Source organism: Sphingomonas citri (genome assembly GCF_019429485.1).
GTDB lineage: Bacteria > Pseudomonadota > Alphaproteobacteria > Sphingomonadales > Sphingomonadaceae > Sphingomonas > Sphingomonas citri.
Genome location: NZ_JAHXZN010000004.1, coordinates 224,721 through 336,312 on the forward strand (window position 1 = coordinate 224,721; position 111,592 = coordinate 336,312).

The 111,592-nt window shown below is 70.1% G+C and carries 109 protein-coding genes, 1 tRNA gene and 1 pseudogene (2 of these 111 only partly in view); 59 read left to right on the plus strand and 52 right to left on the minus strand.

What is annotated here, in order from left to right; genetic code table 11:
- The 4 genes in view from KZ820_RS13305 to virB11 are tightly spaced (each overlapping or abutting the next) and all read left to right on the plus strand, a layout consistent with a single transcriptional unit that may run on beyond the window.
- Positions 1–83 carry the 3' portion of a hypothetical protein gene (locus KZ820_RS13305; protein WP_219749101.1) on the plus strand. 277 nt of this gene lie to the left of the window's left edge, so 83 of the gene's 360 nt are visible here — the last part of the coding sequence; its start codon lies off the left edge, out of view; its stop codon occupies positions 81–83.
- Complete coding sequence (locus KZ820_RS13310) at positions 80–847, plus strand: VirB8 family type IV secretion system protein (RefSeq protein ID WP_219749102.1); 768 nt, start codon at positions 80–82, stop codon at positions 845–847. Before KZ820_RS13305 ends, KZ820_RS13310 begins: the two co-directional genes overlap by 4 nt.
- Complete coding sequence (locus tag KZ820_RS22220; RefSeq protein ID WP_308462223.1) at positions 844–2,010, plus strand: TrbI/VirB10 family protein; 1,167 nt, start codon at positions 844–846, stop codon at positions 2,008–2,010. The genes KZ820_RS13310 and KZ820_RS22220 overlap by 4 nt, the downstream gene beginning before the upstream one ends.
- Entirely contained in the window at positions 2,007–2,981 is a 975-nt protein-coding gene (gene virB11 / locus KZ820_RS13320) for a P-type DNA transfer ATPase VirB11 (protein WP_219749103.1), read from the plus strand. The genes KZ820_RS22220 and virB11 overlap by 4 nt, the downstream gene beginning before the upstream one ends.
- 48 nt (positions 2,982–3,029) lie before the next feature.
- Here the strand turns inward: virB11 and KZ820_RS13325 are convergent, their stop codons facing one another.
- On the minus strand, positions 3,030–3,728 hold the full coding sequence (locus tag KZ820_RS13325; RefSeq protein WP_219749104.1) for a pirin family protein: 699 nt from the start codon (positions 3,726–3,728) through the stop codon (positions 3,030–3,032).
- Between the two features lie 113 nt (positions 3,729–3,841).
- Between KZ820_RS13325 and KZ820_RS13330 the strand changes: the two genes are divergently transcribed.
- The 3 genes from KZ820_RS13330 (at position 3,842) to KZ820_RS13340 (ending at position 6,961) form a co-directional block, all read left to right on the plus strand.
- Positions 3,842–4,771, plus strand: a complete 930-nt coding sequence (locus KZ820_RS13330) for a LysR family transcriptional regulator (RefSeq protein ID WP_219749105.1) — start codon at positions 3,842–3,844, stop codon at positions 4,769–4,771.
- Positions 4,772–5,088: 317 nt separating this feature from the next.
- Positions 5,089–5,475, plus strand: a complete 387-nt coding sequence (locus KZ820_RS13335) for a hypothetical protein (protein WP_219749106.1) — start codon at positions 5,089–5,091, stop codon at positions 5,473–5,475.
- A 178-nt stretch (positions 5,476–5,653) separates the two neighbouring features.
- The gene (locus KZ820_RS13340) at positions 5,654–6,961 is read left to right on the plus strand and encodes a PepSY-associated TM helix domain-containing protein (protein WP_219749107.1); all 1,308 of its coding nucleotides are present in this window, start codon (positions 5,654–5,656) and stop codon (positions 6,959–6,961) included.
- A 36-nt stretch (positions 6,962–6,997) separates the two neighbouring features.
- Here the strand turns inward: KZ820_RS13340 and KZ820_RS13345 are convergent, their stop codons facing one another.
- On the minus strand, positions 6,998–7,681 hold the full coding sequence (locus KZ820_RS13345) for a hypothetical protein (RefSeq protein ID WP_219749108.1): 684 nt from the start codon (positions 7,679–7,681) through the stop codon (positions 6,998–7,000).
- Positions 7,682–7,829: 148 nt separating this feature from the next.
- Here KZ820_RS13345 and KZ820_RS13350 point away from each other — a divergent pair, with 148 nt between their 5' ends.
- The 10 genes from KZ820_RS13350 to KZ820_RS13395 all read left to right on the plus strand — a co-directional run bounded on the left by KZ820_RS13350 (position 7,830) and on the right by KZ820_RS13395 (position 19,438).
- On the plus strand, positions 7,830–9,878 hold the full coding sequence (locus KZ820_RS13350; protein ID WP_219749109.1) for a M3 family metallopeptidase: 2,049 nt from the start codon (positions 7,830–7,832) through the stop codon (positions 9,876–9,878).
- Positions 9,875–10,369 (plus strand): asparaginase domain-containing protein, encoded by a 495-nt coding sequence (locus tag KZ820_RS13355; RefSeq protein ID WP_219749110.1) that lies wholly within the window; start codon positions 9,875–9,877, stop codon positions 10,367–10,369. The genes KZ820_RS13350 and KZ820_RS13355 overlap by 4 nt, the downstream gene beginning before the upstream one ends.
- 222 nt (positions 10,370–10,591) lie before the next feature.
- Positions 10,592–11,077, plus strand: a complete 486-nt coding sequence (locus tag KZ820_RS13360) for a YbgC/FadM family acyl-CoA thioesterase (protein WP_219749111.1) — start codon at positions 10,592–10,594, stop codon at positions 11,075–11,077.
- Entirely contained in the window at positions 11,074–11,766 is a 693-nt protein-coding gene (gene tolQ / locus KZ820_RS13365) for a protein TolQ (protein ID WP_132909557.1), read from the plus strand. Before KZ820_RS13360 ends, tolQ begins: the two co-directional genes overlap by 4 nt.
- Positions 11,767–11,778: 12 nt before the next feature.
- Positions 11,779–12,210, plus strand: a complete 432-nt coding sequence (tolR, locus tag KZ820_RS13370) for a protein TolR (protein ID WP_219749112.1) — start codon at positions 11,779–11,781, stop codon at positions 12,208–12,210.
- A gap of 7 nt (positions 12,211–12,217) precedes the next feature.
- The gene (tolA, locus tag KZ820_RS13375) at positions 12,218–13,192 is read left to right on the plus strand and encodes a cell envelope integrity protein TolA (protein ID WP_219749113.1); all 975 of its coding nucleotides are present in this window, start codon (positions 12,218–12,220) and stop codon (positions 13,190–13,192) included.
- Complete coding sequence (gene tolB, locus KZ820_RS13380; protein ID WP_258048150.1) at positions 13,192–14,814, plus strand: Tol-Pal system beta propeller repeat protein TolB; 1,623 nt, start codon at positions 13,192–13,194, stop codon at positions 14,812–14,814. Before tolA ends, tolB begins: the two co-directional genes overlap by 1 nt.
- 68 nt (positions 14,815–14,882) lie before the next feature.
- Positions 14,883–15,398: a peptidoglycan-associated lipoprotein Pal gene (gene pal, locus KZ820_RS13385; protein ID WP_219749114.1), complete on the plus strand. Its 516-nt coding sequence runs from the start codon at positions 14,883–14,885 to the stop codon at positions 15,396–15,398.
- A 212-nt stretch (positions 15,399–15,610) separates the two neighbouring features.
- Positions 15,611–17,164, plus strand: a complete 1,554-nt coding sequence (locus KZ820_RS13390; RefSeq protein ID WP_219749115.1) for a TonB-dependent receptor plug domain-containing protein — start codon at positions 15,611–15,613, stop codon at positions 17,162–17,164.
- 90 nt (positions 17,165–17,254) lie between these two features.
- Positions 17,255–19,438 carry a TonB-dependent receptor domain-containing protein gene (locus KZ820_RS13395; RefSeq protein ID WP_219749116.1) on the plus strand — a complete coding sequence of 728 codons (2,184 nt, stop codon included), beginning with the start codon at positions 17,255–17,257 and terminating at the stop codon, positions 19,436–19,438.
- A gap of 34 nt (positions 19,439–19,472) precedes the next feature.
- On the opposite strand, the gene KZ820_RS13400 is transcribed toward KZ820_RS13395, so the two are convergent.
- Positions 19,473–20,324: an oxygenase MpaB family protein gene (locus KZ820_RS13400; protein ID WP_308462224.1), complete on the minus strand. Its 852-nt coding sequence runs from the start codon at positions 20,322–20,324 to the stop codon at positions 19,473–19,475.
- Between the two features lie 28 nt (positions 20,325–20,352).
- Positions 20,353–20,862 (minus strand): Ros/MucR family transcriptional regulator, encoded by a 510-nt coding sequence (locus KZ820_RS13405; RefSeq protein WP_219749117.1) that lies wholly within the window; start codon positions 20,860–20,862, stop codon positions 20,353–20,355.
- A 225-nt stretch (positions 20,863–21,087) separates the two neighbouring features.
- Between KZ820_RS13405 and KZ820_RS13410 the strand changes: the two genes are divergently transcribed.
- The 3 genes from KZ820_RS13410 to KZ820_RS13420 all read left to right on the plus strand — a co-directional run bounded on the left by KZ820_RS13410 (position 21,088) and on the right by KZ820_RS13420 (position 25,208).
- Positions 21,088–22,509: an amidohydrolase gene (locus KZ820_RS13410; RefSeq protein WP_219749118.1), complete on the plus strand. Its 1,422-nt coding sequence runs from the start codon at positions 21,088–21,090 to the stop codon at positions 22,507–22,509.
- Entirely contained in the window at positions 22,506–23,804 is a 1,299-nt protein-coding gene (locus KZ820_RS13415; protein ID WP_219749119.1) for an amidohydrolase family protein, read from the plus strand. Before KZ820_RS13410 ends, KZ820_RS13415 begins: the two co-directional genes overlap by 4 nt.
- A gap of 102 nt (positions 23,805–23,906) precedes the next feature.
- Positions 23,907–25,208 carry an Nramp family divalent metal transporter gene (locus KZ820_RS13420; protein WP_219749120.1) on the plus strand — a complete coding sequence of 434 codons (1,302 nt, stop codon included), beginning with the start codon at positions 23,907–23,909 and terminating at the stop codon, positions 25,206–25,208.
- Positions 25,209–25,223: 15 nt separating this feature from the next.
- On the opposite strand, the gene KZ820_RS13425 is transcribed toward KZ820_RS13420, so the two are convergent.
- The 3 genes from KZ820_RS13425 to lepB form a co-directional block, all read right to left on the minus strand.
- Positions 25,224–25,550 carry an HNH endonuclease signature motif containing protein gene (locus KZ820_RS13425; RefSeq protein ID WP_308462225.1) on the minus strand — a complete coding sequence of 109 codons (327 nt, stop codon included), beginning with the start codon at positions 25,548–25,550 and terminating at the stop codon, positions 25,224–25,226.
- Between the two features lie 316 nt (positions 25,551–25,866).
- Positions 25,867–26,586, minus strand: a complete 720-nt coding sequence (gene rnc / locus KZ820_RS13430) for a ribonuclease III (RefSeq protein ID WP_258048151.1) — start codon at positions 26,584–26,586, stop codon at positions 25,867–25,869.
- Complete coding sequence (lepB, locus tag KZ820_RS13435; protein ID WP_219749122.1) at positions 26,583–27,398, minus strand: signal peptidase I; 816 nt, start codon at positions 27,396–27,398, stop codon at positions 26,583–26,585. Before lepB ends, rnc begins: the two co-directional genes overlap by 4 nt.
- A 101-nt stretch (positions 27,399–27,499) precedes the next feature.
- On the opposite strand from lepB, the gene pgi reads away from it, so the two are divergent.
- Positions 27,500–28,990 carry a glucose-6-phosphate isomerase gene (gene pgi, locus KZ820_RS13440; RefSeq protein ID WP_219749123.1) on the plus strand — a complete coding sequence of 497 codons (1,491 nt, stop codon included), beginning with the start codon at positions 27,500–27,502 and terminating at the stop codon, positions 28,988–28,990.
- 324 nt (positions 28,991–29,314) lie between these two features.
- Here pgi and KZ820_RS13445 read toward each other — a convergent pair whose 3' ends face one another.
- The 3 genes from KZ820_RS13445 to KZ820_RS13455 form a co-directional block, all read right to left on the minus strand.
- Entirely contained in the window at positions 29,315–30,211 is an 897-nt protein-coding gene (locus tag KZ820_RS13445) for an alpha/beta fold hydrolase (RefSeq protein ID WP_219749124.1), read from the minus strand.
- A 169-nt stretch (positions 30,212–30,380) separates the two neighbouring features.
- Complete coding sequence (locus KZ820_RS13450) at positions 30,381–31,433, minus strand: ribonucleotide-diphosphate reductase subunit beta (RefSeq protein WP_132909648.1); 1,053 nt, start codon at positions 31,431–31,433, stop codon at positions 30,381–30,383.
- 60 nt (positions 31,434–31,493) lie between these two features.
- Positions 31,494–31,706 (minus strand): hypothetical protein, encoded by a 213-nt coding sequence (locus tag KZ820_RS13455; RefSeq protein ID WP_219749125.1) that lies wholly within the window; start codon positions 31,704–31,706, stop codon positions 31,494–31,496.
- 56 nt (positions 31,707–31,762) lie between these two features.
- Here KZ820_RS13455 and KZ820_RS13460 point away from each other — a divergent pair, with 56 nt between their 5' ends.
- Both KZ820_RS13460 and pcaF read left to right on the plus strand, forming a co-directional pair.
- Positions 31,763–32,014, plus strand: a complete 252-nt coding sequence (locus KZ820_RS13460) for a DUF2171 domain-containing protein (RefSeq protein WP_219749126.1) — start codon at positions 31,763–31,765, stop codon at positions 32,012–32,014.
- 860 nt (positions 32,015–32,874) lie between these two features.
- On the plus strand, positions 32,875–34,077 hold the full coding sequence (pcaF, locus tag KZ820_RS13465; RefSeq protein ID WP_219749127.1) for a 3-oxoadipyl-CoA thiolase: 1,203 nt from the start codon (positions 32,875–32,877) through the stop codon (positions 34,075–34,077).
- Positions 34,078–34,140: 63 nt separating this feature from the next.
- On the opposite strand, the gene KZ820_RS13470 is transcribed toward pcaF, so the two are convergent.
- Positions 34,141–35,664 (minus strand): alpha-L-fucosidase, encoded by a 1,524-nt coding sequence (locus tag KZ820_RS13470; protein WP_219749128.1) that lies wholly within the window; start codon positions 35,662–35,664, stop codon positions 34,141–34,143.
- Positions 35,665–36,006: 342 nt separating this feature from the next.
- On the opposite strand from KZ820_RS13470, the gene KZ820_RS22225 reads away from it, so the two are divergent.
- Positions 36,007–36,780 carry an IclR family transcriptional regulator gene (locus KZ820_RS22225; protein ID WP_219749129.1) on the plus strand — a complete coding sequence of 258 codons (774 nt, stop codon included), beginning with the start codon at positions 36,007–36,009 and terminating at the stop codon, positions 36,778–36,780.
- Positions 36,781–36,857: 77 nt separating this feature from the next.
- On the opposite strand, the gene KZ820_RS13480 is transcribed toward KZ820_RS22225, so the two are convergent.
- Complete coding sequence (locus KZ820_RS13480; RefSeq protein ID WP_219749222.1) at positions 36,858–38,804, minus strand: ribonucleoside-diphosphate reductase subunit alpha; 1,947 nt, start codon at positions 38,802–38,804, stop codon at positions 36,858–36,860.
- Positions 38,805–39,343: 539 nt separating this feature from the next.
- Here KZ820_RS13480 and KZ820_RS13485 point away from each other — a divergent pair.
- The 7 genes from KZ820_RS13485 (at position 39,344) to KZ820_RS13515 (ending at position 44,968) form a co-directional block, all read left to right on the plus strand.
- Positions 39,344–40,894 carry a sensor histidine kinase gene (locus tag KZ820_RS13485; RefSeq protein WP_219749130.1) on the plus strand — a complete coding sequence of 517 codons (1,551 nt, stop codon included), beginning with the start codon at positions 39,344–39,346 and terminating at the stop codon, positions 40,892–40,894.
- The gene (locus tag KZ820_RS13490; RefSeq protein ID WP_219749131.1) at positions 40,891–41,280 is read left to right on the plus strand and encodes a response regulator; all 390 of its coding nucleotides are present in this window, start codon (positions 40,891–40,893) and stop codon (positions 41,278–41,280) included. The genes KZ820_RS13485 and KZ820_RS13490 overlap by 4 nt, the downstream gene beginning before the upstream one ends.
- A gap of 104 nt (positions 41,281–41,384) precedes the next feature.
- Positions 41,385–41,684, plus strand: a complete 300-nt coding sequence (locus KZ820_RS13495; RefSeq protein WP_258048152.1) for a hypothetical protein — start codon at positions 41,385–41,387, stop codon at positions 41,682–41,684.
- Positions 41,685–41,700: 16 nt separating this feature from the next.
- Positions 41,701–42,366, plus strand: coding sequence for a response regulator transcription factor (locus KZ820_RS13500; protein ID WP_183923825.1), 666 nt, complete (start codon positions 41,701–41,703; stop codon positions 42,364–42,366).
- A 76-nt stretch (positions 42,367–42,442) separates the two neighbouring features.
- Complete coding sequence (locus tag KZ820_RS13505; RefSeq protein WP_219749223.1) at positions 42,443–43,750, plus strand: sensor histidine kinase; 1,308 nt, start codon at positions 42,443–42,445, stop codon at positions 43,748–43,750.
- A 103-nt stretch (positions 43,751–43,853) separates the two neighbouring features.
- Entirely contained in the window at positions 43,854–44,144 is a 291-nt protein-coding gene (locus KZ820_RS13510; RefSeq protein ID WP_219749133.1) for a hypothetical protein, read from the plus strand.
- Between the two features lie 122 nt (positions 44,145–44,266).
- Entirely contained in the window at positions 44,267–44,968 is a 702-nt protein-coding gene (locus KZ820_RS13515; RefSeq protein ID WP_258048153.1) for a PEPxxWA-CTERM sorting domain-containing protein, read from the plus strand.
- 81 nt (positions 44,969–45,049) lie between these two features.
- On the opposite strand, the gene KZ820_RS13520 is transcribed toward KZ820_RS13515, so the two are convergent.
- The 3 genes from KZ820_RS13520 to KZ820_RS13530 form a co-directional block, all read right to left on the minus strand.
- The gene (locus KZ820_RS13520; protein WP_219749134.1) at positions 45,050–45,349 is read right to left on the minus strand and encodes a hypothetical protein; all 300 of its coding nucleotides are present in this window, start codon (positions 45,347–45,349) and stop codon (positions 45,050–45,052) included.
- Positions 45,350–45,492: 143 nt separating this feature from the next.
- A complete protein-coding gene (gene gpmA / locus KZ820_RS13525) occupies positions 45,493–46,179 on the minus strand; it encodes a 2,3-diphosphoglycerate-dependent phosphoglycerate mutase (protein ID WP_219749135.1) in 687 nt (228 codons plus the stop codon).
- Between the two features lie 13 nt (positions 46,180–46,192).
- Complete coding sequence (locus tag KZ820_RS13530) at positions 46,193–46,678, minus strand: GNAT family N-acetyltransferase (RefSeq protein ID WP_308462226.1); 486 nt, start codon at positions 46,676–46,678, stop codon at positions 46,193–46,195.
- 83 nt (positions 46,679–46,761) lie between these two features.
- Here KZ820_RS13530 and KZ820_RS13535 point away from each other — a divergent pair, with 83 nt between their 5' ends.
- The 5 genes from KZ820_RS13535 (at position 46,762) to KZ820_RS13555 (ending at position 52,636) form a co-directional block, all read left to right on the plus strand.
- Positions 46,762–47,484 (plus strand): dienelactone hydrolase family protein, encoded by a 723-nt coding sequence (locus tag KZ820_RS13535; RefSeq protein WP_219749137.1) that lies wholly within the window; start codon positions 46,762–46,764, stop codon positions 47,482–47,484.
- 56 nt (positions 47,485–47,540) lie between these two features.
- On the plus strand, positions 47,541–49,967 hold the full coding sequence (locus tag KZ820_RS13540; RefSeq protein WP_219749138.1) for a ribonuclease R family protein: 2,427 nt from the start codon (positions 47,541–47,543) through the stop codon (positions 49,965–49,967).
- Between the two features lie 153 nt (positions 49,968–50,120).
- Positions 50,121–50,423 carry a hypothetical protein gene (locus KZ820_RS13545; protein ID WP_219749139.1) on the plus strand — a complete coding sequence of 101 codons (303 nt, stop codon included), beginning with the start codon at positions 50,121–50,123 and terminating at the stop codon, positions 50,421–50,423.
- Positions 50,424–50,490: 67 nt separating this feature from the next.
- Positions 50,491–52,257 (plus strand): gamma-glutamyltransferase, encoded by a 1,767-nt coding sequence (gene ggt, locus KZ820_RS13550; protein WP_219749140.1) that lies wholly within the window; start codon positions 50,491–50,493, stop codon positions 52,255–52,257.
- Between the two features lie 61 nt (positions 52,258–52,318).
- The gene (locus KZ820_RS13555; protein WP_219749141.1) at positions 52,319–52,636 is read left to right on the plus strand and encodes a hypothetical protein; all 318 of its coding nucleotides are present in this window, start codon (positions 52,319–52,321) and stop codon (positions 52,634–52,636) included.
- 35 nt (positions 52,637–52,671) lie between these two features.
- Here the strand turns inward: KZ820_RS13555 and KZ820_RS13560 are convergent, their stop codons facing one another.
- Both KZ820_RS13560 and KZ820_RS13565 read right to left on the minus strand, forming a co-directional pair.
- Positions 52,672–52,971: a hypothetical protein gene (locus KZ820_RS13560; RefSeq protein WP_219749142.1), complete on the minus strand. Its 300-nt coding sequence runs from the start codon at positions 52,969–52,971 to the stop codon at positions 52,672–52,674.
- A complete protein-coding gene (locus KZ820_RS13565; protein WP_183923801.1) occupies positions 52,968–53,144 on the minus strand; it encodes a hypothetical protein in 177 nt (58 codons plus the stop codon). Before KZ820_RS13565 ends, KZ820_RS13560 begins: the two co-directional genes overlap by 4 nt.
- A gap of 86 nt (positions 53,145–53,230) precedes the next feature.
- Between KZ820_RS13565 and KZ820_RS13570 the strand changes: the two genes are divergently transcribed.
- The 4 genes from KZ820_RS13570 (at position 53,231) to KZ820_RS13585 (ending at position 57,582) form a co-directional block, all read left to right on the plus strand.
- The gene (locus KZ820_RS13570; protein WP_219749143.1) at positions 53,231–53,845 is read left to right on the plus strand and encodes a S24 family peptidase; all 615 of its coding nucleotides are present in this window, start codon (positions 53,231–53,233) and stop codon (positions 53,843–53,845) included.
- Positions 53,846–53,933: 88 nt separating this feature from the next.
- Positions 53,934–55,214: an MFS transporter gene (locus KZ820_RS13575; protein ID WP_219749144.1), complete on the plus strand. Its 1,281-nt coding sequence runs from the start codon at positions 53,934–53,936 to the stop codon at positions 55,212–55,214.
- The gene (locus KZ820_RS13580) at positions 55,211–56,335 is read left to right on the plus strand and encodes a metallophosphoesterase family protein (protein WP_219749145.1); all 1,125 of its coding nucleotides are present in this window, start codon (positions 55,211–55,213) and stop codon (positions 56,333–56,335) included. The genes KZ820_RS13575 and KZ820_RS13580 overlap by 4 nt, the downstream gene beginning before the upstream one ends.
- Positions 56,332–57,582, plus strand: a complete 1,251-nt coding sequence (locus tag KZ820_RS13585; RefSeq protein WP_219749146.1) for an arsenic transporter — start codon at positions 56,332–56,334, stop codon at positions 57,580–57,582. The genes KZ820_RS13580 and KZ820_RS13585 overlap by 4 nt, the downstream gene beginning before the upstream one ends.
- A 149-nt stretch (positions 57,583–57,731) precedes the next feature.
- On the opposite strand, the gene KZ820_RS13590 is transcribed toward KZ820_RS13585, so the two are convergent.
- From KZ820_RS13590 to ispH, 6 genes are all read right to left on the minus strand, one after another.
- Positions 57,732–58,775, minus strand: a complete 1,044-nt coding sequence (locus tag KZ820_RS13590; protein ID WP_308462227.1) for a rod shape-determining protein — start codon at positions 58,773–58,775, stop codon at positions 57,732–57,734.
- A gap of 161 nt (positions 58,776–58,936) precedes the next feature.
- Positions 58,937–59,647: a spermine/spermidine synthase domain-containing protein gene (locus tag KZ820_RS13595; protein ID WP_258048154.1), complete on the minus strand. Its 711-nt coding sequence runs from the start codon at positions 59,645–59,647 to the stop codon at positions 58,937–58,939.
- Between the two features lie 8 nt (positions 59,648–59,655).
- Entirely contained in the window at positions 59,656–59,862 is a 207-nt protein-coding gene (locus tag KZ820_RS13600; RefSeq protein ID WP_219749147.1) for a cold-shock protein, read from the minus strand.
- A 454-nt stretch (positions 59,863–60,316) separates the two neighbouring features.
- Entirely contained in the window at positions 60,317–60,775 is a 459-nt protein-coding gene (gene rnhA, locus KZ820_RS13605) for a ribonuclease HI (protein WP_219749148.1), read from the minus strand.
- The gene (thrB, locus tag KZ820_RS13610) at positions 60,772–61,725 is read right to left on the minus strand and encodes a homoserine kinase (RefSeq protein WP_219749149.1); all 954 of its coding nucleotides are present in this window, start codon (positions 61,723–61,725) and stop codon (positions 60,772–60,774) included. Before thrB ends, rnhA begins: the two co-directional genes overlap by 4 nt.
- A 259-nt stretch (positions 61,726–61,984) precedes the next feature.
- Positions 61,985–62,950 carry a 4-hydroxy-3-methylbut-2-enyl diphosphate reductase gene (ispH, locus tag KZ820_RS13615; protein WP_219749150.1) on the minus strand — a complete coding sequence of 322 codons (966 nt, stop codon included), beginning with the start codon at positions 62,948–62,950 and terminating at the stop codon, positions 61,985–61,987.
- A gap of 146 nt (positions 62,951–63,096) precedes the next feature.
- Here ispH and KZ820_RS13620 point away from each other — a divergent pair, with 146 nt between their 5' ends.
- The 5 genes from KZ820_RS13620 (at position 63,097) to grpE (ending at position 67,467) form a co-directional block, all read left to right on the plus strand.
- Positions 63,097–63,747 carry a hypothetical protein gene (locus tag KZ820_RS13620; protein ID WP_373369026.1) on the plus strand — a complete coding sequence of 217 codons (651 nt, stop codon included), beginning with the start codon at positions 63,097–63,099 and terminating at the stop codon, positions 63,745–63,747.
- A gap of 128 nt (positions 63,748–63,875) precedes the next feature.
- Positions 63,876–64,244: a hypothetical protein gene (locus tag KZ820_RS13625; protein WP_219749151.1), complete on the plus strand. Its 369-nt coding sequence runs from the start codon at positions 63,876–63,878 to the stop codon at positions 64,242–64,244.
- Between the two features lie 308 nt (positions 64,245–64,552).
- Positions 64,553–65,575 (plus strand): Holliday junction branch migration DNA helicase RuvB, encoded by a 1,023-nt coding sequence (gene ruvB, locus KZ820_RS13630; RefSeq protein ID WP_219749152.1) that lies wholly within the window; start codon positions 64,553–64,555, stop codon positions 65,573–65,575.
- A gap of 252 nt (positions 65,576–65,827) precedes the next feature.
- Positions 65,828–66,871 carry a heat-inducible transcriptional repressor HrcA gene (gene hrcA, locus KZ820_RS13635; protein WP_219749227.1) on the plus strand — a complete coding sequence of 348 codons (1,044 nt, stop codon included), beginning with the start codon at positions 65,828–65,830 and terminating at the stop codon, positions 66,869–66,871.
- A 44-nt stretch (positions 66,872–66,915) separates the two neighbouring features.
- On the plus strand, positions 66,916–67,467 hold the full coding sequence (gene grpE / locus KZ820_RS13640; protein WP_219749153.1) for a nucleotide exchange factor GrpE: 552 nt from the start codon (positions 66,916–66,918) through the stop codon (positions 67,465–67,467).
- 40 nt (positions 67,468–67,507) lie between these two features.
- Here grpE and KZ820_RS13645 read toward each other — a convergent pair whose 3' ends face one another.
- Both KZ820_RS13645 and KZ820_RS13650 read right to left on the minus strand, forming a co-directional pair.
- Positions 67,508–67,762, minus strand: coding sequence for a BrnA antitoxin family protein (locus KZ820_RS13645; RefSeq protein WP_219749154.1), 255 nt, complete (start codon positions 67,760–67,762; stop codon positions 67,508–67,510).
- Entirely contained in the window at positions 67,746–68,051 is a 306-nt protein-coding gene (locus KZ820_RS13650) for a BrnT family toxin (protein WP_308462228.1), read from the minus strand. Before KZ820_RS13650 ends, KZ820_RS13645 begins: the two co-directional genes overlap by 17 nt.
- 20 nt (positions 68,052–68,071) lie before the next feature.
- Between KZ820_RS13650 and KZ820_RS13655 the strand changes: the two genes are divergently transcribed.
- Positions 68,072–69,295: a threonine synthase gene (locus KZ820_RS13655; protein WP_219749155.1), complete on the plus strand. Its 1,224-nt coding sequence runs from the start codon at positions 68,072–68,074 to the stop codon at positions 69,293–69,295.
- Positions 69,296–69,306: 11 nt separating this feature from the next.
- Here KZ820_RS13655 and ygfZ read toward each other — a convergent pair whose 3' ends face one another.
- The gene (ygfZ, locus tag KZ820_RS13660) at positions 69,307–70,044 is read right to left on the minus strand and encodes a CAF17-like 4Fe-4S cluster assembly/insertion protein YgfZ (protein ID WP_219749156.1); all 738 of its coding nucleotides are present in this window, start codon (positions 70,042–70,044) and stop codon (positions 69,307–69,309) included.
- Positions 70,045–70,098: 54 nt separating this feature from the next.
- Here ygfZ and KZ820_RS13665 point away from each other — a divergent pair, with 54 nt between their 5' ends.
- Both KZ820_RS13665 and KZ820_RS13670 read left to right on the plus strand, forming a co-directional pair.
- Complete coding sequence (locus KZ820_RS13665; protein WP_219749157.1) at positions 70,099–71,433, plus strand: dihydroorotase; 1,335 nt, start codon at positions 70,099–70,101, stop codon at positions 71,431–71,433.
- Between the two features lie 50 nt (positions 71,434–71,483).
- Complete coding sequence (locus KZ820_RS13670) at positions 71,484–72,032, plus strand: class I SAM-dependent methyltransferase (RefSeq protein WP_308462229.1); 549 nt, start codon at positions 71,484–71,486, stop codon at positions 72,030–72,032.
- Between the two features lie 41 nt (positions 72,033–72,073).
- On the opposite strand, the gene KZ820_RS13675 is transcribed toward KZ820_RS13670, so the two are convergent.
- On the minus strand, positions 72,074–72,835 hold the full coding sequence (locus tag KZ820_RS13675; protein ID WP_219749158.1) for a DUF1134 domain-containing protein: 762 nt from the start codon (positions 72,833–72,835) through the stop codon (positions 72,074–72,076).
- 159 nt (positions 72,836–72,994) lie between these two features.
- Between KZ820_RS13675 and KZ820_RS13680 the strand changes: the two genes are divergently transcribed.
- Both KZ820_RS13680 and KZ820_RS13685 read left to right on the plus strand, forming a co-directional pair.
- Positions 72,995–73,084: transfer RNA gene (locus tag KZ820_RS13680), tRNA-Ser, on the plus strand.
- A 114-nt stretch (positions 73,085–73,198) separates the two neighbouring features.
- The gene (locus tag KZ820_RS13685) at positions 73,199–73,543 is read left to right on the plus strand and encodes a MucR family transcriptional regulator (protein ID WP_444547589.1); all 345 of its coding nucleotides are present in this window, start codon (positions 73,199–73,201) and stop codon (positions 73,541–73,543) included.
- On the opposite strand, the gene KZ820_RS13690 is transcribed toward KZ820_RS13685, so the two are convergent.
- From KZ820_RS13690 to KZ820_RS13705, 4 genes are all read right to left on the minus strand, one after another.
- Positions 73,540–75,222 (minus strand): recombinase family protein, encoded by a 1,683-nt coding sequence (locus tag KZ820_RS13690; RefSeq protein ID WP_219749159.1) that lies wholly within the window; start codon positions 75,220–75,222, stop codon positions 73,540–73,542. The genes KZ820_RS13685 and KZ820_RS13690 overlap by 4 nt on opposite strands.
- Positions 75,219–75,626: a DUF2924 domain-containing protein gene (locus KZ820_RS13695; protein ID WP_219749160.1), complete on the minus strand. Its 408-nt coding sequence runs from the start codon at positions 75,624–75,626 to the stop codon at positions 75,219–75,221. Before KZ820_RS13695 ends, KZ820_RS13690 begins: the two co-directional genes overlap by 4 nt.
- 2 nt (positions 75,627–75,628) lie before the next feature.
- Complete coding sequence (locus tag KZ820_RS13700) at positions 75,629–76,132, minus strand: DUF3489 domain-containing protein (RefSeq protein WP_219749161.1); 504 nt, start codon at positions 76,130–76,132, stop codon at positions 75,629–75,631.
- Between the two features lie 266 nt (positions 76,133–76,398).
- Positions 76,399–76,710, minus strand: a complete 312-nt coding sequence (locus KZ820_RS13705) for an ArsR/SmtB family transcription factor (RefSeq protein WP_219749162.1) — start codon at positions 76,708–76,710, stop codon at positions 76,399–76,401.
- 132 nt (positions 76,711–76,842) lie between these two features.
- Between KZ820_RS13705 and KZ820_RS13710 the strand changes: the two genes are divergently transcribed.
- From KZ820_RS13710 to KZ820_RS13715, 3 genes are all read left to right on the plus strand, one after another.
- Positions 76,843–77,577 carry an SDR family oxidoreductase gene (locus KZ820_RS13710; RefSeq protein WP_219749163.1) on the plus strand — a complete coding sequence of 245 codons (735 nt, stop codon included), beginning with the start codon at positions 76,843–76,845 and terminating at the stop codon, positions 77,575–77,577.
- 597 nt (positions 77,578–78,174) lie between these two features.
- Entirely contained in the window at positions 78,175–78,372 is a 198-nt protein-coding gene (locus KZ820_RS21965; RefSeq protein WP_258048155.1) for a hypothetical protein, read from the plus strand.
- Positions 78,373–78,468: 96 nt separating this feature from the next.
- Positions 78,469–80,031: a transglutaminase-like domain-containing protein gene (locus tag KZ820_RS13715; RefSeq protein ID WP_258048156.1), complete on the plus strand. Its 1,563-nt coding sequence runs from the start codon at positions 78,469–78,471 to the stop codon at positions 80,029–80,031.
- Positions 80,032–81,198: 1,167 nt separating this feature from the next.
- Here KZ820_RS13715 and KZ820_RS13720 read toward each other — a convergent pair.
- Positions 81,199–81,447 (minus strand): hypothetical protein, encoded by a 249-nt coding sequence (locus KZ820_RS13720; protein WP_219749164.1) that lies wholly within the window; start codon positions 81,445–81,447, stop codon positions 81,199–81,201.
- Positions 81,448–81,695: 248 nt separating this feature from the next.
- On the opposite strand from KZ820_RS13720, the gene KZ820_RS13725 reads away from it, so the two are divergent.
- From KZ820_RS13725 to KZ820_RS13740, 4 genes are all read left to right on the plus strand, one after another.
- Positions 81,696–81,986, plus strand: a complete 291-nt coding sequence (locus KZ820_RS13725) for a hypothetical protein (protein WP_219749165.1) — start codon at positions 81,696–81,698, stop codon at positions 81,984–81,986.
- Positions 81,987–82,177: 191 nt separating this feature from the next.
- Positions 82,178–83,383 carry an ABC transporter permease gene (locus KZ820_RS13730; protein ID WP_219749166.1) on the plus strand — a complete coding sequence of 402 codons (1,206 nt, stop codon included), beginning with the start codon at positions 82,178–82,180 and terminating at the stop codon, positions 83,381–83,383.
- A 44-nt stretch (positions 83,384–83,427) separates the two neighbouring features.
- Positions 83,428–84,435, plus strand: coding sequence for an alpha/beta hydrolase (locus KZ820_RS13735; protein WP_219749167.1), 1,008 nt, complete (start codon positions 83,428–83,430; stop codon positions 84,433–84,435).
- Between the two features lie 335 nt (positions 84,436–84,770).
- Positions 84,771–85,883: an FAD-dependent oxidoreductase gene (locus KZ820_RS13740; RefSeq protein ID WP_219749168.1), complete on the plus strand. Its 1,113-nt coding sequence runs from the start codon at positions 84,771–84,773 to the stop codon at positions 85,881–85,883.
- 168 nt (positions 85,884–86,051) lie between these two features.
- On the opposite strand, the gene KZ820_RS13745 is transcribed toward KZ820_RS13740, so the two are convergent.
- From KZ820_RS13745 to KZ820_RS13800, 13 genes and pseudogenes are all read right to left on the minus strand, one after another.
- The gene (locus KZ820_RS13745) at positions 86,052–88,160 is read right to left on the minus strand and encodes an alpha-L-fucosidase (RefSeq protein WP_219749169.1); all 2,109 of its coding nucleotides are present in this window, start codon (positions 88,158–88,160) and stop codon (positions 86,052–86,054) included.
- A gap of 69 nt (positions 88,161–88,229) precedes the next feature.
- On the minus strand, positions 88,230–90,464 hold the full coding sequence (locus KZ820_RS13750; protein WP_219749170.1) for a beta-N-acetylhexosaminidase: 2,235 nt from the start codon (positions 90,462–90,464) through the stop codon (positions 88,230–88,232).
- A 41-nt stretch (positions 90,465–90,505) separates the two neighbouring features.
- Entirely contained in the window at positions 90,506–93,745 is a 3,240-nt protein-coding gene (locus KZ820_RS13755; protein ID WP_219749171.1) for a TonB-dependent receptor, read from the minus strand.
- Between the two features lie 99 nt (positions 93,746–93,844).
- A complete protein-coding gene (locus KZ820_RS13760; protein WP_258048157.1) occupies positions 93,845–94,786 on the minus strand; it encodes a FecR family protein in 942 nt (313 codons plus the stop codon).
- Positions 94,787–94,933: pseudogene (locus KZ820_RS22325) on the minus strand (FecR/PupR family sigma factor regulator); the annotation flags it as partial. It abuts the gene before it with no gap.
- On the minus strand, positions 94,930–95,451 hold the full coding sequence (locus KZ820_RS13765; protein ID WP_219749173.1) for a sigma-70 family RNA polymerase sigma factor: 522 nt from the start codon (positions 95,449–95,451) through the stop codon (positions 94,930–94,932). The gene KZ820_RS13765 and the pseudogene KZ820_RS22325, both read right to left, overlap by 4 nt.
- A gap of 835 nt (positions 95,452–96,286) precedes the next feature.
- Positions 96,287–97,180, minus strand: coding sequence for an alpha/beta fold hydrolase (locus tag KZ820_RS13770; RefSeq protein ID WP_219749174.1), 894 nt, complete (start codon positions 97,178–97,180; stop codon positions 96,287–96,289).
- Between the two features lie 281 nt (positions 97,181–97,461).
- Positions 97,462–97,866, minus strand: a complete 405-nt coding sequence (locus KZ820_RS13775; RefSeq protein ID WP_219749175.1) for a YybH family protein — start codon at positions 97,864–97,866, stop codon at positions 97,462–97,464.
- Between the two features lie 52 nt (positions 97,867–97,918).
- Complete coding sequence (locus KZ820_RS13780) at positions 97,919–98,374, minus strand: carboxymuconolactone decarboxylase family protein (protein WP_219749176.1); 456 nt, start codon at positions 98,372–98,374, stop codon at positions 97,919–97,921.
- 126 nt (positions 98,375–98,500) lie between these two features.
- The gene (locus KZ820_RS13785) at positions 98,501–99,394 is read right to left on the minus strand and encodes a sigma-70 family RNA polymerase sigma factor (protein ID WP_219749177.1); all 894 of its coding nucleotides are present in this window, start codon (positions 99,392–99,394) and stop codon (positions 98,501–98,503) included.
- Positions 99,391–99,816 (minus strand): hypothetical protein, encoded by a 426-nt coding sequence (locus KZ820_RS13790; RefSeq protein WP_258048204.1) that lies wholly within the window; start codon positions 99,814–99,816, stop codon positions 99,391–99,393. The genes KZ820_RS13785 and KZ820_RS13790 overlap by 4 nt, the downstream gene beginning before the upstream one ends.
- Positions 99,816–100,577, minus strand: a complete 762-nt coding sequence (locus tag KZ820_RS13795) for an SDR family oxidoreductase (RefSeq protein ID WP_219749179.1) — start codon at positions 100,575–100,577, stop codon at positions 99,816–99,818. The genes KZ820_RS13790 and KZ820_RS13795 overlap by 1 nt, the downstream gene beginning before the upstream one ends.
- Positions 100,578–100,901: 324 nt before the next feature.
- Positions 100,902–101,657 (minus strand): sulfite exporter TauE/SafE family protein, encoded by a 756-nt coding sequence (locus KZ820_RS13800; protein WP_219749180.1) that lies wholly within the window; start codon positions 101,655–101,657, stop codon positions 100,902–100,904.
- Positions 101,658–101,754: 97 nt separating this feature from the next.
- On the opposite strand from KZ820_RS13800, the gene KZ820_RS13805 reads away from it, so the two are divergent.
- Complete coding sequence (locus KZ820_RS13805) at positions 101,755–102,642, plus strand: LysR family transcriptional regulator (protein WP_219749181.1); 888 nt, start codon at positions 101,755–101,757, stop codon at positions 102,640–102,642.
- Between the two features lie 238 nt (positions 102,643–102,880).
- Here KZ820_RS13805 and KZ820_RS13810 read toward each other — a convergent pair whose 3' ends face one another.
- Complete coding sequence (locus tag KZ820_RS13810) at positions 102,881–103,726, minus strand: oxidoreductase (RefSeq protein ID WP_219749182.1); 846 nt, start codon at positions 103,724–103,726, stop codon at positions 102,881–102,883.
- A 49-nt stretch (positions 103,727–103,775) separates the two neighbouring features.
- Here KZ820_RS13810 and KZ820_RS13815 point away from each other — a divergent pair, with 49 nt between their 5' ends.
- The gene (locus KZ820_RS13815) at positions 103,776–104,396 is read left to right on the plus strand and encodes a TetR/AcrR family transcriptional regulator (RefSeq protein WP_219749183.1); all 621 of its coding nucleotides are present in this window, start codon (positions 103,776–103,778) and stop codon (positions 104,394–104,396) included.
- A 28-nt stretch (positions 104,397–104,424) separates the two neighbouring features.
- Here KZ820_RS13815 and KZ820_RS13820 read toward each other — a convergent pair whose 3' ends face one another.
- The 6 genes from KZ820_RS13820 to KZ820_RS13850 form a co-directional block, all read right to left on the minus strand.
- Positions 104,425–105,414 (minus strand): alpha/beta hydrolase, encoded by a 990-nt coding sequence (locus KZ820_RS13820; RefSeq protein WP_219749184.1) that lies wholly within the window; start codon positions 105,412–105,414, stop codon positions 104,425–104,427.
- Between the two features lie 90 nt (positions 105,415–105,504).
- Positions 105,505–108,498: an aspartyl protease family protein gene (locus KZ820_RS22230; protein WP_308462230.1), complete on the minus strand. Its 2,994-nt coding sequence runs from the start codon at positions 108,496–108,498 to the stop codon at positions 105,505–105,507.
- A complete protein-coding gene (locus tag KZ820_RS13835; RefSeq protein ID WP_219749231.1) occupies positions 108,495–109,223 on the minus strand; it encodes an aspartate/glutamate racemase family protein in 729 nt (242 codons plus the stop codon). Before KZ820_RS13835 ends, KZ820_RS22230 begins: the two co-directional genes overlap by 4 nt.
- A complete protein-coding gene (locus tag KZ820_RS13840; RefSeq protein WP_219749186.1) occupies positions 109,223–110,605 on the minus strand; it encodes an FAD-containing oxidoreductase in 1,383 nt (460 codons plus the stop codon). The genes KZ820_RS13835 and KZ820_RS13840 overlap by 1 nt, the downstream gene beginning before the upstream one ends.
- A 120-nt stretch (positions 110,606–110,725) precedes the next feature.
- Entirely contained in the window at positions 110,726–111,307 is a 582-nt protein-coding gene (locus tag KZ820_RS13845) for a DUF308 domain-containing protein (protein ID WP_219749187.1), read from the minus strand.
- Between the two features lie 105 nt (positions 111,308–111,412).
- Positions 111,413–111,592: the final stretch of an NrsF family protein gene (locus KZ820_RS13850; protein ID WP_219749188.1), read on the minus strand. 462 nt of this gene lie beyond the right edge of the window; only the last 180 of its 642 coding nucleotides appear in the window; the start codon falls outside the window, past its right edge; it ends in the stop codon at positions 111,413–111,415.

Sequence of the window (111,592 nt, forward strand, 5' to 3'; positions counted from 1 at the left end):
GTCAGGTGATCGTCTTCGGCAGCGACACGTGTACGCGCTGGCCGGACGGCGAGGACATCACGATCGTCAAATACGCGCGATGACGCGGCCGAGCGTCCACAGACGGTCGCGCGCGACGCCGCCCGCCGTCGCACAGGCCGACCACTTCGTCCAGGGCGCCAGCTGGGCGCAGGACCGGCGCGACGCGCTGTTCCGCTCGCGCCGTACCGCCTGGCTCGTCGCCGCGGCAGCGACCGTCGTGGCCGTGTGTGAGGCGCTCGGGCTGGTCGCGCTGCTGCCGCTCAAGACGGTGGTGCCGTACACGCTGATGGTGGATCGCCAGACCGGCTACGTCCAGGCGCTCAAGCCCCTCGACGCCGAGCGGGTCGCCCCCGACCGCGCGCTGACGCAGTCGTTCCTGGTGCAATATGTCATCGCCCGCGAGGGCTTCGACGTTGACACCGTCCAGGCCGACTATCGCAAGGTCGGCCTGTGGTCGGCGGGGCAGGCGCGCGTCGATTACCTTACCGCGATGCAAGCCTCGAACCCGGCGAGCCCGCTCGCGCTGTATCCGCGCACTACGGTCGTCGCGGTCGAGGTCAAGAGCGTCACCCCGCTGGGCAGCGGCGTCGCGCTGGTGCGCTTCGACACAAGACGACGCGACGCCGGCGGCACGCCGCAGCCGGCGCGCGCCTGGGTGGCGGTGATCCGCTACGGCTTCTCCGGCGAGCCGCTCAGCACCGCGGACCGCTTCGTCAATCCGCTCGGCTTCCTTGTGCGCCGCTATCGCCGCAGCGAGGAGGCGCTGCCGGCTTCTGCCGCGCCGAATGCAGCGCCGACCGCGCCGCCGACGATGATGCGGCCGTGAACGCGGCGCGTGGGGCGGCGGGCGACGACCCGCGCGCGACGCTCGACCCGGCGACGCAGGGGCGCGACGTGCGGCCGATCGTCGCGCGGCCGCGCGCCGGCCTAACGGCGCCGGCGATCACGCTGATCGCGGTCGCCGCCGCGACGCTGCTGTTCGGACTGCTCGAAGGGCGACGGCGCGCGGCGGTGGTGCCGGCGGTGACCATGAGCCGGGCGGCGGAGGTGATCGCGGCGCCGCCGCCTCTGATGATACCCGCCGCTCCCCCGACCCTGGCGCCGCCGCACGCCGTCGCTCCGTCTGCACTCGAGCCGTACCCGACTTCGGCGCCGGCGGCGCCGGCGGCGCCGCCTCACGCGCCCACTTCCGCCACCGCGTCCGCCGGGGCGATCGGGCCGAGCGTCGGGACACCCGCGACCGCGACCGCGCCCGCGAACACGCCGTCCACGCCGGCGGCGGCGCCGCGCGTCGCGCCGGGTCAGGCACTCGTCGTCGACACCTCCTCCCCAGCCGAAGCCGACCATGGCGTCGACGCCGCCGCGGACGAGAAGAACGGCGGGGCGCGTCGGCCGGCGCTCTCGACCAGCCGCGCGCGCGCCGCGATGCTCGCGAACCGCGCGACCACGGTGCCGCAGGGCACGCTGATCCCGGCGGTGCTCGAGACCGGCTTCGACTCGACCAGCCCGGGCTTCGCGCGCGCGCTGGTGCAGCGCGACGTGCGCGGCTTCGACGGCACGCGCGTGCTGATCCCACGCGGCAGCCGGCTGATCGGCGACTATGGCACCGACACCCAGCGCGGGCAGAATCGCGCGGTGATCCTGTGGTCGCGGCTGATCCGGCCCGATGGCGTGACGATCGCGATCGGCTCGCCCGCGGCCGACCCGGTCGGTCGCGGCGGGGTGCGCGCCGACGTCAACACGCACTTCCTCGAGCGCTTCAGCGGCGCGATCCTGCAGTCGGTGCTCGACCTCGGCGTCACCATGGCAGGCCGCGGCAGCCGCTCGCCGGTGATCGTCGCGCTGCCCGGCGCGGGCGGCAGGGTCGCGGCGACGGTGCCCGCCAAGGGAAGCGACATCGTGCCGACGCTGCGCGTGCCGCCCGGGCGCAGCGTCGGCGTGTTCGTCGCCCGCGACCTCGATTTCACCGAGGTGGAAGCGACGCGGTGAGCGAGGACGGCTGGCGCTATCTCCACCGCGGCCTTGCCCCGCTGGCGCCGCTGCTGGCGCGCGGGGACGTCACCGACCTCTACGTCAACCGCCCCGGCGAAGTGTGGATCGAGACGCTGGACGGCGCGACCGAGCGGCTCGACGTGCCCGTGCTCGACGCGGCGGCGCTGCGCCGGCTGGTCGAGCAGGTCGCCGCTTTCGCGCATCAGGGGATCAGCCGGGCGCACCCGCTGCTCTCGGCGACGCTGCCGGGCGGCGAGCGGATGCAGGTGATCGCGCCGCCGGCGACACGCGGCGCGCTGGCGCTCGCGATTCGGCGCCCTGTCGTCGCCGATCTGTCGCTCGACGACCTCGCCACCGCCGGCGCTTTCGCCCCGCTGGCGGACGCGCGCGCGGCGGTTCCGGTCGAGGCGGCGCTGGACGAGCTGCGCGCGCGCGGCGACATCGCCCGGCTCTTGCGCGCGGCGGTGCGCGGGCGGCGCAACATCCTGGTCTCGGGCGGGACCTCGTCGGGCAAGACGGCCTTCCTCGACGCGCTGCTGCGCGAGATCCCGCCGCACGAGCGGCTGATCACGATCGAGGACGTCCCCGAGCTGCGCCCGCCGCACGCCAATCACGTCGGCCTGGTCGCGGTGCGCGGCGCACTGGGCGAGGCGGAGGTGAGCGCGGACGATCTCGTCACCGCCGCGCTGCGGATGCGCCCCGATCGGATCATCCTGGGCGAGCTGCGCGGCGGCGAGGCCTTCGCCTTCCTGCGCGCGATCAACACTGGCCATCCCGGCTCGATGGCGACGGTGCACGCGGACAGCGCGGCGGGAGCGGTGGAGCAGATCGCGCTGCTGGTGTTACAGGGCGGCACGCGCCTGTGCCGCGCCGATGTGCTCGATTATGTCCGCGGCGCGATCCATGTGTTCGTCCAGCTCGGCCGGGTCGACGGGCGCCGGGTCGTCACCGAGCTCGTCGTGCGCTGAGCCAGCCGCCACGCGGCGTGCCCCGCGCGGGACACGCCGCGGCCGACGTCAGGCGGCGTCGACCAGCACCAGCTCGCTGTCCTCCAGCGCGGTGACGCTCAGCAACTCGACCTCGCTGATCGCGGCGCCGTCGCGCGCGTTGACCCGCACGCCGTCGATCTCGACCGCGCCGGTGGCGGGCACCAGATAGGCCTTGCGGTCGCGGCCGAGCGGATAGTCGGCGCGCTCGCCCTTGCGCAGCGTCGCGCCGACGACGCGCGCGTCGGTGCGGATCGGCAGCGCGTCGCCGTCGCCGTCATAGCCGCTGGCGAGCGTGACGAACTGGCCCGAGCGCTCGCCCTTGGGGAAGGGCTTGGCGCCCCATTGCGGCTGGTCGCCGGTGCGCGTCGGCACGATCCAGATCTGGAAGATGCGCGTGGTCACATCCTCCATGTTATACTCGGCGTGGCGGATGCCGGTGCCCGCGCTCATCACCTGGACGTCGCCTGCTTCGGTGCGGCCGGCGTTGCCCAGATTGTCCTGGTGCGTGATCGCGCCCTCGCGGACATAGGTGATGATCTCCATGTCGCGGTGCGGGTGCGGCGGGAAGCCGGTCTTGGGCGCGATCGTGTCGTCGTTCCACACGCGCAGGTTGCCCCAATGGGTGCGCGCCGGGTCGTGATAGCCGCCGAAGGAGAAATGATGCTTGGCGTCGAGCCAGCCGTGGTTGGCGCCGCCGAGCGAGGCGAGAGGGCGGAGGTCGATCATGCTGTTCACTCCCGTTGGCCGGCGCGTCGCCGGGGCATGGCGATGATCTAGGGCTTGCGGCCCCTCGCGTTCAGCCGGATAAAATCGTCGGTCACGTTCGAGGAAGTGGAACAGTGAGCGAGCCCGGCACGCCGACCTTCGACCAGCTGCGCCTCTTCCTCGCGATCGTCGACGCGGGCAGTTTCGGCGCGGCGGCGCGCAAGCTCAACCGCGCGGTGTCGGTGGTCAGCTACGGGATCGCGAACCTCGAGGCGCAGCTCGGGCTGACGCTGTTCGAGCGCGAGGGCACGCGCCGCCCGGCGCTGACCGAGGCCGGGCGCGCGGTGCTCGTCGAGGCGCGCGCGGTCGCCGCGGGGATCGACGGGCTGCGCGCGAAGGCACGCGGGCTGCTCCAGGGGCTGGAGGCGGAGGTGGTGCTCGCGGTCGACGTGATGCTGCCGGCGGAGCGGCTCGGCCGCGTGCTGCGCGGCTTCGCGCGCGAATATCCGACGGTGGCGCTGCGACTCCACGTCGAGGCGCTGGGCGCGGTGGCGGCGATGGTGCTCGACGGCGCCGCCGCGATCGGCGTCTCCGGTCCGCTCGCCGCCGGGGTGGAGGGGCTGGAGTGCGAGGCGTCGGGGGCGCTGGCGATGGTGCCGGTGGCGGCGCCCGACCACCCGCTCGGCCGCATGACCGTGATCCAGCCTGGCGCGGCGCGCGGCTACACGCAGTTGGTGCTGAGCGATCGGTCGCGCTTCACCGAGGGGCGCGACTTCGCGGTGGTGAGCCACCAGACGTGGCGTCTCGCCGATCTCGGCGCCAAGCACGCGCTGCTGCGCGAGGGGATCGGGTGGGGCAACATGCCGCTGCCGATGGTGGCGGACGACCTGCTGGCGGGCACGCTGGTGCGGCTGGCGCTGCCCGATCATCCCGGCGGAATCTACCGCTTCGGCACGATCTGGCGCCGCGACTCGCCGCCCGGGCCGGCGGCGTCGTGGCTGCTGGCGCAGTTCGTCGCCGAGGGGCGCGGCGACGCCGAGGAGGCGGGGCTGGGGGATATCTGAGCGGCGAGCTGAGATCATCCGCGGTACGGGGGAGGGGACCGCCTATGGCTTGGAGGCGCACAGCGCGCTCACGTCCTACCGTCATCCCGGACTTGACCCGGGATCCATGCTTCCGCGAGAGCAACGGCTCGGGCGTACGCGGCACCGTGGATCACGGGTGGAGCCTGGGATCACGGAACAGGTTCGATGCGCCGGAGCTGCACGAACGGGTCATAGGCGGTCCTCCTCCGCGCGAGCGGCGAGGATCTGATCCTTCCAAGGGGCCGTGCTGATCGACGTCGTTGCGCCGCCCCCGCCATGCGCCTAGTCCCTCGGGCGTGACGTCGCTGCGCCGAACTCTCGCGAACAGCCCGCGCCTGGCCCTCTGGCTGGTGGTGGCGGCGCTCGCGGTACGGCTGCTCGTCCCGGCCGGCTATATGCTGAGCCCGACACGGCCGCTCGCGCTGGTCGCCTGCCCCGGCGTGACGCCGGTGGCGCACCACGGGCATGACGGCTCTCCCGCCCACCAGCAGGCGCCGGACCAGCCCTGCGCCTTCGCCGCGCTCGCCGCGCCGCTCGCGGTAGCCGCCGTGGCGGTGCTAGCGACGCTGACGCTGCTCGTCGCCGCGACGCCGACGCCCCGGCTCCGCGCCGCCGCCGCGCCGCGAGCGCCGCCGCGGTGGCGTCCACCGCTGCGCGCGCCGCCGCTCGCCCTCGTCGCCTGACCTGTCGCCGGCGCCCGCGCGCCGGTGTCCGTCCCAGCCGCGCGCGTGCCCAGCGCCGCGCGAAGGCGCACGAGGGATCGTCCGCGATGACCGCTGCTACCTGCCCTACGCGCCTCGGTGAGCGCATTGTTAACCATCTCTGCGCTATGCCGCGAACCGTCCAGGCGGAGCGGTGACGATGGCGGACCTGTATCGCGCGGTATGGCGCTGGCACTTCTTCGCCGGCCTGCTCACGCTCCCCTTCCTGTTGTGGCTCGCGGTGACGGGCTCGCTCTACCTCTACAAGCCCGAGCTGGAGCGCGTCGTCTACGGCGACTGGCTGCGCGCTACCGCCTCCGGCGCACCTTTGTCGGCCGGCACCTTGGCGGCGCGCGTCGAACGCCAGACCGGCGGGCGCGTCGTCCAGCTGCTCCGCCCCGCGCGCGCCGACGAGGCGTGGCGGCTCACGTACGCGCTGTCCGACGGCGCCAGCCGCATGGCCTTCGTCGACCCGGGCAACGCGCGGATCGCCGGCACCACGACGCCGGGTGGGGTGATGCAGACGGTGAAGAAGCTCCACAGCCTCGCGCTGACCGGCTGGGTCGGCAATTGGCTGATCGAGATCGCGGCGGGCTGGTCGATCGTGCTGGTGCTGAGCGGGCTGTACCTGTGGTGGCGGCGCGGCCGCGCCCCCGCGATCGGCGTCCGCGGTTCACCGGCCAAGCGGCTGTTCTGGCGCGACCTCCACGCCTCGACCGGGCTGGTGGCCGGCGCGGTGATCCTCTTCCTCTCGCTCAGCGGGCTGCCGTGGAGCGCGGTGTGGGGCCGGAACGTTCAGGCCGCGGTGGCGGGCGCGGGCTGGGGCCGGCCGGCCGCGCCGGTCGCGCCCGCGCTCGAGCACGCGCAGCACGACCTTCCCTGGTCGCTGCAGCAGCGGCCGATGCCGCACGGCTCGGCGCATGGGGGCACGACACACGGCAGCGCCGCGATCACCGCCGACCAGGCGCTCGCCGCGGCGGCGCGGCACGGCGTGATGCGTGACTATACGCTGAGCTGGCCCGCCGCGCCGGGCGCACCGTGGCTGGTCAGTGCCAATCTCGGGCCGGCGCAGGCGGCACATGTGATCTACGTCGACGCGCGCGACGGGCGCGTGCTGCAGGACGCGCGCTTCGACCAGTTCGGCGGCGCCGCGCGCGTGATCGAGTGGAGCGCCGCGGTCCACCAGGGCAAGCAGTACGGCGAGCCCAACCGGCTGGTGATGCTCGCCGCCTGCGCCGCGCTGGCGCTGCTGTGCGTGAGCGCGCCCGTGATGTGGTGGAAGCGCCGCCCGCGCGGCCGCCTCGCCGCGCCGCCGGGACAGAGCGGCGCCGGGCTGGTCGCGATCATGGGCGTGGCGGGGCTGCTCTTCCCGCTGACCGGGCTGACGATGGTGGCGGCGCTCGCCGGACAGGCAGCGTGGCGGTGGCGAGCCCGGAGCAGTGCGCGGCAGCTCGTCGCGGCGGAGTGAGGGCGCGCCGCCGCAAGGATCGTCAGTGCGGAGGCATCATGGCCGGAGACAGGAGCCGTCGGGCGGGTAGGCGACAGGACCGAGGTCATCCAGCACCTGTCGCGCGAACAGCGCCGCGGGCCGCCCTCCCGGATCGCGTTCCGTCGCCGCCATTCGGCGGAGCAGCGCCACCAGCGGGGCGGTGCACCCACCCGCGCGGGTGAGAAGGGCGACCGCGCGCCGCGCCGCCGCGGCCGAGGCGCTCAGCCGCTCCGTCGTCGGCGGCGTCCAATCGTAGCGTCGCCGGGCACGTCGATCGTCGGGCGTCTCGGCCCGCCCCGAGCGATCGAGCCGGTCACCCGCCGCGCCGACCGCCAGCGCCGCCGCGACGGTGCGCAGGTCGATGCCCGCGCTCGATGGCGTCCGCGCGGCGTCGTCGTCATCATAACCGAGCGCCAGCGCGGCGAAGGCGAGCGCCTCCGGCGAAGTGTGGATCAGCTCGGCCACGCGCGGATCGACGATGACCGCGTCCGCCTCGCGTCGCGCGAACGGCGCCGCGACGGCCACGTCGGAAAGGGTCACCCGCGGCGGGACGGCGGTGGGCGGCAGCAGTCGCGCGAACGCGGCGGTCAGCACCGCCGTCGCGTGTGCGCGTTCGTCGTGCGCGGCGGCCGCGCGAGGTGAGACAGCAGGCGCGCCGGTCGCGGGCGATCCGAGCAGCAGGACGAGGGCGGTGAGCATGATGCCGCTGACCTCCGAGGAAGACCTCTCATCATAGACCGTTCGCGCTCGACCGGTGCGACCTGATCGCGGAAAGCGTCGCCACCACGCGCAGCCCGGTCGCGCCGCCACTGGCAAGCCGCTCTTGCCGTCCCTATCATCGCGGGTGATGACCGACACCGACCTGCTCGATCCGATCGCGCTGCCCGACTATGCCGCGCTGACCCCCGACACCATCGCCAGCGCGCTCGACGCCGCGATCGCGCGCCACGCCGAGGCGGTCGCCACCGTCACGCGCGAGCGCCCGACCGACTTCGCCGCCGCCTCGCTGCCGCTCGAGCGCGCCGAGGCGGCGATCGACGCGCTGTGGTCGGCGGTGTCGCACCTGCGCGGCGTCGCCGACACGCCCGAGCTGCGCGCCGCACACGCCGCCGGGCAGGAGAAGCTGGTCGAGCACAGCATGAAGGTCGCGCAGAACCGCGACCTCTACGAGGTGCTCACCGCGCTGGAGGCGTCGCCCGCCTTTGCCGCGCTGCCACGGCAGGACCGCGTCGCGGTGGAGCATGCGGTGCGCGACTTCCGCCTCGCCGGCGTCGCGCTCGACGCCGACAAGCGCGACCGCTTCGCCGCGATCTCGGTCGAGCTCTCCGCGCTCTCGACCGAGTTCGGCAGCGCGCTGCTCGACGCCACCGACGCCTGGACGCTGGCGATCGAGGACGAGGCGCGGCTCGCCGGCCTGTCCGACGCGGACAAGGCGATGTTCGCCGCGGCCGCCAAGGCCAAGGGGCAGGACGGCTGGCTCGTCACGCTGCAACAGCCGAGCGTCACCGCGGTGCTGACCTTCGCCGAGGATCGCGAGCTGCGCGAGGCCGTGTACCGCGCCTATGGCACGCGCGCGTCCGACCAGGGGCCCAACGCCGGCCAGTTCGACAACGGCCCGCGGATCGCGCGCATTCTCGCCTTGCGCCGCGAGGCGGCGGGGCTGCTCGGCTTCGCCGATCCGGTGGAATGGTCGCTCGCCACCAAGATGGCGCCCAACGCGGGCGAGGTGCTGACCTTCCTGCGCGACCTCGCCCGCCGCGCCCGCCCCGCCGCGCAGCGCGACCGCGACGCGCTGGAGGCGTTCGCGCGCGACACGCTCGGGCTCGACCGGCTCGAGCCGTGGGACGCGGGCTTCGCCGCCAACCGGCTGCGCCAGGCGCGCTACGCGGTCGACGAGCAGGAGGTGCGCGGCTATTTTCCGGTCGAGCGCGTCACCGCGGGTTGGCAGGCGCTGCTCGGGCGGCTGTTCGGGCTCCGGCTGGTCGCGCGCGACGACGTCGCCACCTATCACGCCGACGCCACTTACTATGACGTGGTCGACGACGCCGGCGAGACCTTCGCCGGTTTGTACCTCGATCTCCACGCGCGACCGGGCAAGCGCGGCGGGGCATGGATGGCGCAGGCGCGGCCGCGGCTGCGCGACGGCAACACTGTCCGCGTGCCCGTCGCCTATCTCGTCTGCAACTTCGCGCCGAAGAGTCCCGACGCGCCGTCGCTGCTGAGCCACAACGACGTGGTGACGCTGCTGCACGAGACCGGCCACTGCCTCCACCACCTCTTCACGCGCGTCGACCGGCCCTCGATCGCGGGGACGAGCGGGTTCGAGTGGGACGCGGTCGAGCTGCCGAGCCAGCTGATGGAGGATTTCGCCTGGGACCGCGACGTGCTCACCGGCATGTCGGGGCATCACGCCACGGGCGCGCCGCTGCCGCCCGAGCTGTTCGAGAAGATGGTGGCGGCGCGGCGCTTCCAGTCGGGGCTGTTCATCGTGCGTCAGCTCGAGTTCGCTTTGTTCGACCTTCTGCTCCATCTCGGCACGCTCGGCAGCGACCCGATGGAGGTGATCGAGGCGGTGCGCGACGAGGTGGCGGTGATCCGCCCGCCCGAATGGCACCGCTTCCCGCACGGCTTCGCGCATATCTTCGCGGGCGGCTATGCCTCGGGCTATTACAGCTATCTCTGGGCCGAGGTGCTGGCCGCGGACGGCTTCGGCAAGTTCGCCGAGAACGGGCTGGTCGATCGCGCCACCGGCACCGCGTTGCGCGAGGAGGTGCTCGCGCGCGGCGCGACGCGGCCGGCGGCGGAGAGCTTCCGCGCCTTCCGCGGGCGCGACCCGGACCCGGCGGCGATGCTGGCGCGCCACGGGCTCCTAGAGGCGGCGGGGGAGGGGGCGTGAGCCTGCTCGTCGTCACCACCGGCGGGACGATCGACAAGCTCTATTTCGACGCGCTGAGCGAGTATCAGATCGGCGACAGCGTGGTGGAGCGCGTGCTGCGCCAGGCGCGCGTGGCGCTGCCCTTCCGCGTCGTGGAGCTGCTGCGCAAGGACAGCCTCGACCTCACCGACGCCGACCGCGCCGCGATCGTGGCGACCGTCGCGGCGGCCCCCGAGGCACGCGCGGTGATCACCCACGGCACCGACACGATGACCGACACCGCCGCGGCGCTGCTGGCGGCGGGGGCGGGCGTCGCGGGCAAGACGATCGTGCTGGTGGGGGCACTGGCGCCGGCGCGCTTCGCCGACAGCGACGCGCCGTTCAACCTCGGCATGGCGGTGGCCGCGGCGCAGACCGCCGCGCCGGGCGTGTGGATCGCGATGAACGGCACGGTGTTCGACGGCGCCAGGGTGCGCAAGGACCGTTCGGTCAACAGCTTCGTGGCGAAGTGAACGCTGACTCATCCTCTCCTGAAAGGGGAGGTGGCGCGCGCAGCGCGACGGAGGAGTGACCCGGCCGGCGAGCGTAAGTGGACTCACCAGCGTCGACACCCCTCCGTCAGGCCCGCGGCCTGCCACCTCCCCTTGCAGGGGAGGATCAAGCTCCCCCAGCTGACCCACGTCACGCCCATGCGGGGTTCCCACCCCTCGGCGCATCGGTTACCAGCCTCAGCCATGACGGCGGGCGTGCACGATCAGCCAGCAGAGGGGCGGTTCGCGGGGAGGGTGCATCTCTTCCCGCTGCGGGTCTATTTCGAGGACACCGATCTCTCCGGCGTGGTCTACCACGCCAACTACCTGCGCTACATGGAGCGCGCCCGCTCGGACATGCTCCACGTCGCCGGGATCGACCAGCGCGCGCACCATGAGGCGGGCGGCGGCGCCTATGCCATCGCCGACCTGCACATCCGCTACGCCGCGCCCGCCCGGCTCGGCGACGCGCTGCTGGTGGAGAGCGAGGTGGCGCAGGCGCGCGCCGCCAGCGTGGTCATTCATCAGACAGTCAGGCGCGGCGCGGAAATGCTGGCGCGGGCAGAGGTCACCGCGGCGCTGGTCGGCGCCGACGGTCGGCCGCGGCGCCAGCCCGCGGCCTGGCTCGAGCAGTTCCGCCGCCTCGCCGATACCGCCGCGGCGAATACCACAGGGGAAGAGACGCCGTGAATCCGATATTGCAGACCGACGCCGCGACCCTGTCGCCGATCGCGCTGTTCCTCCAGGCCGATTGGGTGGTGAAGGGCGTGATGCTCGGGCTGCTGCTCGCCAGCATCTGGACCTGGGCGATCATCATCGGCTTCTGGCTCAAGCTCGGCCGCACCAAGCGGAAGAGCGCGCAGTTCGAGCGCGATTTCTGGAAGGCGGACGACATCGACGCCTTCTACAAGAGCAACGGCCAGAGCGACCTGCCGTCCGCGCGCGTGCTCGCCGCGGGCGTCACCGAGTGGCGCCGCTCGACCCACGGCAACGTGATAGACCGCGACGGCACGCGCGAGCGGCTCGGCACGGTGATGGGCGCGGCGGTGGCCAAGGAGATCGACGACATCTCGGATCGGCTCAACGTGCTCGCCACGGTCGGCTCGGTGGCGCCGTTCGTCGGGCTGTTCGGCACCGTCTGGGGCATCATGCGCAGCTTCACCGCGATCGCGAGCCAGCAGAACACCAGCCTCTCGGTGGTGGCGCCGGGCATCGCCGAGGCGCTGTTCGCCACCGCGATCGGGCTGTTCGCGGCGATCCCCGCGGTGATCGCGTACAATCGCTTCGGCCATGCGATCAATCGCATCGAGGCGCGGCTCAACCGCTTCGCCGACGGCTTCCACGCCACCTTGTCGCGCCAGCTCGACGGCGAGCGCTGAGGGCTAGAGCACATGGCGATGAACCTCCCCTCCAGCCGCGGCAAGGGCCGCAAGGCGCCGATGGCGGAGATCAACGTGACGCCGCTGGTCGACGTCATGCTGGTGCTGCTGATCATCTTCATGGTCACCGCGCCGCTCTTGACCCAGGGCGTGCCGGTGAACCTGCCCGACAGCCGCGCCAAGCCGCTCGACCAGGACCAGCAGCCGACCGAGATCTCGCTCGACGAGCAGGGCCGTATCTTCGTCGCCAAGGAGGAGGTGCCCGCCGACGCGCTGCCGTCGCGGCTCGCCGCGATCGCCGCGACCGGGAAGGACGGCCAGCCGCCGCAGGTGTTCCTGCGCGCCGACCGCGGGCTCGACTATGGCCGCGTGATGCGGGTGATGGGCGAGCTCAACCGCGCCGGGCTCAACCGCGTCGCGCTCGTCACCGTCGGCGAGGACTGACGCGGACGTGGAACGCGCCGAGAAGATCGGGCTGGGAGTCGCGGCGGCCGGGCATATCCTGCTCTTCGGCCTGCTGTCGGTCGGCTTCCTCGACACGCCCAACCCGATCAAGCTGAAGCAGAACCCGGTCGAGGTCAGCCTCGTGCAGGAGGTCGGGCTCGAGGCCGCCGCGCCCGCCGCGACCGAGCCGCCGTCGCAGCGCGTGTCGCCCGAGGCGGGCGAGCCGGTCGACTCGCCGCCGCCCGCCGCGGCGCCGCCCGCGCCGGTGCCCGCCCCCGCGCCGCTCCCCGAGCCGCGCCCGGAGCCCCGGCCCGAGCCGAAGCCCGCGCCGCCGAAGCCGGTGCCGCCCAAGCCAGCGCCGCCCAAGCCGGCGCCGGCGCCCAAGCCCGAACCCAAGCCGCAGCCCAAGCCCAAGCCGGCCCCGGCGGCGGAGAAGGCACCGAGCAAGCCGGCGCCGACCAAGCAGCAGAGCGCCGCGAGCGCGCCGAGCAAGGCCAAGGCGCCCGCCGCCGCGGCCAAGGGCGCGGGCAAGACCGAGACCGCCAAGGCCGAGCGCCCGAAGGGCGGCCGGCTCGGCAGCGACTTCCTCAAGGGGCTCACCGCGGAGAAGAGCAGCGCCAAGGAGAGCGACGCGCCGCCCTCCGCGGCGCGGGTCGACGCGCGCGCGCTGGCGGGGATCCAGCAGGCGATCGCGCGCCAGATCCAGCCCTGCGCCGACCGCCAGGTCGATCCTGGCCCCGGCGCCAACCAGATCGTCACCACGCTCAACCTCCGGCTCAACCGCGACGGCACGCTGGCGGCGGTGCCGACGGTGGTGCGCCAGTCGGGGGTCGACGACGACAACCAGCGCTACGCGCGGCGCGTGGTCGATCTCGGCGTGGCCGCGTTCAAGGGCTGCTCGCCGCTCAAGCTGCCGGCAGAATATTACGCCACCGCCAACGGGGGGTGGAGCAACATCAACTACAACTGGAAACTGCGGTGATGCGACTCCGACTCTGCGGTACCTCGGCGCTGGGCTTCGGCTCGGTGACATCCTCTTCGACCGTCACCTCGCCAGGTGTCGTCCCGGAAGGCTCCACCCCGGCGGACGCCGGGGTCCAGTTGGGGGACGTCTCGCAACGGCCACGAGGGCCTTCCCACCTGGACCCCGGCGTCCGCCGGGGTGGCACTGAGCATGGACTGAGCGCGCGCGTCACCACCCGCTCCGCCGTCACCGCGCTGCTCGCCTCCGCCGCCGCGCTGCTCGCCACCCCCGCCGCCGCGCAGCTCGTCCCGCCCGCCGGTACCCCCGCCGCGCCCGCGCCCGTGCAGCAGCCCGGCGCGCCCGTCGGCCAGACCCCGCCGCCGCTCGAGGTCGACGTCACCGGCGGCATCTCGGCGCCGATGCCGATCGCGATCCCGCCGATGCCGACCCAGTCGGTGGTGCAGACCCCCGCCGGCCCGACCGACCGGCTCGGCCGCCAGCTCAGCGAGATCGTCGCCAACGACCTGCGCAACTCGGGGCTGTTCAACCCGCTGGCGGCCGCGGCGACGCGCGCGATCGCTTTCCCCGAGGTGACCGCGCCGGCTTACGATTACTGGGGCGGCTCGGGCGCGCAGGCGCTGGTGCAGGGCTATATCCGCGCCAACGGCGACGGCACGCTGACGGTCGGCTGCTACCTCTACGACGTCTCGGCGCGCACCGAGCTGACGCGACAGGGCTTCGTCGTGCCGCCGTCGGACTGGCGCCGCGCCGCGCACAAGTGCGCCGACATGGTCTACACCCGCCTCACCGGCGAGGGCGCCTATTTCGACAGCCGCGTCGTCTATGTCAGCGAGACCGGACCCAAGGCCAACCGCATTAAGCGGCTCGCGATCATGGACCAGGACGGCGCCAACAGCCGCTTCCTCACCGCGGGCTCGTCGATCGTGCTGACGCCGCGCTTCGCGCCCAACCAGCAGTCGATCGTCTATATGAGCTACGTGGGACGGACCCCCGCCATCTATGTCTACGAGCTCGGCTCGGGGCGGCAGCGGCTGGTGGTGCAGAACGTCGCCACCACCTTCGCGCCGCGCTTCTCGCCGGACGGTCGCTACATCCTCTTCTCGATGGCGCAGGCGGGCAACACCGACCTGTACCGCGTCCCGGCCGCGGGCGGCACGCCGCAGCGGCTGACCAACTCGCCCGGCATCGACACCGGCGGCAGCTACTCGCCCGACGGCTCGCGCATCGTGTTCGAGAGCGATCGATCGGGCGGGCAGCAGATCTACGTGATGAACGCGGACGGATCGAACCAGCAGCGCATCAGCTTCGGCGGCGGGCGCTATGCCACGCCGGTGTGGAGCCCGCGCGGCGACCTGATCGCCTTCACCAAGATCCAGGGCGCGTTCCGCATCGGTATCATGAGCCCGAACGGCTCCGGCGAGAAATTGCTGACCAACAGCTGGCAGGACGAGGGGCCGTCGTGGAGCCCCAACGGCCGCGTGCTGATGTTCTTCCGCCAGGGCCGCGGCAACGCCGGCAAGGCCGATCTGTGGTCGGTCGACCTCACCGGCGTCAACGAGCGCCGCGTGCCGACGCCGCTCGACGGTTCGGATCCGGCCTGGGGGCCATTGCGCCCGTGAGCGGAAGCGGCGACACTCGATCCTGACATACGATGACCAAGACATTGGCGAACATGGGAGAACACGCGATGGCACGTTTGACGACCACCCTGTTGATGGCGACGGCTCTGGTGGCCACCGCGGCCTGCTCGAAGAAGCGCCCCGATGTGCTGCCGCCCGCCCCCGGGGGCGCACCCGAGGCGCCGCCGGCGCCCGCGACCGACCCCAACGGCGGGATCACGCCGGGCTCGGCGGCCGACTTCAAGCGCTCGGCGCAGAGCGACACGGTGCTGTTCGGGCTCGACATGTACGACATCGACGGCACCGCGCGCGGCATCCTCGACAGCCAGGCGGCGTGGCTGACGCGCTACCCCAACGTGCGCATCACGGTGGAGGGCCATGCCGACGAGCGCGGTACGCGCGAGTATAACCTGGCACTGGGCGACCGCCGCGCCAACGCGGCGAAGAACTATCTCGTCGCGCGCGGCATCGCGCCGACGCGGATCACCACGATCAGCTACGGCAAGGAGCGCCCGGTCGCGCTCGGCTCGGACGAGGAGAGCTGGGCGCAGAACCGCCGCGCCGTCACCGTCGTGGTGGGCTGATCCGATCGCGCCCGACCCGGATCGGCGATCGGGCGCGACAATCACCGCCTAGCGTCACCCAAGATGGTGAGCGACGCCGCGGTGTTTTAAGCAAATGTCTGATAAGAAAAGAGTCGCGGCTTTGTTGCTTTTGGGCAACAGAGTTGCGACTCTTTTGTTGCAGGGATCACCCTCTCGTCTCGGCCATCGGCGGCCGAGGCAAGGGGTGGGACATGAACAGGGTGACGTTACTCGCCGCGACCGCGTTGGTCAGCGGCATGGTCGCGCCGGGCGCGGCACGCGCGCAGGCGGCGGCGAGCGAGCAGGTGCCGTCGGCGGCTCCAGCGGTCGCGACCGATCGCGAGGAGGCCCCAGCCGAGGTGGTGGTCACCGGCTCGCGCATCGTCCAGCCCGCCTATGACGGCGTGATTCCCGGCGCGCAGGTCAGCGGCGAGCAGATCCAGCGCCGCACCTTCACCAACGCGCTCGACGCGCTGACCGACGTGCCGTTCGTGACCGCCGGCGCGAACCCCTATGGCGGCAACGGCGAGGGCGAGAGCCTAGGTCAGGCCTATGCCGACCTGTTCGGGCTCGGCTCGAACCGGACGCTGACGCTGGTCAACGGTCGGCGCTACGTCTCGGGAAATTCGGCGTCGCTGTTCGTCGCGGGGAACACGACCGGGTCGCAGGTCGATCTCAGCACCATCCCGGCCGCGCTGATCGACCATAGCGACGTGGTCACCGTCGGCGGCGGGGTGGCCTATGGCTCGGACGCGGTCGCGGGTGTGATCAACATCGTCCTCAACGACCATCTCGAGGGCTTTTCCCTCAACGCGCTGTCGGGACTGACCGCGCGCGGTGACGGCGCGCGCTACCGGCTGAGCGCCGCGGCGGGGCACGACCTCGCCGGCGGTCGCGGCAACGTCAGCGTGGCTCTCGAATATGATCGCGACGACGCGCTCTATCAGAGTGACCGCGCCGGGTATCGTGCCCACTACCTGGCACCGACCTCGTTCCGCAACGGCGGCGTACGTAACGCCGCTTACGTCCCCACGCTCGACGGCAGCGGAGGCAGCGCCTTCGTCGCGCGCGCCGCGGACAAGGTACCCAACAATATCGCGGGCGCGGGTTATCGCGGTGGCTCGCTTCTCACCACGTACAATGGTGCGGTGTTCAGCTACGACGCGCCAGGCTATCTGGGCGGCTATCTTCCCGCGGACTTCCAGGGGTTGACCACCACCGATCCGAACGATCCTGTTGCCTCGCCCGATTACCGGCCCGAGGCGCTCTGGACGATGGCGGGCAACACCAACCTGGTGCCGGGCCGGCCGGTGGCGAGCGGCAGCCGCTGCAGCGTGGCCAACCTGTCGAGCTTCTGCGCCTTCGCCCCCGACGCGCTGCCCGGCACGCGCGCGAGCGCGGAGGCGGGTGCGGCGCGTGACGCCTTCGACGCCGCGGTGATCGCGCGCTACGCGCCGGCGCTGGCGGGCGCGGGCGGCAGCACGTCGCAGCGCGACGCGCTCGCGCTCAACCTGCTCCAGGCGAATTTGCCGACCCCGCGCGAATACCTCAAGGCGCACCCCGGCGCGGACATCAACGCCTTCATCGGGTCCTTCGTGCGCGGCTTTCTCACACGCGCCAACACCGATCCGGCGACGGCGGGAGCGTTGCCACGGCTCGCGGTGCCGCTTCAGTTCGACGCGGCGGGCGGCCTGCGCGCGATCACGGTGGCGGTGATCGCGGATCCGAGCGTGACGCCCAGCACCACGGCCGGGGCGATCAGCTAGGATGCCGCACGCGGCAGCGACGGCACGCGCTTCGCTCCGCTCCGAGTCCAGCAGGATCGCGTCATCGCCACGCTGCTCGCGCATCTCGACGTGAGCGACGCCGCCACGATCTACACCGAGGAAAGCTATGCGCACGTCCGCAACCTGCTGCCGCGCACCGGGGCAGTGAGCAACAGCATCGGCGACGCCACCGCCGAGGGCAACGAACTGACCATGCAGCTCTCCAACCCCTATCTCGGCGATCAGGCGCGCGCCGCGCTGGGCGCCGCGGGAGTGACCGACAAGTTCCTGCTGTCACGCAGCAACCAGGACCTGTTCGGCGACAATCCGGTGACGGTGAGCAGCGATACCTATCGGTCCGTGCTGGGCGTGCGCGGCACGTTCGCGGCGTTCGGCAAGACCACCCACTACGATGCCTCGGCCAGCTACGGTCGCAGCGACCTCTCGGGCACCGGGCGCCAGGTCCGCGACATCGAATATGCGCTGGCGGTGGACGCGGTACGCGACGCGGAGGGGCGGATCGTCTGCCGCGCGCAGACCGCGGCGGGTGCCGGCATCCTCGGCCAGACTCCGTACGGCGTCGTGGGAGAGGAGATCGTGCGCGAGCGTGACGCCTCGGGCGTGATGGTCGAGAAGCGACTGCGCCGCGTCGTTACCGCGGCGCAGATCGCCGCGTGCCGGCCGATGAACGTCTTCGGCTATGGGCAGATGTCGGCGGCCGCGCGCGACTATGTCACCGCGCCGACCAGCCTGACCAATCATAGCGAGATGATCTTCGCGCAGTCGTCGCTGTCCGGGCCGATCCTCGACCTGCCGGCCGGCGCGCTGCGCTACGCCTTCTTCGGCGAGTATCGCCGCGAGCAGCTCGCCTATCACACCGACGATCTCACCCGCACCGGCGGCACGCGGCTGGTCGCGATCGCCGCGACCGAGGGGCATGTCCAGACCGCCGAGTTCGGCGGCGAGGCGAGTGTCCCGCTGTTCGGCGGTGCGTTCACCGCGCCGCTGCTGCGCCAGCTGAGCTTCGACCCCGGCATCCGTTTCGTCCGCCAGAGCGGCGCCGCGCCCGACGTGCGTTCGCTCGACGGCAGCACGCTGGTGCAGCGCGAGGCGGGGCGGTGGAACCGCGTCTACTCGCTCGCGGGTACCTGGCGCCCGGTCGTGCCGCTGCTGGTGCGTGGCAATTGGACCCACTCGATCCGCCAGCCGAACGTGACCGAGCTGTTCCTCGGCGGCCAGCCGGCCTTCACCTCGCCGACCGACCCTTGTTCCTCCGGTGAGATCGGGCAGGGGGTGCATCCAGCGACGCGCCTCGCCAACTGCCGTCGCGCGGTGATCGACGCGGGGCTGGCGACCGACACGGCGGGCGCGGACCAGTTCCTCAACGGCTATGTCCCGTCCGGCGCCGCGATCACCGGCGTCTTCAACGGTTCGCCCGGCCTGCGCCCGGAGCGCGGGCGAAGCTGGACCGTGGGTGCGGTGTTCACGCCCGCGTTCGCGCCGCACTTCAAGTTGGGCGGCGACTATGTGCACGTGCTGCTCGAGGACCAGATCGTGCCGACCGACATCGATACCGCGATGCAATTGTGCCTCGACAGCCCGCACTATCCCGACAACCGCGCCGACATCGGCGTGAACACCTGCGGCTTCTTCAAGCGCCTGCCGGCGGACAACCAGCGCGCCTTCGAGATCGCCAACGGCTTCAACATGGGCTTCATCAACCAGGGCAAGTTGCAAGTCGAGGCGGCCAATGCGACGTTGGACGACGTGGTGCCGCTTGACGGATTGTTCGGCGCCGACGCGGGCAAGCTGGTGTTGCACGGCAACGTCTATCGCTTGTTCCATTATCTGTCCGCGGCCGACAATGACCTCGCGCACGCAGAGGAGTCCGCGGGCAGCATCGGTGTCAGCAAGTGGCGCACGCAATGGCGTGGCGGCTACGAGCACGGCGGCTTCTTCGCTCAATGGGTCTGGAACTGGGCGAGCGCCACTCACGCCTTCTCCGCCGGCGCGCCGATCGAGGGGACGAATGAACGGAACGAAGTGCGGGATTTTATCCGCGTGCCCGCGTACAGCCTGCACGACGCCTCGATCGGCTATGCCTTCGGCGCGCAACGGCGCTTCGGGCTCACCTTCAATGTCAGCAATGTCTTCGACAAGCTGACCGCCGGGCCGATGGTGCAATCCTATGCGTTCAGAGCGCCTGCCTACCCCAACACCATCATCGACGACTTCGGTCGCCGCTTCACCCTCAGTGTCGACGTGAAATGGTGAGCCCCCGCGCTCCTGCTCCGGCGGGAGCGCGTCCTTACCGCGCCTTCAGCGCCCAGCGCATCACGCGGCTCACCCCGTCCGCGCCGGCGCGGATCGCGGGGCGTGCGGCGGCGGGCTGGAGGCGGCCGTGCAACGCCGCCGCCCAGCCCGGCAGCAGGTCCACCGCCGCCGCGCTCGCCACCGCCAGCGCCGCCGCGGCGGCGGGGTCGTCGCCGGGCGCGAGCAGCGCCGCCGCCACCTCGCGCGTACGATGGTCGGCGCGCAGCTCGGGCAGGATCCGCGCGTAATAGTCCGCCACCGCGGCGCGCGAGCGCGGCACGTCGGCGGCGCCGAGCTTCTCCGCCACCACCGCGGTGTCGGCGAGATAGCGGTCCTGCTCGGCCGCGCTCAGCGACGCGTCGCGGTAACGCAGGTAGGCGCGCAGGAAGCTGTCCACCTCGGCGACGTGGATCCAGGTGAGCAGCGCCGGATCGTCGGCGCGATAGGGGGTGCCGTCGGGCAGCGTGCCGGTGACATGGTCGTGGACGCGGCGCACCTGCGCGATCGCGCGCTCGGCGGTGTCGGTCGCGCCGAAGGTGGTGACGGCGATGAAGCTGGCGGTGCGGCGCAGTCGGCCGAGCCGGTCGTCGCGGAAGCCGCTATGGTCCCACACCCCGGCGAGCGCGCGCGGGTGGAGCATCTGGAGCAGCAGCGCGGAGATGCCGCCGATCATCATCGCGGAGAAATCGGCGTGGACCGCCCAGGCGGGGGAGTCGCGCGCGATCAGTCCGGGATCGTCGGGCGCGCGCGCCAGGTCGAGCTGCTCGCTCGCCACCAGCGCGCGCAACCGGTCGCCGAGCGCGCCGCGCGCGCGCTCGACCAGCCCGGCCGAGGGGGCGTCGGTCACGCCCCGATCCCCGCGGCCGGCGTCAGGCTCAGGCCTCGGCCGGGGCCGACTTGCGGCGGCCGCGCGGCGCGGGGGCCGGCGTCGGCGCGGCCTCCTCGCCACCGCCGCGACGCGCGCCCGGCTTGCGGCCGAGACCGATCTTCTTCGCCATGTCGCGGCGCGCCTGCGAGTAATTCTCGGCGACCATCGGGTAATCGGGCTTCAGGCCGAAGCGCTGGCGATAGTCGTCGGGGGTCAGACCGTGGCCGGCGAGGTGGCGACGCAGCGTCTTGTACGGCTTGCCGTCGATCAGCGAGATCAGATGATCCTTGGAAGCCAACGACTTACGCACCGAAACCGCGGGGGTATAGTCGCTCGCGGGCTCCTCCGAGCTGGTCACCGAAGTGCTCGACGACAGGTTCGACACCGCGTCGTGCATCGTGCGCAGAAACGCGGGAACGTCCTCGCCCGAGGCGCGCGTGTTGGGATTGGACAGCCAGGCGATCGTCAGTTCGGTCGCGAGCTCGACCACATTGGTGCTGGCGGTCTCGTCGTTCATCGTAACACTCCTCGAAATGATGATGTGGCGTCTATACAGCGGCTGAGATGCCGTCAACGCATGAGAGCTAATAGTTCTAACATGTGTTCGATAGAAGAGACTGTTGAACTCTTGTTACGGCAGATGTCGCGGCCGGCCGTCCCATATTCGCACGAAGCTTGACCGCCGCGCTCCCCCCGTTCCATGATCCCGGAGAGGGTAGAGCATAAGAAAAGGGGTTAATGCATGAAGCTCGGTCGAGGGCGCCGCGCGCTCTGGGGCGCGGTCGCGATCGCGCTGCCACTCGCCGCCTGCGCGAGTGACGGCAAGGATCGCCCCAAGAGCGCCGCCGCCAAGGCGCCGCCGGTGAAATACGCGCGCGATCCTTACCCCTCGACCTACCACGCTTACCCCGGAGTGCCGACGCTGGTGCGCAACGTCACCGTGTTCGACGGCGAGGGCGGGCGGATCGACGGCGGCGCGGTGCTGCTCGCGGACGGCAAGATCGCCGCGGTGGGTCAGTCGCTCGACGCGCCCGCGGGCGCGACCGTGATCGACGGCGCGGGCAAGTACATCACTCCCGGCATCGTCGACATTCACAGCCATCTCGGCGACTATCCGAGCCCGCAGGTGCAGGCGCTGTCCGACGGCAACGAGGCGACCGCGCCGATCACCGCCGACGTCTGGGCCGAGCACAGCGTGTGGCCGCAGGACCCCGGCTTCGGCCGCGCGCTCGCCAACGGCGGGGTGACGACGCTGCAGATCCTGCCCGGCTCGGCCAATCTGATGGGCGGGCGCAGCGTGGTGCTCAAGAACGTCTACGCGCGCACGATGCAGGCGATGAAGTTCCCCGGCGCGCCCTACGGCCTCAAGATGGCGTGCGGCGAGAACCCCAAGCGCGTCTACGGCAGCAAGAACCGCGAGCCGTCGACCCGCATGGGCAATGTCGCGGTGGATCGCCAGACCTGGGCGAAGGCTGTGGCGTACAAGCGCAAGTGGGACAAATACGAGAAGGAGGGCGGCGATCCGCCCGACCGCGACATCGGCATGGACACGCTGCGCGGCGTGCTCTCGGGCGAGATCATGGTGCAGAACCACTGCTACCGCGCCGACGAAATGGCCATCGTGCTCGATATGGCCAAGGAGTTCGGCTACCACGTCACCGCCTTCCACCACGCGGTCGAGGCCTACAAGATCGCGGACCTGCTCAGGGCCAGCGGCACCTGCGCCGCGGTCTGGGCCGACTGGTACGGCTTCAAGATGGAGAGCTACGACGGGATCGGCGAGAATCTCGCGATCCTCGATCACGCGGGCGCGTGCGCGATGATCCACTCCGACGACGAGAACGGCATCCAGCGGCTCAACCAGGAAGTCGCCAAGGTGCTCTCCTCGGCGCGTCACGCCGGCATCCAGGTGAGCGACGAAGCGGCGTGGAAGTGGCTCTCGCTCGGGCCGGCCAAGGCGCTCGGCATCGACTCGCAGACCGGCAGCCTGCGCCCCGGCAAGATGGCCGACGCGGTGCTGTGGAACGGCAATCCGTTCAGCGTCTACACAAGGCCCGAGAAGGTCTGGGTCGACGGCGCGTTGCTCTATGATTCGAGCGATCCGAAGCGCCGCCCGGTGAGCGACTTCGAGCTCGGCCAGCCCGGTTCGGGAGACGTCAAGTGACGCGCGCTCTGCTCCTCCTCGCCGCCAGCGTGCTGGCCGTGCCCGCCGCGGCGCAGACGATCGCGATCACCGGCGGTACCGTCGCGATCGGCGACGGCTCGGCGCCGATCGAGCGCGGCACGGTGGTGATCGCGAACGGCCGCGTCGTCGCCGCCGGCGCGGGCGTGGCGGTGCCCGCGGGCGCCGAGGTGGTCGACGCCACCGGCCGATGGGTGACGCCGGGCGTGGTCTCGGCGATGACCGACCTGTCGCTGGTCGACGCCGACGGCGTGTCCGAGAGCAACGACGCGGGCGCGAGGAACTCGCCGTACAAGGCCTCGATCGACGTGTCGGTCGCGGTCAACCCTTCGGGGGTCAAGGTCGCCAATGAGCGGCTCGGCGGCGTGACGCGCGCGATCGTCGCGCCCGAGGCGGGCGGGTCGATCTTCGCCGGGCAGGGCGCGGTGATCGACCTCGGCAGCGACCCCGACGCGCTGACCCGCGCGCGCGCGTTCGAATATGTCGAACTGGGCGAGGACGGCGGCAAGCTCGCCGGTGGCAGCCGCCCCGCGGCCTGGGCGCTGCTGCGCGACGCCTTCCAGCAGGCGCAGGACTATCGCCGCGATCCCAAGGCGTTCGACGGCCGCTCGCGCGACTCGCTGGTGACCCGCGCGGACGCCGAGACGCTCGGGCGCGTGCTCGACGGCCAGCTGCCGCTGCTCGTCCATGTCGAGCGCGCCGCGGATATCCGCCAGGTGCTCGGGCTGACGCGCGACTATGCGAAGGTCAAGCTGGTGCTGGTCGGCGTCGCCGAGGGCTGGCTGGTGGCGCGCGAGATCGCCGCGGCGCGCGTGCCGGTGATCGCGCACGCGCTCGCCGATCTGCCCGCCAGCTTCGAGAGCCTCGCCGCGACCGAGTCGAACGTCGGGCGGATGCGCGCCGCCGGGGTGCCGGTGGCGCTGGCCTCGACCGGCGCGTCGGGCGGCGACCATGTGCTGCGCCAGTTCGCGGGCAACCTCGTTGCGATCACGCGCGTGCCGGGCGCGACCGGGCTCGACTGGGGCCAGGCCTGGGCGTCGATCACCAGCGGTCCCGCCGAGGCGATCGGGCTGGGCGGCGAGATAGGCTCGCTGCGTCCCGGCCGGCGTGCGGACGTCGTGCTATGGGACGGTGACCCGCTCGAGCTGTCGTCGGTGCCGGTGGCGACCTGGGTCGACGGCCGCGCGCAGCCGATGCGCTCGCGCCAGACCGACCTGCGCGACCGCTATCTCACGCCGACCGAGGGCGCGCTGCCCAAGGCCTACGAGCGGCGATAGCAAAGATCCTCCCCGCATGGCGGGGAGGATCTGAGGTGCTTCTAGCGCCATCCCACCCGCCCCATTGAAACCGCGGCGCGTCTCCCGCATTCAACGCGGCACATGACCTCCACCGTGCGCTCGCTCGGCGACAGCTTCGCCACCGTCCCCGTGCCTGAGGGGGCGGGTTTCTGGCGCAAGCTGCTCGCCTTCGTCGGGCCGGGCTGGCTCGTCGCGGTCGGCTACATGGACCCGGGCAATTGGGCGACCGACATCGCCGGCGGCTCGGCGTTCGGCTACACGCTCCTCTCGGTCGTGCTGCTGTCGAACCTGATGGCGATCGTGCTCCAGGCGCTGTCGGCGCGGCTCGGCATCGGCGCGGGGCTCGATCTCGCCCAGGCGTGCCGTCAGCACTCGTCGCGCCCGGTCGCCTGGCTGCTGTGGGGTCTGGCCGAGATCGCGATCATCGCCTGCGACCTGGCCGAGGTGCTGGGCACCGCGATCGCGCTCAAGCTGCTGTTCGGCCTGCCGCTGGTGTACGGCGTCATCGTCACCGCGCTCGACGTCTTCCTGATCCTCGCGCTGCAGCGCTACGGCTTTCGTCGGCTCGAGGCGTTCATCGCCAGCCTGCTGATCATCATCGCCGGCTGTTTCGCGTTCGAGCTGTTCTGGGCCAATCCCGACTGGGGCGGTGCCGCGCGCGGGCTGGTGCCCTCGCGCGAGGTGGTGACCAACCCGGCGATGCTCTACATCGCGATCGGCATCCTGGGCGCGACGGTGATGCCGCACAACCTCTACCTCCACTCCTCGATCGTGCAGACGCGCGCCTACGGCAGCGGCGCGCGAGATCGGCACGAGGCGCTCAAGCTGGCGACGATCGACTCGACCGTGGCGTTGGGCCTCGCCTTCTTCATCAACGCCGCGATCCTGATCCTAGCGGCGGCCGCCTTTCACACCGCGGGCCGCACCGAGGTTGCCGAGATCGAGCAGGCGCACGAGCTGCTGTCGCCGATGCTCGGCGTGGGCGCGGCGAGCGCGGTGTTCGCGGTGGCGCTGCTGGCGAGCGGGCAGAACTCGACCGTGACGGGCACGCTGGCCGGGCAGATCGTGATGGAGGGCTTCCTCGACGTGCGCCTGCCGGTGTGGCTGCGCCGGCTGGTGACGCGCGCGATCGCGATCGTGCCGGCGGTGCTGGTGGTGGCGGCGATGGGCGACCGCGGCGCGACCGAGTTGCTGGTGCTGAGCCAGGTGGTGCTGAGCCTGCAACTGCCCTTCGCGGTGATCCCGCTGGTGGCCTATACCGCGAACCGGCGGCTGATGGGCGAGTTCGCCGCGCCGCGTTGGCTGGCCGGGCTGGCGTGGGCGATCGCGGCGGTGATCGTCGGGCTCAACGGCTACCTGATGTGGGGAATGATGGCGGGCTGAGCCGCTCTCCCGCGGTCACGCGACGCGGCGGCGGGTCGGCGCGTGGAAGTCGGGGGGCTTGTCCGCGATCCAGCCGAGGAAGCGAGCGATCGCGGGCCAGTCGCGGATCGCCTCGAGCGTCCCGGCGCGGGCGAGCGCGCCATTGTCCGCGGCGGCGTGGATCGCACGGTGGCAGATCGGGTGGAGCGGCACGGTGTCGCGTCCGCCTTCGCTGCGCGGCACGACATGGTGCCACTCGACGCGGCGGCCGAGCGGACGATCGCACAGCGCGCAACGATCCGGGAGCGCGGTCTCGGTGACGGCGCGCCGCTCGGCCTCGGCCAGTCCCTGCTTGCGCCGCACGCGTCCCGCCATGCGGGTGGAATGTGTGGGGCGGGCGGGGTGTTCCGGCGGGCGGTAGGGGGAGCGTAGGTTGGGCCACGGACGTACCCGCTGGCGTCATCCTGAGCTTGTTTCAGGATCCACGGCGCCGCGTACCCAACGGCCGCGCCGCCTGCGGCTCGCTGGATCCTGAAACGAGTTCAGGATGACGGCGAGAAAAGCGGAGAGCGTGGCGCTCCTCCACATGCAGCGGTGCTCCTGCGCGCGCAGGAGCCGAAGGTGACGCAGCGTAGCGCCTGCGGCTCTGGGCTCCCGCGTGCGCGCGAGCACCGCCACGTCACCGCCGCCGCCGTCCCCGCGTGGGCGCCGCCTGCGCCGACAGCGCGGCGAGCAGCGCCTTGGCCGCCTCGGTCTCGGCCTCCTGCTTGCTCGTTCCCTCGGCGAGCATCTCGTCCTTGCCCACGGTGGCGCGCACGGTGAAGCGCGGCGCGTGGCCCGGTCCGGCGCGCTCGACGATCGCGTAGGAGGGCACCGCGCGGCGGTTGGCCGCGGCCCATTCCTGCAGAGCCGACTTGGGGTGCTGCGGCGCGCGCGCCTCGACATGGACCTTGTCCTGCCACAGCCGCCGCACCGCGGCGCGCGCGGGCGCCAGCCCGGCGGTGAGATAGACCGCGCCCAGCAGCGCCTCGACCACGTCCCCCAGCACATTGTCGCTGTGCTGCGCACCGTCGTCGCGCGCCTGCTTGCCGAGCCGCACGCGCGCGTCGGCGCCGATCTCGCGCGCCACCTCGGCGCATACCGCGCCGGTGACGAGCGCGTTGAACCGCTTCGACAATTGCCCCTCGGGCTCGGCCGGGAACAGCTCCACCAGCCACTCCGCCATGGAGAGCCCGAGCACGCGGTCGCCGAGGAACTCGAGCCGTTCGTAGCTCGCACCGGCAAGGCCCTCGGCGTGGCTGCTATGGGTCAGCGCGCGCTTGAACGGCGCGGTGTCGTCGGCGCGGACGCCGAACTGCGCCTCGACCCAGCCGGCGAGGTCGTCGCCGGCGTCGCTCAAAAGCCCTCCCCGATGCGGCGGAACCGCGCCGCCGAGACCCAGGTCCACGGCTTGAGCCACTCGGCCGAGCCGTCGGTCGACCAGAAGGTGACCACCGCCTTGCCCTCGATCCGCTCCATCGGGATATAGCCCATCCCGACCGGCGGGGCGAAGCGGCTGTCCGCCGAATCGTCGCGATTGTCGCCCATCAGGAAGACGTTGCCCGCGGGCACCTTGTACACGTCGGTGTCGTCGGCGACGGGGATGTTCTCCTGGTCGAGCACATTGTAGCTGCGCCCGCCGGGCAGCGTCTCGCGGAAGCGCGGGTAGCGGCAGATCGGCTGCCCCTGCGCGTCGCTGTCCTGGAAGCGCGCGCCGCACTTCTCGGCGGGGAAGTTGGGCGAGAGCGGCACGACGAAGTCGGCGACTCGCTGCTTGGGGATCGCCCGGCCGTTGAGGAACAGCTGGCCGTTCCGCATCTGCACCGTGTCGCCGGGCAGACCGATCACGCGCTTGATCACGTCATGGTCGTCCGGCCCCATCGAGCGGAACACCACCGTGTCGCCGCGAGTCGGATCGTGCGCGAAGATGCGGCCGGGGATCAGCGGCACGCCCCATGGCAGCGACCAGCGCGAGTAGCCGTAGTTCCACTTGGAGACGAACAGATAGTCGCCGATCAGCAGCCGCGGCAGCATCGACTCGCTCGGGATCGAGAAGGGCGAGAAGATGAAGCTGCGCAGCACGAAGACGAACAGCGCCAGCTTCAGCAGGAAGCGGACCGTCTCGGCGGTTTCCGAACGCGCGGGCTTGCCGGCGGCTTTGGGGGTGGCCATGAAGCACCGCGTCGCGCAACCGTCGCCTCGCGTCAAGCGGAGCCTTGGCGCCGGCGGCCCGTTGTGCGCCGCGACACGAGACAGCCGGAAGGACAGATGACATGGCGGACTGGTCGACGATCGAGGCGCTGCCGCAGGAGCGGCTCGAGACGCTCTTCGCCAATGACCCGGATCGGTTGAAGCGGCTGTCGCTCGACGTCGCGGGCATCCACTTCGACTGGTCCAAGACGCATCTCACCGCGGACGCGCTCACCGCCTTCGAGGCGCTGGCCAAGTCGGTCGATCTCGCGGGCAAGCGCGAGGCCATGTTCGCGGGCGCCAACGTCAACGTCACCGAGGACCGCCCGGTCGAGCACACCGCCGAGCGCGGCGAGGGCAAGGCCGAGAGCGTCGCGCGCGCGGCCTCCTATCACGCGCGGATGCGCGGGCTGATCGACGCGATCGAGGCGGAGGCGTTCGGCCCGGTGCGCTCGATCCTGCACGTCGGCATCGGCGGCTCGGCGCTGGGGCCGCACCTGCTGGTCGACGCGCTCGGCCGCGGCAGCGACCGCTACGACGTCGCGATCGTCTCCAACGTCGACGGCATGGCGCTGGACGACGTGTTCGACGACTTCGACCCCGAGACGACGCTGCTGGTGGTCGCCTCCAAGACCTTCACCACCACCGAGACGATGATGAACGCGGAGAGCGTCATCCAGTGGATGACCGGCGCCGGCGTCGAGGACCCGTACGGCCGCGTGATCGCGCTGACCGCCTCGCCCGAGAAGGCAATCGAGTGGGGCGTCGACGAGACCCGCATCCTGCCCTTCTCCGAGGGCGTGGGCGGGCGCTACTCGCTGTGGTCGTCGATCGGCTTCCCCGCGGCGATCGCGCTCGGCTGGGACCAGTTCGAGGAGCTGCTCGAGGGCGCGGCCGAGATGGACCGCCACTTCCGCCTCGCCGCGCTGCACGAGAACGCGCCTGCGATCGCCGCTTTCGCCGACCTCTATTACACCCAGGTGCGCCACGCCGAGACGCGCGCGCCCTTCGCCTATGACGAGCGGCTGCGGCTGCTGCCGAGCTACCTCCAGCAGCTCGAGATGGAGTCGAACGGCAAGGGCGTGACGGTCGACGGCCAGCCGGTCGGCCGCCCGACCGCGCCGATCACCTGGGGCGGGGTGGGCACCGACGCGCAGCACGCGGTGTTCCAGCTGCTCCACCAGGGCACGCATCTGGTGCCGGTCGAGTTCCTCGCAGTGATCGAGGCGGGCGACACGCTGCCGGCGGAGCACCACCGCCAGCTGCTGCTCAACGCCTTCGCGCAGGGTGCGGCGCTGATGACGGGCAAGCAGGTCGACGATCCGGCGCGCAGCTATCCCGGCGACCGCCCCTCGTCGACCTTGCTGCTCGACCGGCTCGACGCGCGTACGCTCGGCGCGCTGATCGCCTTCTACGAGCATCGCGTGTTCGTGAACGGCGTGCTGCTCGGGATCAACTCGTTCGACCAGTTCGGCGTCGAGCTGGGCAAGGAGATGGCCAAGGCGGCGGCCAAGGGCGGCGGCGATTTCGACGCCTCCACCGCGGACCTGATCAGGCGCGCCTTCGGGGAGTGAGGGGGGGCGACCGCCCTATCCTCTACGCTGGCATCATCCTGAACTCGTTTCAGGATCCACTTGGCCGCTCACCTGAGCGCCATGTGGAGGACGGGGCGTTCGCCGCCCACGTCTTCTCTCCCTGAAGCGGCTGCGTCCGCTGCGCCGTGGATCCTGAAACGAGTTCAGGATGACGGACGAGGGGAGGGAAGCGGGCGACGCTCCCCCCTCCCGTGTTCCTGCGCACGCAGGAACCCGAGGCCACGCACGTCGGCCCCAAGACCCTGGGCTCCGGCGTGCGCCGGAGCGCGGCGGTGGCGGGCAGCCCTCATTCCCATTCGGCGCTCACCCCGCCCGCGGTAGCCACTCGCGCAGGATCGCGTTGACCGCCTCTGGCGCCTCCTGCTGCACCCAGTGCGACACGCCCGGCAGCCGCCGCACGGTGAGATCGGCGACGTAGCGCCCGGTGCCGTCGAGTGTCTCCAGCCCGAGCGCCTTGTCCTCCTCGCCCCAGACGATCAGCGTCGGCACCTCGACCCGCCCGCCGTTGCCGAAGCGCATGCGGTCGCGGTGGCGCGCGGCGGCGCGATACCAGTCGATCATCGCCTTGAGCGCGCCCGGCCGCCGCGCCGCCGCGGCGTAGACGTCGAGCACCGCGTCGGGGAAGCGCGTCTTGTCCACGGCCATGCCGCGGAAGGCGCGGCGCACCAGCGCGGCGTCGCCCAGCGCCATCACCCGCTCCGGCAGCCACGGGAGCTGGAACGCGCCCATGTACCAGCTGCGCCGCCGCTGCGGCCGGTGGCGCAGCGCCGCGGCGAAGCAGGCGGGGTGGGGCAGGTTCATCACCACCAGCCGCTCGAGCGGGCGCACCCGGTTGATCGCGAAGTTCCACGCGATCGCGCCGCCCCAGTCGTGCGCGATCAGCGTCAGCGTGCGCGCGCCGCTGGCGTCGAACAAGGCGGCGGCGTCGGCGACGATCTGGTCCATCGTGTAATCGGCGACCGCGGCGGGGCGGGAGGTGCCGCCATAGCCGCGCTGGTTGGGCGCCCAGACGCGATAGCCGAGCGCGGCGAGCAGCGGCATCTGGTGGCGCCAGCTATAGTGCAGCTCGGGGAAGCCGTGGAGGCACAGCGCGAGATGCTCGCCGCTCCCCGCCTCGGCGACCTCGAAGGTGAGGCCGTCGGCGGCGACCTCTCGGATCGCGATGCCGCTGTCGGGGGCGGGGTGCCAGCTGGGGGTCATGGTGTCCGCTCAAACGATCCTTTCGGGCGGCGGCTGTCCAGACGGCGCTGCCGCGGAGTCATGACCTCGCTCCCCCCTTCAGGGAGGGCCGGGGTGGGGCGCTTCCGCGAGCGACTGGCCCGCGGTGAAGCCCTACCCCCGCCCTTCCCCTGAAGGAGGGGGAGCTATCTCACTCCGCCGCCACGCCCGCGAACATATCGCCGCTGGCCTCGCCCGCGTCCTCGTTGGCCGGCTTGCCACCCTTGGCCTTCTGGCGCTTGTCGAACGAGTCCCACACGTCGTTCCACTGCCCCTTGGTCGCCGCCTTCGAATATTCGGTGGCGCGGGTCTCGAAGAAATTGGCGTGCTCCACGCCGTTGAGCAGCGGCGTCAGCCACGGCAGCGGGTGCTCGTCGATCATGTAGATCGGCTTCAACCCGAGCTGGTTGAGCCGCCAGTCCGCGATATAGCGGATGTACTTCTTGATCTCCTTGGGCTTCATCCCCTCGACCGGGCCCATCTCGAAGGCCAGGTCGATGAAATTGTCCTCCAGCCGGATCGTCGTCTGGCACACGTCGGCGATGTCGTCCTTCACCGCCTTGGTCAGGCACTGGCGCTCCTGGCAGAAGGCGTGGAACATGCGGATGATGCCCTCGCAGTGCAGGCTCTCGTCGCGCACCGACCAGCTGACGATCTGGCCCATACCCTTCATCTTGTTGAAGCGCGGGAAGTTCATCAGCATCGCGAAGCTGGCGAAAAGCTGCACGCCCTCGGTGAAGCCGCCGAACATGGCGAGCGTGCGCGCGATGTCCTCGTCGCTGTCGACCCCGAAGTTCTGCATGTAATCATGCTTGTCCTTCATCTCGCCATACTCGAGGAAGGCGCCATATTCGCTCTCGGGCATGCCGATCGTGTCGAGCAGGTGCGAGTAGGCGGCGATGTGCACCGTCTCCATGTTGCTGAACGCGGTCAGCATCATCTTGACCTCGGTCGGCTTGAACACGCGACCGTATTTCTCGTGGTAGCAATCCTGCACCTCGACGTCGGCCTGGGTGAAGAAGCGGAAGATCTGGGTGAGCAGGTTGCGCTCGTGATCGGTCAGCTTCTGCGCCCAGTCGCGGCAGTCCTCGCCGAGCGGCACTTCCTCGGGCAGCCAGTGGAGCTGCTGCTGGCGCTTCCAGAACTCGAACGCCCAGGGGTATTCGAACGGCTTGTACTGCTTGCGGGCTTCGAGAAGGGACATGGCTACACTCCGGGTGAGACGAATATCAGAAAAGCGAGGCGCGCCCGGCGGGCGGGTCGGTCATGGCTCGAGGCTCCACTGCCACATCGCCGCGGCGGACAGCGCCAGCACGACGCCGCCCGACAGCGCCATCACGCCGACCATGCGATAGGCGTAGACGCGCGCCTCGGTCAGCGGGCGGCGCAGCTCGGCGAGCAGCCACGCGCCGACCAGCGCGAACACCGCGGCGACCGCGAACATGATCGCGGACTGGAGCGGCAGCGTGCTCAGCATGCGACCATCTCCCGCTCCGTGCGTTGCGCCCCCGAACCGAACAGAGGAGACTGACCATGGTCGATGCCAGCCAGATCAAGGAACATGCCGAGGTGATCGGCGCGGACGGCGTTCACGTCGGCACGGTCGACCATGTCGACGGCGACCGGATCAAGCTGACCAAGAACGATTCGCCCTCCACGCAGGACGGCCAGGGCGCCAAGCACCATTACCTGCCGCTGGGGCTGGTCGCGGAGGTCGAGGGCGACAAGGTCCGCCTCTCGGCGACCGCGCAGAACGCGCAGGACATGTTCGAAGAGGCCGAGTGAGGCGGTAGCGCCCTCTCCCAGCGGGAGAGGCGCCCAGGCCCCTCGGATCCTGACAGGTGGGGCGGCGCTCGTCATCGAGCGCCGCCCTTTCGCGTGGGCAATCCATCGCCGGCAATCTCGGTGGCGACGGCGGTGAGCGCCGATCGCCGCGCGCGGGCGGGAGGGGCCGGTGATCGATCGTCCGCGGGACGCATCGCTTCTCTCCTGTCCTACCGTCACTCTCACCCCCTCGGGCGGCCTGCGGGAAGACGCCTTCCCTTTCCCGCCGACGGGCGGGGCGAATCGTGTCAGCGCGCGCGGGGCGAGCCGCTCGCGCCGCGCGCCACGGTCGGCGCCGACGACACGATAGGAGTGCGTCTCTCGCACTGTGCCTGCGATCGCCGCTGGCTCGGGGCAGATGCCATGTTCAACCACCTTGGGCACGAGATTGTGTCAGCCTTCTCAGCGCCCTCGCGGTCGCACGCGCCGAGACTCCGATGTCCCTTCCTGATACCCGATCGGCCCCGGCGTCGCCATCGTTTTCTCGCGCGGATAGCGATGTCTCGCACCCAGCAAACACAACATATGGGGCCGTTCTGATGCGAATGGCGCCATCACTTGAGTTGCGGACGACTCACCCTGTCGCGGCGAGTCGGGTTCAGACGCCGCGTCCGGAAGCGTCCCGCTCGAGCGCGCGGTCGTCGGCCGGGAATATTGGCAGCTCACCTCACATGGCGGGGGCGACCATCGCACCGCCGACACCGGCCGCTGTCGCGCACGTGACCGGCGAAGGGAACCGGACGAGGTCACTTCCCCACTACGCCGGCCTGCGCGCCGCCGCTACGGAGGAGATCCATCGCCACGCTGGAGCAGGACGCCCGATGCCGCACGCCTTTGTCTGTGACGCGATCCGCACCCCGATCGGCCGGCTGGGCGGCGCGCTCGCCACGATCCGCGGCGACGACCTCGCCGCGCTCCCGCTGCGCGCGCTGATCGAGCGCAACCCGCGCGTCGACTGGGCCGCGGTCGATGACGTGCTGCTCGGCTGCGCCAACCAGGCGGGCGAGGACAATCGCAACGTCGCGCGCATGGCGACGCTGCTCGCCGGGCTGCCCGACGCGGTGCCGGGGGCGACGATCAACCGGCTGTGCGGATCGGGGCTCAACGCGGTGGGCAGCGCGGCGCAGGCGATCCGCGGCGGTGACGCCGCGCTGCTGATCGCCGGCGGGGTCGAGAGCATGACTCGCGCCCCCTTCGTCCTGGGCAAGGCGCAGGCGCCGTTCGATCGCGCGCAGCAGCTCGAGGACACGACCTTGGGCTGGCGCTTCGTCAACCCGAAGATGCGCGAGGCGTACGGCGTCGACTCGATGCCGGAGACGGCGGAGAATGTCGCCGACGCGTGGCGCGTCACTCGCGCGGAACAGGACGCCTTCGCGCTCGCCAGCCAGCAGAAGGCCGCCGCGGCGATCGCCAGCGGGCGGATGGCGGCGGAGATCGTCGCGGTCAGCGTGCCGCAGCGCAACGGCGATCCGATCCTGGTCGAACGCGACGAGCATCCCCGCGCGACCAGCCTGGAGGTGCTGGCCAAGCTGAGGCCGGTGGTCCGGGCCGACGGAACCGTCACCGCGGGCAACGCCTCCGGCCTCAACGATGGCGCGGCGGCGATGCTGGTGGCGAGCGAGGAAGCGGCGGCGCGGCACGGGCTGACGCCCCGCGCGCGCGTCCTCGGCATGGCGGCAGCGGGGATTGCGCCACGGGTCATGGGAGTCGGTCCGATCGAGGCGGCGCGCAAGCTGTGCCGTGTCACCGGCATCGGTCTCGACCAGCTCGACGTGATCGAGCTGAACGAGGCCTTCGCCGCGCAGGCGATCGCGACCTTGCGCGACCTCGGCATCGCGAGCGACGATCCGCGCGTCAACCGCAACGGCGGCGCGATCGCGCTGGGCCATCCGCTCGGCATGTCGGGCGCGCGGATCGCGATGAGCGCGGTGGAGGAGCTGCACCGCACGCGCGGCCGCTATGCCATGGCGTTCATGTGCATCGGGGTGGGGCAGGGCATCGCCCTGATGCTGGAGCGCGTCTAGTCGCGCGCTCCTGCGCCCGCCGGAGCACGCTTCAGGTGGCCGGATCGTGTCGCCCGAAGAAGATCAGGCGAAGCTGATCTCGAAGGCGCTGGCGTGGCGGCTCGGCAGGCGCGCGGGGCAGTCGATCACCAGAGCGCGATCGGTCTGGCGGAAGGCGACCGTGCCCTCGTGGCCGAGCAGCCGCACGCGCCGCACCCGCCGCGGCTCGTGCGGATTGTCCGCGGCGAGCGACGTGACCGCGACATGACCCTCCGGCGGTGCGAGCGTGATCGCGTAGAGCCGCTGCCCGCGCGTGGTGAAGCGGATGTCCTGCGCGACATAGTCGCCGCTCTCCTTGAAGTCGCCCGCCGCCGCCTCGGTCGGCCCCTCGCCGTGGATCTTCCACGGCCGCGTCCCGTAGATCGCCGCGCCGTTGACCGGCATCCAGGCGGCGAGCGCGTCGAGCAGCTCGACCGACTGGGGCGGCAGGCTGCCGTCGGCGCGGAGCACAACGTTGAGCAGCAGGTTGCCGTTCTTGCTGACGATGTCGGCCAGCATGGAGATGACCTGCGCCGGCGTCTTGTAGCGATCGTTCTCGTTCTCGAACCAGTCGCCGTTGGACGTGTCGGTCTGCCACGGCAGCGGGTCGATACCCTTCAGCACGCCGCGCTCGACGTCCTGCACGCCCCACTCGCGGTGGAACTCGCCCGAGCCGAGGCTCTTCGAGGCATAGACCGCCTCGAGCCGGCCGCTGCGCGCGATGCTGCTGTTGTACAGGTGCGCCACCAGCGAGCGCCCGACCTCGCCGAACGGCAGCCCACCGTCGGAGTAGAGCAGGTCGGGCTGATAGCTGTCGACCAGGTCACGGATGCGCTTGTACCAGTGCGCGTGATAGGCCGGGTTCTTCGTATACCAGGTGTCGGGCGGGCCGAGGAACGGTTCGTCGCGGTTGTCGTGGTAGAGATCGGCGTAGCGCGGATCGGCGCCGTCGTAGCGGACCCCGAGCTTGGGCCAGAACTGGTCGTACAGGTGGCTGGGATACCACCAATTGTAGCTCGCACCGAGATGCTCGGAGACGCCGAAGCGCAGGCCCCGGCGCCGCGCCGCGTCGCGCCAGGCGCCGACGATGTCGCGCTTCGGTCCCATCGCCGCGGCGTTCCAGCGATGATGCTTGGACCGCCACAGGTCGAAATTGTCGTGGTGCACCCCCATCGAGACGAAGTAGCGCGCGCCGGCCGCGGCATAGCGCGTCATCAGCGCCTCGGGATCGAACTTGTCGGCGGTCCAGAGCGGGATGATGTCCTTGTAGCCGGCCTCGGACGGGTGCCCGTAGGTCTTGAGGTGGTGCGCGTAGTGCGGGTGGCCGGGGCAGTACATGAAGCGCGCGTACCAGTCGCCCTGGCGCGGCACCGCCTGCGGCCCCCAATGCGCCCAGATGCCGAACTTGGCGTCGCGGAACCAGTCGGGCGCCCGATAGCCGAGCAGCGACTCCACCGCCGGCGTGAAGCGACCCGGCGCGATCGCGAGCGGCACCGCCGGTGCCTCTCTGCCGGCGGCGGCGGCCCCCAGCGAGCCCGCCATGAACTCGCGCTTGCTCCACCCCGGCATCGCTCTTCTCTCTCCTCAATTTATTGTCATACTTGCAAGTGAGTTTTCATTTTGCAAGCGGCATGGGCCGTGTCCGCCCACCTCGTCGACCCGGGCCGTGAGCGCGACCTTCGGACAACCCCCCGTCATTCCGGACCCGGTCCGGGATCTCACCATGTCGCGAGCCCGCGACGGGTGGCTCTCGCGGGGGGCGTGGATCCCGGAGCAAGTCGGGGGCGACGGAAGCGGAAACATGGGTCCCGACGCGAGCCCGGCATGTCGGTGAGGGAAGATGGATCACCGACATTTGACAGCGCCGACACGTCTCCTATGGCCGCAGGACGCTTATAGGTGAGGTGGCGCGTGACGGCGGGAGGGAAGGCGACCTACGCGGCGCCTGCGGTCCAGAAGACCTTCGAGGTTCTCGAGCTGCTCGAGCAGCATCCCGGCGGCCTGCTGGTGAGCGAGATGGCCACGCTGCTCGGCCGGTCGGTCGGCGAGCTCTTCCGCATCGTCGTCGTCGTCGAGCAACTCGGCTATCTGCGCAAGTCGCGCAAGGACGATCGTTACTCGGTCGCCTACAAGCTGCTCGATCTGGCCTATCGCTCGACCCCGGCGCGCAACCTGGTCGATGTCGCGCGCCCGGTGATGCGGCGCCTGGCGGTGGAGACCGGGCAATCGTGCCACCTCGTCGTCCGCAACGAGGCGAGCGGGCTCGTCATCGCGCGCGAGCACAATCCCGGCACGCGCGGCTTCGCGCTCCGCCTCGGCGCCAGCGTCGATCTTCTCGCGAGCTGTTCGGGCAAGGTGCTGTTGTCGTTCGCGACGCCGCAGGATCGCGAGATCGCGATCACGCAGGCGGCCGAGCTCGCGGCGCCGCTGGATCGTGACGCGCTGGAGCGGCAGCTGGCGCTGATCCGCAAGGCCGGTTTCGCCCAGCGCAAGAGCCCGATCACGCTCGGCGTCACCGACATCAGCTATCCGGTGTTCGGCTTCGACGGGCTCGTCGCGGCGGCGCTGACGATCCCCTTCCTTCGCCTGATCGACGGCTCGCAGACGATCGACCTCGACGCCGCGCGCGAGCGGCTCGCCGCCGCCGCGGCCGAGATCACCAACGACCTTTCCTCGGCGGCCTGACGTCGCCGCCCCTGGCGGTGAGGCGGATCAGATCCTGGCGGTCACGCACGACCGTGTCATGCGTGACCGCTCGTCCCTCACTGGCAGGCGAGGCACTCGTCATAGTCGGTGCTCTCGGCCAGCGAGAATTGCGGCTTGTCGAGCGTGTTGTCCGCCTCGACCCCGCCCTGGCCCTCGGCCCCCGCGAAACCGGCGCGCTGCACCGACTTGGAGCGGAGATAGTAGAGCGACTTGATCCCCAGCTCCCAGGCGCGGAAGTGGAGCATCAGCAGGTCCCACTTCTCCACGTCCGCCGGGATGAACAGGTTGAGCGACTGCGCCTGGTCGATATAGGGCGTGCGGTCGCCGGCGAGCTCGAGCAGCCAGCGCTGGTCGATCTCGAACGACGTCTTGTAGCAGTCCTTCTCCTCCTGGCTGAGGAAATCGAGGTGCTGCACCGAGCCGCCGTGCTCGAGGATCGAGTTCCACACCGCGTCCGAGTTCTTGCTCTTCTCGGTGAGCAGCTTCTCGAGATACGGGTTCTTCACCGCGAAGCTGCCCGACAGCGTCTTGTGCGTGTAGATATTGGCCGGGATCGGCTCGATGCACGCGCTGGTGCCACCGCAAATGATCGAGATCGACGCGGTCGGCGCGATCGCCATCTTGCACGAGAAGCGCTCCATCACCCCCATGTCGGCGGCGTCGGGGCACGGCCCGCGCTCGTGCGCGAGCACCATCGAGGCCTCGTTCACCTGCGCGTTGATCTGGCGGAACATCTTGAGGTTCCAGCTCTTCGCCATGGCGCCTTCGAACGGCAGCCCGCGCTGCTGGAGGAAGGAGTGGAAGCCCATCACGCCCAGCCCGACCGAGCGCTCGCGCCCCGCCGAATAGGCGGCGCGTTCCATTCCCGGCTCGTGCCGGTCGATGTAATCCTGCAGCACGTTGTCGAGGAAGCGCATCACGTCCTCGACGAAACCCTTCTCGTCCTTCCACTCGTCCCACGTCTCGAGGTTGAGCGAGGAGAGGCAGCACACCGCGGTGCGGTCGTTGCCGAGATGGTCGCGGCCGGTCGGCAGCGTGATCTCGCTGCACAGGTTCGAGGTCGAGACCTTGAGCCCGAGGTCGCGGTGATGCTTGGGCATGGTCGAGTTCACATGGTCGGCGAAGACGATGTAGGGCTCGCCCGTGGCCAGCCGGGTCTCCACCAGCTTCTGGAACAGCGCGCGCGCGTCCACGGTGCCGCGCACCGAGCCGTCCTTGGGGCTCTTGAGCTGCCACTCGGCGCCGTCGCGCACCGCCGCCATGAAGGCGTCGGGGATCAGCACGCCGTGGTGCAGGTTGAGCGCCTTGCGGTTGAAGTCGCCCGAGGGTTTGCGGATCTCGAGGAACTCCTCGATCTCGGGGTGCGAGATGTCGAGGTAGCAGGCCGCCGAGCCGCGCCGCAGCGAACCCTGGCTGATCGCCAGCGTCAGCGAGTCCATCACGCGCACGAACGGGATGATGCCGCTGGTCTTGCCGTTGAGCCCGACCGGCTCGCCGATGCCGCGGACGTTGCCCCAATAGGTGCCGATCCCGCCGCCGCGCGAGGCGAGCCAGACGTTCTCGTTCCAGGTCTGCACGATGCCGTCGAGGCTGTCAGGCACCGAGTTGAGGTAGCAGCTGATCGGCAGACCGCGCCCGGTGCCGCCGTTGGACAGGACCGGGGTGGCGGGCATGAACCACAGCTTGGAGATGTAATCGTACAGCCGCTGCGCGTGCGCGGCGTCGTCGGCGTAGGCCGAGGCGACCCGGACGAACAGGTCCTGGAAGCTCTCGCCGGGCAGCAGGTAGCGGTCCTTGAGCGTCTCCTTGCCGAAGTCGGTCAGCAGCGCGTCGCGCCCGTGATCGACCTCGACCGGGTAGGGCCGCGCGCGCGCGCCGTGCTTGGCGATCGTGTCGCTGCCGGGCGTGTCGCCGCTGGGCTGCGCCTCGGTCACCGCGCTCGCGGTCGCCGTGTCGATCGTCTCGGTGATCATCGCCGCACCGTCCGTTTCCCTGAAATCCATCGCCATGCCGCTCCCGCTCCTGGCTTCCATCGCCGAATCGAGGCAGTGCCCGATTCTAGACGACGCCTACCCCGTTGAGAACAAAAAGAGACCGTCGCCTTGTCCGCGACCGTCCGGGCGCGTCCCGCGAATATGGGGAGCCACGTCCTGTTCTACTACCGTTGGGGTCGACACGCCGACCCGACCTCTACAGATTGTGGCAGATCGCGGTGGTGGGCAAGCCGGTAAAAGCGACCGAGAGCGGACCTAAGCGCCGCGCGCGCAGCGCCGCGGTGCGGCGACGCGCGGAATTGCGCCGCCTCCCGCGATTGCAAGAGAACGATCGGCGAACGAAAATTTTTTGACGCGACCGTCTCGCAGGCGCCCTTTTCTCCTACCGCGCGTTATGTCCCGAAACGGGATGAATAGCCGGCCGGGCTGCCCGGCTGAGCCCTGCCCATGGCAAGTTTATCCAATAAGTTCTGCTGCCTATGCGGCACGTTCTAGGTAGTTCACGCCGCGACCCAGGGCCGCGGGAGCGGCGTGCGGAGACGAATGCGATGCCTGCTGACGGATCGCCGCTGGACGCGTTCCCCGCGTCCTCCCGCGCGCCCGACGCCGCGCTCCACCAGCACGAGATGCTCGCCGCCTTCGCCGAGCTCGCCATCCTGTCCGAGGACATCGACCTGCTGCTGCAGGAGGCGTGCGACTATGTCCGCCGCGCGGTCGGCGCCGACATCGTGCTGCTCTACCGTCAGAACGCCGACCGCCGCTCGGTCGAGCTGCGCGCCGGCGCGGGCATCGCGCCGTCGCTGATCGGCAGCCATATCGCGCAGGGCAACGACCAGTCACTGGAAAGCCGGCTGCTGCGCGACGGCGAGCCCGTGATCGTGCCCGACGTGCGCGACGAGCCGCGGCTGGAGACGCGCGGGCTGTTGCGCAGCTTCGACCAGCGCGGGCTGGCGCTGATCCCGCTGCGCGACGGGCCGGGCACGCCGATGCTGGGGCTGCTTCACATCAGCACGTGCGCGCCGCGCGACTTCTCCGCCGAGTTCGCCTTCCTGCGCATCTACGCCAGCCTGGTCGCCGCGAGCATGCTGCGGATCGACGCATTGCGCCGCCGCCGCGACGAGCAGGCCGCGCGCGAGCGCAGCGAGTGGCAGCTGCGGCTGGTGCTCGAGGGCATCCCGCAGCTGGTATGGTGCGCCGAGCCGGGCGCGCAGTGGCGCTGGATGGGGCCGCAATGGACCGAGGTGACCGGGCGCGACCCCGATTCGAGCCTCGGCCGCGGCTGGCTCGACGCGGTCCACCCCGAGGACGCGGTCGCGGTGGAGGAGGCCTGGGGGGCGGCCGAGGCGCGCGGGATCTTCGAGGTGGAGTGCCGGATCTGGCACCAGCACGACGGGACCTATCGCTGGTACCAGGGCCGCGCGCTGCCCACCGCGTTCGAGCTGGGCGAGCCGACCTGGGTCGGCACCTTCACCGACGTCGAGGACCTGCGCGCGCTCGAAGCGCGCCAGGCGGTGCTGGTCGCCGAGCTGCAGCACCGCACGCGCAACCTGCTCGCGGTGGTGGAGGGCATCGCGCTCCAGACGATGGCGGCGGCGGACTCGCAGGAGGCGTTCGAGACGAGCTTCCACGACCGCTTGCAGGCGCTGGCGCGCGCGCAGCGGCTGCTGTCGGGGAGCGAGAAGCTGACGCTGCGCCACCTGCTCGAGACCGAGCGCGACGCGCTGGGCATCGTCGACCGCGAGTCGCTGATCACGCTCGACGGGCCGGACGTGCTGCTGCCGAGCACGATGGTGCAGACGCTGGCGCTGATGATCCACGAGCTCGCCACCAACTCGCGCAAGCATGGCGTGATCGCGCGCGGCGCGGGGCGGATCGCGATCCGCTGGCAGGTGAACGTTACCGGCGGCGAGCCGATGCTCGATCTCGCCTGGGAGGAGACCGGCGACTGGCCCGCGCCGGCGGCCGACTCGCGGCGCGGTTTCGGGCGCGAGCTGATCGAGCGCGCGCTGCCGTTCCAGCTCGGCGCGTCGAGCGACTATCGCATCGCGGCGGGCGCGGTGACGTGCCGGCTCCACGTCCCGCTCGGCGGCGCGGCATGAGCGGCGGCGCGGGGGAGGTGGAGGACGGCACGCTCGCGGGACGGCGCCTGCTGGTGTGCGAGGACGAGTTCTACGTCGCGGTGCGGCTGGAGCGCGCGCTGCTCGACGCGGGCGCGAACGTCACCCTGTTCGCCAGCCTCGCGCCGGCGCTGGCGCATGCCGAGCGCGAGGATTCGCCCGACGCCGCGCTGCTCGACATCAACCTGCGCGGCGAGCTCAGCTTCCCGCTCGCCGACACGCTGCTGGCGCGCGGCGTGCCGGTGATCTTCCTCAGCGGCTATGACACCGCCACGATTCCCCCGGCCTATCGCGACGTGGCGCGGCTCCAGAAACCGGTGACGCTGGCGCAGCTGACGGGCCGTCTCGGCGAACTGCTCCGCCGCTGATCCGCGCCGCGCGGAACATCCAGCGGCGGCAACGGGTTGCTGCGCCGCGTCGCCTCCATTCACAGGCTGTTCAAGCCCCTCTCCCTATGCGAGCACGAGTGAGAATGCACCGCCGCCTGCTCCCGCTCCTGCTTCTGGCCGTGCCCGCCGCGCCCGCCGCCGCGGTGCCCGACCAGGTGCGCGAGGGAGCGGTGGCGCTGCAGGCGCGGCGCGCGGGCAAGATCCTGCCGCTGCCCGAGATCGAGCGGCGCGTGCTGCCGACGATGAAGGGCGCGCAATATATCGGCGTCGACCTGGAGATGCCGAGCGGCATCTACACGCTGAAGTTCCTGCGCGACGGCAACGTCATCTGGGTCGACGTCGACGGCCGTTCCGGGCAGATCATCGGCCGTACCGGTAACTGAGGGGGAAAGAACGATCATGCGCGTGCTCATCGTCGAGGACGAGCCGAACCTCGGCCAGCAGCTCAAGTCCACGCTGGAGGGCGCGGGCTATGCCATCGATCTCGCCACCGACGGCGAGGAAGGGCATTTCCTCGGCTCGACCGAGAATTACGACGCGATCGTGCTCGACCTCGGCCTGCCCGAGATCGACGGGCTGACCGTGCTCGATCGCTGGCGCAAGGAAGGGCGGGTCACGCCCGTGCTGGTGCTCACCGCGCGCGACAGCTGGTCCGACAAGGTGGCGGGGCTCGACGCCGGCGCCGACGATTACGTCGCCAAGCCGTTCCAGACCGAGGAGTTGATTGCCCGCCTGCGCGCGCTGATCCGCCGCGCCTCGGGCAACGCCTCGTCCGAGCTGACCGCGGGCGACGTGCGGCTCGACACGCGCTCGGGCAAGGTGACGCGCAACGGCGAGCCGGTGAAGCTCACCGCGCAGGAGTATAAGCTGCTGAGCTACCTGCTCCACCACAAGGGCAAGGTGGTGAGCCGCACCGAGCTGATCGAGCATATCTACGACCAGGACTTCGACCGCGACTCGAACACGATCGAGGTGTTCGTCACGCGCATCCGCAAGAAGCTGGGGCAGGACGTGATCACCACGATCCGCGGCCTCGGCTACAGCCTGGACGATCCGGACGCGTGATCGCGTGACCGCGGCCGACCCCGCCGTCGACGCCCCGGTCGAGGAACCGCGCGCGCGCGGCTCGATCACGCGGCGCATGATCCTGATCGCGGCGCTGTGGATCTCGGCGCTGCTGGTCGGCGGCGGCTTCGCGCTCGACCGCGTGCTCGTCGGCGCGGTGACGGGCAACGCCGACGACCAGCTCGAGTACGTGCTGCGCTCGCTGCTGGTCTCGGCCGAGATGGACTCGACCGGCGAGGTGACGTTCAACCGCGAGCCCGCCGACCAGCGCTTCGTCGAGCCCTATTCGGGGCTGTACTGGCAGGTCTCGGCGCCGGGGCACGAGGCGTTCGTGTCGCGCTCGCTGTGGGACCGCCAGCTCGCTTATGGCAAGCCGCACGACGATCGCGCCGTCCACAGCTACGACAGCCATCAATTCCCGGACGAGGAATTGCGCATCGTCGAGCGCGACGTCACGCTGCCCGGCTCCAAGGTGCGCTGGCGCTTTCAGGTGGCGTCGAGCCGCGAGGCGCTGAACGCGCAGATCGCGGTGCTGCGGCGCACGCTGGTGCGCAGCTTCGTGCTCCTCGGTGTCGGGCTGGTGATCCTGGCGGCGCTGCAGACCTTCTACGGTCTGCTGCCGCTGCGCCGGCTGCGCATCGAGATCGCCAAGATGCGCGCCGGCCGCTCCAGCCGGATCAGCGGCAAGATGCCGCTCGAGCTGCTGCCGATGGTGGAGGAACTCAACGCGCTGGTGGCGCACAACGAGACCCAGGCGGAGGAGGCGCGGCGCCACGCCGGCAACCTGGCGCACGCGCTCAAGACGCCGCTGACCGTGATCATGAACGCCGCCACCGCCCAGTCGGACGACCTCGCCGCCACGGTGATCCGCGAGGCGCGGACGATGCGGCGCCAGGTCGACCACCACCTCGCGCGCGCGCGCGCGGTCGGGCGCCGCGGCTCGGCGCACAGCCGCGCGGCGGTATGGCCCAGCGTCGAGTCGGTCGAGCGCGCGGTGCAGCGGCTCTACCCGCACGTCCGCATCGACATGACCGGGCCGCGCGACCTGGTGGCGCATATCGAGCGCCAGGACCTCGACGAGATCATGGGCAACCTCGTCGAGAACGCGGCCAAATACGGCGGCGGCAGTGTGTTCGTCACGGTCGGCGCGCAGGCGGGCTTCGTCGAGGTGGTGGTGGAGGACGACGGGCTCGGCATCCCCGAGGCCGATCGCGTCCGCATCTTCGACCGCGGCGTGCGGCTCGACACCGGCAAGCCGGGCACCGGCCTCGGCCTCGCGATCGTGCGCGACGTCGCCGAGATCTACGACGGCACGGTGGCGCTGGAGGAGAGCGAGGACCTCGGCGGGCTCTTGGTGCGGCTGCGGCTGCCGATGGCGAGCTGAGCGGGGCGGACCGGCCGGTCGTCGCCGCGGCACGGCTCGCGGCGACGTGCTTGCGGCGCGCGCGCGGGCTTCTAGCCTGCGCGGGCCACATCCGGAGGACCGTATGCGCCGCACCGCCGCCATCGCGCTGACCTTGCTCAGCCCCGCCGCCGCCGCGCAGGACGTCGCGCCGGTGATCAGTCCGTCGCAGGCCGCCGAGGGCGCGTTCCACCGCTCCCGCATGGGGGCGCAGGCCGAGGCGATGCGCCGCCGCGGCGCCCGCGCGCCGCGCCCGGGCTCGCCCGAGTTCCAGCGCAAGGCCTGCGCCAACCGGCCGGCGTTCCGCCGCCGCTATGGCGCCGACGACCCTCGGCTCCGCCAGCTCGAGTCGCTCTGCGCCGGGGCGGGTTACTGAGGACGTACTCCGTCTGATGTGGCGCGTCCGCGCGAACGTACAATCCGTTAACCATCTTCTCGCCTAGCGTCCGCGCCGGCGCCGCGGCGACTCGACGGCGCGCGTCTCGGAGGGGAAGAGTGATGAGGCCTTGGGCAGTGATCGCCGCCGCGGCGGCCGTGACGATGAGCGCACCCGCGAGCGCGGCCAGCTATGTGTTCGACTTCAGTGGGGGCGGGCTCAGCGGCACCGTCTCGCTCACCTATGAGGCCAACCCGAACACCGGCCCGATCGGTACCTCGCCCAACCGCTACGACCCGGTCGGCTCCTATATCGTCACCGGCGCGAGCGGTACGCTCAGCAACAGCAACATCGACCTGACCACGACGATCACCGGCGTCGTACCCAGCAACCCGGGCAAGCCGACCCCGGACAACCTGCTCGCCCCCGCGAGCTTCGGCCATTACGTCGTGAAGAACGGCGTGCCCGGTCCGGGCGGGGTCGCGCCGGGCTTCTCCTACGACAACCTCTTCTACCCGGCCGGCTCGCCGCCGACCGCGACCGATTACCCGTTCGGCGGCGGCTTCCTCGACATCTACGGGCTGGTCTTCACCACCAGCAGCGGCAAGGCGGTCAACTTCTGGAGCAACGGCGATACCGGCCAGGGCGTCAGCTACGGCGCCGGCACCACCGACGGGGTCAGCGTGCTCGATTACGCCGGCGGCATCGTCGCGCGCACCGCGGTACCCGAGCCGGCCACCTGGATGACGATGATCCTCGGCTTCGCGCTCGCCGGGATCGCGCTGCGCCGCCGCCGCGGGGTAGAGGCGCGGGCGCTGGTTTGACTCGTTACGGCAGCGCAACGTGCCGGCGACACCCCCGCGCAGCGCTCGTCACTGACGAGGACGCCGCGGCGACCTTGCCGCTCAGGGCAGGTCGGTCGCGGCGGCGGCGAAACGGGCCAGCACCCCGCCCGCGCCCGGCGCCGCGCCGCCACGCGTCGTCGCGGCGCGGGTCGCCACGGCCGCATCGGCGACGATGAGCGGGGTGGGCCCCGGTGTCGGTCGCGGCGCGGCGGCGGTGGCGTCGACGATCGTCAGGTCGCGCGCCGGCGGGTCGCCGACGACATGGATCCGCAGCCCGTACGCGAGCGCGGCGAGGACCAGCGTCGCCGCGATCAGCAGCAGCAGCCGGATCACCAGGGGCTTGGACGTCAGGCGGGACATGGCACCTCTGCTCGCGACCCGGAAAGGATCGGGCGGGCAGCGGCCGGCGCCGACCGGCGGCGGTCCGCCCGCCACCCTCATTGTAGCGGGCGGCCGGCGCGCCGTGCCGATCGGTGGCCCTTATCTCGCGGGTGCTGAGTCGCTCAGCGCTCGCTCAGATAGTAACGATCGGTCGCCGCCAGCTGATCATCCAGCTCGTAGACGATCGGCTGGCCGGTCGGGATCTCCAGCCCGGTGATCTCGTCGTCGGGGATGTTCGAGAGATGCTTCACCAGCGCGCGCAGCGAGTTGCCGTGCGCCGAGATCAGCACGCGCTGGCCGTCGCGCAGCGCCGGCGCGATGCGCTGCTCCCAGTAAGGCAGCACGCGCGCGATCGTGTCCTTGAGGCTCTCGGTCGCAGGCACGTCGATCCCTGCGTAGCGGCGGTCACCCGAGAGATCGAAGGCGCTGCCCGGCTCCATCGGCGGCGGCGGCACGTCGAAGCTGCGGCGCCACACATGCACCTGCTCGTCGCCGTGCTTCGCCGCGGTCTCGGCCTTGTTGAGCCCGGTCAGCCCGCCATAATGGCGCTCGTTGAGCCGCCAGTCCTTCTCCACCGGCAGCCACAGCCGCCCCATCGCCTCGAGTGCGAGGTCGAGCGTCTTGATCGCGCGCGTCTGCAGCGAGGTGAAGGTCTGGTCGAAGTCGAGCCCCTTGGCCGCCATCAGCTCGCCCGCGGCGCGCGCCTCGGCGGCGCCCTGCTCGGTGACGTCGACGTCCCACCAGCCGGTGAAGCGGTTCTCGAGGTTCCAGGCGGACTGGCCGTGGCGGATCAGGACGAGCGTGGGCATGCGGATACTCCTGCTATAGCGCGAGCGCGAGAAACTGGTTGTGCGGGCTGGGCCGATAATCGGCGAAGGCGGCGCAGGGCGCGAAGCCGGCGCGGCGGTACAGCGCCAGCGCGTCGTCATAGGCCGGGGTGGTGCCGGTCTCGAGATAGAGCCCGGTCAGGCCCGCCTCGCGCGCGGCCGCCACGATCGGGACGAGGATGGCGCTGCCGGCACCGCGGCCGCGGTAGGCCGTCGCGGCGCGCATCGACTTGACCTCGCCCGCGCCGCCGTCGAGCCGCTTGAGCGCGCCGACCGCGGCGAGCGCGTCGCCGTCCCAGGCGGCGAACAGCGCGATGTCGGGCGCCGCGAGCCGCGCGGCGTCGAGCGCGAAGGAGAAGCCCGCCGGCGTGCCCGCGCGCTGGTCGGCAAGGTGCGCGGCCAGGAGCGCCGCGACCGCGGGTTCGGCCGGATCGCCGCGCGCTACCCGATAGTCGCGCCTCGCCTCGGCCGGTCCGTCCACGCTCGCTCCCGCTTGTCGCCTGCTCGGCATCGCTCTAGCGCATGCCGCGTGCGAGACAACCGCGCTCGCCCGGAGACTCAGCGATGCCGATCACCCGCCGCCCGCTCCACCACGATGGCCCCGGCGGCCGTTTCGCCGGCGTGTTCGCGTGGGACGACTCGATCGCCGGCCCGCGCCCCGGCGTGCTCGTCGTCCCCAATATCCTCGGCCAGAAGGAGGCCGACAATGCCAAGGCCGAGGCGCTCGCCGCGCTCGGCTACGCGGCCTATGCCTGCGACCTCTACGGCGAGGGCCGCCGCGCCGAGCCCGGTCCCGACATCTCGCGCTACATGGACGAGCTGAACGCCGATCGCGCGCTGCTGCGCGACCGGCTCGCCGCCAGCCTGGCGGCGCTGGTGGCGCAGCCCGAGGTGGACGCCGCACGCACCGCGGCGATCGGTTTCTGCTTCGGCGGCAAGTGCGTGCTCGACATGGCGCGCGCTGGGCTCGACGTGCGCGGCGTGGTGAGCTTCCACGGCGTGTACGATCGGCCCGATTATGCCAGCGTCGCGCCGATCCGCGCCAAGGTGCTGGTATGCCACGGCTGGGACGATCCGCTCGGCCCACCCGAGGCGGTCACCGCGCTGGCGCAGGAGCTGACGGAGGCGAAGGCCGACTGGCAGATTCACGCCTACGGCAACGCCGGCCATGCCTTCACCGACGAGGCCCGGCGCGGCTCGACCGTGCCCGGCGTCGCCTATGAGGAGCGCGCGGACCGGCGCAGCTGGGCGGCGATGCGGTATTTCCTGGAGGAAGCGCTGGGGTGAGGGGGCTAAATCCTCCCCTTGCAGGGGAGGACCAAGAGTCGCCTCCGCACACATCCATGGCGCCGGCCGTTGCGAGCGCCTATCTCCGCGGCGTGCCTAAGAAACCGCCCCCCGGCCTGCCCACGCGCGAGCAGGTGCTCGACTTCATCGCCACGTCCGCTACGCCCGCGGGCAAGCGCGAGATCGCGCGCGCCTTCGGCCTCTCCGCGCAGCAGAAGATCGCTCTGAAGGCGTTGCTCAAGGACATGGCCGACGAGGGGCTGATCGACTCCGCCCCGGGCCGCGCCTTCCACAAGATGGGCGGGCTGCCCAAGGTGACCGTGCTGCGCGTCGCCGACGTCGACGAGGGCGGCAACGTCTGGGCGGTGCCCGAGAACTGGCAGTCGGACGCGCCCGTGCCGCGGATCCGCGTGCGCGAGCGCAGGCGCGGCGCGCTGGGGGTCGGCGAGCGGCTGCTCGCGCGCAACGAGGAGACCGGCCACGGTTGGACCGCGCACCCGATGAAGGTGCTCGCGCCCGCCGCCGAGCAGCTGATCGGCGTGCTGCGGCGCGAGGGTGACCGGCTGTGGCTGCAGGGGGTCGAGAAGAAGGAGCGGCGCGAGTACGCCGTGTCCGACGCGGGCGACGCCGAGGCGGGCGACCTGGTGCTGGCCGAGAAGGCCGGCCGCCCGCCGCGGATCACCGCGCGCGTGGTGCAGCGGCTGGGCGACCCGTTCGCGCCGCGCAGCTTCTCGCTGATCGCGATCCATCGGCTCGGCATCCCCGACGTGTTCGCGCAGGAGGCGCTCGACGAGGCGGCACGGGTCGCGCGCCAGCCGCTCGGCGAGGGGCGCGAGGACCTCACCCACCTGCCGATCGTCGCGATCGACCCCGCCGACGCGCGCGACCACGACGACGCGGTGTGGGCGGCGCCCGACGACGATCCCGCCAACGCGGGCGGCTGGCAGGCGATCGTCGCGATCGCGGACGTGAGCCACTACGTGCGCCCCAAGAGCGCGCTCGACCGCGAGGCGCGCGCGCGCGGCAACTCGGTCTATTTTCCCGACCGCGTCGTGCCGATGCTGCCCGAGATCCTCTCGGCCGACGTCTGCTCGCTCAAGGCGGGCGAGGACCGCGCCGCGCTGGCCTGCCACCTGCGGATCGGCAAGGACGGTGCGCTCAAGAGCTGGCGCTTCTCGCGCGCGCTGGTGCGGCTCGCGGCGAACATCGCCTATGAGGAGGCACAGGCCTCGATCGACTCGCGGGCGGCGCGCACGGTCCGTCCCGACTCTCTTCCGTCATCCCGGACTTGGTCCGGGATCCACCCGTCCGCCGACTCGCCGGCCGGCGAGAGCGCGGAGCCGTGGACCCCGGAACAAGTCCGGCGTGACGAAGTGGAGGCAACGGCGTCCTTCTCCTTCGCCTGGGACCCCGCCCTCGTCGACACCGCGCTCGCGCCGCTGTGGGACTGCTGGCGCGCGCTCGCCGCGGCGCGTGACCGGCGCGAGCCGCTCGAGCTCGACCTGCCCGAGCGCCGCGTCGTGCTCGACGAGAAGGGTCGCATCATGTCGGTGGCGCCGCGCGAGCGGCTCGACGCGCACCGGCTGATCGAGGATTATATGATCGCCGCCAACGTCGCCGCCGCCAAGGCGCTGGAGGCCAAGAAGGCGCCGGTCATGTACCGCGTCCACGAGGCGCCCGCGCGCGAGAAGCTGGTCGCGCTCAAGGACTATCTCGCCACCTTCGAGGTCGCCTTCGCGCTCGGCCAGGTCATCCGCCCCGCCACGTTCAACCATATCATCGAGCGCGTCGGTGACGCCGAGTTCCGCCCCGAGATCATGGAGCAGATCCTGCGCAGCCAGACCCAGGCCTATTACGCCCCGCTCAACCAGGGGCATTTCGGGCTGGCGCTGGGCAGCTACGCGCATTTCACCTCGCCGATCCGGCGCTACGCCGACCTGATGGTCCACCGTGCGCTGGTGAGCGCCTACGCGCTCGGCCCCGGCGGGCTGGCGGGGGACGAGGATTTCGAGCGCGCGGGCGAGACGATCAGCCAGCTCGAGCGCCGCGCGATGGAGGCCGAGCGCGAGACGATCGACCGCTATGTCGCGGCCTATCTGGCGGAGCGCGTCGGCGAGCTGGTCGAGGCGCGGATCACCGGCGTGACCAACTTCGGCTTCTTCGCCACGGTGGAGGGGGTCGGCGGCGACGGATTGATGCCGGTGCGCGACCTGGGGGGCGAATATTTCCGCTATGATGAGGCGTCTCGTCGGCTGGTCGGCGAGCATAGCGGCGAGACCTATGCGCAGGGGCAGCGGCTGGCGTTGCGGCTGGCGGAGGCGAATCCGGTCTCGGGCGTGCTGCGCTTCGAGCTGCCCGAGGGACGCTACGGCGGCGCGGGCGCGGGCGGAGGAGGGCGCGCGCGCGAGAGCGAGCGCCGCCCGCCGCGCGTGCTCAAGCGCCGCGGGCGGCCGGGCAACATCCGCCACCAGGGGCGCAAGTAGCTCCCCTCGATCGCGACGACGAGCGAACCAATCTCCCCTCCCCTTGGGGGGAAGGGCCGGGGGTGGGGCCTCGCCGCGAACGTAACGCTCGCGGAGAGGCCCCACCCCACCCCCCCCTGAAGGGGAGGGAGCTTCAGAAACAGGAGACTCGACATGCCCGGCACCATCGCCGCCACGGTGATCATGAAGGCGCGCAAGAAGATCGCATGGCACTTCCTTTCGGCGGGGGCGACCACCGCGGCCACCGCGACCGCGTTCGAGCGGCCCGCGACGCGCCTCGGCGGCGAGGAGTTCGACCGCATGCTGGCGTTCGGTGCGCTCGAGAAGACCGAGGACGGGCGCTACTGGCTCCACCGTCGCCGCTACGCCGACTATCGCAAGGAGTCGCTGGCGCGCGTGCTCGGCTATCTCGCGCTCGCCGGCTTCGCCGCCGCGGGGGCGATCGCGCTCGGCTGAGCCGCGCGGTGGACGCTGCCGCCGCCCGCCGCTATCCGCGCCGCTTCGGATAGCGGAAGGAACGGCCATGGCAGCGCGCGCGAGCTCGTGGGGAACAAGCGTCGCGCTGGCGCTGGCGGCGCTGCTCGGCAGCTGCGCGACGCCGCCGCCCGCGGCGCGCGAGCCGGCGCCGTCTGCCGCCCCGGCGCCCGCTACCGCGGCGACGGCTACCCGGCCGCAGCTCTTCGTCGTCGCCGCCAACCCGCTCGCCGCCGACGCCGGGCTCGCGGTGCTGCGCCGCGGCGGCTCGGCGGTGGACGCCGCGATCGCGGTGCAGGCGATGCTGTCGCTGGTCGAGCCGCAGAGCTCGGGCATGGGCGGCGGCGCCTTCATGACCTATTACGACGCCGCCAGCACGCAGGTGACCGTCTACGACGGGCGCGAGACCGCGCCCGCCGGCGCCACGCCCGACATGTTCCTCGACGACGGCGGCAAGCCGCTGCCCTTCGCCACCGCGGTGCTGAGCGGGCGCGCCACCGGCGTGCCCGGCGCGGTGAAGATGCTCGCCGAGGCGCATCGCCGCCACGGCGCGCTGCCGTGGCGCGACCTGTTCGGCGACGCCGAGCGTACCGCGCGCGACGGCTTCCTGGTCTCGCCGCGGCTCGGCCGCTTCCTGGCGAGCGGGCGCTTCCCCGAGTCGAACGCGCCCGACGTGCTCGCCTATTTCGCGCGCCCGGGCGGCGGGCTGCTGCGCCCCGGCGAGCGGCTGCGCAACCCGGCCTATGCCGGTTTCCTCCGAAGGCTCGCCACGCAGGGGCCGAACGCACTCTACGCCGGTGAGACCGCGCGGCGGATCGTCGCGCGAGTCCACGAGGGCGCGCTCGCGGGGAGCATGACCCTCGGCGACCTCGCCGCCTATCGCCCGGTGGTGCGCCAGCCGCTGTGCGCGCCCTATCGCGTGCTGCTGGTCTGCGCGCCGCCCCCGCCCGCCAGCGGGGTGGGGCTGCTCGAGCTGCTCGGCCTGCTCGAGCGCACCGACGTGGCGCGCTATGGCGCGGACGACCCGCGCGGCTGGTTCCTCTTCGCCGAGGCGAGCCGGCTGATGTACGCCGACCGCGACCGCTACGTCGGCGACCCCGCCTTCGTCGACGTGCCCGTCGCCGGGCTGCTCGCCCCCGCCTATCTCGACCGCCGCGCTCGGCTGATCGGGGAGCGCGCCGGCGCCGCGCCCGCGCCCGGCCAGCCCGAGGGCGCGGCACCGCGCGGCGTCGACCGCACGCTCGAGCCGACCGGCACCTCGCATTTCGTCGTTGGTGACGCGCGCGGCAACGTGGTGTCGATGACGACCACGGTGGAGTCGATCTTCGGCTCCGGGCGGATGGTCGACGGCTTCTTCCTCAACAACCAGATGACCGACTTCTCCTTCAGCCCGCGCGACGCCGACGGCCGCGTCGCCGCCAATGCGGTGGCCGCGGGCAAGCGCCCGCGCTCGTCGATGACGCCGCTGATCCTGCTCGACCGCCAGCGCCACTTCGCCGGCGCGGTCGGCTCGGCGGGGGGCAACGCGATCCTGGCCTATGTCGGCAAGGCGGTGGTCGGCGCGGTCGACTGGGGGCTGACGATGCAGCAGGCGCTGGCGCTGCCCAACCTGATCGCGCGCGGCGAAACCTTCCAGGGCGAGGCCGACAAGTTCGCGCCCGCGGTGCGCAACGGGCTCGCCGCGCGCGGCGTGACGGTGCGGCCGGGGCAGGGCGAGGATTCGGGGCTGCACGGCGTGATCGTGCGCGACGGCCGGCTCGACGGCGGCTACGACCCGCGGCGCGAGGGCAAGGTGGCGCTGGCGCCTGCGGACTGAGGCGCCGGCCTTTTCAGCGCATTAACCATAGACTTACCATTGCCTGGCTAGGGACAGGCACATGGTCGCCGATGTCCTCACCCGCTCCGCCGCCGCCCCCTTCGCCGCGGCCCCGCTCTCTGGCCTGGCCGACGCGTGGCGCCGGCTGCGGCGCCGCGACGAGCGCCGCGTGCGCGACGCCGCCGGTGCGGTGCCGGCGTGGCTGGCACCGCCGCCCGAGCGCCCGCTGCCGCGCGACCTCGACCTGCCGCTGCGCCTGTTCGACCCCGCCGCGCTCGCACGCGCCACGCCCGAGGCGGCACCCGCGCCGCGCGCGATGGCGCTGGAGCCGCTGCTGCTCGACGAGACGCTGCAACGGCTTCGCCTTCTGGTGGCGTGAGCGACGGCGTAAGCCTTGCCTGACCGGCGGACGACCTAACCCGCCGCCACCGTCACCCCTTCCAACCGCGCGTGCGTCGCGCCCGACTCGCGCGCGCGCGCCACCACGCGCAGCTCCGCCAGTACATGGCCCGGCAGCGCGAGCGCGTCGGCGTCGAGCGAGTCGAGCCAGGCGTCGAGCCGCGGGTCGCTGCGCCCCGCCAGCACCAGTTCGTGCCGGTCGCCGGTGAAGGTCGCGCTGTGCCACGCCACCGCGCGATGGCGCTCGATCGCCACCGTCGCGCCCGCGCGCGCCGCGGATCGCGCCAGCGCGCGCTGCAGACGCCCCGCGCTCATCGCACACCCGCGCGCAGCACCGCCTCGATCCGCCGCCTCATCCGCTCGCCCGGCACGCGGCCGCAGCGCAGGTCGCGGACCAGCCGCGGGTCGTTGACCGTTCGTCGCCCGAACGTGGTCGGTGCGACGCCGGTGCGGCGCAGATAGCGCTCGATCTCCAGCAACAGACTCATCGATACATCTCCCTCGACTCACCCGTTCTTCATCTGTTCTCACTTTTCCAACTTGTCGAGGAAAAATCCTCAGGCTAGGGTCGCGCATGGCTGAGACCCCGCAGCAGGCGCTCACGCGTGCCGCCGCCGAGCGCGGCGTGGCGCTCTCCGCGCTGTCGCGGATGATCGGGCGCAATCAGGCCTATCTCAGCCAGTTCGTGCTGCGCGGCTCGCCGCGGCGACTGCCCGAGCGCGAGCGCCGGTTGCTCGCCGACTTCCTCGCGCTGGATGAGGCGGCGCTGGGCGCAGCCCCGCGCGAGGAGGACGTGGCGGTGCCGTGGCTGGCGGTGCGCGCCGCGGCGGGGCACGGGCGCGTGGCGGAGGAGCGCCTGCTCCGCACCGAGCCGGTGCCGCGCGCGCTGATGCGCGCCGCCGGGATCACTCCCGCTGCCGCCTCGCTGATCACGGTGGCGGGCGAGTCGATGGCGCCGACCCTACGCGACGGCGACCGGCTGCTCGTCGACACCGCCGACCGGCGCCCCTCCGCTGGCGGCGCGATCTACGTCATCCGCCGCGACGAGGAACTGGCGGTCAAGCGGCTGATCCCGGAAGGCGCGACTGTCGCGGTGCACAGTGACAATCCCGACTGGCCGACGCTGCGGGTCGCGACGCGCGCGCTCGTCGTGGTCGGGCGCGCGCGGCTGCTCACCCGCATGCTCTGACGCTGCCACGCCGCTGACATAAATCAGTGCCGATACGGATATTTCAAACGATTGCTGGGTTAGGGGCCGCACGATCCCGGAGGCGGCGATGGCGACGGCAGCAGGCGAGATATCCGGGGCAATCCGCGACGAGGACGCCGATCGGTCGCGCGCCACCCGCGCGCTCCAGGCGCTCAACTTCTTCATGGCGGACATGCAGGCCGGCATCGGGCCGTTCCTCGGCGTGTTCCTGCAGCAGCGCGGCTGGACCGCCGGGCCGATCGGCACGGTGATGACGGTCGGCGGGGTCGCGGGCATGGTGATGACGGTGCCGGCCGGGGCGATGATCGATGCCACCGAGAAGAAGCGGCTGATCGTGATCGTCACCGGCATCTGCACGGTGATGGCCTCGTTCCTGATCCTGCTGTCGCAGTCGGGCTGGGTGGTCACGGTGAGCCAGGTCGCCACCGCGATCGCGGGCGCCGCGATCGGTCCGGCGGTGACGGGGATGACGCTCGGCATCGTCCGCCAGCGCGGCTTCAACGCGCAGAACGGGCGCAACCAGGCGTGGAACCACGCCGGCAATATGGTGGGCGCAGGCCTGTCGGGCTGGCTGGGCTGGCGCTTCGGCATGCCCGCGATCTTCTACCTCGCCGCCGCCTTCGGATTGCTCGCGATCCTGTGCGTGCTGAGCATCCCCGAGCGCGCGATCGACCATGACGCCGCGCGCGGGCTGGAGACGAAGGGCGAGGACGCGGACGCGGCCGGTGCGGCGCAGGGCTTCCGCGCCCTGCTCGACAACCGCCCGATGCTGATCCTGGCGGCGGCGCTCGCCTGCTTCCACCTCGGCAACGGCGCGATGCTGCCGCTCTATGGCCTGGCGGTGGTGGGCGCTGGCAAGGGCAACCCGGCGCTGTTCACCGCCACCACGGTGATGGTGGCGCAGGGCGTGATGGTGATCACCTCGCTGCTGGCGATGCGGATGGCGGCGGGGCGCGGCTATTGGCTGGTGCTGCTGATCTCCTTCGCCGCGCTGCCGCTGCGCGGCGCGCTCGCAGGCAGCTTCATCGAGCATTGGGGGGTGTGGCCGGTACAGGCGCTCGACGGCATCGGCGCCGGGCTGCAGAGCGTCGCGGTGCCGGGGCTGGTCGCCTGCCTGCTCGACGGCACCGGGCGGGTCAACGTCGGCCAGGGCGCGGTGATGACGGTGCAGGGCGTCGGCGCCTCGCTCAGCCCGGCGATCGGCGGGTGGCTGGCGCAGGCGCTGGGCTATCGCGTCGCCTTTTACGTGCTCGGCAGCTTCGCGCTCGCCAGCCTGGCGCTGTGGATCGGCTTCGCCGCGGTGCTGCGCCCCGCCTGCGCCGGCGCGCGCGAGGAGCAGGCGGCGTGACCGGCAGCATCACCTGGGTCCATGTCGGCGACCTCCACGCCGACGCCGCCGATCGGTGGGAGGGACCGCGCCGGCTGAAACGGGTCGTCCGGCAGCTCGCCGCGGTGCCCGCGGGAATCGACTTCCTGTTCCTGCCGGGCGACAACGCCAACCATGCGAGAGCCGTGCAATATGACGTCATCCGCACGGCGCTCGCGCGGAATCGCCTGCCCGTGCTGACGATCCCGGGCGACCATGATTTCGAGGACGGCACCCTGGCGGCCTATCGCGCGGGCACGCCGCAGGACTGGCGCCCGTTCAGCCGAGTCATCGCGGGGCATCGCTGCCTCTTCCTCGACATCGTGAGCGCCGGCGCGGGCGGCCCCGACTTCCGGCTCGGCGCGGGCCAGCGCGACCGGCTGGCGCGCGCGCTCGCGGAGAGCGACGACGACGCCGCGCTCACCCCGCTGGTGTTCATGCACGCCTTCCCGTCCGACCTCGCCGACGGCGGCGAGGCGCTGGCGACGCTGTTCGCCGACGCCGGGGTCGCCTTCGTCGACACCGGCCACACCCATTACAACGAGCTGCTCAACGACGGCCGCACCGTCTATGGCGCGACGCGGTCGAGCGCGCAGATCGAGGAGGCGGGCGGCGTACCCGGCTATTCGATGGTGAGCGTCCACCACGGCGTGCCGAGCTGGACCTTCCGCCCGCTCGACGCCGCCTGGCCGCACGTCCAGATCCTGTCCCCCGCCGACGTGCGGCTGGTGACCCGGCCCTATCATCCCTGCCACGTCCCCGCGCCCGGCCCGGTCGAGGTGGTCGCGCGCGTGCTGGGGCGGGGCGCCGCCGCGCCGACGGTCCGGTTCGGCGGGCGCGACTGGCCGATGGTGCCCGATGCTGGCCACGCCGCAACCTGGCGCGCCATGATCGAGATGCCGTGCGCCGGGCTCCACTGCCTCGAGGTGACGAGCGGCGACGCCTGCGACCGGATCGAGGTGCTGGTGCGCGAGCGCAAGGACGCGCCAAAGCGCGGCCGGCCGGTCGCGCCCGGCAACGCGGTCCACTCGATCGGCGCGTGGGAGTCGCGCCACCTGTTCGGCACGCGGCTCGGCCCCAACGCCAACGGCGGGCCCTGGTGATCCTCGGCGCCGGGGCGACCTGGGGGATCTGCGCCGCCGCCACCGCGGCGGTGATCGCGCGCCCGTTCCGCTGGCCCGAGGCGATCTGGGCGGTCGCGGGCGCCGCGCTGCTGCTGCTGCTCGGGCTGATGCCGTGGCAGGCGGCGCTGGGCGCGGTGGCGAAGGGCGGCGACGTCTACCTCTTCCTCATCGGCATGATGCTGCTGAGCGAGACCGCCCGCGAGCAGGGCCTGTTCGACTGGGTCGCGGCCGCCGCGGCGGTGCGCGCGCGCGGCTCGCCGCGGCGGCTGTTCGCTCTGGTCTATGCCACCGGCATCGTCACCACCACCTTCCTGTCGAACGACGCCACCGCGGTGGTGCTGACCCCCGCGGTCTATGCCGCGGCGCGCAAGGCCAGGGCGGACCCGCTGCCGCTGCTGTTCGCCTGCGCGCTGATCGCCAACGCGGCCAGCTTCGTGCTGCCGATCTCCAATCCCGCCAACCTCGTCCTGTACGGCGGCAGGATGCCGCCGCTGGGGGAATGGTTCGGGTCCTTCGCGCTGCCCTCGCTCGCGGCGATCGGCGTGACCTTCGTCGCGCTGCGCTGGGCCGAGCGCGCGCGACTGACGGGCGGCTGCGCCACCGACGTCGCGCCGACGACGCTCTCCGCGGGCGGCCGCGCCGCGCTGGCGGGGATCGCGGCGACCGCGCTGCTGCTGCTGGTGGTGTCGGCGCGCGACCTGCCGCTCGGGCTGCCGACCTGCGTCGCCGGCGCGGTGACGACGCTGCTGGTATGCGCGCTGGCGCGGCGCTCGCCGCTGGCGCTGGCGCGGCAGGTGTCGTGGAGCGTGCTGCCGCTGGTCGCCGGGTTGTTCGTGCTGGTCGAGGCGCTCGATCGCACCGGCGTGATCGCGCAGGTCGCCGCGGCGCTGCGCGCCACCGCGGCCGACCCGGTGCGCGGCGCGGCGGTGGCGGGGACGGTGCTGGCGTTCGGCTCCAACCTGATGAACAACCTGCCCGCCGGGCTGGTCGCCAGCACAGCGGTGGCGCAGGCGCACCCGCCGCGGCTGGTGGTGGACGCGCTGCTGATCGGCGTCGACCTCGGCCCCAATCTCTCGATCACGGGCAGCCTCGCGACGATCCTGTGGCTGCAGGCGATCCGGCGCGAGGGCGAGGACGTCGGCTTCTGGCGATTTTTGAAGGTAGGGGCGGTGACGATGATCCCGGCGCTGGCGGCGGCGCTCGGCGCGCGGCTGCTGATCGGATAGGTCGGATAGGGGGGCGTCGCTTGAAAAAGCCCCTCCCCTTCAGGGGAGGGGTTGGGGTGGGGGGCTTCCGCAAGGGCAGTGTTCGCGGAACCGCCCCATCCGGGCCCCTCCCTGAAGGGGAGGGTGAGTTCCGCTCCACCCGCCCCCCCTCACCCCTGCGACAGCGCGTCGCGCAACCGCGGGTCCTCCAGCGCCAACCCGGCGCCGACCGCGACGCACAGCAGCGGCGAGTCGGCCACCACCACCGGCAGCCCGGTCGCGGCGCTGAGCACCTCGTCGAGCCGGGTCAGCATCGCGCCGCCGCCGGTCATGACGATCCCCTGCTCGACCACGTCGGCGGCGAGCTCGGGCTTGATATGGCCGAGCGTGCGCAGCACCGTCTCGACGATCTGGCCGACCAGGTCGGCGAGCGCGTCGGCGACCTCGCCCTCGGTGATGGTGATCTCCTTGGGGATGCCGTTGACGAGGTCGCGCCCCTTAACGCGCATCGGCCGGTCCGCCTCGTCGCCGGGGCGGCTGGCGGAGCCGATCGTCAGCTTGATCCGCTCGGCCGTCGCCTCGCCGATCATCAGATTGTGGCGACGGCGGACGTGCGAGGCGATCGCGTCGTCCAGCTTGTCGCCGCCGACGCGAACCGAGCTGCTGTACGCCAGCCCGCTCAGCGACAGCACCGCGACCTCGGTGGTGCCACCGCCGATGTCGACCACCATCGAGCCGGTCGGCGCGGTGATCGGCAGCCCGGCGCCGAGCGCGGCGGCGAGCGCCTCCTCGATCAGCCGCACCTCGGAGGCGCCCGCGCTCAGCGCCGCCTGGCGGATCGCGCGGCGCTCGACCTGGGTCGAGCCGGTCGGGATCGAGATCACCATACCGGGCCGGCGCTGGAGCCGGCCGCGCCCGCCGTGGACCTTGTCGATGAAGTGCTTGATCATCTGCTCGGCGACGTCGAGGTCGGCGATCACGCCGTCGCGCAGCGGGCGGATGGTGCGGATATGCTCAGGCGTCTTGCCCATCATCAGCTTGGCGTCGGACCCGACCGCGAGCACGCGCGTGACCCCGTCGCGCTCCTCGACCGCGACGACCGAGGGCTCGTCGATGACGATGCCGCGCCCGGCGACGTGGACCAGCGTGTTGACGGTGCCGAGGTCGACCGCGAGGTCGTGCGAGCGAAGGCCGAGGATAGAGGGTAAGCGCACGGGCACCGTTCTCTCGATGATGTCGGCGGCGCGCTGCCAACAAGGGGGCTCAAGGGTCTGGCGCGGCTCGCGACTTTCGCCTCACCCGTCAATGCGCTTGCGATCAGCGGCGGGTGGCGGGCGGCAGGTGGCGGGCGCCACCCGCCACCCGCCGCTGTGGGTCAGCGGGTAGCGAGCCAGATCGTGTGCGGCGGCGCCTCGCCGTGGCCGTCGGGATCGACCGTGGCGACGTCGACGGCGAAGCCTGCGGCGCGCAGGCGCCCGGTGAAGTCGGCGTCCGCAAAGGCCGACCAGACCGCGAGCACGCCGCCGGGGCGGAGCGCGGCGCGCGCGGCGCGAAGCCCCCAGTCGCAGTAGAGCCGCTCGTTGGCGAGGTGGATCAGGCCCTCGGGGCCGTTGTCGACGTCGAGCAGGATCGCGTCGAAGCGCGCCTCCTGCTGAAGGATGACGTCGTGGACGTCGCCGACGACCAGCGACACGCGCGGGTCGGCGAGCGACTCGCCGTGGATGTGGCGCAGCGGCCCGGTCGCCCAGGCGACCACCTCGGGGACGAGCTCGGCGACAGTGATCCTCGCCTCGCGCGGCAGCACGGCGCGCGCCGCGGCCAGGGTGAAGCCCATGCCGAGCCCGCCGATCAGCACGCGCGGCGCGGGGCCGAGTCCGCGCAGCGCGAGGGTGGCGAGCGCCTCCTCGGAGCGGACTGCCCAGCTGCCCATCAGCTGCTCGTCGCCGAACAGGATTTCGTAATCCTGTTCGTGGCGCCGCAGGTGGAGCTGGCCGCCGTCGGGCAGCTCGGCGGTGTCGACGAGGACGCCCCAGGGGCCGTCCGCGTCGACGTCGGGCGTGCCGAGGGCCGCCCCGGCCACCGCCATCGCGCGGCTCAGGCGGACTGGAGGTTGACGGCCGAGACCTTGCCGCGCCGGTCGGTCTCGAGCTCGTAGCTGACGCGCTGGTCCTTATCGAGCGTGCGCAGGCCGGCGCGCTCGACCGCGCTGATGTGGACGAAGGCGTCGGTGCCGCCGTCCTCCGGCGCGATGAAGCCATAGCCCTTGTCGGCGTTGAAGAATTTGACGGTGCCGGTGATCATGGGGGCGTCCTTCATCCCAGGTGACGGGGCTGCCACGGGAGCGGCACCCCGGCTTCGTTTGGCTTGAAAGGGATATGGGGAGGCGAGAGCGGCCCGAGATCCGTCGCATGCGACGTCGCCGGACCGCGATAGGGCGGTGGGTTGGGGAAAGATAGGCGGAATCGGTGGGGTGGCGAACAGTGAAGGCCAGGCAGCGTCGGAGCGGGATCCACCGTGCTGCGCTCGCAGCTTAGCTCTGCCCCATTTCTCCGTCATCGCGGACGTGGTCCGGGATCCACCGTGCCGCGTACCGTCAAGGCGTCGCTCTCGCGGAGGTGTGGATCCCGGACCAAGTCCGGGATGACGGAAGGCGAGGAGCGTCGCCGACGTTTCGCGCAGGAAGCCCGGAAGGGTGTCGATGACCTTCCGGCTGATGGTCGACGCGCTCGTTGCCGTCAGGCCGACCCGCCGCTTCTCACCCCCGCTTGGCACGCCCCGCGGCCACCGCGGCGTCGCTGGCGAGCCGGTCGGCGCGCTCGTTCTCGGGGTGGCCGGCGTGGCCCTTCACCCACTCCCACTCGACCCGGTGCGGCTCGGCCGCGGCGAGCAGCGCCTGCCACAGCTCGGCGTTCTTGACCGGCTTCTTGTCCGCGGTCTTCCAGCCGTTCTTGCGCCAGCCGTGGATCCATTTGGTCAGCCCGTCCATGACGTAGCGGCTGTCGGTCATCAGCTTGACTCGGCACGGGCGGGTGAGCGCGTTCAGCCCCTCGATCGCGGCGGTCAGTTCCATGCGGTTGTTGGTGGTTACCGCGTCGCCGCCGGAGAGCTCCTTCTCGTGCGCGCCGCTGCGGATCACCACGCCCCAGCCGCCCGGGCCGGGGTTTCCCTTGCAGGCGCCGTCGGTGAACATCTCGACGAGGGTGAGTTCGGTCATGGGAAACAGTCCGGATGGGCCTCGTACCAGGCGAGGCGGTGGAGATAGGCGAGCGGGTCCTTGCGCGTCACCAGCGCGTCGGCGGGGGTGTGCAGCCAGTCCCACGCGCGGCTCAGCAGGAAGCGGACGCAGGCGCCGCGTGCGAGCAGCGGCAGCGCGGCGCGCTCGGCGGCGGAGAGCGGCGCCGCCGCGGCATAGCCGGCGAGCAGCGCCGCGCCCACCGCGGCGTCGACCGGCGCGCCGGCGGCGTCGAACGCCCAGGCCGAGTGCATCACCGCCAGGTCGTAGGCGGTGAGGTCGGTGCAGGCGAAGTAGAAGTCGATCAGTCCGGTGACCGCGTCGCCCAGCATCAGCACGTTGTCCGGGAAGAGGTCGGCGTGGATCGCGCCGCTCGGCAGGTCGCGCGGCCAGTCGCGCTCGATCGCGTCGAGCGCGTGCGCCACGCGATCGTACAGGCCGGGCCGGATCGTGTCGATGTCGCGCCCGCAGCGCTCGAGCAGCGGACGCCACGTCGCCAGCCCCATCGAGTTGGCGCGGGTCGGCGTGAAGTCGGCGAGCGCGACGTGCATCTCGCCCAGTGCGCGGGCGGCGGCGTTCGCCTGTGCCGGGCTGGGGTGCGACACCGAGACGCCGGGAAGGAAGCGGATCAGGCAGGCGGGGCGCCCGGCGAGCCGCTGGATCGCGACGCCGTCGCGGTCGGCGATCGCGGGGGGCACGGGCAGGCCCTTCGCGGCGAGGTGGTCGAGCAGCGCGAGGAAGAAGGGCAGGTCGTCGGCGGCCACGCGCTTCTCGTAGAGCGTGAGGATGAAGCGCGCGTCGGTGGTGTCGACGAGATAGTTGGAATTCTCCACTCCTTCGGCGATGCCCTTGGCCGAGACCAGGGCGCCTGCGTCGTAGCGCGCGAGGAAGGCGGCGAGCGCCTCGGCCGATACCTGCGTGTAGACTGCCACCTGCTGCCCCCTCGTGGCGGCCGTCCCAGCGCCCGCGGCCGGTTCGTTCGCGGAAGAGAGGAGGCCGGGTCAAGCCCGGAGGTGCGATTCTTGATGCGGTGCGGGCCGCTCCCGCGCCGTCACCCCGGCCTTGTTCCGGGGCCCACCTCCCCGCGTCCTCGCGCGCCGATGAACGTGCGGGACGGTGGATCCCGGAACACGTCCGCGATGACGGAACGTGGGTGAGGGCCGGGCGCGGGAAAGCCGGCAGCCCGCTCCGTTACGCCGCCGCCGCCTCCAGCCCGCGCGGCAGCTTGAAGGCGATCGTCTCGCGCGTGGTCTCCTCCTCGCGCTCGGTCACGTCGAAGCGGGTCGACAACCGGTCGACCAGCTCGCGCACCAGCAGCTCGGGCGCGGAGGCGCCGGCGGTGAGGCCCAGCGTGCCGACGCCGTCGAGGAACGCCCAGTCGAGGTCGGCGGCGCGCTGGATCAGCGCCGCGCGGATCCCCTGGCGCTCCGCCACCTCGACCAGGCGGAGCGAGTTGGACGAGTTGGGTGCGCCGATCACCAGCACCGCGTCGCACGCCGCCGCGATCGCCTTCACCGCGGCCTGGCGGTTCGAGGTGGCGTAACAGATGTCCTCGCCGTGCGGCGCCTGCACCAGCGGGAAGCGCGCGTGCAGCGCCGCCACCACCGCGGCGGTGTCGTCGACCGAGAGCGTCGTCTGGGTGAGGAAGGCGAGGTTCGCGGGATCGGCGGGGGCGAGCGCGGCGACGTCCTCCACCGTCTCGATCAGCGTCATCGCGCCGGCGGGCACCTGGCCGAAGGTGCCGATCACCTCGGGATGGCCGGCATGGCCGATGAACAGGATGTGCCGCCCCGCCGCGACCAGCCGCTCGGCCTGGCGATGGACCTTGGAGACGAGGGGGCAGGTCGCGTCGAGATAGTCGAGCCCGCGGTCTTGCGCCGCGGCGGGCACCGACTTGGGCACGCCGTGCGCGGAGAAGACCACGGGCGCGCCGTCGGGCACCTCGTCCAGTTCCTCGACGAAGATCGCACCCTTCGCCTTCAGCGAGTCGACCACGAACTTGTTGTGGACGATCTCGTGGCGGACATAGACGGGCGCGCCGTGCTTCTCGATCGCCAGCTCGACGATGCGGATCGCGCGGTCGACGCCGGCGCAGAAGCCGCGCGGGGCGGCGATCAGCAGCTCGAGCGGGCGGCGGGCGGGAACGGGTTCGGCCATGCGCCCGCGTCTACGCCAATGCTTGCTCCGGCGATAGTCGGTTCCTATGCTGCGGGCGTGACCGGGGCCGTTCGCGCGGCCCCGTTGTCGCATGTGCTGATTGTCGGGATACTCCTGTGAATTCTCCCACCGTGTCTCCTCCCGGCGTGCCTCTCCACCGCCCGCTCGCCGCGTCGCTCGTCCTCCTGCTCGCGGCGGGCTGCGCGCGCACCGGCGAGATCGACGTGTCGCGCGGCGGCGCGGGCATCACCGCGGTACGCTCGGCCTGCCCGACCGTGGCGGTCCCGGCGGGCACGGGTGACGTCACCCTGTTCGACCCGCCCGCCAGCCGCACCGCCAGCGCGATCGACACCGTGGCGACGATCAGCAACGTGCGCTCCACCTGCGACGACCAGGGCAGCGACGTGATCACGCGCGTCACCTTCGACGTGCGCGCGCGCCGCGTCCGCGCCGACTCGCCGCGCGACGTGACCTTGCCCTATTTCATCGCGATCACGCGCGGCGGCAGCTCGGTGGTGGCGAAGCGGCTCGGCCAGGTCGCGCTCCACTTCGACGCCGGCCAGCCGGTGGCTACCGCCTCGGCGGAGGCGACCAGCGCGGTGTCGCGCGCGGCCGCGACGCTGCCGTCCGAGGTGCGCGACCGGCTGACCAAGAAGCGCAAGGCGGGCGACGAGGACGCCGCGCTCGACCCGCTCGCCGACCCGCAGGTGCGCACCGCGGTCGCCTCGGCCAGCTTCGAGGCGCTGGTCGGCTTCCAGCTCACGCCCGATCAGCTGAAATATAACGCAACCCGCTGACGAGGCGGCATTTTCACATCTTCTGCGACGAGCCGAGTCGGAGCGGCGGCGAGCCGGTCACCTTTGAGCAACCATTTTCGGCCTAAGCCTTTGGTCGAAGGCGCCACCGGCGCGGCAAGGAGTTGTTCGTGACCGCATTGACGCCGCTGTTGTCCTCCTCGTCGCTGGCCGCCGCGGCCGCACCGACGACGCGCGCGGCGGTCCCGGCGGCGACCCCGCCGGCCGCGGCGCCGGCGTCGGATCGCACCATCGCGGCGCGGGTCGACTCGCAGGTGGCGGGGGGTGCGCTCAGCGCGGACGCGGGCGCATCGCTCAAGGACTTCTTCGGCGAGACCGGCGGGTCGGGATCGACCGGCAGCCTGATGCGCCGCGCCGACGCGCAGCTCGACCAGTTCGATCGCGTGCTCGACAAGTTGCGCTCCAGCCTCGGCAGCGGCGCCACCTACGGCAGCCTCACGCCGGGCAGCAGCGGGATGGTGGTCGACCGGCTGGCGTGAGCCGGCGGAGGCTGGTCCTCTTCCAGAAGCAGCGGTCTCTCGCGCTGGACCGAGACGGTGGGCCGCTGCCGCCGTCCCCTCGCATCATCGTCGCGCCTGCGTGGCGTCATCGTCCCTCTCCCTCCGTCATCCCCGCCTGCGCGGGGATGACGGAGGGGGGATGGCGGAAGGGGAGAGCCGGGATGACGACCACGGGGCAGGTCGCGCGCGCTCCTCGCCGGCCTTGCTCGCGCCTTCGCCAAGGCTTTGCCCTCGCGCCCACCCACCGGGGCTTTGCCCGCGCGCCGCCGCGCGCTACGGAACGAACAGTGACCGACGCCGACCGCCTGATCTCATCCACGCGCCGCGTCGAGGACGTCGACGCCGCGCTGCGCCCCAAGACGCTCGACGATTTCGTCGGCCAGAAGGCCGCGCGCGAGAATCTCCGGGTCTTCATCGACGCCGCGCGCGGCCGCGGCGACGCGCTCGACCATGTCCTGTTCTTCGGCCCGCCGGGGCTCGGCAAGACCACGCTGGCGCAGATCATCGCGCGCGAGATGGGGGTGGGCTTCCGCGCCACCTCGGGGCCGGTGATCGCCAAGTCCGGCGATCTCGCCGCGCTGCTGACCAACCTCGAGGACGGCGACGTGCTGTTCATCGACGAGATCCACCGGCTCCAGCCCGCGGTGGAGGAGGTGCTCTACCCCGCGATGGAGGACCGCGCGCTCGATCTGATGATCGGCGAGGGACCGTCGGCGCGCTCGGTGCGGATCGACCTGCCGCGCTTCACTTTGGTGGGCGCGACGACGCGGCAGGGGCTGCTCACCACGCCGCTGCGCGACCGGTTCGGCATCCCGGTGCGGCTGCAATTCTACACCGTCGAGGAACTCACGCGCGTGGTCGCGCGCGCGGCGGGGCTGCTCGAGCTCGGCATCGCGCCCGACGGCGCCGCCGAGATCGCGCGGCGCGCGCGCGGCACGCCGCGCATCGCCGGGCGCCTGCTGCGCCGCGTGCGTGACTTCGCCAATGTCGCCGGCGCGGCGACGGTCGACGCCGGTGTCGCCGACCGCGCGCTCAACCGGCTCGAGGTCGACAAGCTCGGGCTCGACGCGATGGACCGGCGCTATCTCTCGATGATCGCCGACGTGTACCGCGGCGGCCCGGTCGGGGTGGAGACGCTCGCCGCCGGGCTGAGCGAGCCGCGCGACACGATCGAGGAGGTGATCGAGCCTTATCTGATCCAGCTCGGGCTGGTGGCGCGCACCGCGCGCGGGCGCGTGCTCAACGCCGGCGGGTGGAAGCACCTGGGCTTGAACCCGCCCGCGGGGAGCCAGGACGGGCTGTTCGATTAAAGCGAGCGAAGATCCTCCCCGCGAGCGGGGAGGATTTGCCGTGGCGAGCGCTGTCCTACGCCACGCACGTCCGTCTACACCGCGCGGGTGACCGCTCGCTCCCTCCTCGCCCCGCGCCGCTCCCACCCGCGACTCAACATTCGCGCCGACACGCGCCGGCGACTCAACATTCGCAACATTCGCGCCCACCGCTCACCCGCCACCGCCCCGCGCCCGGTTGAGCCCGCCCCCGCCGCCGCCTACATTGCCGACGTGACGCCCTCGCCCCCGATCGCCGAGCTGACCGACCGCGCGCGCGACATCTTCCGCCGCGTCGTCGACGGCTATCTCCACAGCGGCCTGCCGGTCGGCTCCAAGGCGCTGGCGCAGGCGGGGCTCAACCTCTCGCCCGCGTCGATCCGCAACGTTCTCGCCCAGCTCGAGGCCGCCGGGCTGCTCGCGGCGCCGCACACCTCGGCAGGGCGGATGCCGACCGAGCGCGGCCTGCGGCTGTTCGTCGACGGCATGATGCAGGCGCGCGAACCCTCGATCGAGGAGCGCGCGCAGATCGAGGCGCGCGCCGCCGCCGCCGGGCCGGTGGAGGAGGCGCTCGCCGCCACCACCGCGGCGTTGTCGGGCCTGTCCGCCTGCGCCGGGCTGGTGATGGTGCCCAAGCGCGAGGCGGTGCTGCGCTCGATCGGCTTCGTCCCGCTCGGGCCGGCACAGGCGCTCGCGGTGCTGGTCGGCGAGGACGGCGCGGTGGAAAATCGCGTGATCGACCTGCCCGCCGCGCTCGATCCGTCGGCGCTGGTCGAGGCGGGCAATTACATGACCGCGACGCTCGGCGGGCTGACGCTCGCCGAGGCGCGCCAGCGGCTCGAGCGCGAGCTGGCCGACGGGCGCAGCGCGCTCGACGCCGCCGCGCGCGCGCTGGTGGAGCGCGGGCTGGCGGTGTGGAGCGAGGACGGCGCGCGCCGTCCGGTGCTGATCGTGCGCGGGCAGGGGCGGCTGCTCGACGACGCCGCCACCGCCGACCTGGAGCGCGTGCGCGGGCTGCTCGACGACCTCGAGGGCAAGCAGGAGATCGCCGCTCTGCTCGATTCGGCGCGCGCGGGCGACGCGACGCGGATCTTCATCGGCGCGGAGAACAAGCTGTTCGCGCTGTCGGGATCCTCGGTGATCGCCAAACCGTTCCGCGGGCATGACGGGCGCGTGGTCGGCGTGGTCGGGGTGATCGGGCCGACGCGGTTGAACTATGCGCGGGTCGTGCCCATGGTGGATTTCACCGCCGCCACGCTCGCCCGCCTGCTCGGGTGACGCGCGCGCCCGATGTTCGAGACGCTTGAGAAGACAGGGACAGAATGAGCGACCAACCGACTTCCGCCGACGACCTGCGCGAGGCCACCGCCGAGGCCGCGCCCGAGGTGGCCGAGCACGACACCCAGGCGCAGCGCATCGCCGAGCTGGAGGACCAGCTCGCCGCCGCGCGCCAGGAGACGCTGTACGCCCAGGCCGATATCCAGAACGTGCGCCGCCGCGCGGAGAAGGATGCCGCCGACGCGCGCGCCTATGCCGCCACCAATTTCGCGCGCGACGTGCTGTCGGTGAACGACAATCTCGAGCGCGCGCTGGCCGCGATCCCGGCCGAGCTGCGCGCCGACGACAAGTTCAAGGGTCTCGTCACCGGGCTGGAGGCGACCGGGCGCGAGCTGACCAACGTCTTCGCGCGCCACGGCTTGACCAAGATCGAGGCGATGGGCCAGCCGCTCGACCCCAACCGCCACCAGGCGATGGTCGAGATGCCGAGCGACGCCGAGCCGGGCACGGTGGTGCAGGAGATGCAGTCGGGCTGGATGATCAAGGACCGGCTGCTGCGCCCCGCGCTGGTCGGGGTGGCGAAGAAGCCGGAGTAAGGTGAGGGCGGGCGTTCGCGATCGTGGCGCCCGCCGACGCTCAGGGTCGCGCGGCGCGGAGCACCGCCGCCATCCGCGCTTCCCAGCCGTCACCGGTGGCGCGGAACGTGTCGACGACGTCGCGGGGGAGCGGGATCATGACCATGATGGTGTCGGGGGCAGGCGCCGCGGAGCGGGAAAAGGCGGCTGCGAAAGGCAACTCCTCGACCGGACGGGCGCGCGCGAAGTCGGCCTCGGTCCACTCCGGGTTATCGTCGTCGAACACGACGTCGTCGATCTCAGGCCGGTCGGACATGGCGCCGATACTCCTTGGTGCGGGCACGCCGCAGGCTGATTATCCGGAGGCGCTGCTCGCGCCATGTCACGGCCGCGCAATAGGGCAGGCCATCGATCAATCCGTAGAGCCGGTAGCGCGGCTCGTCGAAGCGAGGGTCAGCGATCGCCACGGTCTGCTCCATCTCCGCTGCCCGCCCCAGCGCGATCCCGTGCTTGGCGCGGTTGGCCGCATCCTTGGCGACATCATACTCGATCTCCACCGTCCATTGTAGCGGCAGAACACGTCGCCCCGGTGGACGCCGCCGCACCACCCGCTAAGGCTATTGGCATGAACGACAATCTCACCGCCGAGCGCGCCACCTTCGTGACCCATCTGGAGTGTTCGCTGACCGGCGAGCGCTACGCGGCGGACCAGCTCCACAATCTCTCGCGCGCCGGTCGGCCGCTACTGGTGCGCTACGACCTCGACTCGGTCCGTGCCGCGCTGCCGCGCGACACGCTGGCGGCGCGCGCTACCGACCTGTGGCGCTGGCGCGAGCTGCTGCCGGTGCGGCGCACCGCCAACGTCGTCAGCCTCGGCGAGATCGAGACGCCGCTGATCCCAATCGCGCGGAGCGGCGGCGCTACCGTCTGGGTCAAGGACGAGGGTCGCCTGCCGACCGGCAGCTTCAAGGCGCGCGGGCTGGTGATGGCGGTGGCGATGGCGAAGGAGCTCGGCGTCACCCGCATCGCCATGCCGACCAACGGCAACGCCGGCGCCGCGCTGGCGGCCTATGCCACCCGCGTCGGGATCGAGACGATCGTCTTCTGCCCGGAGGACACGCCCGAGGTGAACGTGCGCGAGATCGCGGCGCAGGGCGCGCGGGTGTGGCGCGTCAACGGGCTGATCGACGACTGCGGCGCGATCGTCGGCAAGGGCGCGGCGGAGGGACGCTGGTTCGATTTCTCGACGCTCAAGGAGCCTTATCGGATCGAGGGCAAGAAGACGATGGGGCTGGAGCTCGCCGCGCAGCTCGGCTGGCGGCTGCCCCAGGCGATCTTCTACCCGACCGGCGGCGGCACCGGGCTGATCGGCATGTGGAAGGCGTTCGACGAACTCGAGCGGCTCGGCTGGATCGGCAGCGAGCGGCCGCGCATGTACGCGGTGCAGGCCTCCGGCTGCGCACCGATCGTCCGCGCCTTCGAGGCGGGCGAGGAACATGCCGAGCGCTGGGAGGACGCGCATACGGTGGCCGCGGGGATCCGCGTGCCGCGCGCGGTGGGCGACTTCCTCATCCTGCGCGCGGTACGCGAGAGCGGCGGCAAGGCGCTGGCGGTGGGCGATCCCGCGATCCTGGCGGCGGTGGACGCCTGCGCGCGGCAGGACGGTCTGCTGCTCTGCCCCGAGGGCGGGGCGACGCTGGCGGCGTACCACCAGGCGCTGCGCGACGGCGAGGTCGACGAGGACGATGAGGTGGTGCTGTTCAACTGCGCGACCGGGCTGAAATACCCGCTCCCGCCGGCGGAGCAGCGGCTCGACCGCCACGGCGCGATCGACTTCGACCGGCTGTGAGCGCCTGAACCTCAGGCCTCCGCGTCGAGCGCCTCGGCCAGCCACGTCGGCCGCAGCGCGTCGCCGAGCGCCTCGACGCGGCGCAGCGCCACCATCAGCCCCAGCTCGGGGTAGAGCGCGCGCACCTTGGCCTCGTCGGGCGCGAGCGGCGCCACCACCAGCCGGCGATTGACCTTGCTGCGATGGTGCATCCGCGCGGTATTCTCCTGGCCGACGTAGCAGCCCTTGGCGAAGCTCACCCCGCCCAGCTCGCGCGCGTTGGCCTCGAGCCACAGCGTCTCGCCGTCGCCCAGCTCGGCGCGTCCTTCCGCGACGCCCTGCGCCAGCCGGTGGGTGCGCCACGACGCCGACGCGTCGCCCGCGTCGGCCGGGGCGAGCCAGCGCCAGCCGAGCGCGGCGAGCCGCGGATCGGGCACCGCGTCATCGGCGGGTCGCTCCGGCGACCAATGGACCGCGAGCGAGTCCTCGGATGCGATCGTGATCGCGCGGCGCAGCCGGTACATCGTCAGCCGTCGCGCCAGCGCGTCGCGCGCGTCACGCTCGACGTCGAGCAACAGGTCGGCGCCGTCGGCCCAGACGAGGAAGTCGAACAGGGCCTTGCCCTGCGGCGACAGCAGCCCCGCCCAGCACGGCAGCGGACCCGCCATGTCGTTGGTGACGAGTCCCTGGAGGAAGCCGCGCGGGTCGTCGCCCGCTAGCCGCAGCAGCGCGCGATCCGCGAGCGTGGTGGCCGGTCTGGTATCGGTCATGCCGGCAAGGTAGGGAGGCGCCACACACGGTGAAAGACCCGGAAAGGACGGACCATGGCGAGCTACGATCTCCTGCTGAGCGGCGGCACCGTCCATACCCCGGGCGGCCCGGTGCAGGCCGACGTGGGCGTGAGCGACGGGCGCATCGTCGCGATCGGCGCGAGCGGCGACGCGGGGCGGCGGATCGATTGCACCGGGCTCGACATCCTGCCCGGCGTGATCGACACCCAGGTGCATTTCCGCGAGCCCGGTCTGGAGCATAAGGAGGATCTCGCGAGCGGCAGCGAGGCCGCGGTGCGCGGCGGCGTGGTGGCGGTGTTCGAGATGCCCAACACCAAGCCCAACACCGACTCGGCCGAGGCGATCGCCGACAAGCTGGCGCGCGCGCAGGGGCGGATGTGGTGCGACCACGCCTTCTACGTCGGCGCGACCAACCACAACGCGCGGGAACTTGCCGAGCTGGAGCGGCTGCCCGGCACCGCGGGGGTGAAGATCTTCATGGGCGCCTCCACCGGCGACCTGCTGGTGAGCGAGGACTCGCGCCTCGCCGAGGTGCTGGCGCACGGCGTTCGCCGCGTCGCGATCCACGCCGAGGACGAGGACCGGATGAACGCGCGTGCCGGCGAGCGCGTCGCGGGCGACCCCTCGTCGCACCCGGTGTGGCGCGACGACGAGAGCGCGATGCTGGCGACCACCCGCATCCTGCGGCTGGCGCGCGCGGCGCGGCGGCGCATCCACGTGCTCCACGTCACCACGCCGGCCGAGCTCGAGCTGCTCGGGCGCAACAAGGACATCGCGACCTGCGAGGTGACGCCGCAGCATCTCACGCTGGCGGGCGAGGAAGCCTATCCGCGGCTCGGCACGCTGGCGCAGATGAACCCGCCGATCCGCTCGGGCGCGCACCGCGACGGCTTGTGGCACTGGCTCAACCAGGGCGTGCCCGACGTGATCGGCTCCGACCACGCGCCGCACACGCTGGAGGAGAAGGGCAAGGACTATCCCGCGAGCCCGAGCGGCATGCCCGGCGTACAGACCTTGCTGCCGCTGCTGCTCGACCATGCCGCCCACGGCCGGCTGTCGCTCCAGCGCGTGATCGAGCTGACCAGTGCGGGCGCGCAGCGCATCTTCGGGCTGGTCGGCAAGGGGCGGATCGCGCGCGGCTATGACGCCGACTTCACCGTCGTCGATCTGCGCAAGCGCTGGACGATCGGGGACGAGTGGCTGGCGTCGCGCTCGGGCTGGTCGCCTTTCACGGGCATGGCGCTGACCGGCAAGCCGATCGGCACGATCATCCGCGGCGAAGTGGCGATGTGGGAGGACGAGCTCGGCGCGATGCCGCAGGGCCAGCCGCTGCGCTTCGAAGCGACTCAGTTTCCCGGCGCGCGTTGAGGGACGGGGCTAGCCGCGGTGACGGCGATCGCTCGGGTGGCTGGGACGCCGTGGCGGACGCGTTCATGGCGGTCCGCTCGGGCGTCGGCACCGCGCTGGTACGGGCCTGGGCGGCGCGCCGGCTGCCGCCCGGCGCGGCGATCCTCGACATCGGCTGTGGCTCGGGCATGCCGATCGCCGCCGCGCTCGTCGCCGACGGGTTCACGATCTGGGGGATCGACCCGTCGCCGCGGATGATCGCCGCGTTTCGACGCCGGCTCCCCGGCATGCCCGCGGCCTGCGAGCCGGCGCAGGCGAGCGACGTCTTCGGTCGGCGTTTCGAGGGCGCGATCGCGGTCGGCGTGCTGTTCCTGCTTCGCCCGGCGGACCAACTGGCCCTGCTCCGCCGGGTCGCCGGCGCGCTGGTGCCGGGTGGGCACTTCCTGTTCAGCGCACCGCGCGCGCGCGCCGCCTGGACCGACTCGCTGACCGGGGGCGCATCGGTCTCGCTCGGTGTCGAGGCCTATGCCGTGCATCTCGCCGATGCGGGGCTCCGCCTCCTGCGCAGCGAGCGCGACGAGGGCGGCAACGACTATCACGAGACGATCCGCGCCGCCTGAGCCGCCGGCGTCGCCTCCGCGCGGCGCGCCGGCTCACCCGCTCAGAACGGAAGCCATTTGGCGGTCTCGCTGAACTTCATGTAGCCGACGTTGACCCCGGCGCGCCAGCCGACACCCAGCCGCACCGGGATCAGCACGACGTTGCCGCGGCGCAGATAGGTCGCCGCGAAGCCGCCGACGAAGTACAGCCGCCCCTCGGCGCCGGGGAAGCGGTTGAACAGGTCGTGCGTGTCATAGAGGTTGTAGACCAGCACGAAGACCTTGTTGGCGTCGCCGCCGACGTCGAAGCCGACCGACGGCCCGGTCCAATAGACCGGGCGCTGGCCCTCGACCTTGTGCGTCATGATCCCCGAGCCGTAGCGCAGCCCGACGACGAACGCGCCCGAGGCCTCGCGTCCCGCGATATAGGCGTTGGGCTCGCCCTGGTCCTTCAGAATCTTCTCGATGATCTGCGCGAAGCCTTCCGCGCCCTTGCCGAACACGCCCTCGCCCGCGGCGATCAGATCGTCGCGCTTGTACGTCTCCGCCGCGTTGGTGGTGGCATTGGCGCGCGCGTCGCCCTGCGGCGTCGGCGGAGTCGGCGTGGCGGGCGGCGTCTCCGCCGGCGGCAGCGGCTCGTCGTCGCGCTGGGCCGGCTCCGCGGGAAGTGGCGCGCGCGGCGTGCGCACCGCCGGCTGGCCGCCGACGTCCTGATCGATCGCGGCGTTGGGATCGATCGTGCGCACCTGCGCGCTCCCCGTTCCGGCGAGCACGAGCCCCGCCACCATCATCGCGCCCCGCGCGCCGCGCCATATCGTCCGCATCGTCACTGTCCCCACACCGGAGCGCGAGCATAGCGACAGCGGTGCTGTCGGGGCAATGAACACCGCGACGACCCGACTCCGTGACGCGGCGCGCCGAATCGCCGCAGGCCCATTGATCACGCCGATCACGCTCGCTATAGCCGCGCCTCACGCCGACCCGGAGACGTGGGTGAGTGGCTGAAACCAACGCTTTGCTAAAGCGTCATACGGGAAACCGTATCGAGGGTTCGAATCCCTCCGTCTCCGCCACCCAGTCTGCGACACTTAATTCCCTGCAGAGCACACCCGCGGAACTGGCGCAGTTCTGCGCGATTTCGCTGCTCTGAGCAGGAGCCGTCCGCAGCCGCGGAGCACACGCCCGCGGTGTCGGTGCGCAAGTCGCTGGCCAACCGCGACCGCATCATCAGCATGATCGATGGCGCACCCTACGCCAGCCTCAAGCGCCATCTGACCAGCCATGGGCTCACGCCCGCGGAGTATCGTGCGCGCTTCGGCCTCAAGCCCGACTACCCGATGGTGGCACCGGGCTACAGCGAGGGTCACCGCGCGCTCGCCAAGCAGCTGGGTCTCGGCCGCAAGGCGGTGGCCGCTGTCGAGGAGGCCGGCGCTGCTATAGAGCAGGCAGCGGAGGAGGTCGTCGGCAAGGAGGCGAAGCGCGGCGAGGACGCGGTAACGTCGGCGCGCAAGACGCTTGGCATCCGCTCCTAGGCTCGCCGCGTGCCGGCGCCTGTGGGCGTCGGCAGCAGCCTCGCCTCCTGCGTTCGCCAGCTCGCATCCACGCCGCCGGTCGCGGTAAGCGTGGCCGCGCTGACGCCAGCACGTAGTCGCCCGGCGAGGATCGCCTGGGTGACGCTGGGTGCCAGGAAGGCGAGCCGTAGCACCCGTGTGACATAGGAGGGGGTCAGGCCTTCAAGCGTGGCCAGCCTCGTGATGTCGATCTCGCCGCCGCGCAGCTCCTTCCACCAGGTGCGGGCGAGCAGCAGCTGGCGTGTCAGCGATGAGTCGACGTCGGCAGTGCTGGCGCTACCGTCGCGCTGCACCAGCCGCATCGCGGTGCCCGAGCGGGTGAGGCGTACCTCGGCGGTCAGCGCCAGCAGGGCAGGGGCACCTTCATGCTGCTCGCAAGCGAGTAGCTTCGCGACCTCTTCGATGCGGCAGTCCATGTGCACGCGCGCATCCGCGATGCGGACCTGTGCGACCAGCGCGCCCATGCTGCTCGGACACAGCCGGCGCAGCCCGGCGGCGATGTCGCTGCGGCGCTCCGCCAGGCACGCGAAGCGGTCGGCTGGTACGTCGAGCCAGGCTGCCGCGGTGAGCGCGAGCCGATCGTCGAACTGCGTCGCCAGCCGGTCGGCGACGACGCGCTCGATTTCGCGCGCGGGCACGCGCAGGCCTGTGCTGCTGCTGTCGGTTTTGGGTGCGCGGCTGACGTAATAGCGGTAGCGTGCTTTCCCCTTGGTCGCGTGCGTCGCCACCAGCGGCTCGCCAGCGTCATCGACGATGCTGCCCGCGAGCAGGCTCGGGTTGCTGGCGCGCGGTGCGCTGCGGGTGCCTTGCACGTGCTCGGAGAGCATCGCCTGGACGCGCTGGAAGGTGTCAGAGGGGATGATCGCAGGGTGCGTGCCTGGATAGCTCTTGTCACCGTGCGCGATGCGGCCGTTATAGGTCACCCGACGCAGCATCAGGTACAGCACGCCGCGCGAGAACCAGCCGCCATCGATCGGCTTGCCACCGGCGGTCGCGCGCTCGGGCACGCGGATGCCGTGCTGCTTCAGCTCGGCTTCGAGCAGCCGCACGGTGCCGAGTGCGCGGTAGCGCTCGAAAACGTGGCGCACGAGTGCGGCACGCTCCTCCACAACAGCGAGGCTGCGGCCGTCAGGGCGGTAGCCGAGCGGCGGCGTGCCGCCCATCCACATGCCGCGCGCCTTTGACGCCGCGATCTTGTCGCGGAAGCGCTCGGCGGTGACCTCGCGCTCGAACTGCGCGAACGACAGCAGCATGTTGAGCGTGAGCCGGCCCATGCTGGTGGTGGTGTTGAACGACTGCGTCACCGAGACGAAGCTGGTGTTGGCGCGGTCGAACGCCTCCACCAGCTTGGCGAAGTCCAGCAGCGAGCGGGTGAGCCGGTCGACCTTGTAGACGACGATGATGTCGATGCGACCCGCCGCGACGTCGGCGAGCAGCCGCTGCAGCGCCGGGCGCTCGAGCGTACCGCCGGAGAGCCCGCCGTCGTCGTAGCGCGCCTCGACCTCGCACCAGCCGTGCGAGGCTTGCGAAAGGATATAGGCGGAGCAGGCCTCATGCTGCGCGTCGAGGCTGTTGAAGCTCTGCTCCAGCCCCTCGTCGCTCGACTTTCGGGTGTAGATGGCACAGCGCAGCGTGGTCATGCCGCCACCTTCTTCTTGAGCCCGAAGAACGCCGGTCCCGACCAGCGCGTGCCCGTGATCGCGCGCGCGACCTCGCTCAGCGAGCGCCACTCGCGACCATCCCAGCGCACCACCTGATCCTCGCCGACGGTGACGACATGCAGGCGGCCCTGCCACTCCCGCGCCAACCGCATCCCCGCAGACGGCCGCGCCGTCTTGGTGTGCCCGCGGCTGCGCTGGTCGAGCTCGCGTGTCGTCTCACGTGAGAGGCCGCCTTGCGCTCGCGCCTGCAGCTCCCAGGCGAGTGCGAGCCGTAGCAGCTTCGGGCTGACCTTGGGCAGCACGTTGCCAGTCACTGTAACCCATTGCTGGCGAAGCTCGCTGTAGGACAGTGCCTCCAGCGCCGCGATCTGATCGTCCGCCATGGTCAGCGGCCCCGCACGATATGGTAGCAGGTGAGCTCATCGCGATGGGTGCGCTCGATGGCGTGGCCCTTCTTGCGCAGGCCCGTCAGCGCCGCGCGCGTGGTGTGCGGCAGCCACCCCGTCGCTGCGATGAGGTCCGGCAGTGTCGCGCCCTCGTCGCGCTGGAGCAGCGCCACCACCGTCGACACCTTCGTGCGCGGCGTGGCGGTATCGGTGTCGCTGGCAGCGTCGCTGACCGCGGCGCCTTCGTCATCGCTGGCGTTGATGGCGGCGAGGCCTGCCGGCGTGATGAAGACACCGATGCGGCGGTCGTCATCTTGTCGCGCGATCTCGGCCGCGACACGCGTCTCCTTCTCGGCAACGAGGCCCTGGTGCAGCAGCGACGCGATGGCCTTGATCGTCCGCGCCGTGCCGGCAAGCGCGTAGGGGAGGGGAAACAGGCTGCCGCTGTCGCGCTGTGCGGCATGCGCAAGCAGGAGCGTGTGGGTGTCGGTGAGCTTGGGCATGATGGGTCCTCGTTCTCGAGGAGAGCGGCGCCAGTGCCGCTCCCACCACCCGCAGCCCCGTCGATCGTGTCGGCGGGGCAGCGACCCGGCCGCACCAGCGCCTGAGTCGAGCTGTGCTGTCGCTCTGGGTGCAGGTGAAGTCCAGCGGAAGCGGTGCTGATTCACCTGCTGCTCTGGCTTCCCACGCGAGAGCTAAGGGTGCCGAAATTGAATCCTCTCGCTGATCTACCCCGGGCTAGTGCCGCCGCGACGCTATGCTAGCGGCATCACGCTTCGATGTTGGTGAGCACCGCATTCAGGAGGCCAGGGAAACGCCGCTCGAACTCGTCACGACGGAGGGTGTTGATCATCTCGCGCCCGACCTGGATCGTCTTGATCAGTCCCGCGGCGCGAAGCACCTTCAAGTGATTGGACAGGGTGCTCTTGGGGATGGCGTCACACGGCGCCGCACCCGTGCAGCTCAATCGCTCGGCTGCCGCCAGCCGCGCTATCATGCTCAAGCGATTGGCATCAGCCAGCGCATGCATCGCTAGGTCGAGCGGAACGTCTTCAAGCCGTGGGTGGGTGAAGCGAGGCATGAGGGGGATATAAGAATAATTCACCGTTCTCATAGTTCGGGAATATTGAACTATCACCACCGTAGCCCATCTATCCGCCAGCCGACAGCGCACGATGGTGTGATCGCGGGCAACGTTCTCGAAGGATATCCCATGTCACTCCAGGGCAAAAAGGCGCTTGTCACCGGCGGGTCGCGCGGCATCGGCGCTGCGATCGCGAAGCGGCTGGCCGCCGACGGCGCGGCGGTCGCGATCACCTATGCCGGTAACAAGGCGGCGGCGGACGCCACTGTTGCCGCGATCGAAGGCGCTGGTGGAACTGCCTTCGCGTTCCAGGCAGACGCCGCCGACCCGACGTCGCAGCGCGCGGGCGTCCAGCAGGCTGCCGCGGCACTCGGCGGGCTCGACATCCTGATCCACAACGCCGGCGTCGCCGAGTTCTCCGCCATCGGTGACGATACCGACGAGACCTTCGATCGTCAGTTCGGCGTCAACGTGAAGGGATTGCATGTCGGCACGCGTGCTGCGCTGCCCCACCTGAATGACGGCGGTCGCATCATCCTCATCGGCAGTGTTTCGGGCGAGCTCGCCTTTCCGGCGACCGCCGTCTACAGCGCGACGAAGGCGTCGGTCGCCGCGCTGGCGCGCGGCTGGGCCAAGGACCTCGCGTCGCGCAACATCCTGGTCAACACGGTACAGCCCGGACCGATCGACACCGACATGAATCCTGCCGACAGCGAGTTCGCGCAACAAATGACCTCGTTCGTGCCGCTCGGACGCTATGGCAAGGTAGAGGAGATCGCTGGCGCGGTGTCGTTCCTCGCCGGACCGGACGCAAGCTACATCACGGGCACTGCGCTTACTATCGACGGCGGTGCAGCGGCGTAATGCCGCGGGGTGGCTCTTCCGCTTGGCGTAAGAGCCGCTTCTCGCGGAGGCGGCGTGCAGATGTTTGAGCGTACGCGGGCTTGTAGATGTGCAGGCAGCCGAGCTCGATGAGCAGGTCGCTCCCGGGGGGGGATAGCTGCCTGTCCGCTTTGGGGCGGTCGGCCGGGAAAACCGGACGATCGTTCAGAATGCAGGGAAGGGGGCTCGCACGCCTGCCGGGGGTGGATAGCTGCCCGTCCGCTATCGGATGGTCGCCCTGAGGGGCCGTAAGCGCGAGCAAGGCTAGCTTCTCGCAGTTTCCGTGGGCACTCGGTGCATACGACTGCTCCGTAACCGCCGCTTCATCGACGCGCCCTTCTCCCTTGCAAGCGAAGATGGGTCTGCCACAATGCCGGCTGACAGAGAGGGACGGGGGTCCGAATGAGGGTACGTGCTGCGTTGCTGCTTGCGGCGTCGATGATAGTTGCGGGTCCCACCTGGGCGCAGACAGAGCAGGTCCGCCGCGGCCCCGTCCCAACTTGGGCCACGCCGTCCACGCTCCTGCCGCTGCCAGCTACCACAACCGGCCCAGTGTTCTCTCGGCGACAGGACGTTGAAGTGCACCTTAGTGAGAAGGGGCAAGCTCAGTACCTCGGCTATCGCATCAAACTCCTTGACCCTGCCGCCTTGCAGCTTGGTAACATCTCGATCGCCTGGAACCCCGGCGCGGGAGCTCCGATCGCCCACGGAATCAAGGTTTTCCGCGACGGTCAGGTTTTCGACGTGCTCAAGGACGCAACGTTCGAGATCCTTTGACGCGAAGATCAGCTGGAGGCGGCGAAGCTGGATGGGACGCTTACGGCGGTACTCAGAGTGCCCGACCTTCGGGTCGGCGACGAGCTGGAGGTCGACATGACCGTCTTCTCCAGTGATCCGGGGCTTGGTCACAATGAGGCAGGTATTCTCATGCTGGGATCGAGCCCGGCACCCGGCCGCTACCATTTGGGGCTGAGTTGGGATCAAGGCCGTGCACCCAACATCAAGCCCTCTGCTGACATGACCGCCGCGATGGTTAAGGGCGAGCAGGCAGTCGACTTCCGGTTTGACAATCCGGCTCTTCTTTCACCGCCCAAGGACGCGCCGCCGCGGTACCAGTGGCAGCGCGCCGTGGAGTACAGCCAATTTGCCGATTGGCCGACCATATCGCGTCATTTCGCTCCGATGTTCGCCAAGGCCGCGACGTTAGCTGCCAATTCCGCCGTGAAGCGCGAAGCCGTCCGCATCGCGGCTGCGCAGTCGCGTCCACTGGACCGTGCCGCCGAGGCGTTGAAGCTTGTGCAGCAGGACGTGCGGTACATCTATGTCGGTCTGAACGGTGGCAACCTCATCCCGGCCACCGCCGATGAGACTTGGCAGCGCCGGTATGGAGACTGCAAGGGCAAGACCGTCCTGCTCTTGGCGCTGCTGTCGGAGATGGGCATCGACGCAGAGCCTGTGCTGGTCAACTCGGGCGGCAATGACGACGGCTTCGACCAGCGACTGGCGCTACCGCAGCTGTTCGATCACGTGCTCGTCCGCGCGCGCATCGATGGCAAGACCTACTGGCTGGACGGGACGCTTCCTTCGGTGGCGGTGCCCAACCCTCAACTCGTCTACTCTGCGAGTTGGGTTTTGCCGCTAACCTCTAAAGGCAACACCCTCGAGAAGCTGCAGTGGCGGCCAGCGACCACGCCCGACGAGATCAACCTGTTCGAGATCGATGCGCGTGCCGGCTTCGACAAGCCGGCAAGGATCGTGTCGACCGAAATCCTGCATGGCTTGAAAGGTTTGCAGAAGCAGATGCAGTTCGCGCCAGTCACTGCTGCACAGCTGCTCGACTTCTTCCGCCAGAACGCGATCGGCGACACGTTCCAGTCGGTCGACGACGTCAAATGGCGCTACGATCAGGCGGCGGGGGCGAGCGTTCTGACGATCAGCGGCACGGGCACCTTCGACTGGTCTGACGACGGCGCGAGCGGGAAATCACTGGCCCTGCCGGGCGGCGGGTTTAGCCCGCCGGAGCGGCGGGTTCGTGCGTCCGACCAGAACCAGGACGCACCGTTCTACACCAAGCCGGACTACACCTGCTTCGTGACCACCGTGCGGGTGCCGACCTCTACGCAGGCGAGACATTGGTCGTCGAAGAGCAGCTTCGACACTCGCATGTTCGGGCGCGCCTATCACCGCGCCTGGGAAATGCGGGACGGAGCGATCCGCATGATCCGTGCATCGCGCATCGAACAGCCCGAGATCGATATCCCGGCGGCACAGCGCGACAACGGCCGCATTGCCGCCTTCGACAACAGCATGGGCTGGATTTCCTACGATCCTGCGGGGAAGAAGACGTCGATCGGCAACGGCGAGACCGTGCCGACGACGTACGACTTCGATTGGACTGGAACCGATGTTCCATGCAGAGCCGCTGACCCTCGTTAGATGTACGACAATCCGAGAAAACGACGAGGTCCCGAACCCGACATTCAGCACGCGTGTAGCGATGCGACCGGCACATAGCCGCACCCAGCCGCTTCAAAGCGAACATGCGGCTTTTCTCCCAAACGAGCACAAGCCGAGCGCTCTGCAGAACGCCCACGCGGCTCGGCTACCGGGATGAACGAGCGGCTGAAGTTGAGAGGCGAGCAGAAGCCGTCGAGTGACCGGTTCTGGATTCCTCGCCACGAGGGGGCAGAGGCGGCTGGCGCCATTCGCAGGCGGACGAAAGGTTCTTGCGGAGTCCCCATTGCGGACGTGCGTTCATCCGCTACGACGAGAACATGGGTGTCGTGTCATCGAAAGCGCGCTCTTCCCGCGTAGCTGGCAGTGCCAGAAGGTTCTGGTTTGCCCGCGTGCAAGCTAAAGCTCCGGGTGCCTCAAGTTTGAAACGCAGGCAGACGCTCGCTATATTGATTCTGCCTTGGTTGCTTTCGGGATGTTTCGCGAAAGTATCGATCACCACCAAGGTTACCCTCAGGATTTTGGATGGAAAAACGGTTAGATCATCAAGTGCGGTCTGGAAGGCTTCATATACAGACATGGAGTGGCTACCGGGCAACGCGTATGATGTTCACATCGAAGGATTGCCCGTTGAAGTAGCGATTTCGAGCGGGAGGGCTTTGTTTTTGCCAGCGGTGCTCCCACAGGGCTTCCCCAATCGTAACGCGGCTGGTCTGGCCGATATGTCCTTTCCTTACGCGTCGCCATATCCGGGTCGAATAGCCCGACTACGCCGTTTGACAAAGCGCGTTGGCGCGAAGGCACTTGTTAAGTGTGAAGGCTACATCCGCTCAGGGTTTTTCCCGCCAGCTGCTCAGCCTGATTGTATGAAGATATACATTTCGATAGGGCGATCCGCGGATTTCACGAGGCCGCTTGAACCCACCGGACGGGACTGCGACGTTCGGGTGATTTCGGTTGAGATCGAAATCGTGGACGAAAGTGTATCTGTGCCCGTCGACAAGGTCCTGATTTTTCCCACTTCGACTTGAAGTTGCGGGTTCAAGTTGCGATTGGCCTGCATCGACCTGACCTGCAGAGAACCGGTTGATTGATAGAACGTCACTGCAGAACACCGGGCGAAAGCGGTCAGGCCGCTAGTCACCCGATCTACTTGCCTCCGATTGGCCCGATCCAGTCTGGTGATCCACCTTTGACCGGGCTGGCGGCCGTATCGATCTGCTGCCATTCAGCCTTTGTGTGGCAGACACGGCGTTGCATGCGCGAGCCGCTCCGCCCCTCGCTTCGGCAGATCGGCCGTTCCTTGATCAAAGGGTCTGCGGCTTTGTCCTGCGCGCCGCCTTGATCGGCTTGCAGAGCAAGCGCCAAAGCGGAAAGGAGCAGCGTACCTACGGTCATCTAATTTCCTTTTGCCTTTTCGATGACATCGCTCCTGGCGAGAGACGAAGGCAAGCGAACTTGCAACCATACTGGACCCAGGATCTGAAAGATGCAGTGTCTAGCCTATGTGCGACCAACGGGCCGCTCCGGCACTCGCAGCCGAGCGGCATCTGCCGCCGCTGAGCGCACTGCAGCCGTCCGGCCGTGATCCTCATAAACCAAGCCGTTCACACGCCTTAGCTTGGCGCCCAGAAGAGTTCCCTGCTATGGATCATCTTAGCCGTGATCGCCGGCGTGCTGTCGCGCGGGATCGCGAGGGGCTAACGGCTGAAGCTCTTCACCTCGTCCTTGGTGAGAAGGCCGTCCGAGTTCTTGTCCATTCCGCGAAAGCCAGGAGCGATCATGCCCTCGCGCATCTTGGCTCGATCCGCCGGTTTGATCTTCCTCTGCGCCTCGGCATCGCCTGCGATCATCGCATCGATTCGGCGGTCAAACTCGGCGGTAAACTCGTCATCTTTATCTCTCGGCCGGAGCGCGGCTCAGGATTGGCCGCCTGAGCCTCTGCGGCTTGCAGCGACACGAGTAGCAGCACAGCGCTCAGCATGCTCACTCTCCTCAGCCTTCATCGGCTATGCTCAGCACCTTCTCTATCGGGCAGTGAACCTGCATGAAGGCGTGTGGCGTTGTTCGTGCCAGCGGTGTTCGCTTGGCCTTGCCGCAGCGCCATTAACCCCGCAAAGTCAGCGAGATGCTCGGCACGACGGTCCTGCTCGCAGCGCGCTCGATCCGGCGACATGCGCTCCGGTCCTTTCTGACTGTGCTCGGCATCGTCATTGGTGTCGCGGCGGTCGTAACGATGGTCACGCTCGGTGACGCGACATCAGCATCCGTGCAGAAGCAGATTGCCAATCTCGGCACGAACCTGCTCCACGTCCATCCAGGGCAAGCGATCCGGCGCGGCGGCGGTGGGCCACCTCCGGCCAGCTTCGATCCCGACGACGTCGTCGCCATAGAGCGACAGGTCAGTGGCGTCACCGGCGTGGCACCGCAGGCGCAGGCCACCTCAGCGGTCTACTACGAGGGCAACAACTGGTCGACGAGCATCTTCGGCATGGACGCGACCTACTTCGTCATTCAGCCGTGGCCGCTGAAGGCGGGGCGGGTGTTCACGCCGGCGGAGGAGAGTGCGGGTAAGGCCGTGTGCGTGATCGGCAGCACCGTCAGCAAGAATCTGTTCAAGGAGCTGGATCCGATCGGCCGACGCTTCCGCGCAGGACCGGTCAGCTGCGAGGTCATCGGCCTGTTCACCACTAAGGGGCAGGGGCAGTTCGGCGACCAAGACGATCTGGTGATCATGCCGATCAAGACCGTGGCGCGTCGCGTCCTCGGCACTAGGGACATCAAGGCGCTGCTGGTTGGTGTGGATCCGGCCTATGACACCGAGCAGATCAAGGCGTCGCTCACCGGCCTGCTGCGCGAACGCCGGCATGTGGAAGCGGGCGAGGACGACGACTTCCTCATCATCGACACGCGCCAGATCTCCGAGACGCTGTCCGGTACCACCGCCGCTCTCACTCGCATCGTCGCTGCCGTCGCGGCGATCAGCCTGGTGGTGGGCGGCATCGGTATTATGAACGTCATGCTGGTCGCCGTGACCGAGCGCACGCGCGAGATCGGCGTCCGGCTCGCGATCGGCGCCGTCGCCCGCGAGGTGCTGCTGCAATTCCTTGTCGAGGCGGTGACGCTCTCATGTCTCGGCGGGCTCGTCGGCCTGCTGCTCGCGCAGGTAGCCATCGCCGGGCTTTCCCGGCTCATGTCACTGGATTGGTCGTTCAACCCGGCAATCAACGCGCTCGCATTCGGCTTCTCGGCCATCATCGGGATCGCCTTCGGCTTCGTGCCTGCTCGTCTGGCGGCGGGACTGGACCCTATCGATGCACTTCGCCACGAGTAGTGCAGCGAAGCCGCGCCGAGTGTCACCCGCGCTAGGAGGTAACTGTGCCGAGCCTACATCGTCTCCTCAGCGCTGCCCTTGTTGTCAGCGCCGCGGCGAGTGTGAGCGCATGGGCTGAGCAGGTTGCAAGCGCACCTGCCACTACACCGCTCCCCAGGAACGAACACGAGGGCAAGTGGCTGGCGCCGAGCGGCGGCGAGCAAGTGCCGCTCTGGCCAGCGAACGTCAGCCTGGCCAAGCCCGACAGCGGTGACCGGCCGGAGGGACTGGGCAACGGCACTGGGCTGGTCGCCGGCAAGATGTGGCATTGGGCCAGCTATGTGACGCGTCCGACAATGACCGTCTATCGGCCGAAAGGGACCGGCACGCGGGCAGCCATGCTCGTCCTGCCGGGCGGCGGCTTCGAGGTCCTGGCCATGGACCTGGAGGGCACCGAGATTTGTGACTGGGTCGTGCGACAAGGCATGGTCTGCGCGGTTCTCAAGTACCGCGTACCCCAGGTTTGGCCCCGCGAGAACGGTCGGCAGGAGCGACCCAAGGTGTTGCTGGGCCTGGAAGACGCGCAGCGCGCTATGGGGCTGCTTCGGCAGAATGCCACTTCGTACGGGATTGATCCGCGCAAGGTGGGTGTGATCGGCTTCTCCGCTGGCGCGTACCTTGCTGCGAACATGAGCAACACCGAGGAGAGGACCTACCCCCTCGCTGACGCGGCGGACCGACAGTCACCACGTCCGGATTACGCCGTGGTCGCTTACACCGCGCGCATGCTTGACGACAGCAAAGGGAAGAACAGCCTCGAGCTCCGACCCTGGGTCACGATCAGCCCCAAAGCCCCACCCACGCTGATCCTGCACGCCATGAACGATCCGATGGACAAGGTCAGACAGCCGCTCGCTTATGCGTTGGCGCTCAGCGACGCAGGCGTTCCGGTCGATATGCGGATCTACGCCAGGGGCGGCCACGCTTTCGGGATGAGACCGACCGTCGACCCGATCTCAAGAGAGTGGCCTGGACAAGTCAAGCAGTGGCTACGGAATCTCGGCGTCCTCTAGAAACCCACGATGCGTGCGCAGGCGGCGTGGGGCGCCCGCTGCTCTCATTCAAGGCTTTCAGATTGTATCTTCTGAGGCCTACGGGCGGCGTGACGCACTAGATGAACCAGTGACCGGAATCAGGCGGCGCCTTCGACGGTGCGAGTGTCCGCTGTTGAGTCCTGCCCGCCAAACAGGCACTGTTGTGCGTTCGAAAAGACTGTCCTAAACGCGGATCGCTGCGAAAAACGACGGTGTGGTTGCGACCACCCTCGCGCACACGCCGGTCAACCACCGGCCAGCGGCTCCACTGATGTCGATGCGGGTACGCCCGCGGGACCAAGGAGCGCGTACACATGCGAAAAGAGGTATCGATCATTGGCGCAGGGCTCGGCGGCCTGGTGCTTGCCGGCATGTTGCATCGACACGGGATCGAGGTCGCCGTGTACGAAGGGGAAGCGTCGGTCGATGGGCGGACGCAGGGCGGTCTGCTCGATCTTCAGGAGCAGAGCGGGCAGCGAGCGCTGTACGAGTTGGGCCTTCACGACGCATTCCTGGCGCTCGTGCGGCCGGGTGAAGATGCAAAACGGGTCGTGGACTGCCAAGCCACGTTGCTGCTCGACCGTCCGGCCAATCCTGCCTCGGTCCGGCCGGAGGTCGATCGCGGCGAGCTACGCCGGATGCTGCTGGACGCCCTGTCGCCGGAGGTCGTGCGGTGGGGGCATAAGGTCTCTTCGGTTCGTACGATGGGGCGCGGTCGTCACGCGGTGGCGTTCGCGAACGGCTCGACGATCGAGACGACTCTGTTGATCGGCGCGGACGGCGCCTGGTCGCGGGTACGCCCGCTCCTTACCGATGCCAGCCCCGTTTTTACCGGCACCAGCTTTCTCGAGCTGCACCTCGCTCCCGACGACCCGCGCGCGCATGTTGCTGCGGCAGTGATCGGGTCGGGTACGCTGATGGCGGTTGCACCCGGCCAGGGGATCCTGGCCCATCGCAACGCCGACGGCAGCATCCACACCTACGTCGCGGTGAACCGGCCCGAGGCTTTTGCAAGCGCGGACGCGCTGATCGCGACCGAACGCGTGGCGGCTCTCTTCAACGGGTGGGCGCCGTCACTTCGCGCGCTCATCGCCGAAAGCGACGGCGTGCCTATCATCCGCCCCATCTATGCGCTGCCCCCGTCGCTGAAGTGGCGGCGGGTGCCAGGGGTGACATTGCTCGGCGACGCAGCCCACCTCATGTCACCGTTCGCCGGCGAGGGCGCCAACCTGGCCATGTTCGATGGCGCCGAACTCGCGCGCGCCTTGATAAGCCATCCTGGTGACCATGAAGCTGCCCTCGCCACCTATGAGGTGCAGCTGTTCGCCCGCAGCCACCCGGTCGCGCATCTCAGTGCGAGCAACCTCGCTCGCTTCTTTGGGCCCGACGCGCCGGCGAGCGTGGTGGACCTGTTCGCGAACCGATGAACGGATGTCCGCTTCCGGAGAGCGATGATGTTGCGCTGAACAGCCGCTCTTGGGTCCTCGGCATGCGAGGGGGTAGGGCCACAAGCAGCGCATACTGTTGCCGATGACGCGTATCGCGTGGTGGAGGTGGTGGAGACGGTCTTCTGAGCGTCGCCACCGGGCGGCGGCTCAGCGCGTCAGGATGCCGATCTCCGCTATCGCCAACCGTTGCTCACCCTTGGCGGTGCGTGTGAAGGCGATCTCAACATAGCGACCGCCAAGCGGGCGGGCGAAGGCGAGCCGCTGTGGGGCCTGATTGGCGGCGATGTTGCTGAACTCGCCGCGCTCCTGCGGCGGCCCCGTCAACGCGGGATCGTCGCCGACCCGCACCGTCCAGGCGGCGGGATCACCCGCGCCCTGCGGCGCGTGCCAGCCGGGCTTTAGCACGAAGCCCCGCAAATCGACGCTTCGGCCGAGATCGATCGTCACCGAACAGGGGCGACCGTCGGGGCCGATCAGCGGGGCAATCCAGTCGGTGCGGTTCAGCTCGTCGATCAGCCGCTCCGCCGCGGGGGCGCTGGCACGGACGATCTTCCAATCGCTCTTGCGGATGTCGAAGCTCTGGCGACGGATTGTGCTAAGCGCGCGGGTGGCACGGTGAATGCCGATCGCCTGCACCACGCCGCCGTCGGGGAAGGCGAAGGGCGCGGTGTAGCGTGACGACGCGAGCGTCGGTGCGCTGCCGTCGGTGGTGAACGCGATCTCCTGCCCCGGCGCGTCGCTGGTCAGCGTGACCATGCCGTCGCGGTCGCGCACGATATGCGGCGGTTCAAGGAGCAGAGGGGATAAATAAAGGCCAAGCTCAGTGATCGCGGGCGTGTCGCCGGCCGCCACGATCCGTAACCGGACGCCGCGGGTAGTGACTGGCGCGTCGAGCCGGATCACGCGCTGCGATCCGATCCCTTCCTTGCTGACGACCTCGACCCACCCGCCGGCGCGCTGCACGTCGATCGCAAATCGGTCGACGCGTAGCCCGAGCGGCAGATGCTCGGCGAGCCGCACCACGTCAAAGGTCCGCTCGCCGCCGAGATCGAGCGTCAGCGTCGGCACCGCCGCGCCGTCTCGGCTCGCCCAGAAGCTGGCGGGATCGCCATCGAGCACGTTCGCCGCCGGATGACCGGGCCGCGCGCTGCTGGCGACCGGTCGCGCGCCTCCGGCGAGATTGGTGACATACATCCGGCGCAGCGCCGCGCCGAAGGCGGTGAGGTTGCCGACATCCTCGTCGGTGACCAGCCCGCGCGTATCGGGCGCGAGATTGAGCAACAGCCCGGCACTGCGCCCGACCGTCTCAAAGTAGATTCTCATCAGATTGGCGGGGCTGCGGCTCTGCCCGTCCTCATAGGCGTGCCAGAACCAGCCGTAGCGAGTCGAGACATCGGCCTCGGCGGGCCACCAGACCGAGCCGCCGCGCACGCCCGTATTGCCCTTTTCGGGGGTGAAGCCCTGATCGTCCATTGTCGCCCAGCATGGGTCGCCGGCCTCACCCTCCTCGTTGCCGACCCAGCGCAAATCGGCGCCTACCGGATCGAAGGTGCACGCCATCGGCTGAAGTTCGTGGACATAGTCGATGATCGACGGCCAGTTGTAATAGGGTACGGCGTCGATCTTCCGCGTCTCGCGCGCGCCACCATAATAGCCGTCGCCGCCGTTGGCGCCATCAAAGAAGACCTCGTAGATCGGTCCGTAATTCGTCAGCAGTTCGCGAAGCTGGTTGCGGAAGAAGGTGATATATTCGGGCCGCCCGTAGCCGGCGTGATTGCGGTCCCACGGCGACAGATAGATGCCGAACTTGAGTCCGTGCCGGCGACAGGCCGCGGACAGCTCGCCGACGATGTCGCCCTTGCCGTCTTTGTACGGGCTGTTCTTTAGGCTGTGCTCGGTATAGGCGCTCGGCCACAGGCAGAAGCCGTCGTGATGCTTGGCGGTGATGATGAGCCCGCGCAGCTCGGCGGCCTTTGCCGCACCGACGATCTGGTCGGCGTCGAACTGCTTCGGATCGAAGATCGCCGGATCCTCGTCGCCATAGCCCCATTCGCGATCAGTGAAGGTGTTGATCGTGAAGTGGACGAAGGCGTTCTGCTCCAGCCGGTGCCATGCCAGCTGTCGCGCCGAGGGCGTCGCGCCATACGGGACCAGCTTCGAGGCGGACGGCGCGGCGAGCGCCGAGGCGGGAAAGGACAGGCCGGCGGCGGCACCGGCGATCACGCCGCGCCGCGACAGATGGGGGAGAGAGGTCACCGTGGCTCCTTTGGGGTCAGTCGCACCGTATCGATGCCGTAGAGCGGCCGCCGACCGGCGGCGCGATCGTCAGGCACAAGTCCGCCTGCGCGGTCGTCGATGCCAGCGGCGCGTCGAGCGTGAAGCGGTTCGGCGCGATGGCGGGATCGGGCAGCGGCAGCGCGGCGAGCACCGCGCCGGCGCAGTTGCCGCATGGATCAGCAATGTGCCGAATCTGGTTGGGTTATAGCGCCACACCACCTGCTCGCGCTGCGGCTGACGGAGCGCGAAATTGCGCGGGAGCCGCCCGATCGTCACGCTGATTGCGCTCACCTGATCGAGCGGGGCGTCGGGGTTACGCCAGCAACTGTCGAAGATGTTCATGCTGTGCGCCGGTCCGGCGGTCGCGTCAGGCGAGAGCGGGAGGCGCAGCAGGATGCCGGGGGTGGTGGTGCACGGCGGCAGCGCGGCGCTGGTGCGGGTCAGCAGCGCCGCGGGGGCGGCGTCGAATCGGCGCGGCGCGGCGAACGCGCGACCGTCCGGGGCGATGGTCGTCGCGCGGATGACGCTGCCCGGTGCGACCGTCAGCGACGTGGCATAGGCGGGGGAGGTGGCGGTGGGGGCGCTGCCGTCGGTCGTGTAGCGGATCGTGTCATAGGCAGCCTGCCGGGTCAGCGCGACCGTGACGCGTTTCGCGCGCAACGCCGCGCCGACGTCGCCCGTCACCGCGAAATCGACCGCGAAGGCGGAGTCCGCGTCGGCGATGCCTTGCCGGCGATAGCGGTCGAGCTGCGGATCGAGCCGGGTGAGGAACGCCGGCCAGTCACGCGACGCCTTTGGCGACCACGCCAGCTCCGCCAGCGCGGCGAGGCGCGGGAACAGAGCATGTTCGCGCTGTTCGGGAGTGACCATATATTCGGCCCAGAGATTGGCCTGTGCGCCGAGCACATGCTGCGCGCGGGCGGGCGCGATCGCGGCGGGCAGCGGATCATAGGCATAGACGTCGGCGAGCGTCTGGATCTTCAGCCGGCCGGGCGGCTCGTCGCCGTGTGCGCTTTGCAGATTGTCGAGATAGAGCACCGGGCCGGGCGACAGCACCACGTCATGCCCCATGTTCGCTGCCTCGATCGCGCCGGCCTCGCCGCGCCACGACATCACCGAGGCGGAGGCGGGCAACCCGCCCTCGAGGATCTCGTCCCAGCCGATCAGCCGCCGGTCGTGTCGGGCGAGATGGTCGCCCAATCGCCCGATGAACCAGCTTTGCAGCCGCTGTTCGTCGGCGATGCCGAGCGCGCGCATCTGCGCCTGTACCGTCGCCGATGCCTGCCACTGGTCCTTGAGCGCCTCGTCGCCGCCGATATGGATAAGGGGCGAGGGGAAGATCGCCATCAGTTCGTCGAGCACGTTGCGGACGAAGGTCAGGCTGCGCGCGTTGGTGCCGAACAGATAGGGGTTGATCCCCCAGTCGCCCGACACCGGCGGACGGTCGCCGAGCACGCCGATCTCGGGATAGGCGGCGATCGCGGCCTGCGCATGGCCGGGCAGGTCGATCTCGGGGACGATCGTCACCGCGCGCGCCGCGGCATAAGCGACCAAGGCGCGCAGCTGGTCCTGCGTGTAGAAGCCGCCATATCGGCCGGGCGGTGCCCCGTCGTTGGGCGTCGTCGAGGCGCGCCACGCGCCTTTCCGGGTCAGTTCGGGATAGCGTTTGATCTCGATCCGCCAGCCCTGATCGTCGGTCAGGTGCAGTTGCAGCTTGTTGAGCTTGTGCTGCGCCATCATGTCGATGACGCGCTCGATCGCGGCGACCGGCTGCATGTGGCGCGCGACATCGAGCATCACGCCGCGCCACGCGAAGCGCGGGCGGTCGTCGATCACTATCGCGGGAACGGCGACCGCGTCGCCGAAGCGCGCGTCGGGCGCGAGCAATTGCGCGAGCGTCATCGCGCCGTAGAAGAGCCCGGCGTCGCTGGCCGCGGTGATGCGGATTCCGGCGGGGGTGACGTCTAGCCGGTAATGTTCGTCGCCGGCGGTTGCCTTGCCGGCGCGGACGAAGCGGATCGCACCCGCGCCGCGGTCGGCGACGCGCAGGCGCAGGCCGCGGGTGCGGGCGACGATCTCGATCGCGCGCGCTGCGGCGTTGCGCGCGGCGGCGTCGCGGCCCGGCACGACGATCGTCGCGCCATTCTCGACCCGGAACGTGCCGGTGCCCGGCGTGACCGCGGCCGGGACCGGCAACACCGCCGCCAGCGGCGCGGCGGCGGCGGGGGCGGCGACCAGCAGCGTCGCGGCAAGTGCCGCGCGCCCCAAGAGATGGCCGGTCATCATTCGCCCTCCCGATCGTGGCGGCGCCGCCCGCGCAGGGGTCAGAACCGCGTCGTCGCCGACACGGAGATCATCCGCCCCAGCGTGTCGTACCGCTGCGGGATCGTATTGCCGCGCGACAGCGCATAGTCATAGGTGTTGGTGAGGATCGGCTGCTGCCGGTCGAACAGATTGTTGACCGCCGCGGTCAGCGTCAGCCCGTCGGCGATGTTGAACGCCAAAGCGAGGTCGAAGTAATTGTACGCCGGGATGCGCGTGAAGTCGGTGACGGCGGTCTCCGGCTTCGAGTTCGGGCCGCCATTCTGCCCGGCGGTCGTGCCGGCGATATAGCGCCACGCCAGCGAGGCGCTGAACACCTCGTCCTGCGTCGTATAAGTGGCGCGGGCATTGTGGACCCAGCGCGGCGCGGGCTGCGGGCACGAGCCGCCGAAATAGCCGACGCAATTGATGCGCGGCTGGTTGACCGCGGCCTGTCCGCCCTGATCGGTGGTCAGGGTGCCGTTCATCAGCAGGTCGAGCTTGCCCGCTTTCTCGCCGAAGCGCAGCGAATATTGCGCCTGGAAGTCGTAGCCCTCGGCATAAAGGCGATAGGCGTTGAGGTTGCCGCCCTGGATATAGCCGCCCGCGGTGCCGGTGCTGGTGAGCTGATAGGTGGTCGGGTCGCGCACCAGCCGCGTGCAATAATAGGGATCGCCGGTGATGACGCAGCCGTCGACCGCGAAGCTGGCGCCGAGGTAGCTGATCACGTCGTTGACTTGAATCTTATAGCGGTCGACCGATAGGCTGAACCGCGGCAGGAAGCGCGGCGTCAGTACGAACCCGTAGGTGGTGGTGCGGGCGTCTTCGGGGACGATCGGGGTGCCGTTGTTGCGCTGGCGGCAGACGTCGTCGACGCAGCGGATGCTGCCGGGAACGCCGGCGGCAAGGCCGTTGCCGTAGAGATTGTCGGGCAGCCCGGTCAGCCGGCACGCCTCGCGGCTGGCGAGTGGCGCGACGCCGTTGACGCTGGCGCACGGGTCGACGATCGTCGCATTCTGGTAGCTGATCGTCTGGTTGGCCTCGCGCAGCCCCGGCGCGCGCGCGGCGCGGTTGCGGCCGAAGCGGAAGGTGATGTCCTCGGTGGGCGAATAAACCGCCTCGATCTTCCAGGTGTTGAAGGTTTCGGGATTGGTGCTGTACTTGGACAGGCGATAGCCGCCGTTCACCTGCAACAGCTTGATGAGCGATACGTCCTGCACCAGCGGCAGCTGCGCCTCGACGTTGCCCTCCACCACGTCCTGTTCGGCGAAGCGGTCGGCGACGCCACCATAGACCTCGATGAAGCGCGCGTTCTGGAGCCCGCGTTCCTGCTGCTTGCGATATTCGGCGCCGATCGCAATCGCGAGCCCCTGCTCGGCGAGCGGCGAGCGGATGCCGTAGCGGGTCAGGTCGGTGGTGAGGTTGGCGGTGACGTCGTAGAATTTGGCGCGCAGGTCGCTGTTGCCTAGCCCCTCGTTGAACAGATAGTTGCTCAGCGCGGCGCTGCCAGAATTGTTCGCGACGAAGACGTTGAGCGGGACGCATGCCGGATCGCTGCCGTCGAGCACCGAGCGGCAGGTTGGCACGCCGCCGACGTTGACGACATCGAGCGCGCGGTTGACGTGCGCGGTGACCGGGTTGCCGCCCGGCTGCCACAATTGCCGGCTCTCGTCGTAGACGCCGCCGATGTCGTAGCGCCAGCCCTCCGCGATCTCGCCGCGCACCGAGGCGTTGATACGCGTCTGCGTGTTGGTGAATGTCTCCTTGTCGCGGTCGCCGGCCAGCCCCGGAAAGCCATATTGCACGCCGAGCGGGGCGAAGGCCGTCGTCCCGGCGGCGGCGCCGCAGATCGTCTGCGCCTGCGACGCGGACAGGAAGGGATTGTCGCAATTCACCCGGTAGCTGCCCTGCACGTACGGGCCGTAGAGCAGGTTGGCAGACTTATCGCGCAGGTACATGACGCCGAGGGAGAATTCGGCGGCCGACGACGCCTTGAAGTTGATGAACCCGCCGGCGTTGTAGCGCTCGTAGCCGCGCGCGGCGAGCCGGTCGCCCTGATTGGGGTAGCCGGGGATCGTCGCGGCGGGCGCGAAGGTGCCGGGGCTGCCGGTGACGTTCGAGTAATTGACGCCGTTGGCGGTCAGCGTGCCGTTGGGCGAGGCCGCGGTGACGCCGCAGATCAGGTTGTTGACGCGCAGCGGATTGCCCGTGTCGCGGCGCAGCTGGCAGCCAGAGGCGTCGCGGTCGCGGAACAGGATGCCGTCGGCGGTGCGATAGGTGCCGTAGACCGAGACGTTGAGCCGGTCGTCGAGGAAATTGTGGCCCCAGGTCGCGCTGAGATCGGCGCGCCCGCCGTCGTTGGTCATCCCGGTCGGCGTGGTGATCCCGTAGCGCGCGGCGACAGCCGTCGAAACGTTCGTGCGGTTGTTATGGTTGTAGAAGCTGTAATTGGCCGAAAGCTGCAGCCCGGTGAAATTGCGTTTGATGATATAATTGACGACGCCCGCGATCGCATCGGAGCCATAGACCGACGACGCGCCCCCGGTCAGCACGTCGACGCGTTCGACCAGCGACACGGGGATCAGGTTGGTGTCCACCGACTCCGTTCCCGCAATCCGCTGCCCGTTGATGAGGGACAGCGTGCGGTTGAAGTCGAGCCCGCGCAGCTTGACGCCGCGCTGCTGGCCGTTGCTCTGCTGGTAGTTCTGCTGCGCATCGGGCTGGACCTGCCCGAGCCGGTTGGTCACTTCTTCGAGGTTGACCGCGCCCTGCGCCTTGATCTCCGACGCAGTGACGGTGGTGATTGGGCTGGCGGACTTCAGGTTCGGGCGGACGATGCGCGTGCCAGTGACGACGATGTCGACCGCACCGGCCGGCTCCCGCGCGGCCGGCTCGCCCGCGATCGCCGCGGCGCGCGCCGGCTCGCCCTGGTCGATCTGTCCGAACGTGCTAAGCGCGGCGGGGGAGGGCGCGGCCGCCTGCGCGCTGACCACGAACACGCCTTGCTGGGTGCGCGAGGCGGCGAAGCCGCTGTTGCGGAGCAATTGTGTAAGCGCGGTGCCGACCGGCATCGTGCCGGACACGGCCGGGGCGCTACGCGACGCGAGCCGCGCCTCGTCGAAGACGATCTGGATATGCGCCTGCTGCGCCAGCGTGCGCAGCGCCTGCGCGAGCGGTTGCGGGCGAACGTCGATCGGCACGGCGTTCTGTTGCGCCTGTGCGGAGGACGCCGCGATCAGCAGCGCCGCTGACAGCGCCAGCAAGCTCGACCGCCCGCCGATGATACCAAATCCACTCCTGCCGGTCATACCGCCCCCAACTTATTCGGTTACCGGAATATGACGTGCAGCGATGCAGAACACTCAGCGCAGCGCGGAACTTTCTAGTGTTCCTGTCGTGCCCGGCAGGTTTCGAGCGGATTTGGTATGGTCGTCGCGGCGCGGCGCCAGCAGGATGTCGCGCTCCGACACGACCGCCGTCAACGGGAAGGCCGCGACCACGCCCTGCACGAACGCATCGGTGTCGCCGGTGTTGAACACACCACTAACCCGCACATCGGCCGCCTGCGGCGCGACGGCGATCGGCTTGCCGACATTGTAGCGGTTCACGCGCTGGACGGCGATCGTCAGCGGCTCGTTCGCAAATGACAGCTGTCCGCTGCCCGGTCGATCGCCGACCAAGGCGGATCGCAAGAGTGCGTCCGGTACGCCCTCGGACAGGATGAGTTCGTGGCCCGGCGTTAGCGCCTGCTCCGCGGGTTCGCGTCCGCTTGCGATCCGGGCGAGCTGGGCGGCGAAACCTCGGCCGCGACCGCGGAGTACCGCAACATGGCCTTCGTACAGCGCCACCCGCATCTCGCGCGACAATCGCTCGACCGAAAAGGCGGTGCCGACCGCCACGACCACGCTATCGCCGCTTGTCACCGCGAAGGGGCGAAGAGGGTTCTTCGCCACCTTGAAACTGGCGCGACCGCGTTCGAGTGTCAGATCGCGTCGGTCGTCGCTAAACCGAACGCGTACTGCGCTGTCGGCATCTAGCACCATCGTCGACCCGTCGGCGAGCACTACGGCGCGTTGTTCGCCGACGCGGGTCTCGTACAGCGTCGCGCGATCGCGCAGCAGCAGCGTGACACCGACCGCGAGTAACAGCGCCGCGGCCAATGACAGCCACGGCGCGACGTGCCGACGCGGCGAGGACCAGCGCCGCCGCCCCGCCGCCTGTGCCGCCGCCAGCGCCTGCTGCCGCAGCGGCAGCAGTTCGGGAGCGTGCGCGTCGAGCGCGATCCCGTCCCACAGCCGCCGCATTCGCGCGAACCGCTCGCGATGAGCCGGATCCTCCGCCAGCCAGGCGTCGAGTGCCTGCTGCTCGGCGGCGCTCGGCTCGCCCTCGTGGAGACGCAGGCACCAGGCGATCGCTTGATCCTCGACGTTCTGAGCGCGCTCGGTACTCATCGCTCGCCTCCCGCGTCGCGCAACAGCGTTCGCATCGCAGTGGCGATATGCTTCTCCACTGCGCTGACTGACACGCCGAACGTGTCCGCGATCTCCTTCCGCGCCATGCCTTCGAGACGATACAGGATGAAGATGTGACGGGTCCGTTCCGGAAGGGTGGCGAGCACCGCGGCGACCCGGCCGACGCTCTCGCGCGCCTCTAGGAAGCGCGCTGCGTCGAGCTGGTCGACTTCGGCGTCGCGTGCCGGATCGTCCTGACGATGATAGCGCGAGCGCACCGTCTCGCGACGATAATGGTCATTAACCAAATTGGCGGCGATGCGGAAGATATAGGCTTCTGGATTTTCGATGACGTGCGGCGGCCCGGCGGCGAGTCGGCAGAACAGGTCCTGGGTCAGATCCTCCGCCTGCGACGAATCGCGCAAGCGCCGCTGGAAAAACGCGATCAACGCAGGACGCAGCCGGCCGGACAGCGCCGCTAGGTCCCCGGTCAGGGCCCTTCGTTGGTGTCCATTCATTCGCATGGTGATTAGACGGATGGACGGGCGAAAGACACAGCGGCAGCAGGTAATACTTTCGGGAGCCCCTTACGATAGCACCTGGGAGCTTGAATGAAACGCCTCTAGAAAGTGAACGATCGGCTTCGGGAGGTGGGCGGGCCGCCCCGAAACGAGCGGTTTTGGGTCTTTGGCACGACGGGGGAGGTGGCCGCAGCGCCCATTTGCAGCCCTATTGAGGTCGGCTACACAGCGAGTAATGCCATTTGAGCTCATAAAGAGGACCTTGAGCCGCTGGATAAATCAACAAGCTTCGGCGCTTTGGCAGCTGTCCAGGCGACAATCAGCTGGCGAGCGTTTCGCAGGGCACGCCAAGTCGGACCGAGTCGAAGCCAAATTTTTCCTGCTTGCAATGGCGCCCATGCTGCCCTGGGTAGCCTCAGATATGATGGGATGGCATCGCGGGCATCTCTGGATGTCTTGGATGTGTCTTTCCGTCGTTTGGGCAGTGTGCATCTGCGGGTTGATGTTGGCCGGCCTTTGGCGCGCGTTTCGGCGCTCTCTTCAGGATCGGCGGAACGGCAGCTAACCTGCCAATCAGGCCAGCCGGACAGTTGCGCGGAACGCCCGGGCGGATCGAGCGGCGAGATGAACGAGCGACCGGAGTTGGAAGGCGGGGAGGGCCATCTAAGTGGCTGTTTCGGGGTCTCGTCACCAAGAGCGAGGTACTGCGCTGCCATTCAAACGGGTACGATCGGCGGAAGCAGACGTCATTGATGCCGGCCCGCATCGCCGAGTTGCGTTCCTCTGAGGACTAGTTCCCAGCACAAACATGGCGGAGCAACGATCCTCTCCCTCATGGTCTGCTTGCATGCCCACGAACGGCAGCGATACCTCGCAGGATGCCATCGACGACGAAGGCGGGCGCTTCATGCGGAAGGCCGTGGCCCGCTCGCTCTGCAACAAACTGATGTGCATTCGAGGAGAGCGAGAGGAAGTGCCGCTGCATTCGCTGCGTCGCATCTTCAAGACGGACCGCTATCGGTTCAGATAAGCCGGGCACCATGCGAAAGCGTGGGCTATGCGTCAGAACGATCACCGGTTTGGCGCCGAGCGAGGTGAGCTGGTGCGCCGCGGCGGCGCTCGCCTTCATGTCGAGATGCTCTTCGTTCTTGCTCGGATCCGCCTGGGCGCTGGTGAGGAACGATCGTGCCTCCGTCACGGCCGGTTCTTCACCCGGCGCGGGGGCGGGCAGAAGGGTCAGCCAGGTCGAGAACTGGTCGGGATGGGTTGTCGACACCAGCACTAATCCGGCGGTGTCAGACGGGTAGCGCGCCGCAAACACTTGGGCGTGTAGCCCGCCTATCGAATGACCAACGAGCAGGTATGGCCCCTTTACCTGTGCCGCTAACAACGCGGCATGCAGGTCGCGAGCGGCATCCAGGCTGGAGCGGGGACCTGGCGGCGCCGCATCGCTTTGCCCAATACCGGCCCGATCATACAGGCAGACCCGGGTAACCGGCTCGACCTGCGCCGCGATGGCCCGCCATCCCGCGTCTTCGACAGGCGCTGTTCCCAGGCCTGCATCGATCACCACCGTCGGCCTTCCTGCGCCCTTGCAGGAGAGGCGGATGAAACGCCCGCCCACATCGAAGCGTCCATTGACCGGCCTATGCTGCGACTCAGTCACCGCGCCGGACGCGCCGACGGCGACGCAGGACAACAGCGTTGCAGCGAACAGTGCACGCACCCCAGCCTCCCGGTCAGGAGAGACGATGTAAGCCGGCTCGCGCACGCATCGCAATGATTGCTGGAGAGCTGACCTTCCGAAAGCCGTCAAGCGATCCGCTCGAAGTCGGGAACACGGCTACGGGCGCGCAAATCCCCGTGTTCGCGAGCGCCCAAGGTGAATGGAGCGTCCGCAGTCGATCGGCGGGCAGGACTCCCAGCCTGGCCGGTTCCTGGGTCTACCAGCAATGCAGATGACCTGACGAGTTACGCGTGTCCAATCACCTGCTGCCTGGTCCGAGATCAGGCTAGCTGTCGCACCTGTGTGCCGAACGGATTGTCGATGATGTAACGCCAGTAGCCGTCCGCACCGCGCCGGGCGATGTCGTTGGACGTCGCGACTAGGTGGAAGTCCTCTCCCGACGGTGTCTTGCCGACGATGTTCCAGTCGAGAATCAGCGAGGCGATCGTGTCGGCCACGAAGACGTGTCGGGCGATGATCACCATCGGTAGCTGCACCGCATAGTATTTCAGCAACTCCCCGCGGATCGCGGGGATGCCGCGCTGCGGCTCGCCGCTGGCGCTGACGAGGATGGCGTCCGGTTCGTAGAAGCCGCACATCACATCGACATCCATCGAGTTGAAATGTTGGAGCAGGGAGGAAACGATCCCCTCAGGGGTACGGGAAAGCTCGGGCTGTGCAGCCATGGGTCAAGGTCCTGTGCTGGTTCGGCGAACGCGTGGGTCGATCCGGGGCGGATCAGGGTTGCGCCTTGACTGGCAGTCGGAATGGAGCGCCTAGGCGATTGAAGGCGTTCATCGCCGCGACCGCGATCGTGAGGTCGACGAGATCCTTTGGCGCGAACGCAGCGGCGGCAGCCGCGTAGGCCGCGTCCGAGGCATGGGTCTCGCTCACCCGCGTCACTTCCTCGGCCCAGGCCAGCGCGGCGCGGTACTGATCCGGGAACAAATGCGGCACCTCTGCCCATACCGGTAGCAGCGTGACCTTGTCTGCCGGCATGGTCTTGAGCAGGTCGCGGGTGTGCAGGTCGATGCAATGGGCGCACCCGTTGATCTGCGACACTCGCAGGAACACGAGGTGGATCATCTCCTCAGGCAGGGTCGTGCCCGTGGTGACGTAATGGTGTACGCCAAAGAAAGCCTTGGCACCCTGAGGTGCGACCTCGTGCCAGACTAGCCGCTTGCTTTCCGTCATGATGGTGTCCTTTGCTTCGGGCGCCGCTCAGTGGCGCTCGCCGGACTGACGAGGCGGCGGAGACAGGTGTGACACGCGACGCGGAATTTTCTTGATCACGCGCCTCAAGGCAGCGTTGGACACGTCTCACGGCAGGAGCAGCGCGTCCCGCACGTGGCGCAGCTTGTCGGGGTTGCGGACGATATAGATCGCTGCGATGCGCCCGCCGCGCAGCTCCAGCGCGGTGGTCTGGAGCACTTCGCCGCGATCGATGCTGACATAGCCGGGCAGGCCGTCGATCATCACCGTCCGCAGCAGCTGGGGCTGGTAGGCGTACTTGCGCCGGATGCCCTGGAAAAGCCGGATCGCGCGATCGAGACCGCGCACGATGTTCAGGAAGGCGATGACCTTGCCGCCGCCATCCGAGTGGATCGCCACGTCCTCAGCCAGCAGCGCCGTCAGGGCCCCGGCATCGCCGCTGGTGGCGGCGGCGAAGAAGGCGCGGGTGATCGCCTCGGCCTCTGTCGGCTGCACGGCAAAGCGGGGTCTGGCGGCCTGCACGTGGCGGCGGGCGCGGGAGGCAAGCTGGCGCACCGCGGCCGGCTCGCGGCCAAGGGTGGCGGCAACTTCCGGCAAAGGCGTGTCGAACACGTCATGGAGCAGGAAGGCGGCACGCTCGAGTGGGGAGAGCCGCTCCATCGCCAGCATCAGCGTGAGCGTGATGTCGTCCGCACGTGCTTCCTCCTGCTCGGTCGTTCCGACCAGCGGATCGGGCAGCCAGGCGCCGACATAGGTCTCACGCCGGACCCGGGCGGACTTGAGCTGGTCGAGGCACAGCCGGGTCACGACCCGTGTCAGGTAGGCGGCCGGGCTGTCCACACCACCGCTCACATCTTGCCAGCGCAGCCATGCGTCCTGCACCACGTCCTCGGCCTCGCTGACCGAGCCGAGCATGCGGTAGCCGAGGCGCAGCAGCCGTGGCCGCTCCGTCTCGAAGTCGGCGAGGCGCAGCGCCGGCAGCGGATCGGTGCGCGGAGTCATGAGAACGCATTCTGCGCCTTGCTGCGGCGCGCGTCACGCCAAGCCCAGCAGGCGAGGGCGGTCGACAGGATTGCCGGCAGCGTCACTGCGGGAAAGTCGCGCGCTATCGCATCCGAGCCGCAGATCCCCACCGACACCTCCCAGAGATGGAACAGTGCATGTCCCGTCAGCCACGACGCCGACGCACTCCAGAGTTTCACCCGCTGAGCCGCGAGCATCGCGCCACCCAGCATTGCGGCACCGATCAGCGCGAAGATCAGTCCGATGTCGCGAATGAAATGCTGGTTGAACGGTCCCGTGGTCGTCACGCCGGGCACCGCGAGATACCAATTCGCGGGGTCCACCAGCATGAACAGGCCGTTGGCGACGCCACCGATGCCGAGAACGGCGGCGAGACCCAGGATGAGCGATCGGCCCTGCATCACGCCGGCTCCCCGATGGGCTGCGCGGCGAGCCATGCCTCGAAGCGGGTCGGCAGAAGCCGGGCACCGTCGCCCGGCACGAGCGTGCGGTCGTTCGCCGGCGCGCCGAAATAGCCGGCCTTCTCGTCGGCCACGATCGCGCGCGGATCTTCGCGGTGGCCGAGCCAGGTGCCGACGAACTCGATCACCGGCGCGCGCTCCGGCCCGGCGATCTCGATGATGCCGTTCACGGGCCTGGATAGCGCGACATCGGTCAGGGCCGCTGCAACATCCGCCGCAGCGACCGGCTGCAGCGCAAAGGTCGGCAGATGGGCGATGCCATCGCGGGTATAACCGTCCGCTATCGCGCTCAAGAACTCGAAGAATTGCGTTGCGCGAACGATGGTGGAGGCAACGCCGCTCTGCGCGTAGGCGCTTTCCTGCGCCTGCTTGCCGCGGAAGTAACCGGAAACCTGCAACCGATCAGTGCCGACGATCGAGAGAACGACGATATGCGCGACGCCCGCCTCCCTGGCAGCGGTGGCGATGTTGGTTGCGGAGGTCCGGAAGAAGGTGAGCACCTCGTCGTCGGCAAAGGACGGTGGGTTGCTCACGTCCACGACGACCTGAGCCCCCGCGACGGCGCTGGCAAGCCCTGTGCCGGTGACGCTGTCCACGCCCCTGCTGGGCGAGGCGGCGACCACCTCATGCCCGCGATGAGCCAGGTCGCTGACGAGCTGGCGGCCGATCAGCCCGCTTCCGCCGATGACGACGATCTTCATGCTTCGTCTCCCACATGATCTGCAGGTATGACGACATGCGAGCCGACGATGTGACATGGCGGCACGCTTTTCGTGCGAGAGGCTCGAAACTTAGCTCTGCATGCGTTGGACGGGCAGCATGCCTAGTGAGGGTGAACGGTGCGGGAACCGTCTGGCTGCCGCCACTTACTGCGAGCATACAGATAAATGAATGGCCGGATTTGGCAGACGCGAGTGAAGGCTTAAATGGCCGCTTCTGGGTCCTCGGCAGGAGAGGGCAGGGGCCCGCAAGCGCCCAACCCAGACCCTCAGGTAAACTTCTCCGTCGCCGAAAGCGGCCGCTTCCTACGTTCGGAGCAGCCCATGCAGGGCCATCTCTAGCCCGAGCAGCAACAGGAAGATCAGGAAAAGCCGTCGGAACAGTTGGGGGCTGATCCATGTGCGCATCACCTGTCCGGCCGCCATGCCGAGCAGGGCGGAAATGACCGCCAGTGTCGAAGTCAGGAGGTTCCCGACCGGAGCTGCGCCATGCCAGACCAAGCCGATGGCGAGGGCGATCGTTGACACAGTGAAGGAGAGGCCCAGTGCCTGCACCAGATCGTCCTGGTCCAGATCGAGCGACTGGATGTACGGCACGGCGGGAATAACGAACACGCCAGTCGCGCCCGTCACCAGTCCGGTGACGAGGCCGATCACGGGCGACAGCCACGGTTCCCATCGCGGCGAGACACCTAGCGGTTTGGCGAGCAGCGTGTACGTCGCGTAGATGACGAGGGCGACACCAAGGGCGACCGTCGTGAGTTCGGTGCGCCCGCCGGTGAGCAGCATCGAGCCGAAAACGGTGCCGAGGACGATCGTCAGCATCATCGGCCACAGGCGACGGATCAGCATGCCGAACTGAGGTCCGGCTAGAAGCTGCCAGACGTTGGTCACAAACGACGGCACCAGCAGGAGCGCAGCGGCAGCGAGCGGCGACAGCAGCGATCCGAGCACGCCCATCGCTACCGTGGGCAGGCCCATGCCCGTTACGCCCTTCACAAGGCCCGCCGCAAAGAAGGTGGCAACGATTGCGGCGGTGAGCGGGAACGAATAATTGAGCATGCCGCAGACCTAACCGTCAGGCGCGCGCCCACAATGCGGATGGTCCGAGTGCTGGCTTCGGGTGTATCGAAGTCACGGGTTGGACTAGATCGCTTTGATGCGGTTCGATCTGACAGACCTTCGATTGTTTCTGGCGGTGGTCGATGCCGGGAGTATCACCCACGGCGCGACCGAAGGCGGCTTGTCGCTCCCGGCAGCCAGCGAACGCCTTCGCGACATGGAAGCGACCGGGGAAGTGATCCTTCTCATTCGGGGGCGTCGTGGCATCGCACCAACCGAAGCCGGCGAGATGCTGGCACACCATGCCCGCACGATCCTGCACCAGATGTCACAGATGCGGGGCGACATCGGGCAGTATGCGAAGGGGTTGCGAGCTTCAGTGCGGATCTTCGCGAACACCGCCGCCATTACAGAGTCTCTACCCGAGCGGCTTGGCCCTTGGATGGCTGCCCACCCACAGATCGACGTTGACTTGAAGGAGCGCGAGAGCAGCGACATAGCCAGGAGCGTGGGCGCTGGCTTTGCCGAGATCGGCGTGCTGTCGAGCGCGGCCGAGACGGACAATCTGGTCCTGCGGCCCTTTGCGATCGACCGCCTCGTGTGCGTAGCATCCAGCAACCATCCGTTGGCGGGAAACGGACAGGTGCGTTTTACCGACCTCCTCGGCGATCAGTTCATCGGCATGGCGGGCGGTGCCTTGCAGAAGCATATTGAAAGCCGAGCCTTCCGTTTGGGCACGAAGATGAAGATCCGTACTCGTCTTCGCAGCTTCCGGGGCATATGCCGGATGGCAGGCGCTGGTGCAGGCATTGGGATCATTCCCGAATCCGCTGCCAAACGATGCCGACGATCGACGCGGATCGCGATTATCCGGCTGCGCGATGATTGGGCGTCCCGCCGCCTGTCATTGTGTGTACGCGATGAAAATGACCTTACACCGCCTGCTAAGGCGCTATTTAAGCACCTCTCCGATACCGCCGAATAACGTCTGGAGCTTCGCTCGTTCTCTGTACAGGCACCGCCGCCATACGTTGGCGACTGCACAAGCTTTTCTGTTAGCGGGCGGTTCGTTTCCCTGCTCGATCAGGCCAGCCGGACAGTTGCGCGGAACGCTTGGAAGGCCCGATCGGCGAGGTGAACGAGCGACCGGAGTTGGGAAGCGGGGAGGGCCATTTGAGTGACTGCTTCTGGGTCACACGCCTGGCCGCATAGACTCATCTCCGCTACGAAGAGAAAGCTGTTGATCGGGACAGCGACTCCCAGCGTGCGATCTCTTGTCGCATGGCATCGATCTTCTTGTCGACCAGCTGGAGAGCATCGTCGCCGAGAAAGAGGCGTGTGGGCGGTGTTTCCGCATCTATCAGTGTGAGCAGCGCCTGTGCCGCTCTCGCGGGATCGCCGGGTTGATGACCGCTCTTCGCCTCCCTTGTGGCGCGGACCGGGTCGATAACGCCGTCATAATCGCCGATGCTGCGGGGGGTGCGCTCCATCGAGCGGCCGGCCCAGTCGGTGCGGAACTGGCCCGGTGCTAGCGAGGTGACGCGGATGCCGAGGTGGGCGACCTCTTTGCCGAGCGCCTCGGAGATGCCTTCGAGCGCGAACTTGCTGCCGCAGTAAAAGCTGATCCCTGGCATGGTGATGAAGCCGCCCATGGATGTGACGTTGACGATGTGACCGCGGCGGCGCTGACGCATGCCCGGCAGCACCGCCTTCATCATCGCGACGGGGCCGTACACGTTGGCGGCGAACTGCCGGTGTAGTTCGTCGATCGAGGATTCCTCCAGTGCGCCTTCGTGGCCATAACCGGCATTGTTGACGAGCACGTCGATGGGGCCGACCCGCGCGATGGCCGCGCCGACCGCATCCGGGATTCTCGCGTAATCGGTCACGTCGAGAGGGAGCGGGTGAGCCCGCCCGGCATCCTGCGCGGCGAACGTGTCGGCGTCGTCCTGCTTGCGCACCGTTCCGATGACGCGATGGCCGGCGGCGAGAGCACCGGCGGCGAAGGCGCGGCCAAGACCGGAACTGACGCCGGTAATGAGGAAGGTTTTTGGAGCCTTGTCGGTCATGCGCTACCTCCTATGGCGGCCAGCAAGTGTATCAAGATATAGTTAGTCGATGACGGACGACAAGCCAGGAAAGATCAGCAGGGGCGAACCTGTACGTCAGCGCGTGCTCGATGCGGCGGAGAGGCTGCTGCGCGATGGTCGTGCGACCTATTCCATGCGCGACCTCGCGACCGAGGCCGGTGTCAGCTTCGTCACCCCGTTCAATCAGTTCGGCGGCAAGGCCGCGATCATGCACGCTCTGTCCGCACGCCGCATTGACGCGATGATCGCACGGTTCAAAGCGGCGCCGGCGCCGCGCGATCTTGTGGCGCGTGTGGGATTGGCGGTCGAGCTGGCGGTGGCGGTGATGCTCGAGCAGCCGGAGGTCAATCGTGCAGTGATGAGCTGGATCGGTACGGCCGGGCGATCGCCAGGGCAGGTGCTGGCGCATTCGACCGAATTGTGGGCGCTGGCGACGCAGGATGAGGAGGTGCCGGCCTCAGGCGACCGGAGTCGGGACGTGGCGGAACTGTCGATCCAACTCGCGCTCGGCTTCCGCGGAGTTTTGTCGTTCTGGACCGCGGGTGAGATCGCCGACGAGGAGCTCGCCTTGGCCGCGCAGGCGATCGCTGCGACGCTCGTGGCAGGCTTCAGCGACCCGCAACATGGCGGCATTCGACGCAAACAGTGACTTTTCTTCGGCAGCGCCGGCGGACGAATTAGATGCGCGAGAGCCGGTCGTGCACGAAGCGGGTGACCTCGCGCGCGGCGTCTCGATCCTCGGGCGTTCCGCCGAAGCCACCGTGCGGCATCGCCTCGAACACGTGGAGCTCGGCGGGCACCTGCGCGGCGAGCAGCCGACGGTGCATGCGCACCGTGTTCGACAGGAACAGGTCGCGCGTACCGGTCAGAAGCAGCGTGGGCGGGAAGCCGGTGAGGTCGCCGAACAGCGGAGAGAGATAGGGATGAGCCAGGTCGACGCCGCCGGCATACAGAAGGTTATTCGCCATCAGCGAACCCGGCAGCATGACATCGACCCCGGCGTTGACGGTGAAGCTGTCGCCGCTCTCCGTCAGGTCGACCTCGGGCGACAGCAGCACCAGCGCGGCAGGCATCGACAGGCCTTCGTCCCTCGCGCGCAACAGCATCGCGGCCGCCAGATTGCCCCCCGCCGAGCGACCTCCGACGACGATACGACGGGCAGGGTGACGCTCCTGCGCCGCGCGATAGACCGCCAGACAGTCGTCGAGCGCCGCCGGATAGCGATGCTCGGGTGGCAGGCGATAGTCGATGCTCCACACCGTCACGCCGAGCTGATCGGCCTGCACGCGCGCGCCGTGGCGACAGGCATCGCCCCCACCGAAGACCAGGGCGCCGCCGTGTAGCTCCAGATAGACCGCGTCGCTCGCGATCACATCCGCGGGCGTGGCGACGTGGACCAGTGCACCGTCGAAGCGGGTGGTCGCCACCGTCGCTTCGGGCATGTCGGATGCGGCTGCGAGCAGGCGCGCGTAATTGGCGTCCACCGCCGCTTTGACCTTCCCCCAACCCGCGACGTCGTCGTGCGCCGGCAGCTCGAACAACCCGTTGAGCGGCACGCCGTCCGTCCCGATGAGCCGCTCCAGCGCGGCGCGAGCCTCCACGCTGATCGAAATGGGCGTGGGTATCGTGCGTGTCTCCAGCCGCAGCGATCGTTCACCCGTTATCATCTGCTGTCCCCGTCCCGTGTCGCCGCGCCCGGCAGCAGCAACCGCGCCGTCGTATCAGCCATCATCCAAACCGCATCGCGCGCGGTCTCGTCAACCATCCGCCCGGCAGGTGCCTGCTTTCGGCGGCTCGTCGCCGAGCAGGAGCCGCATCGAGCGGAAGTCGAAGGTGTAGCTACATCTCGCCGACAGTCCCGATTGTCCGAGATTGCCGAGGATCGGGGAGGCTCTGTCTCCGTCGAGCGCGACGGACACGCCATGTTCCGCGACTCTCGCGGCCCCGACGCCGATCGTCAACTCGGGCTCGACCGCGGCGTCGGCATCGCTGCCGCCGCCCAGTCCCAGGGTGGTGTCGCGCTGCCTCGACCAGAGCGGCGCGCGATCGGTGAAGCGTGCGGCGTAGCTCGCGTAGAGCGTGGTCCGGTTCGCCCCCGTGTCGATGTTCATCAGCCCTCTGCGCCCGGCGATCTCCACCTCGGCCAGCGGCGTCAGCGCGTTCATGAAGAGCGGTGCGCCCAAGCGGAGCGGCGGCGCGGCGCGGTCCACCGCCATGGTGCCCTCCCGCTCGATCCGGAAATGACCGAGCTGCGTCAATGCCGGCAAGCCGAGGACGGCGTCGATCCGATAGTCCGCGTGCGGTGCCCGGATCCGCAGCGCTGCATCGGGGAGGACGATCGCCATCATGTTCCGAAGGATCACGCCGCCGACCGGGAGTTTGTCGATCACGGCGAGCCGCGCGGTCACCGCATGGCCCGTCGATCCGGCGACATGGTAGCCGGCGTCACGGACCTCCAGTCGCAGGCGGCGCGCGGCGGTCTCGGACACGACGGAGACATTCGCGCCCGTGTCGATCAACCACGGAAGCGTGACATCACGCACGGTCAGATCGACGGTTCGGGTGCCCAGTACATTGAGGTAGGTGCGCAGCATCGCGGTCCGGCGTCCCGTCACCGACGGCCTGGGCAGGGCACGCAACACCGCCGCGGTCGCGAGTTGATCGCGGAGGTCCGAGAGCTTGTTCGAATCGATGCGCTCTCTTCGCGTGCCGAGCCAGCGCGCCAACAGGGCATGGTGCTTTCCGTACTCACCTAGACGCAGGTAGGTATCGAGCAGCGTCTCGAACACTGGTTCGGCACGACGCGATCCGTTCCGCTCCAGCGCGGTCAGGCACGACGGGAGCAGCTTTGCCGCCGTTTCGATTTGGTTGGCACGGCTGGCGATGATGCCTTCCACGGCGCAGCGATCGGCGCCCGCCGGCATCATCGCGGCCAGCGAGCGCGCCTCCGCCATGTCCCACCGGGCGAGGGCGGCATCCACCGGCGGCACAGCGGGAGGCGGCGAGGGCGTCGCGGCCGCAGGCGCGGCAGCCACCGAGAGCGTCAGCATCGCGCGAAACGCCATCTTACGATGCCTTGTCGGGTTCGAAAGCCGTGCGCGGCGGCGTCGCGGCAGGCACCTTCCCGGAGCCTCCGCCCAGCGTCTCGCCAGGTCTGGCCGCGGCATACATGGCGCGGCCCATCTCCTTCCACAAAGCGTTGCGGTCGCCGGCGCTGGCGTAGAGTTCCGCCATGCTGTGGGTCGCGCCGGGCACGAAGCGGATGTCCGCACGGTTGCCGAGCCGGCGCAGTGCGGCGTCGAGCCGGCGGACCGGGCCGTCGAGGTAATAGGAATCGGCGTCGCCGACGATGACGTGGAGCTTGCCACCGAGCTGCTCGCGCCGGTGGTGCCACTCGGCCCGAAGCTTGCGGACGATATCATAATGCTCGCGCCAGTAGGCGGCCACGGCAGGGTCGACGGCGCCGGTCGCGCGATCGAATAAAGGGGCGGGGGTGCCGTCCGAACGTCGGGGCGAGAACACCCACTCGAACGAGCGGAGCTGCCCACCCTCGCGGCCGAGAACGCGCTCCAGGCGGGCGGCGCCCTCGATCGTGCCGAGAACCTCGCCGTGATCGCGCTCGAGCGGACGCGCCCCCCGTCGCTTGCACGATACATGTTCGCATCGCGTGCGTAGAGATCGGCACCGAGGAAGTCGTGGAAGTCGACGGGGTCGGGCGCCGTCGCCCAGCTGCCACCGAACACCCGCGGGTAGCGCACCATTTCCCACAGCGCGAACCAGCCGCCGGAGCTGTGCCCCATCAGGAAGCGACCGGACGGTTGCGCGTCCATCCGATAGCGCGCCTCGAGCGCGGGGATGACATCGCGCACCAGCGCCTCGCCCAATGGGCCGTTGCTGGCGCTGTCCGCGAACTCGGTCGTGCCCGTCGCGGTGGCGTGGTCGAGCGCGACCCAGATCATCGGCGGGATCGCGCCCGTCTCCATCAGATGCCACATCCGCGACAGCTGCTGGCCGCCGAGCTTGTGTCGGACGCCGAACCCGCCCGCCGTAAAGACTGTCGGATAGGTTCGGCGCGATGCGGGATCATAGCCGGGCGGGGTCAGCACCCACGCCGCCACGGCCTGGCGCTCTCCGCGGAAGCGCGTCAGCGCGCGGGAGGCGATCCGCTCGTCGTGAAGGTGCGGACGCGACGCAGTGATCTGCGCGGCCGCTGCGGGAGGCAGGCCGGCGGTGTCGAACTGGTCGGTCGCCGGCGGCACGGCGTGGTCGAGCTGCAGTGTCGGGGTCGACGCGAGCGGGAGACGCACGGTCACGACCTCGGACAGGAGATCGCCGGGTGCCCTGCCGGCGAAGTTATAGTCGCCGTCACGGTCGAGCACCGCCTGCACGCGGTAGCTGCCGGGTGCCAGCGAGGCGAGGCTCGCCGGGTAGGCGTCTGTGGCCCCGTCGATCGTCACCGAGCGCCCGGGCCCGAACCCCGCCACGTCGCGCCCGGCCACCCAGACGTGTTGCCCACGCTCCAGATCGACCGCGTCGCCGCCGCGTGCGTCCGCGCCGCTCGCTGGCGTGGCGAACACCAGCAGCCGCCCGCGCGCGTCCGCGGCGAGGTCTGGGCGGAGCGTCACGATCAGGCGCGGCGCCGGCTCGGCCGCGCCGATGAGGAGCGCGGCCGACGCCGACGCGAGCAACAAGCGGGTCACGCTGGCCGCGCCGGGCTGCCGCGCCGTGGCGGTAGGAGTGGCTTGGCTCATCCGACCCTCCCTCGCGGTTCGTTGTCGCTCTCGACCGACAGCGCGCGGTCGAGCGCGGCGGCCGCATGTAGCGCGGTGGTGTCGAAGATCGGCACGGGGCTGTCGTCCTGTCGCACCAGCATCATGATCTCGGTGCAGCCGAGGATCACCGCCTCGGCGCCGGACGCGACTAGCCGTGCGATCACTGCCCGATAGGCCGCGCGCGACGCGGGCTCGACCCGCCCGGCGACCAGTTCGTCATAGATGATCCGATGCACGGTCGCGCGGTCCGCCGCCTCCGGGACGATCACCTCCAGGCCGAAGGCGTCGCGGAGCCGCCCCTTGTAGAAGTCCTGCTCCATCGTGAACGCGGTGCCGAGCAGGCCGACCGTCCGCAGCCCGGCGGCGACGATCCGCTCCGCGGTGGCGTCGGCGATATGGACCAGCGGGATGCCGACCGCGCCCTGCACCTCCGGCGCCATCCGGTGCATGGTGTTGGTGCAGATCAGCAGCAGCTCCGCGCCGGCCGCCTCGAGCCGCCGGGCGGCGTCCACCATCCGCGCGGTGAGCCCGGCCCAGTCGCCGGCGTGTTGCAACGCCTCGATCTCCGCGAAGTCGAACGACCACAAGAGGCAGCGCGCCGAGCCGGTCGGACCCAGGCGCGCGCGGGCGCCCTCGTTGAGCAGGCGGTAATAGGCCGCCGAGCTCTCCCAGCTCATCCCGCCGATCAGGCCGATCATGCGCATCATGCCGCTCCGTTCCAGGGTTCGAGGTCGAGCAGCAGCGTCGGGATCAGCTCCGACACGGTGGGGTGGATCGGCACCGCCCAGCGAAGCCGCTCGATCGGCTGGTCGGCGTTCATCATGTCGAGCACGCCGTGGATCGCCTCGTCGCCGCCGGTGCCGAGGATCGCCGCGCCGAGCACGCGGCGCGTCTCCGCGTCGGCGACGATCTTCATGAAGCCCTGCGTCTCGCCTTTCTCGACCGCACGGCCGACGCGCGTCATCGGCCGCGTCGCGCGCAGCAGCGGCCGGCCGGTCGCGAGTGCCTCCGCGTCGGTCAGGCCGACGCGGGCGAGCGGGGGATCGATGTAGAGCGCATAGCCGGGCAGACGCTGGCTGACGCGCCGGTCCTCGCCGTCGAGCAGGTTGCCCGCGACGATCTCGAAGTCATTGTAGGCGGTGTGGGTGAAGGCACCGCGGCCGTTGCAGTCGCCGAGCGCCCAGATGCCGGGGACGCTGCTTCTCAGATGGTCGTCGACGATGATGTAGCCGCGCGGGTCGACCGCGACGCCGGCTGCCTCGAGTCCGAGGTCGTCCGTGTTCGGTCGCCGGCCTACCGCCACTAGCACGTGGCTGGCGAGCAATGGCGACGCGTCCGCGGCGCAGTCGACGCGCACCGCGATCCCGTCATCCTGGCGCGCGAAGCCGATGCAGTCCGCGCCGGTCCGCACCGCGACGCCTTCGGCCTCAAGGATCGCGCGCACCGCCGCGGAGACGTCCTCGTCCTCGCGCGCGATCAGGCGGTCCATCCGCTCGACGATCGTTACCGCGGCGCCGAAGCGGCGGTACATCTGCGCGAACTCCAGCCCGATGTAGCTGCCGCCGATCACCACCAGGTGGCGGGGCAGCGTGTCGAGCGCGACCATGCCGGTGTTGGTGAGGATCGGGACCGCGCCAATGCCCGGCAGGTCCGGGACGGTCGCGCGACCGCCGACGTTGAGGAAGATCTTCGGCGCGCTCAGGCGCTCGCCTGCCACTGCCACGGTGTCGGCGGACTCGAACCGCGCGTGGCCGCGGATCAGCTCAACGCCCTTGAGTCCGAGCAGCCACGCCTCGTTGCCGCGGCGGCCATCCTGGATGACGGCGGCCGCGCGCGCGGCCACCGCGCCCATGTCGACGGCGAGGGAGCCGGCGGTGAAGCCATAGTCTGCCCCGCGTCGCGCGGTGTGGAGCGCGTAGGCGCTGGCCACCAGCGTCTTGGTCGGGCGGCAGCCGGTGTTGACGCAGGTGCCGCCGACCCAATGCCGCTCGATGATCGCGACCGACTGGCCCGCCGCGCTGAGCCTCGCGGCGAGCGCGGGACCGGCCTGGCCGGCACCGATGATGATGGCGTCGAAGCTGCGCATGCTGGGCGTACCTTGATCGAGTGAGGCGCTAAGCCTTGTGGCAGAGGTGGCAGGGCCGCGCGAGGCGGGCACGCGCGCGATCTGACGAGGGGCAACCACACGTCATGAAGGCGAGACCGATCAGGTGGCGGCAATCTTGGCGCGGCGGCGTGCGGTGCTGACCGTCAGCGAGACGGCCGAGACGAGGAAGTAGAAGGCGCCGAAGGCGGCATAGGGTGCGATGTCGGCGATGCTGACCGCGGCGGGGCCGGCGGCCTTGCTCAGCATGTGTGCACCGGCGAGACCGGACTGCGCGCCGCTCAGGATCATCGCCCATTGGGCGCCATAGGCCTTCCACCGCCGCACGCCGGTAGCGAGCTGGAACAGACCGGACAGGACGGCCCAGACGCCGAAGACCTGCAGCACCGCGTGCGGCCCATGCGGCAGGGTCGCGCCGACCGCGACTGCGGTCACCGCGCTCACCGCGAAGTTAAGCATCTGGCTCCTGTTGCGCGCGAGCCCGCCGCTGCGCGCGGCGTCGAGATAGTTCGCCAGCGCGTCCCAGGCCGGATATGCGACGAGCATCGCGGCGGCGAGCGCGGGCCTCGTGCCGGCGATCGTGAAGGCCAGCGCGACCCAGGCGGCAGCCACCGCGAAGCGGAGGTAATAATAGGTTCGGAGCCAGCCCAGGTCGGGCGCTTTCGCATTGGCAGTGGTCGGCATGGCAGGTTCCTTTCGGGATTGAGGGCGCGCGTTGTCGCTCCCGGCGAACCGGGTTGGGCGTCGACGGTCGGGTCGATCGCGGCCAGGTGGCCGCGGCACATCAGGTCAGAGGCGGAAGCGCCGCGGCAGACACCATCGCGCCGCGGCGGTTACGGCACCGCACCCGATGCTGTACCAGACCACCGCGTATAGCGGGTCGTTGAAGGGGCAGCAGAAGGCGAAGACGAAGGCGCCGCAGGTGCCCGCGGCGAGGCCGGCGGCGAGCGCGCTGAGCCGGGGCTCGGT

Bases quoted from the DNA above. Each gene is read 5' to 3' on its own strand.
- KZ820_RS13310 (WP_219749102.1), top strand. From the start codon at position 80: ATGACGCGGCCGAGCGTCCACAGACGGTCGCGCGCGACGCCGCCCGCC.
- KZ820_RS13325 (WP_219749104.1), bottom strand. From the start codon at position 3,728: ATGATCGACCTCCGCCCTCTCGCCTCGCTCGGCGGCGCCAACCACGGC.
- KZ820_RS13340 (WP_219749107.1), top strand. From the start codon at position 5,654: ATGGCGGACCTGTATCGCGCGGTATGGCGCTGGCACTTCTTCGCCGGC.
- KZ820_RS13345 (WP_219749108.1), bottom strand. From the start codon at position 7,681: ATGCTCACCGCCCTCGTCCTGCTGCTCGGATCGCCCGCGACCGGCGCG.
- KZ820_RS13350 (WP_219749109.1), top strand. From the start codon at position 7,830: ATGACCGACACCGACCTGCTCGATCCGATCGCGCTGCCCGACTATGCC.
- KZ820_RS13360 (WP_219749111.1), top strand. From the start codon at position 10,592: ATGACGGCGGGCGTGCACGATCAGCCAGCAGAGGGGCGGTTCGCGGGG.
- tolR (WP_219749112.1), top strand. From the start codon at position 11,779: ATGGCGATGAACCTCCCCTCCAGCCGCGGCAAGGGCCGCAAGGCGCCG.
- tolB (WP_258048150.1), top strand. From the start codon at position 13,192: ATGCGACTCCGACTCTGCGGTACCTCGGCGCTGGGCTTCGGCTCGGTG.
- pal (WP_219749114.1), top strand. From the start codon at position 14,883: ATGGCACGTTTGACGACCACCCTGTTGATGGCGACGGCTCTGGTGGCC.
- KZ820_RS13390 (WP_219749115.1), top strand. From the start codon at position 15,611: ATGAACAGGGTGACGTTACTCGCCGCGACCGCGTTGGTCAGCGGCATG.
- KZ820_RS13405 (WP_219749117.1), bottom strand. From the start codon at position 20,862: ATGAACGACGAGACCGCCAGCACCAATGTGGTCGAGCTCGCGACCGAA.
- KZ820_RS13410 (WP_219749118.1), top strand. From the start codon at position 21,088: ATGAAGCTCGGTCGAGGGCGCCGCGCGCTCTGGGGCGCGGTCGCGATC.
- KZ820_RS13420 (WP_219749120.1), top strand. From the start codon at position 23,907: ATGACCTCCACCGTGCGCTCGCTCGGCGACAGCTTCGCCACCGTCCCC.
- lepB (WP_219749122.1), bottom strand. From the start codon at position 27,398: ATGGCCACCCCCAAAGCCGCCGGCAAGCCCGCGCGTTCGGAAACCGCC.
- pgi (WP_219749123.1), top strand. From the start codon at position 27,500: ATGGCGGACTGGTCGACGATCGAGGCGCTGCCGCAGGAGCGGCTCGAG.
- KZ820_RS13445 (WP_219749124.1), bottom strand. From the start codon at position 30,211: ATGACCCCCAGCTGGCACCCCGCCCCCGACAGCGGCATCGCGATCCGA.
- KZ820_RS13450 (WP_132909648.1), bottom strand. From the start codon at position 31,433: ATGTCCCTTCTCGAAGCCCGCAAGCAGTACAAGCCGTTCGAATACCCC.
- KZ820_RS13455 (WP_219749125.1), bottom strand. From the start codon at position 31,706: ATGCTGAGCACGCTGCCGCTCCAGTCCGCGATCATGTTCGCGGTCGCC.
- KZ820_RS13460 (WP_219749126.1), top strand. From the start codon at position 31,763: ATGGTCGATGCCAGCCAGATCAAGGAACATGCCGAGGTGATCGGCGCG.
- pcaF (WP_219749127.1), top strand. From the start codon at position 32,875: ATGCCGCACGCCTTTGTCTGTGACGCGATCCGCACCCCGATCGGCCGG.
- KZ820_RS13470 (WP_219749128.1), bottom strand. From the start codon at position 35,664: ATGCCGGGGTGGAGCAAGCGCGAGTTCATGGCGGGCTCGCTGGGGGCC.
- KZ820_RS13480 (WP_219749222.1), bottom strand. From the start codon at position 38,804: ATGGATTTCAGGGAAACGGACGGTGCGGCGATGATCACCGAGACGATC.
- KZ820_RS13485 (WP_219749130.1), top strand. From the start codon at position 39,344: ATGCCTGCTGACGGATCGCCGCTGGACGCGTTCCCCGCGTCCTCCCGC.
- KZ820_RS13490 (WP_219749131.1), top strand. From the start codon at position 40,891: ATGAGCGGCGGCGCGGGGGAGGTGGAGGACGGCACGCTCGCGGGACGG.
- KZ820_RS13495 (WP_258048152.1), top strand. From the start codon at position 41,385: ATGCACCGCCGCCTGCTCCCGCTCCTGCTTCTGGCCGTGCCCGCCGCG.
- KZ820_RS13500 (WP_183923825.1), top strand. From the start codon at position 41,701: ATGCGCGTGCTCATCGTCGAGGACGAGCCGAACCTCGGCCAGCAGCTC.
- KZ820_RS13505 (WP_219749223.1), top strand. From the start codon at position 42,443: ATGATCCTGATCGCGGCGCTGTGGATCTCGGCGCTGCTGGTCGGCGGC.
- KZ820_RS13510 (WP_219749133.1), top strand. From the start codon at position 43,854: ATGCGCCGCACCGCCGCCATCGCGCTGACCTTGCTCAGCCCCGCCGCC.
- KZ820_RS13515 (WP_258048153.1), top strand. From the start codon at position 44,267: ATGAGGCCTTGGGCAGTGATCGCCGCCGCGGCGGCCGTGACGATGAGC.
- KZ820_RS13520 (WP_219749134.1), bottom strand. From the start codon at position 45,349: ATGTCCCGCCTGACGTCCAAGCCCCTGGTGATCCGGCTGCTGCTGCTG.
- gpmA (WP_219749135.1), bottom strand. From the start codon at position 46,179: ATGCCCACGCTCGTCCTGATCCGCCACGGCCAGTCCGCCTGGAACCTC.
- KZ820_RS13535 (WP_219749137.1), top strand. From the start codon at position 46,762: ATGCCGATCACCCGCCGCCCGCTCCACCACGATGGCCCCGGCGGCCGT.
- KZ820_RS13540 (WP_219749138.1), top strand. From the start codon at position 47,541: ATGGCGCCGGCCGTTGCGAGCGCCTATCTCCGCGGCGTGCCTAAGAAA.
- KZ820_RS13545 (WP_219749139.1), top strand. From the start codon at position 50,121: ATGCCCGGCACCATCGCCGCCACGGTGATCATGAAGGCGCGCAAGAAG.
- ggt (WP_219749140.1), top strand. From the start codon at position 50,491: ATGGCAGCGCGCGCGAGCTCGTGGGGAACAAGCGTCGCGCTGGCGCTG.
- KZ820_RS13555 (WP_219749141.1), top strand. From the start codon at position 52,319: ATGGTCGCCGATGTCCTCACCCGCTCCGCCGCCGCCCCCTTCGCCGCG.
- KZ820_RS13560 (WP_219749142.1), bottom strand. From the start codon at position 52,971: ATGAGCGCGGGGCGTCTGCAGCGCGCGCTGGCGCGATCCGCGGCGCGC.
- KZ820_RS13565 (WP_183923801.1), bottom strand. From the start codon at position 53,144: ATGAGTCTGTTGCTGGAGATCGAGCGCTATCTGCGCCGCACCGGCGTC.
- KZ820_RS13570 (WP_219749143.1), top strand. From the start codon at position 53,231: ATGGCTGAGACCCCGCAGCAGGCGCTCACGCGTGCCGCCGCCGAGCGC.
- KZ820_RS13575 (WP_219749144.1), top strand. From the start codon at position 53,934: ATGGCGACGGCAGCAGGCGAGATATCCGGGGCAATCCGCGACGAGGAC.
- KZ820_RS13595 (WP_258048154.1), bottom strand. From the start codon at position 59,647: ATGGCGGTGGCCGGGGCGGCCCTCGGCACGCCCGACGTCGACGCGGAC.
- KZ820_RS13600 (WP_219749147.1), bottom strand. From the start codon at position 59,862: ATGATCACCGGCACCGTCAAATTCTTCAACGCCGACAAGGGCTATGGC.
- rnhA (WP_219749148.1), bottom strand. From the start codon at position 60,775: ATGACCGAACTCACCCTCGTCGAGATGTTCACCGACGGCGCCTGCAAG.
- ispH (WP_219749150.1), bottom strand. From the start codon at position 62,950: ATGGCCGAACCCGTTCCCGCCCGCCGCCCGCTCGAGCTGCTGATCGCC.
- grpE (WP_219749153.1), top strand. From the start codon at position 66,916: ATGAGCGACCAACCGACTTCCGCCGACGACCTGCGCGAGGCCACCGCC.
- KZ820_RS13645 (WP_219749154.1), bottom strand. From the start codon at position 67,762: ATGTCCGACCGGCCTGAGATCGACGACGTCGTGTTCGACGACGATAAC.
- KZ820_RS13655 (WP_219749155.1), top strand. From the start codon at position 68,072: ATGAACGACAATCTCACCGCCGAGCGCGCCACCTTCGTGACCCATCTG.
- ygfZ (WP_219749156.1), bottom strand. From the start codon at position 70,044: ATGACCGATACCAGACCGGCCACCACGCTCGCGGATCGCGCGCTGCTG.
- KZ820_RS13665 (WP_219749157.1), top strand. From the start codon at position 70,099: ATGGCGAGCTACGATCTCCTGCTGAGCGGCGGCACCGTCCATACCCCG.
- KZ820_RS13675 (WP_219749158.1), bottom strand. From the start codon at position 72,835: ATGCGGACGATATGGCGCGGCGCGCGGGGCGCGATGATGGTGGCGGGG.
- KZ820_RS13690 (WP_219749159.1), bottom strand. From the start codon at position 75,222: ATGACCACGCTGCGCTGTGCCATCTACACCCGAAAGTCGAGCGACGAG.
- KZ820_RS13695 (WP_219749160.1), bottom strand. From the start codon at position 75,626: ATGGCGGACGATCAGATCGCGGCGCTGGAGGCACTGTCCTACAGCGAG.
- KZ820_RS13700 (WP_219749161.1), bottom strand. From the start codon at position 76,132: ATGCCCAAGCTCACCGACACCCACACGCTCCTGCTTGCGCATGCCGCA.
- KZ820_RS13705 (WP_219749162.1), bottom strand. From the start codon at position 76,710: ATGCCTCGCTTCACCCACCCACGGCTTGAAGACGTTCCGCTCGACCTA.
- KZ820_RS13710 (WP_219749163.1), top strand. From the start codon at position 76,843: ATGTCACTCCAGGGCAAAAAGGCGCTTGTCACCGGCGGGTCGCGCGGC.
- KZ820_RS13715 (WP_258048156.1), top strand. From the start codon at position 78,469: ATGACCGTCTTCTCCAGTGATCCGGGGCTTGGTCACAATGAGGCAGGT.
- KZ820_RS13720 (WP_219749164.1), bottom strand. From the start codon at position 81,447: ATGACCGTAGGTACGCTGCTCCTTTCCGCTTTGGCGCTTGCTCTGCAA.
- KZ820_RS13725 (WP_219749165.1), top strand. From the start codon at position 81,696: ATGGATCATCTTAGCCGTGATCGCCGGCGTGCTGTCGCGCGGGATCGC.
- KZ820_RS13730 (WP_219749166.1), top strand. From the start codon at position 82,178: ATGCTCGGCACGACGGTCCTGCTCGCAGCGCGCTCGATCCGGCGACAT.
- KZ820_RS13740 (WP_219749168.1), top strand. From the start codon at position 84,771: ATGCGAAAAGAGGTATCGATCATTGGCGCAGGGCTCGGCGGCCTGGTG.
- KZ820_RS13750 (WP_219749170.1), bottom strand. From the start codon at position 90,464: ATGACCGGCCATCTCTTGGGGCGCGCGGCACTTGCCGCGACGCTGCTG.
- KZ820_RS13760 (WP_258048157.1), bottom strand. From the start codon at position 94,786: ATGCGGCGGCTGTGGGACGGGATCGCGCTCGACGCGCACGCTCCCGAA.
- KZ820_RS13765 (WP_219749173.1), bottom strand. From the start codon at position 95,451: ATGAATGGACACCAACGAAGGGCCCTGACCGGGGACCTAGCGGCGCTG.
- KZ820_RS13775 (WP_219749175.1), bottom strand. From the start codon at position 97,866: ATGGCTGCACAGCCCGAGCTTTCCCGTACCCCTGAGGGGATCGTTTCC.
- KZ820_RS13780 (WP_219749176.1), bottom strand. From the start codon at position 98,374: ATGACGGAAAGCAAGCGGCTAGTCTGGCACGAGGTCGCACCTCAGGGT.
- KZ820_RS13785 (WP_219749177.1), bottom strand. From the start codon at position 99,394: ATGACTCCGCGCACCGATCCGCTGCCGGCGCTGCGCCTCGCCGACTTC.
- KZ820_RS13790 (WP_258048204.1), bottom strand. From the start codon at position 99,816: ATGCAGGGCCGATCGCTCATCCTGGGTCTCGCCGCCGTTCTCGGCATC.
- KZ820_RS13795 (WP_219749179.1), bottom strand. From the start codon at position 100,577: ATGAAGATCGTCGTCATCGGCGGAAGCGGGCTGATCGGCCGCCAGCTC.
- KZ820_RS13800 (WP_219749180.1), bottom strand. From the start codon at position 101,657: ATGCTCAATTATTCGTTCCCGCTCACCGCCGCAATCGTTGCCACCTTC.
- KZ820_RS13805 (WP_219749181.1), top strand. From the start codon at position 101,755: ATGCGGTTCGATCTGACAGACCTTCGATTGTTTCTGGCGGTGGTCGAT.
- KZ820_RS13810 (WP_219749182.1), bottom strand. From the start codon at position 103,726: ATGACCGACAAGGCTCCAAAAACCTTCCTCATTACCGGCGTCAGTTCC.
- KZ820_RS13815 (WP_219749183.1), top strand. From the start codon at position 103,776: ATGACGGACGACAAGCCAGGAAAGATCAGCAGGGGCGAACCTGTACGT.
- KZ820_RS13820 (WP_219749184.1), bottom strand. From the start codon at position 105,414: ATGATAACGGGTGAACGATCGCTGCGGCTGGAGACACGCACGATACCC.
- KZ820_RS22230 (WP_308462230.1), bottom strand. From the start codon at position 108,498: ATGAGCCAAGCCACTCCTACCGCCACGGCGCGGCAGCCCGGCGCGGCC.
- KZ820_RS13835 (WP_219749231.1), bottom strand. From the start codon at position 109,223: ATGCGCATGATCGGCCTGATCGGCGGGATGAGCTGGGAGAGCTCGGCG.
- KZ820_RS13840 (WP_219749186.1), bottom strand. From the start codon at position 110,605: ATGCGCAGCTTCGACGCCATCATCATCGGTGCCGGCCAGGCCGGTCCC.
- KZ820_RS13845 (WP_219749187.1), bottom strand. From the start codon at position 111,307: ATGCCGACCACTGCCAATGCGAAAGCGCCCGACCTGGGCTGGCTCCGA.